The 111,972-nt window shown below is 71.1% G+C and carries 125 protein-coding genes, 2 tRNA genes and 1 riboswitch (1 of these 128 cut by a window edge); of the genes, 52 read left to right on the forward strand and 75 right to left on the reverse strand.

What is annotated here, in order from left to right:
* Position 1: 1 nt before the first annotated feature.
* The 10 genes from D458_RS0103960 to D458_RS0104010 all read left to right on the forward strand — a co-directional run bounded on the left by D458_RS0103960 (position 2) and on the right by D458_RS0104010 (position 13,604).
* The gene (locus D458_RS0103960; RefSeq protein WP_017585431.1) at positions 2-4,345 is read left to right on the forward strand and encodes a ThuA domain-containing protein; all 4,344 of its coding nucleotides are present in this window, start codon (positions 2-4) and stop codon (positions 4,343-4,345) included.
* 185 nt (positions 4,346-4,530) lie between these two features.
* Complete coding sequence (locus D458_RS0103965) at positions 4,531-5,307, forward strand: hypothetical protein (protein WP_017585432.1); 777 nt, start codon at positions 4,531-4,533, stop codon at positions 5,305-5,307.
* Between the two features lie 20 nt (positions 5,308-5,327).
* Complete coding sequence (locus D458_RS0103970; protein WP_017585433.1) at positions 5,328-6,497, forward strand: inositol-3-phosphate synthase; 1,170 nt, start codon at positions 5,328-5,330, stop codon at positions 6,495-6,497.
* Entirely contained in the window at positions 6,494-7,375 is an 882-nt protein-coding gene (locus tag D458_RS0103975) for an SCO3242 family prenyltransferase (RefSeq protein WP_017585434.1), read from the forward strand. Before D458_RS0103970 ends, D458_RS0103975 begins: the two co-directional genes overlap by 4 nt.
* Positions 7,372-8,274 carry a sugar phosphate isomerase/epimerase family protein gene (locus D458_RS0103980; protein WP_026118981.1) on the forward strand — a complete coding sequence of 301 codons (903 nt, stop codon included), beginning with the start codon at positions 7,372-7,374 and terminating at the stop codon, positions 8,272-8,274. The genes D458_RS0103975 and D458_RS0103980 overlap by 4 nt, the downstream gene beginning before the upstream one ends.
* A 5-nt stretch (positions 8,275-8,279) precedes the next feature.
* Positions 8,280-9,038: an EboA domain-containing protein gene (locus tag D458_RS32860; protein ID WP_239647885.1), complete on the forward strand. Its 759-nt coding sequence runs from the start codon at positions 8,280-8,282 to the stop codon at positions 9,036-9,038.
* The gene (locus tag D458_RS0103995; RefSeq protein WP_017585435.1) at positions 9,038-9,931 is read left to right on the forward strand and encodes a TatD family hydrolase; all 894 of its coding nucleotides are present in this window, start codon (positions 9,038-9,040) and stop codon (positions 9,929-9,931) included. The genes D458_RS32860 and D458_RS0103995 overlap by 1 nt, the downstream gene beginning before the upstream one ends.
* On the forward strand, positions 9,928-11,091 hold the full coding sequence (eboE, locus tag D458_RS0104000) for a metabolite traffic protein EboE (protein WP_017585436.1): 1,164 nt from the start codon (positions 9,928-9,930) through the stop codon (positions 11,089-11,091). The genes D458_RS0103995 and eboE overlap by 4 nt, the downstream gene beginning before the upstream one ends.
* Before the next feature lie 38 nt (positions 11,092-11,129).
* Positions 11,130-12,524, forward strand: coding sequence for a nucleotide pyrophosphatase/phosphodiesterase family protein (locus tag D458_RS0104005; protein ID WP_017585437.1), 1,395 nt, complete (start codon positions 11,130-11,132; stop codon positions 12,522-12,524).
* Positions 12,525-12,599: 75 nt separating this feature from the next.
* The gene (locus tag D458_RS0104010) at positions 12,600-13,604 is read left to right on the forward strand and encodes a sugar phosphate isomerase/epimerase family protein (RefSeq protein WP_017585438.1); all 1,005 of its coding nucleotides are present in this window, start codon (positions 12,600-12,602) and stop codon (positions 13,602-13,604) included.
* 61 nt (positions 13,605-13,665) lie between these two features.
* On the opposite strand, the gene D458_RS0104015 is transcribed toward D458_RS0104010, so the two are convergent.
* From D458_RS0104015 to paaN, 5 genes are all read right to left on the reverse strand, one after another.
* Entirely contained in the window at positions 13,666-13,911 is a 246-nt protein-coding gene (locus D458_RS0104015) for a hypothetical protein (protein ID WP_017585439.1), read from the reverse strand.
* A gap of 82 nt (positions 13,912-13,993) precedes the next feature.
* Entirely contained in the window at positions 13,994-14,365 is a 372-nt protein-coding gene (locus D458_RS0104020; protein ID WP_017585440.1) for a hypothetical protein, read from the reverse strand.
* Positions 14,366-14,460: 95 nt separating this feature from the next.
* On the reverse strand, positions 14,461-14,961 hold the full coding sequence (locus D458_RS0104025) for a hypothetical protein (RefSeq protein WP_017585441.1): 501 nt from the start codon (positions 14,959-14,961) through the stop codon (positions 14,461-14,463).
* Positions 14,962-15,490: 529 nt separating this feature from the next.
* A complete protein-coding gene (locus D458_RS0104030; RefSeq protein ID WP_017585442.1) occupies positions 15,491-16,195 on the reverse strand; it encodes a carbonic anhydrase in 705 nt (234 codons plus the stop codon).
* Positions 16,196-16,345: 150 nt separating this feature from the next.
* Entirely contained in the window at positions 16,346-18,019 is a 1,674-nt protein-coding gene (gene paaN, locus D458_RS0104035) for a phenylacetic acid degradation protein PaaN (RefSeq protein ID WP_017585443.1), read from the reverse strand.
* A gap of 248 nt (positions 18,020-18,267) precedes the next feature.
* Between paaN and D458_RS0104040 the strand changes: the two genes are divergently transcribed.
* The 4 genes from D458_RS0104040 (at position 18,268) to rsgA (ending at position 22,151) form a co-directional block, all read left to right on the forward strand.
* Positions 18,268-18,810 carry a TetR/AcrR family transcriptional regulator gene (locus D458_RS0104040; protein WP_026118982.1) on the forward strand — a complete coding sequence of 181 codons (543 nt, stop codon included), beginning with the start codon at positions 18,268-18,270 and terminating at the stop codon, positions 18,808-18,810.
* Positions 18,811-19,012: 202 nt separating this feature from the next.
* Positions 19,013-19,771, forward strand: coding sequence for an MHYT domain-containing protein (locus D458_RS0104045; protein ID WP_017585445.1), 759 nt, complete (start codon positions 19,013-19,015; stop codon positions 19,769-19,771).
* Positions 19,772-19,890: 119 nt separating this feature from the next.
* Positions 19,891-20,766: an MHYT domain-containing protein gene (locus D458_RS0104050; RefSeq protein ID WP_026118983.1), complete on the forward strand. Its 876-nt coding sequence runs from the start codon at positions 19,891-19,893 to the stop codon at positions 20,764-20,766.
* Between the two features lie 263 nt (positions 20,767-21,029).
* A complete protein-coding gene (gene rsgA, locus D458_RS0104055) occupies positions 21,030-22,151 on the forward strand; it encodes a ribosome small subunit-dependent GTPase A (protein ID WP_017585447.1) in 1,122 nt (373 codons plus the stop codon).
* On the opposite strand, the gene D458_RS32865 is transcribed toward rsgA, so the two are convergent.
* Both D458_RS32865 and D458_RS0104065 read right to left on the reverse strand, forming a co-directional pair.
* On the reverse strand, positions 22,148-23,224 hold the full coding sequence (locus D458_RS32865) for a M48 family metalloprotease (protein ID WP_017585448.1): 1,077 nt from the start codon (positions 23,222-23,224) through the stop codon (positions 22,148-22,150). The genes rsgA and D458_RS32865 overlap by 4 nt on opposite strands.
* A 230-nt stretch (positions 23,225-23,454) precedes the next feature.
* Positions 23,455-24,393 (reverse strand): TatD family hydrolase, encoded by a 939-nt coding sequence (locus D458_RS0104065; RefSeq protein ID WP_026118984.1) that lies wholly within the window; start codon positions 24,391-24,393, stop codon positions 23,455-23,457.
* 160 nt (positions 24,394-24,553) lie between these two features.
* Between D458_RS0104065 and D458_RS0104070 the strand changes: the two genes are divergently transcribed.
* Both D458_RS0104070 and D458_RS0104075 read left to right on the forward strand, forming a co-directional pair.
* Positions 24,554-25,786, forward strand: a complete 1,233-nt coding sequence (locus D458_RS0104070) for a hypothetical protein (protein WP_017585450.1) — start codon at positions 24,554-24,556, stop codon at positions 25,784-25,786.
* Positions 25,783-26,196 carry a GntR family transcriptional regulator gene (locus D458_RS0104075; protein WP_017585451.1) on the forward strand — a complete coding sequence of 138 codons (414 nt, stop codon included), beginning with the start codon at positions 25,783-25,785 and terminating at the stop codon, positions 26,194-26,196. The genes D458_RS0104070 and D458_RS0104075 overlap by 4 nt, the downstream gene beginning before the upstream one ends.
* A gap of 57 nt (positions 26,197-26,253) precedes the next feature.
* Here D458_RS0104075 and metG read toward each other — a convergent pair whose 3' ends face one another.
* Complete coding sequence (gene metG, locus D458_RS0104080) at positions 26,254-28,071, reverse strand: methionine--tRNA ligase (RefSeq protein WP_017585452.1); 1,818 nt, start codon at positions 28,069-28,071, stop codon at positions 26,254-26,256.
* A gap of 209 nt (positions 28,072-28,280) precedes the next feature.
* On the opposite strand from metG, the gene D458_RS0104085 reads away from it, so the two are divergent.
* Entirely contained in the window at positions 28,281-28,754 is a 474-nt protein-coding gene (locus D458_RS0104085) for a hypothetical protein (RefSeq protein ID WP_051049580.1), read from the forward strand.
* A gap of 122 nt (positions 28,755-28,876) precedes the next feature.
* Complete coding sequence (secD, locus tag D458_RS0104090) at positions 28,877-31,531, forward strand: protein translocase subunit SecD (RefSeq protein ID WP_017585454.1); 2,655 nt, start codon at positions 28,877-28,879, stop codon at positions 31,529-31,531.
* A gap of 97 nt (positions 31,532-31,628) precedes the next feature.
* On the opposite strand, the gene D458_RS0104095 is transcribed toward secD, so the two are convergent.
* Both D458_RS0104095 and rsmI read right to left on the reverse strand, forming a co-directional pair.
* On the reverse strand, positions 31,629-32,291 hold the full coding sequence (locus tag D458_RS0104095) for an AIM24 family protein (protein ID WP_017585455.1): 663 nt from the start codon (positions 32,289-32,291) through the stop codon (positions 31,629-31,631).
* A gap of 98 nt (positions 32,292-32,389) precedes the next feature.
* Entirely contained in the window at positions 32,390-33,271 is an 882-nt protein-coding gene (rsmI, locus tag D458_RS0104100; RefSeq protein WP_040702145.1) for a 16S rRNA (cytidine(1402)-2'-O)-methyltransferase, read from the reverse strand.
* A 110-nt stretch (positions 33,272-33,381) separates the two neighbouring features.
* Here rsmI and D458_RS0104105 point away from each other — a divergent pair, with 110 nt between their 5' ends.
* From D458_RS0104105 to D458_RS0104115, 3 genes are all read left to right on the forward strand, one after another.
* Positions 33,382-35,019, forward strand: a complete 1,638-nt coding sequence (locus D458_RS0104105) for a dolichyl-phosphate-mannose--protein mannosyltransferase (RefSeq protein ID WP_017585457.1) — start codon at positions 33,382-33,384, stop codon at positions 35,017-35,019.
* Positions 35,020-35,363: 344 nt separating this feature from the next.
* Entirely contained in the window at positions 35,364-35,567 is a 204-nt protein-coding gene (locus tag D458_RS0104110; protein WP_017543917.1) for a cold-shock protein, read from the forward strand.
* A 170-nt stretch (positions 35,568-35,737) separates the two neighbouring features.
* Entirely contained in the window at positions 35,738-36,037 is a 300-nt protein-coding gene (locus tag D458_RS0104115; RefSeq protein WP_026118985.1) for a sec-independent translocase, read from the forward strand.
* 42 nt (positions 36,038-36,079) lie between these two features.
* Here the strand turns inward: D458_RS0104115 and D458_RS0104120 are convergent, their stop codons facing one another.
* Positions 36,080-36,631 (reverse strand): hypothetical protein, encoded by a 552-nt coding sequence (locus D458_RS0104120; RefSeq protein ID WP_169556853.1) that lies wholly within the window; start codon positions 36,629-36,631, stop codon positions 36,080-36,082.
* Between the two features lie 997 nt (positions 36,632-37,628).
* Positions 37,629-38,246, reverse strand: coding sequence for a TetR-like C-terminal domain-containing protein (locus tag D458_RS0104125; protein ID WP_017585460.1), 618 nt, complete (start codon positions 38,244-38,246; stop codon positions 37,629-37,631).
* 666 nt (positions 38,247-38,912) lie between these two features.
* Here D458_RS0104125 and D458_RS0104130 point away from each other — a divergent pair.
* The 3 genes from D458_RS0104130 (at position 38,913) to D458_RS0104140 (ending at position 40,858) form a co-directional block, all read left to right on the forward strand.
* On the forward strand, positions 38,913-39,095 hold the full coding sequence (locus tag D458_RS0104130) for a type II toxin-antitoxin system prevent-host-death family antitoxin (protein WP_017585461.1): 183 nt from the start codon (positions 38,913-38,915) through the stop codon (positions 39,093-39,095).
* Between the two features lie 112 nt (positions 39,096-39,207).
* Positions 39,208-39,501, forward strand: coding sequence for a hypothetical protein (locus D458_RS0104135; RefSeq protein ID WP_017585462.1), 294 nt, complete (start codon positions 39,208-39,210; stop codon positions 39,499-39,501).
* Positions 39,494-40,858, forward strand: a complete 1,365-nt coding sequence (locus tag D458_RS0104140) for a DUF2637 domain-containing protein (RefSeq protein ID WP_026118986.1) — start codon at positions 39,494-39,496, stop codon at positions 40,856-40,858. Before D458_RS0104135 ends, D458_RS0104140 begins: the two co-directional genes overlap by 8 nt.
* 113 nt (positions 40,859-40,971) lie before the next feature.
* Here the strand turns inward: D458_RS0104140 and D458_RS0104145 are convergent, their stop codons facing one another.
* Together D458_RS0104145 and D458_RS0104150 are read right to left on the reverse strand one after the other, a co-directional pair.
* Positions 40,972-41,163 carry a DUF397 domain-containing protein gene (locus D458_RS0104145; RefSeq protein ID WP_017585463.1) on the reverse strand — a complete coding sequence of 64 codons (192 nt, stop codon included), beginning with the start codon at positions 41,161-41,163 and terminating at the stop codon, positions 40,972-40,974.
* A gap of 9 nt (positions 41,164-41,172) precedes the next feature.
* Positions 41,173-42,021, reverse strand: a complete 849-nt coding sequence (locus D458_RS0104150) for a helix-turn-helix domain-containing protein (protein ID WP_017585464.1) — start codon at positions 42,019-42,021, stop codon at positions 41,173-41,175.
* Between the two features lie 221 nt (positions 42,022-42,242).
* On the opposite strand from D458_RS0104150, the gene D458_RS36675 reads away from it, so the two are divergent.
* The 4 genes from D458_RS36675 to D458_RS0104170 all read left to right on the forward strand — a co-directional run bounded on the left by D458_RS36675 (position 42,243) and on the right by D458_RS0104170 (position 44,294).
* Positions 42,243-42,413, forward strand: coding sequence for a hypothetical protein (locus D458_RS36675; protein WP_017585465.1), 171 nt, complete (start codon positions 42,243-42,245; stop codon positions 42,411-42,413).
* Positions 42,414-42,671: a hypothetical protein gene (locus tag D458_RS0104160; RefSeq protein WP_017585466.1), complete on the forward strand. Its 258-nt coding sequence runs from the start codon at positions 42,414-42,416 to the stop codon at positions 42,669-42,671.
* Positions 42,668-42,889 carry a hypothetical protein gene (locus D458_RS0104165; RefSeq protein WP_017585467.1) on the forward strand — a complete coding sequence of 74 codons (222 nt, stop codon included), beginning with the start codon at positions 42,668-42,670 and terminating at the stop codon, positions 42,887-42,889. Before D458_RS0104160 ends, D458_RS0104165 begins: the two co-directional genes overlap by 4 nt.
* 223 nt (positions 42,890-43,112) lie before the next feature.
* On the forward strand, positions 43,113-44,294 hold the full coding sequence (locus D458_RS0104170) for a methyltransferase domain-containing protein (RefSeq protein WP_017585468.1): 1,182 nt from the start codon (positions 43,113-43,115) through the stop codon (positions 44,292-44,294).
* A gap of 168 nt (positions 44,295-44,462) precedes the next feature.
* Here D458_RS0104170 and D458_RS0104175 read toward each other — a convergent pair whose 3' ends face one another.
* From D458_RS0104175 to D458_RS38135, 25 genes are all read right to left on the reverse strand, one after another.
* Complete coding sequence (locus tag D458_RS0104175) at positions 44,463-44,690, reverse strand: hypothetical protein (protein WP_017585469.1); 228 nt, start codon at positions 44,688-44,690, stop codon at positions 44,463-44,465.
* A gap of 158 nt (positions 44,691-44,848) precedes the next feature.
* Positions 44,849-44,998: a hypothetical protein gene (locus D458_RS37345; protein WP_017585470.1), complete on the reverse strand. Its 150-nt coding sequence runs from the start codon at positions 44,996-44,998 to the stop codon at positions 44,849-44,851.
* Positions 44,999-45,101: 103 nt separating this feature from the next.
* Positions 45,102-45,968: a peptidoglycan recognition protein family protein gene (locus tag D458_RS0104185; RefSeq protein WP_017585471.1), complete on the reverse strand. Its 867-nt coding sequence runs from the start codon at positions 45,966-45,968 to the stop codon at positions 45,102-45,104.
* 64 nt (positions 45,969-46,032) lie between these two features.
* Entirely contained in the window at positions 46,033-46,311 is a 279-nt protein-coding gene (locus D458_RS0104190; RefSeq protein ID WP_017585472.1) for a hypothetical protein, read from the reverse strand.
* Between the two features lie 14 nt (positions 46,312-46,325).
* Positions 46,326-47,267, reverse strand: coding sequence for a peptidoglycan-binding domain-containing protein (locus D458_RS0104195; RefSeq protein WP_017585473.1), 942 nt, complete (start codon positions 47,265-47,267; stop codon positions 46,326-46,328).
* Positions 47,264-48,004 (reverse strand): hypothetical protein, encoded by a 741-nt coding sequence (locus tag D458_RS0104200; RefSeq protein WP_017585474.1) that lies wholly within the window; start codon positions 48,002-48,004, stop codon positions 47,264-47,266. The genes D458_RS0104195 and D458_RS0104200 overlap by 4 nt, the downstream gene beginning before the upstream one ends.
* A 14-nt stretch (positions 48,005-48,018) precedes the next feature.
* Positions 48,019-48,972: a hypothetical protein gene (locus D458_RS0104205; protein ID WP_017585475.1), complete on the reverse strand. Its 954-nt coding sequence runs from the start codon at positions 48,970-48,972 to the stop codon at positions 48,019-48,021.
* 1 nt (position 48,973) lies between these two features.
* Positions 48,974-50,122, reverse strand: coding sequence for a siphovirus ReqiPepy6 Gp37-like family protein (locus tag D458_RS0104210; protein ID WP_017585476.1), 1,149 nt, complete (start codon positions 50,120-50,122; stop codon positions 48,974-48,976).
* 12 nt (positions 50,123-50,134) lie between these two features.
* Positions 50,135-51,103, reverse strand: coding sequence for a phage tail family protein (locus D458_RS0104215; protein ID WP_017585477.1), 969 nt, complete (start codon positions 51,101-51,103; stop codon positions 50,135-50,137).
* A 4-nt stretch (positions 51,104-51,107) separates the two neighbouring features.
* Entirely contained in the window at positions 51,108-54,524 is a 3,417-nt protein-coding gene (locus tag D458_RS0104220; protein WP_040702148.1) for a phage tail tape measure protein, read from the reverse strand.
* Positions 54,525-54,537: 13 nt separating this feature from the next.
* Complete coding sequence (locus tag D458_RS0104225; protein WP_017585479.1) at positions 54,538-54,822, reverse strand: hypothetical protein; 285 nt, start codon at positions 54,820-54,822, stop codon at positions 54,538-54,540.
* Between the two features lie 14 nt (positions 54,823-54,836).
* A complete protein-coding gene (locus tag D458_RS0104230) occupies positions 54,837-55,352 on the reverse strand; it encodes a hypothetical protein (RefSeq protein ID WP_017585480.1) in 516 nt (171 codons plus the stop codon).
* Positions 55,352-55,846 carry a phage tail tube protein gene (locus D458_RS0104235; RefSeq protein WP_017585481.1) on the reverse strand — a complete coding sequence of 165 codons (495 nt, stop codon included), beginning with the start codon at positions 55,844-55,846 and terminating at the stop codon, positions 55,352-55,354. Before D458_RS0104235 ends, D458_RS0104230 begins: the two co-directional genes overlap by 1 nt.
* 2 nt (positions 55,847-55,848) lie before the next feature.
* On the reverse strand, positions 55,849-56,031 hold the full coding sequence (locus tag D458_RS0104240; RefSeq protein WP_017585482.1) for a hypothetical protein: 183 nt from the start codon (positions 56,029-56,031) through the stop codon (positions 55,849-55,851).
* An 8-nt stretch (positions 56,032-56,039) separates the two neighbouring features.
* Positions 56,040-56,489: an HK97 gp10 family phage protein gene (locus tag D458_RS0104245; protein WP_017585483.1), complete on the reverse strand. Its 450-nt coding sequence runs from the start codon at positions 56,487-56,489 to the stop codon at positions 56,040-56,042.
* A gap of 11 nt (positions 56,490-56,500) precedes the next feature.
* Positions 56,501-56,959: a hypothetical protein gene (locus tag D458_RS0104250; protein ID WP_086002496.1), complete on the reverse strand. Its 459-nt coding sequence runs from the start codon at positions 56,957-56,959 to the stop codon at positions 56,501-56,503.
* A 3-nt stretch (positions 56,960-56,962) separates the two neighbouring features.
* Positions 56,963-57,505 carry a hypothetical protein gene (locus D458_RS0104255; RefSeq protein WP_017585485.1) on the reverse strand — a complete coding sequence of 181 codons (543 nt, stop codon included), beginning with the start codon at positions 57,503-57,505 and terminating at the stop codon, positions 56,963-56,965.
* Positions 57,486-57,668, reverse strand: coding sequence for a hypothetical protein (locus D458_RS0104260; protein WP_017585486.1), 183 nt, complete (start codon positions 57,666-57,668; stop codon positions 57,486-57,488). Before D458_RS0104260 ends, D458_RS0104255 begins: the two co-directional genes overlap by 20 nt.
* A 64-nt stretch (positions 57,669-57,732) precedes the next feature.
* Complete coding sequence (locus tag D458_RS0104265; RefSeq protein WP_017585487.1) at positions 57,733-59,142, reverse strand: phage major capsid protein; 1,410 nt, start codon at positions 59,140-59,142, stop codon at positions 57,733-57,735.
* On the reverse strand, positions 59,139-59,900 hold the full coding sequence (locus tag D458_RS0104270; RefSeq protein ID WP_017585488.1) for an HK97 family phage prohead protease: 762 nt from the start codon (positions 59,898-59,900) through the stop codon (positions 59,139-59,141). The genes D458_RS0104265 and D458_RS0104270 overlap by 4 nt, the downstream gene beginning before the upstream one ends.
* The gene (locus D458_RS32870; protein WP_017585489.1) at positions 59,897-61,297 is read right to left on the reverse strand and encodes a phage portal protein; all 1,401 of its coding nucleotides are present in this window, start codon (positions 61,295-61,297) and stop codon (positions 59,897-59,899) included. The genes D458_RS0104270 and D458_RS32870 overlap by 4 nt, the downstream gene beginning before the upstream one ends.
* Positions 61,297-61,476: a hypothetical protein gene (locus D458_RS0104280; protein WP_017585490.1), complete on the reverse strand. Its 180-nt coding sequence runs from the start codon at positions 61,474-61,476 to the stop codon at positions 61,297-61,299. The genes D458_RS32870 and D458_RS0104280 overlap by 1 nt, the downstream gene beginning before the upstream one ends.
* On the reverse strand, positions 61,473-62,999 hold the full coding sequence (locus D458_RS0104285; protein WP_017585491.1) for a terminase large subunit domain-containing protein: 1,527 nt from the start codon (positions 62,997-62,999) through the stop codon (positions 61,473-61,475). Before D458_RS0104285 ends, D458_RS0104280 begins: the two co-directional genes overlap by 4 nt.
* The gene (locus tag D458_RS0104290; protein ID WP_152521038.1) at positions 62,989-63,471 is read right to left on the reverse strand and encodes a phage terminase small subunit P27 family; all 483 of its coding nucleotides are present in this window, start codon (positions 63,469-63,471) and stop codon (positions 62,989-62,991) included. Before D458_RS0104290 ends, D458_RS0104285 begins: the two co-directional genes overlap by 11 nt.
* Before the next feature lie 171 nt (positions 63,472-63,642).
* Entirely contained in the window at positions 63,643-63,975 is a 333-nt protein-coding gene (locus tag D458_RS38135; RefSeq protein ID WP_026118987.1) for an HNH endonuclease, read from the reverse strand.
* Positions 63,976-64,031: 56 nt separating this feature from the next.
* On the opposite strand from D458_RS38135, the gene D458_RS0104300 reads away from it, so the two are divergent.
* Positions 64,032-64,340, forward strand: coding sequence for a hypothetical protein (locus D458_RS0104300; RefSeq protein WP_017585493.1), 309 nt, complete (start codon positions 64,032-64,034; stop codon positions 64,338-64,340).
* 121 nt (positions 64,341-64,461) lie between these two features.
* Here the strand turns inward: D458_RS0104300 and D458_RS32875 are convergent, their stop codons facing one another.
* The 18 genes from D458_RS32875 to D458_RS32910 all read right to left on the reverse strand — a co-directional run bounded on the left by D458_RS32875 (position 64,462) and on the right by D458_RS32910 (position 73,506).
* The gene (locus D458_RS32875) at positions 64,462-64,686 is read right to left on the reverse strand and encodes a hypothetical protein (protein ID WP_017585494.1); all 225 of its coding nucleotides are present in this window, start codon (positions 64,684-64,686) and stop codon (positions 64,462-64,464) included.
* 143 nt (positions 64,687-64,829) lie between these two features.
* On the reverse strand, positions 64,830-65,111 hold the full coding sequence (locus D458_RS0104310; RefSeq protein WP_017585495.1) for a helix-turn-helix domain-containing protein: 282 nt from the start codon (positions 65,109-65,111) through the stop codon (positions 64,830-64,832).
* Positions 65,108-65,776: a hypothetical protein gene (locus tag D458_RS32880; RefSeq protein WP_017585496.1), complete on the reverse strand. Its 669-nt coding sequence runs from the start codon at positions 65,774-65,776 to the stop codon at positions 65,108-65,110. Before D458_RS32880 ends, D458_RS0104310 begins: the two co-directional genes overlap by 4 nt.
* Before the next feature lie 39 nt (positions 65,777-65,815).
* Positions 65,816-66,160, reverse strand: coding sequence for a hypothetical protein (locus D458_RS0104320; protein ID WP_017585497.1), 345 nt, complete (start codon positions 66,158-66,160; stop codon positions 65,816-65,818).
* A gap of 66 nt (positions 66,161-66,226) precedes the next feature.
* The gene (locus D458_RS0104325) at positions 66,227-66,502 is read right to left on the reverse strand and encodes a hypothetical protein (RefSeq protein ID WP_017585498.1); all 276 of its coding nucleotides are present in this window, start codon (positions 66,500-66,502) and stop codon (positions 66,227-66,229) included.
* A gap of 15 nt (positions 66,503-66,517) precedes the next feature.
* A complete protein-coding gene (locus D458_RS0104330) occupies positions 66,518-66,823 on the reverse strand; it encodes a DUF6248 family natural product biosynthesis protein (protein ID WP_017585499.1) in 306 nt (101 codons plus the stop codon).
* 13 nt (positions 66,824-66,836) lie between these two features.
* The gene (locus tag D458_RS0104335; RefSeq protein ID WP_017585500.1) at positions 66,837-67,361 is read right to left on the reverse strand and encodes a hypothetical protein; all 525 of its coding nucleotides are present in this window, start codon (positions 67,359-67,361) and stop codon (positions 66,837-66,839) included.
* Positions 67,354-67,881, reverse strand: coding sequence for a hypothetical protein (locus D458_RS0104340; protein WP_017585501.1), 528 nt, complete (start codon positions 67,879-67,881; stop codon positions 67,354-67,356). Before D458_RS0104340 ends, D458_RS0104335 begins: the two co-directional genes overlap by 8 nt.
* Positions 67,874-68,221 carry a hypothetical protein gene (locus D458_RS0104345; protein WP_017585502.1) on the reverse strand — a complete coding sequence of 116 codons (348 nt, stop codon included), beginning with the start codon at positions 68,219-68,221 and terminating at the stop codon, positions 67,874-67,876. The genes D458_RS0104340 and D458_RS0104345 overlap by 8 nt, the downstream gene beginning before the upstream one ends.
* Positions 68,214-68,465, reverse strand: coding sequence for a helix-turn-helix domain-containing protein (locus D458_RS32885; RefSeq protein ID WP_017585503.1), 252 nt, complete (start codon positions 68,463-68,465; stop codon positions 68,214-68,216). Before D458_RS32885 ends, D458_RS0104345 begins: the two co-directional genes overlap by 8 nt.
* Complete coding sequence (locus D458_RS32890) at positions 68,462-68,683, reverse strand: helix-turn-helix domain-containing protein (protein ID WP_017585504.1); 222 nt, start codon at positions 68,681-68,683, stop codon at positions 68,462-68,464. The genes D458_RS32885 and D458_RS32890 overlap by 4 nt, the downstream gene beginning before the upstream one ends.
* On the reverse strand, positions 68,676-69,179 hold the full coding sequence (locus tag D458_RS0104360; RefSeq protein WP_160168039.1) for a hypothetical protein: 504 nt from the start codon (positions 69,177-69,179) through the stop codon (positions 68,676-68,678). Before D458_RS0104360 ends, D458_RS32890 begins: the two co-directional genes overlap by 8 nt.
* Positions 69,176-69,688 (reverse strand): hypothetical protein, encoded by a 513-nt coding sequence (locus tag D458_RS0104365; RefSeq protein ID WP_017585506.1) that lies wholly within the window; start codon positions 69,686-69,688, stop codon positions 69,176-69,178. The genes D458_RS0104360 and D458_RS0104365 overlap by 4 nt, the downstream gene beginning before the upstream one ends.
* 420 nt (positions 69,689-70,108) lie before the next feature.
* Entirely contained in the window at positions 70,109-71,758 is a 1,650-nt protein-coding gene (locus D458_RS32895) for a hypothetical protein (protein WP_017585507.1), read from the reverse strand.
* Complete coding sequence (locus D458_RS34720) at positions 71,755-72,639, reverse strand: bifunctional DNA primase/polymerase (RefSeq protein ID WP_017585508.1); 885 nt, start codon at positions 72,637-72,639, stop codon at positions 71,755-71,757. Before D458_RS34720 ends, D458_RS32895 begins: the two co-directional genes overlap by 4 nt.
* Positions 72,636-72,956 (reverse strand): hypothetical protein, encoded by a 321-nt coding sequence (locus D458_RS0104380; RefSeq protein WP_017585509.1) that lies wholly within the window; start codon positions 72,954-72,956, stop codon positions 72,636-72,638. The genes D458_RS34720 and D458_RS0104380 overlap by 4 nt, the downstream gene beginning before the upstream one ends.
* A gap of 20 nt (positions 72,957-72,976) precedes the next feature.
* Positions 72,977-73,258 carry a hypothetical protein gene (locus tag D458_RS32905; protein WP_017585510.1) on the reverse strand — a complete coding sequence of 94 codons (282 nt, stop codon included), beginning with the start codon at positions 73,256-73,258 and terminating at the stop codon, positions 72,977-72,979.
* Positions 73,255-73,506 carry a helix-turn-helix transcriptional regulator gene (locus tag D458_RS32910; protein WP_017585511.1) on the reverse strand — a complete coding sequence of 84 codons (252 nt, stop codon included), beginning with the start codon at positions 73,504-73,506 and terminating at the stop codon, positions 73,255-73,257. Before D458_RS32910 ends, D458_RS32905 begins: the two co-directional genes overlap by 4 nt.
* 190 nt (positions 73,507-73,696) lie before the next feature.
* Here D458_RS32910 and D458_RS0104395 point away from each other — a divergent pair, with 190 nt between their 5' ends.
* The 3 genes from D458_RS0104395 to D458_RS32915 all read left to right on the forward strand — a co-directional run bounded on the left by D458_RS0104395 (position 73,697) and on the right by D458_RS32915 (position 76,308).
* The gene (locus D458_RS0104395) at positions 73,697-74,182 is read left to right on the forward strand and encodes a hypothetical protein (protein ID WP_017585512.1); all 486 of its coding nucleotides are present in this window, start codon (positions 73,697-73,699) and stop codon (positions 74,180-74,182) included.
* A gap of 281 nt (positions 74,183-74,463) precedes the next feature.
* A complete protein-coding gene (locus D458_RS0104400) occupies positions 74,464-74,751 on the forward strand; it encodes a hypothetical protein (protein WP_152521041.1) in 288 nt (95 codons plus the stop codon).
* A 9-nt stretch (positions 74,752-74,760) separates the two neighbouring features.
* Positions 74,761-76,308 (forward strand): tyrosine-type recombinase/integrase, encoded by a 1,548-nt coding sequence (locus tag D458_RS32915; protein WP_017585514.1) that lies wholly within the window; start codon positions 74,761-74,763, stop codon positions 76,306-76,308.
* 7 nt (positions 76,309-76,315) lie between these two features.
* Here D458_RS32915 and D458_RS0104410 read toward each other — a convergent pair.
* The 7 genes from D458_RS0104410 to galU all read right to left on the reverse strand — a co-directional run bounded on the left by D458_RS0104410 (position 76,316) and on the right by galU (position 81,995).
* Positions 76,316-76,389, reverse strand: a tRNA-Ala gene (locus D458_RS0104410).
* Between the two features lie 58 nt (positions 76,390-76,447).
* On the reverse strand, positions 76,448-77,128 hold the full coding sequence (gene sepX, locus D458_RS0104415) for a divisome protein SepX/GlpR (protein WP_017585515.1): 681 nt from the start codon (positions 77,126-77,128) through the stop codon (positions 76,448-76,450).
* Positions 77,129-77,532: 404 nt separating this feature from the next.
* Entirely contained in the window at positions 77,533-78,252 is a 720-nt protein-coding gene (locus D458_RS0104420) for a GNAT family N-acetyltransferase (protein ID WP_026118988.1), read from the reverse strand.
* Positions 78,253-78,505: 253 nt separating this feature from the next.
* Positions 78,506-79,027, reverse strand: a complete 522-nt coding sequence (locus D458_RS0104425) for a MogA/MoaB family molybdenum cofactor biosynthesis protein (RefSeq protein ID WP_017585517.1) — start codon at positions 79,025-79,027, stop codon at positions 78,506-78,508.
* Entirely contained in the window at positions 79,020-79,523 is a 504-nt protein-coding gene (gene moaC / locus D458_RS0104430; protein WP_017585518.1) for a cyclic pyranopterin monophosphate synthase MoaC, read from the reverse strand. The genes D458_RS0104425 and moaC overlap by 8 nt, the downstream gene beginning before the upstream one ends.
* Positions 79,524-79,716: 193 nt before the next feature.
* Entirely contained in the window at positions 79,717-80,943 is a 1,227-nt protein-coding gene (gene glp / locus D458_RS0104435) for a molybdotransferase-like divisome protein Glp (protein ID WP_017585519.1), read from the reverse strand.
* A gap of 110 nt (positions 80,944-81,053) precedes the next feature.
* A complete protein-coding gene (galU, locus tag D458_RS0104440) occupies positions 81,054-81,995 on the reverse strand; it encodes a UTP--glucose-1-phosphate uridylyltransferase GalU (protein ID WP_017585520.1) in 942 nt (313 codons plus the stop codon).
* A gap of 216 nt (positions 81,996-82,211) precedes the next feature.
* Here galU and D458_RS0104445 point away from each other — a divergent pair, with 216 nt between their 5' ends.
* From D458_RS0104445 to mscL, 4 genes are all read left to right on the forward strand, one after another.
* Entirely contained in the window at positions 82,212-82,853 is a 642-nt protein-coding gene (locus D458_RS0104445; protein WP_017585521.1) for a 5-formyltetrahydrofolate cyclo-ligase, read from the forward strand.
* Between the two features lie 204 nt (positions 82,854-83,057).
* The gene (locus tag D458_RS0104450; protein WP_017585522.1) at positions 83,058-83,447 is read left to right on the forward strand and encodes an FmdB family zinc ribbon protein; all 390 of its coding nucleotides are present in this window, start codon (positions 83,058-83,060) and stop codon (positions 83,445-83,447) included.
* A 221-nt stretch (positions 83,448-83,668) separates the two neighbouring features.
* On the forward strand, positions 83,669-84,370 hold the full coding sequence (locus D458_RS0104455) for a CpaB family protein (RefSeq protein ID WP_017585523.1): 702 nt from the start codon (positions 83,669-83,671) through the stop codon (positions 84,368-84,370).
* Positions 84,371-84,437: 67 nt separating this feature from the next.
* Positions 84,438-84,845, forward strand: coding sequence for a large conductance mechanosensitive channel protein MscL (gene mscL / locus D458_RS0104460; RefSeq protein ID WP_017585524.1), 408 nt, complete (start codon positions 84,438-84,440; stop codon positions 84,843-84,845).
* A gap of 194 nt (positions 84,846-85,039) precedes the next feature.
* Here the strand turns inward: mscL and D458_RS0104465 are convergent, their stop codons facing one another.
* A complete protein-coding gene (locus D458_RS0104465) occupies positions 85,040-86,149 on the reverse strand; it encodes a M15 family metallopeptidase (protein ID WP_026118989.1) in 1,110 nt (369 codons plus the stop codon).
* A gap of 423 nt (positions 86,150-86,572) precedes the next feature.
* Between D458_RS0104465 and D458_RS0104470 the strand changes: the two genes are divergently transcribed.
* Positions 86,573-86,645 (forward strand) — tRNA-Arg (locus D458_RS0104470).
* Between the two features lie 273 nt (positions 86,646-86,918).
* Positions 86,919-87,122 carry a hypothetical protein gene (locus tag D458_RS0104475; RefSeq protein WP_051049586.1) on the forward strand — a complete coding sequence of 68 codons (204 nt, stop codon included), beginning with the start codon at positions 86,919-86,921 and terminating at the stop codon, positions 87,120-87,122.
* A 10-nt stretch (positions 87,123-87,132) separates the two neighbouring features.
* Here the strand turns inward: D458_RS0104475 and D458_RS32920 are convergent, their stop codons facing one another.
* Positions 87,133-87,834 carry an intradiol ring-cleavage dioxygenase gene (locus D458_RS32920; RefSeq protein WP_083936233.1) on the reverse strand — a complete coding sequence of 234 codons (702 nt, stop codon included), beginning with the start codon at positions 87,832-87,834 and terminating at the stop codon, positions 87,133-87,135.
* 14 nt (positions 87,835-87,848) lie between these two features.
* Entirely contained in the window at positions 87,849-88,322 is a 474-nt protein-coding gene (locus D458_RS32925) for a DoxX family protein (protein WP_017585528.1), read from the reverse strand.
* Positions 88,323-88,466: 144 nt separating this feature from the next.
* On the opposite strand from D458_RS32925, the gene D458_RS37840 reads away from it, so the two are divergent.
* Positions 88,467-89,795 (forward strand): helix-turn-helix transcriptional regulator, encoded by a 1,329-nt coding sequence (locus D458_RS37840; RefSeq protein WP_017585529.1) that lies wholly within the window; start codon positions 88,467-88,469, stop codon positions 89,793-89,795.
* A 32-nt stretch (positions 89,796-89,827) separates the two neighbouring features.
* Here the strand turns inward: D458_RS37840 and D458_RS0104495 are convergent, their stop codons facing one another.
* From D458_RS0104495 to D458_RS0104505, 3 genes are all read right to left on the reverse strand, one after another.
* Positions 89,828-91,066 (reverse strand): phospholipase D-like domain-containing protein, encoded by a 1,239-nt coding sequence (locus D458_RS0104495; protein ID WP_017585530.1) that lies wholly within the window; start codon positions 91,064-91,066, stop codon positions 89,828-89,830.
* Positions 91,067-91,257: 191 nt separating this feature from the next.
* The gene (locus tag D458_RS0104500; protein WP_017585531.1) at positions 91,258-92,055 is read right to left on the reverse strand and encodes a class I SAM-dependent methyltransferase; all 798 of its coding nucleotides are present in this window, start codon (positions 92,053-92,055) and stop codon (positions 91,258-91,260) included.
* Between the two features lie 80 nt (positions 92,056-92,135).
* Positions 92,136-92,726, reverse strand: a complete 591-nt coding sequence (locus D458_RS0104505) for a class I SAM-dependent methyltransferase (protein WP_017585532.1) — start codon at positions 92,724-92,726, stop codon at positions 92,136-92,138.
* A 57-nt stretch (positions 92,727-92,783) separates the two neighbouring features.
* On the opposite strand from D458_RS0104505, the gene D458_RS32935 reads away from it, so the two are divergent.
* The 8 genes from D458_RS32935 (at position 92,784) to D458_RS0104545 (ending at position 100,299) form a co-directional block, all read left to right on the forward strand.
* Positions 92,784-93,299: a helix-turn-helix domain-containing protein gene (locus D458_RS32935; RefSeq protein ID WP_083936236.1), complete on the forward strand. Its 516-nt coding sequence runs from the start codon at positions 92,784-92,786 to the stop codon at positions 93,297-93,299.
* Between the two features lie 74 nt (positions 93,300-93,373).
* Entirely contained in the window at positions 93,374-94,456 is a 1,083-nt protein-coding gene (locus D458_RS0104515; protein ID WP_017585534.1) for an STM4015 family protein, read from the forward strand.
* On the forward strand, positions 94,453-95,649 hold the full coding sequence (locus D458_RS0104520) for an STM4014 family protein (protein ID WP_017585535.1): 1,197 nt from the start codon (positions 94,453-94,455) through the stop codon (positions 95,647-95,649). The genes D458_RS0104515 and D458_RS0104520 overlap by 4 nt, the downstream gene beginning before the upstream one ends.
* Positions 95,646-96,500, forward strand: a complete 855-nt coding sequence (locus tag D458_RS0104525; RefSeq protein ID WP_017585536.1) for an STM4013/SEN3800 family hydrolase — start codon at positions 95,646-95,648, stop codon at positions 96,498-96,500. The genes D458_RS0104520 and D458_RS0104525 overlap by 4 nt, the downstream gene beginning before the upstream one ends.
* Positions 96,497-97,891 (forward strand): STM4012 family radical SAM protein, encoded by a 1,395-nt coding sequence (locus tag D458_RS0104530; RefSeq protein ID WP_017585537.1) that lies wholly within the window; start codon positions 96,497-96,499, stop codon positions 97,889-97,891. The genes D458_RS0104525 and D458_RS0104530 overlap by 4 nt, the downstream gene beginning before the upstream one ends.
* Positions 97,888-98,811 carry an STM4011 family radical SAM protein gene (locus tag D458_RS0104535; protein ID WP_017585538.1) on the forward strand — a complete coding sequence of 308 codons (924 nt, stop codon included), beginning with the start codon at positions 97,888-97,890 and terminating at the stop codon, positions 98,809-98,811. Before D458_RS0104530 ends, D458_RS0104535 begins: the two co-directional genes overlap by 4 nt.
* Before the next feature lie 66 nt (positions 98,812-98,877).
* A complete protein-coding gene (locus D458_RS0104540) occupies positions 98,878-99,690 on the forward strand; it encodes an HAD family hydrolase (protein WP_017585539.1) in 813 nt (270 codons plus the stop codon).
* 111 nt (positions 99,691-99,801) lie between these two features.
* Positions 99,802-100,299, forward strand: coding sequence for a DUF2087 domain-containing protein (locus D458_RS0104545; RefSeq protein ID WP_017585540.1), 498 nt, complete (start codon positions 99,802-99,804; stop codon positions 100,297-100,299).
* Positions 100,300-100,556: 257 nt separating this feature from the next.
* On the opposite strand, the gene D458_RS0104555 is transcribed toward D458_RS0104545, so the two are convergent.
* From D458_RS0104555 to D458_RS0104570, 4 genes are all read right to left on the reverse strand, one after another.
* Positions 100,557-100,913 (reverse strand): VOC family protein, encoded by a 357-nt coding sequence (locus tag D458_RS0104555; protein WP_017585542.1) that lies wholly within the window; start codon positions 100,911-100,913, stop codon positions 100,557-100,559.
* A 187-nt stretch (positions 100,914-101,100) separates the two neighbouring features.
* Complete coding sequence (locus D458_RS0104560) at positions 101,101-101,415, reverse strand: DMT family transporter (protein WP_017585543.1); 315 nt, start codon at positions 101,413-101,415, stop codon at positions 101,101-101,103.
* 30 nt (positions 101,416-101,445) lie between these two features.
* Positions 101,446-101,512, reverse strand: a riboswitch (guanidine-III (ykkC-III) riboswitch).
* 56 nt (positions 101,513-101,568) lie between these two features.
* Entirely contained in the window at positions 101,569-102,252 is a 684-nt protein-coding gene (locus D458_RS0104565; protein ID WP_017585544.1) for a GntR family transcriptional regulator, read from the reverse strand.
* Between the two features lie 73 nt (positions 102,253-102,325).
* The gene (locus tag D458_RS0104570; RefSeq protein ID WP_017585545.1) at positions 102,326-103,660 is read right to left on the reverse strand and encodes a molybdopterin molybdotransferase MoeA; all 1,335 of its coding nucleotides are present in this window, start codon (positions 103,658-103,660) and stop codon (positions 102,326-102,328) included.
* A gap of 79 nt (positions 103,661-103,739) precedes the next feature.
* Here D458_RS0104570 and D458_RS0104575 point away from each other — a divergent pair, with 79 nt between their 5' ends.
* The 5 genes from D458_RS0104575 (at position 103,740) to fdhD (ending at position 111,267) form a co-directional block, all read left to right on the forward strand.
* Positions 103,740-104,723, forward strand: coding sequence for a 2-dehydropantoate 2-reductase (locus tag D458_RS0104575; protein WP_017585546.1), 984 nt, complete (start codon positions 103,740-103,742; stop codon positions 104,721-104,723).
* A gap of 406 nt (positions 104,724-105,129) precedes the next feature.
* Positions 105,130-107,106 carry a formate dehydrogenase subunit alpha gene (gene fdhF, locus D458_RS0104580; RefSeq protein WP_017585547.1) on the forward strand — a complete coding sequence of 659 codons (1,977 nt, stop codon included), beginning with the start codon at positions 105,130-105,132 and terminating at the stop codon, positions 107,104-107,106.
* Positions 107,107-107,331: 225 nt separating this feature from the next.
* Positions 107,332-109,362: an NAD(P)H-dependent oxidoreductase subunit E gene (locus tag D458_RS0104585; protein WP_017585548.1), complete on the forward strand. Its 2,031-nt coding sequence runs from the start codon at positions 107,332-107,334 to the stop codon at positions 109,360-109,362.
* Entirely contained in the window at positions 109,359-110,300 is a 942-nt protein-coding gene (locus D458_RS0104590; protein ID WP_017585549.1) for a 2Fe-2S iron-sulfur cluster-binding protein, read from the forward strand. Before D458_RS0104585 ends, D458_RS0104590 begins: the two co-directional genes overlap by 4 nt.
* Positions 110,301-110,385: 85 nt before the next feature.
* Complete coding sequence (gene fdhD, locus D458_RS0104595) at positions 110,386-111,267, forward strand: formate dehydrogenase accessory sulfurtransferase FdhD (protein ID WP_017585550.1); 882 nt, start codon at positions 110,386-110,388, stop codon at positions 111,265-111,267.
* A 159-nt stretch (positions 111,268-111,426) separates the two neighbouring features.
* On the opposite strand, the gene sucD is transcribed toward fdhD, so the two are convergent.
* Positions 111,427-111,972, reverse strand: the 3' portion of a protein-coding gene (sucD, locus tag D458_RS0104600; protein WP_017585551.1) for a succinate--CoA ligase subunit alpha. Its footprint extends 342 nt past the window's final position; 546 of the gene's 888 nt are visible here — the last part of the coding sequence; the start codon falls outside the window, past its right edge; the stop codon is at positions 111,427-111,429.

A 111,972-nucleotide genomic window follows, 5' to 3' on the forward strand; every position in this document is an offset into this window, starting at 1 on the left:
CGTGATCAAGAGACCCCTACGAGCGCTGGGCGCCATCACGGCGAGCATCGCGTTGGCCATCGGGCTGACGTCGGTCCCGGCACTGGCGGACGAGGCCGAACAGGACCCGTTCACCGCACTCATCTTCTCCAAGACCACCGGCTTCCGACACGACTCCATCCCCTACGGCGTCGCCCTGTACGAGGCGCTCGCCGAGGAGCACGGTTTCGAGACCGAGCACACCGAGGACGCCGACGTCTTCAATCCGGAGGACCTGGCCCGCTTCGACGCGGTGATCTGGCTCTCCACCACCGGCGACGTGCTGAACGAGGGCCAGCAGGCCGCGTTCGAGGAGTACGTCCGGGACGGCGGCGGCTACGTCGGCGTCCACTCCGCCTCCGACACCCACTACGACTGGGAGTGGTACGGCGACCTGGTCGGGGCGTACTTCGCCAGCCACCCGCCCGGCACCCAGACCGCCGAGGTCATGGTCAACGACCGCGCCCACCCCTCCACGGACATGCTCCCGGCCAGCTGGGAGCGGGAGGACGAGTGGTACGACTTCGACACCAGCCCGCGCGGTGACGTGCACGTCCTGGCGGGGCTGAACGAGGCCTCCTACGAGGACGAGGTCGACCCGGCCGGGCAGATGGGGTACGACCACCCGATCGCCTGGTGCCAGGTCTACGACGGCGGCCGGTCCTGGTACACCGGCGGCGGCCACACCGCGGAGTCCTACTCCGAACCGGAGTTCGCCGACCACCTGCTCGGAGGCCTCCAGTGGGCCGCCGGGGACGTCGAGGGCGACTGCGGCGCGACCCAGTGGGACAACTTCGAGAAGGTCACGCTCGCCCAGGGCGAGGAGAACGTCGGCGAGCCCATGGGCATGGCGGTCCTCCCGGACGGCCGGGTCATGCACACGTCCCGCAACGGGCAGCTGTCCATGTGGTCCCCGGAGACCTACAGCACCGCCTCGCTGGCGGACCTGCCCGTCTACGACCACGACGAGGACGGGCTCCAGGGCATCGCGCTCGACCCGGACTTCGAGGAGAACGGGTGGGTGTACCTGTACTACGCACCCGTGCTGGACGGAGTCCCGTCAGGCGCCGCCCCCGAGGACGGCTCCCCGGAGGACTTCGAGCCCTTCGAGGCGCACAACAACCTGTCGCGCTTCCAGTTCGTGGACGGTGACGAGCCGTACCTGGACCTGGACAGCGAAGAGGTGATCCTGGAGGTCGAGGCCACCCGCGGCATCTGCTGCCACGTCGGAGGCGACATCGACTTCGACCCGGACGGCAACCTGCTGCTGTCCACCGGCGACGACACCAGCGCGTTCGGTTCGGACGGGTTCAGCCCGCACGACGAGCAGGAGGGCCGCAACCCGGCCTTCGACGCGCAGCGCAGCTCGGGCAACACCAACGACCTGCGCGGCAAGCTGATCCGGATCTCGGTCAACGAGGACGGCGGCTACGACATCCCCGAGGGCAACCTGTTCCCGCCGGAGTCCTCCGACGGCGACCTGACCCGCCCCGAGATCCTCGCGATGGGTCTGCGCAACCCGTTCCGGTTCTCCGTCGACCAGGAGGACGGCAGCGTCTACCTGGCCGACTACGGCCCGGACTCGCCGGCGGCCGACCCCGACCGGGGCCCGGAGAACACGGTGACGTGGCACCACATCACCGAGCCGGCCAACATCGGCTGGCCGTACTGCATCGGGAACAAGTCCGCCTACGTCGACCACGACTTCGAGTCCGGCACGCCGGGCGAGCCGTTCGACTGCGACGCACCGGTCAACGACTCCCCGCGCAACACCGGCCTGGAGGAGCTGCCCCCGGTCACCCCCGCGGCGATCTGGTACAGCTACGACGAGTCGGAGGAGTTCCCGCACCTGGGCACGGGCGGCGGCGCGCCGATGGGCGGCCCCGCCTACAGCTTCGACCCGGAGCTGGAGTCGGCCAACAAGTGGCCCGAGTACTACGACGGGATCCCGCTGCTGTACGAGTGGAGCCGCCAGTGGATCAAGCAGGTGCACCTGGACGACGACGGCGGTGTCCTCGACATCACCGAGACCGTCCCGGACATCGACCTGGCCAACCCCATGGACGTGGAGTTCGGCCCGGACGGCGCCCTGTACGTGCTGGAGTACGGTTCGGGCTACTTCGGCGGGGCCGAGGACTCGGCGATCTCCCGTATCGACTACTCGGGCGCCGGGGACAGCCCCGTCGCCCGGATCGGCACCAGCACCACCTCCGGTGCCGCACCGCTGACCGTGGAGTTCTCCGGTGAGGACTCCTACCACCCCGGTGGCATGGCGTTCGATTACGAGTGGAACTTCGGTGACGGCACGACCTCGACCGACTCCGAGCCCGTCCACACCTTCGAGGAGGCCGGCCGGTACAACGTCACCCTGACCGTGACGGACGGAGAGGGCAGCTCGGGAACGGCCACGGTGTCGATCACCGCGGGCAACACCGCACCCGAGGTCTCCTTCGACACCCCCCGGGACGGGCAGTTCTTCGACTGGGGTGACGAGATCCCGTTCGAGGTGTCCGTGGAGGACGCCGAGGACGGAACGATCGGGGACGGGGTGGACTGCGGCGACGTCGAGGTCACCTCGTCGCTGGGGCACGACAGCCACGCGCACCCCTGGACCCAGTACGAGGGCTGCGAGGGTGTGAGCGCCACCGGGACCGACGGCGGCCACGGCCACGACATGAACATCTTCTGGGTCCTCCAGGCCGAGTACACCGACGGCGGCGGCGACGGCGTCCCGCCCCTGAACGGCAGTGACGGGATCAAGCTCAACCCGTCGCGGATGCAGGCGCAGTACTTCTCCGACAGCCAGGGCGTCCAGACCGAAGCCGCCGAGGACTCCGAGGGCGGTCTGCGCAACGTCTCCTGGATCGGTCACGGGGACTGGGTCTCCTACGACCCAGTCAACCTGCACGGGGTCGAGACGATCGACTTCCGGGTGGCCTCGGACGGCTACGGCGGCGCCATCGAGGCCCGGGCCGACTCCCCCGAGGGAGAACTGGTCGGGACGGTCGACGTCCCGGTCACCGGCGGCTGGCAGGAGTGGACCGACGTCACCATGGAGGTCACCGACCCGGGCGGGTCGATGGAGTTGTACCTGGTGTTCACCGGGGACGACCCGAGCGTCACCGACAGCCTGTTCAACCTCAACTACTTCCATGTGGACGCCGACCACGACGGCGGCCACGGGGACGGGCCCGAGACCGAGCTGACCAGCCCGGAGGACGGCGCGGCCTACGAGGTGGGCGAGGACGTCCCGCTCTCGGCGGAGGTCACCGACCACGGCGGGTCCGGGATCGAGGAGGTGGAGTTCCTCGTGGACGGGGAGCCGGTCGCCACGGTGACCGAGAGCCCTTACGAGGCCACGTGGTCCGACGCGGCCGAGGGCGAGTACTCGGTCAGCGCCGTCGCCACCGACGGGGACGGTGAGACCGGCGCGTCCGCCACCCACACCGTCACCGTCGGCGAGGAGCCCGACCCCGCGGAGTGCGCCCCGCCGAACGTCGATGACGGGTACCGCGCCCTGTGGGACGGGGAGTCCCTGGACGGCTGGAACATGGCCGGCCCGGGCAGCTTCGAGATCGTCGACGACGGCGACGGGTGCGTCCTGCAGACAGAGGGCGGCATGGGCCTGCTCTGGCACGAGGACGAGCTCGGTTCGCACCGCCTGAAGCTGGACTACCTCACTCACGGGGAGACCGACAACTCCGGTGCCTTCATCGGGTTCCCCGACCCGGGCGACGACCCCTGGGTCGCGGTCGAGGAGGGCTACGAGATCCAGATCGACCCGTACGGAGCACCGGACGGCGACCCGCTCACCCAGACCGGGGCCGTCTACAGCTTCCAGGCCGCGGACTCCCACCCGGAGGTCGTGGGCGAGTGGAACACGATGGAGATCGAGGTCGACGACCCGATGATCCGGATCTGGATCAACGGGGAGCTGGTCAACGAGTTCGAGAGCACCGACCCCGCCCGGGACCTGTCGTCCGGGCACATCGGGCTCCAGAACCACGGCGGCGACGACCTCGTGTGGTTCCGCGACGTCCAGGTCACCGACCTGGAGGACGAGACGGAGACGTACACCGTCGCCGAGGTCGTCGAGCGGATCGAGGAGATGGTCGAGGAGGGCGTTCTGACCGTCTCCGAGGCGAGCCGCCTCACCCGGCAGCTGGAACTGGCCGACCACCACATCGGAGTGAACCGTCCGGCGCAGGCCGGCCGCTCCCTCGAACGTTTCCGCACGGCCGCGCAGAGCGTGGCCGACGAGAGCGCACGGGAGGAGTTGGCGGAACTGGCCGACGGGCTCGAACATCTGACCGAGTCGCCCGAGTGACCCCGGACCACCGGCGCGGCGACACGACAACACAGCGATCCACAAACGCAGTAGCGCAGTAACGCAGTAACGCGACGAACCGTGGCGGGGCCGGGCCCCTCCGGCCCCGCCACACCCCCGCGGCGTCGTTCGCACGGCACACGCTGCCCGCAGACCGGCAAGTGTCAACCTGACAGGAGGTGCCCGTGAGCACCGATCCCTTGAGCACCGAGCAGGAGAAGACCCCCTCCGCGGAGAGCGGGAAGCCCGTCCCGGACCCGTCCGGAAAGGTCCACTCCGCGAACTCCAACTCCACCACCTGGTGGCTGACCGGCGGTTCGGTACTGCTGGTCGGCGCCGTCGTCGCCTCGGTGGTGCTCTTCTTCGGGGGCGGGGACGGCCAGGTCACCCCGGACCCCGCCCGCGTGGCCGAGCTGGAGGCCTCCGCCGACGCCCGCCACGTCGACCAGGTCGAGAGCCTGATCGGCCACACCAGGGCCGCCCACGACGAGCTGGTCCCGGTCCTGGACTCCCTGAACGAGGTGCTGCCCGCCGACGGCTCCGCGCCCGCCGACGACTTCCCGGACGGCGAGGAGATCGACGACTGGCTCGGCACCGTACTCGCCGCCGGGGGCCACTTCGAACACGCCGAATCCGGCCAGACCGACTTCAACGTCACCCACGCCGGGCTGAGCGGCTCCGTCGACCTGCTCGGTTCCGCGCTGAGCGCCTACCACGCCGCCTCCCAGGCCGAGGGCGACCAGCAGGTGGCCCTGCTCGACCTCTCCGCGGACCTGCGCGACCAGGCGGTCAAGGCCTGGTCGGTGGCGGCCACCCAGCTGGACGTGGTCAGCATCGACGCCGGACACGGCCACATCCACCTGTACCTGCCCTCCGAGCCCGGCAGCGGCGCCCTCCAGCCCGACGAGGCCGAGGAAGGCGAAGGGGCCTCCGGCGGAGCCCTCGGACACGACGACCACTGAGACCACGGACAGGGGTACACATGACACGCATCGGAGTGTGGTTGGTCGGGGCCCGCGGATCGGTCGCCACGACGGCCGTCCTGGGCGCGCTGGCGGTCCGGGCGGGCGCCGCCGAGCGGACGGGGTGCGTCACCGAACGTCCCGAGTTCGCCGACGCGGACCTGCCCGGGCTCGCCGACCTGGTCTTCGGGGGACACGACGTCTCCGACACCCACCTGGCCAAGAGCGCGGAGCCGTTGGCCAGGTCCGGGGTGATCCCGCCGCACCTGCCCGAGGCCTTCGCCGAGGAGTTGGACGCGGTGGACCGGCGGATCCGCCGGGGCGTCCATCCGAACCCCGAGGGGTTCGCCCGGTGCCATGTGGACCGCCTGGAACAGGACCTGCGCGCATTCGCCGAACGCGAGTCGGTGGAGCGCGTCGTGGTCGTCGACGTCTCCAGTACCGAACCACCCCCGGCCCGGGCCGCCGAGCTCGTCGAACCCGACCTCCTGGAGGCGGCTCTGGACGCCGGGACCGCCCGGGTTCCGGCGAGCTCGGCCTATGCGTACGCGGCCCTGCGTGCGGGGTGCTCCTTCGTGGAGTTCACTCCCAACGCGGGGCCGCGCCCGCCCGCGCTGGCCGCCCTGGCCGAGGAGCTGGGGCTGCCGTGGGCGGGATCGGACGGCAAGACCGGGGAGACCCTGGTCAAGAGCGTGCTCGCGCCGATGTTCGCGGCCCGGGCGCTGCGGGTGCGCTCGTGGTCCTCGACCAACCTCCTGGGCGGCGGCGACGGCGCGACCCTCGCCGACCCCGACAGCAACAGCAGCAAGACCTCCTCCAAGGCCCGAGGGCTGGAGCACCTGCTGGGACACCCGGTGGACGGGCCCCTGCACATCGACTACGTGCCCGACCTGGGCGACGCCAAGACCGCCTGGGACCACGTGTCCTTCGAGGGTTTCCTGGGTGCCCGGATGAGCCTGCAGTTCACGTGGTCGGGCTACGACTCGGCGCTGGCCGCGCCGCTGGTCCTGGACCTGGCCCGGCTGACCGCCCACGCCCACCGGACCGGTCGGGTCGGTGCGGTGCCGGAGCTGGGCTTCTTCTTCAAGGACCCGGCCGGGAGCGACGTGCACGGCCTGGCCGAGCAGTGGCGGGCCCTGACCGCCTGGTGTTCGGCGCCGGGGAACCGGGAGGAGGGTGAGGCCCGATGACGGCCGGACTCCGCTCCCTGGCCCGGCTGGTGCGCCTGCCCGCGGCCCTGACCGTCCTCGGCGACAGCCTCACGGGGGCCGCCGCGGCCGGACGGCTGCACGAGCCCCGGACCTGGGCGCTCCCGGCGGCCTCGGTGTGCCTGTACTGGGCCGGGATGGCCCTCAACGACTACGCCGACCGCGATCTGGACGCGGTCGAGCGGCCCGAACGCCCCATCCCCTCCGGGGCGGTGAGCCCCGGCGAGGCCCTCGCGGCCGCGGCCGGGCTCACGGCGGCCGGGGTGGGTGTGGCCGCGCTGGCCGGCGGGCGCCGAACCGCGCTGGTCGCCTCCGCCCTGGCCGCCACGGTGTGGGCCTACGACCTCGTCCTCAAACCCACACCGCTGGCCCCGGTGGGCATGGCGGTCAACCGGGGGCTGGACGTGCTGATGGGTGCGGGCGACCGGCCCCGTGCGGCGGCACTGCCCGCCGCGGCCATGGCCGTGCACACCCTCGGGGTGACGGCGCTGAGCAGGGGCGAGGTCCACGGCACCCGTCCGGAGGTCGCCGCCGGTGCACTGGCCTGCACCCTGGCGGGAGCCGCGGTGGCGGCCTTCCCGGCTCGCACCGCGCCCGCCACCGTGCGGGGTTCGGTGGGAGAGGTGGCGGCCGGCGCCTTCGCGGGCTCCTTCGCCGCCACCGTCGGCCTGGCCCAGGGGCGGGCCCTGAACGAACCCTCCGCCGACCACGCCCGCTCCGCGACCGGGGTGGGCATCCGCGGGATGATCCCGCTCCAGGCCGCGCTGCTGTCCCGGTACGGGGCGGTGGGCACCGCCTGCGCCCTGGCGGCGGGCGCCCCGGTGGCGGCGAGGGCGTCCAAGGCGGTGTCGGTGACATGAGCGGCGGCACGAGCAGTGACACGGGCAGCGGTATGAAGTTCGGTTACGGCACCAACGGGTTCTGGGACCACCGGCTCGACGACGCCCTCGCGATCATCGCCGACCTCGGCTACGAGGGGGTCGGCCTGACCCTGGACCACCCCCACCTGGACCCGTTCTCCCTGGACGTGAACGCCCGGGTGGCGGCGATCGGCCGCAGGTTGGACTCCCTGGGGCTGGCGGTGGTCGTGGAGACCGGTGCCCGGTACCTGTTGGACGCGCGCCGCAAGCACGAACCCACCCTGGTCTCCTCCGAGGACCGCGACGTACGGGTGGACCTGTTGCGCCGGGCGGTCCGGATCGCCGACTCCCTGGGGGCGCGGGCGGTGTCCTTCTGGTCGGGCATCCTCCCCTCGGGCACCACCCCCGATCAGGGCTGGGACCGGCTCACCGCCGGGGTGGAGAAGGTCCTGGTGACCGCGGACGAGTTCGGTGTGGACCTGGCCTTCGAGCCCGAGCCGGGCATGTTCGCCGAGCGGTTGGAGGACGTCCTGGAGCTGCGGCGCAGGCTGGGCGGCCCCGAGCGGTTCCGGGTGACGCTCGACGTCGGGCACGGGGTGTGCAACGAACCTGACGGCCCCGGGGGCGCGGTCGCCCGGGCCGGTTCCCTGATCGCCAACGTGCAGCTGGACGACATGCGCCCGCACGTGCACGAACACCTGGAGTTCGGGGAGGGCGACATCGACCTGGCCGGGGTGCTGGGCGCCCTGGACCGGGTCGGGTACACCGGGCTGGCCGCGGTGGAGCTGCCCCGGCACGGGCACGCTGCGCCCCTGGTCGCCGAGCGGTCCAAGCGGGCGCTCGACGCCGCCTGGGAACGGGTTCTCGAGGACCGCCGGAACCGGGAGGCGGAAGCGTGATCGGTGTGAACAGCGACAGTGGCGACAGCCGTGGCGGCGACGACCGCGCGGACGGCGCCGCCGTGGACCCGGCGGAACTGTTGGAGCCCGGGCCCCGCGCCGCCCTGACCGAACTGCGCGCCGAGGTGGGCGAGCGCCCCGGACGCGTCGCGGTGCTCTTCCCCGCCGCGGCCCGGCGCGTCGCGCGCGGCCCCGGTCCCTCCGGCGACCCCTCGGGGACGGAGGGGCCGACCCTGGAGGACCTGGTCCGCATGGACCTGCTCGGCGTGCTGTCGAAGGTCCTGCCACCGGGTGACCTGGCCAGGGAGGTCGACGACCTCTACGAGTACGGCGACGCCGACGAGCGCCGCGCGGTCCTGCACGGGCTCGGCTGCCTGGACACCGGGGCTCCCGAGGTCGCCGCCACCGCCCGCCGCCTGCTCTCGGACGCCGTGCGGACCAACGACACCCGACTGGTCGCCGCGGCGGCCGCCAGCAGGGCCCAGTCCCTGCTCGACGACCACTCCTGGCGTCAGACCGTGCTCAAGTGCCTGTTCACCGGGGTGCCGCTGCGCCTGGTGGCGGGGCTGGAGGAGCGGGCCGACACCGAGCTGGCCCGCATGTGCGCGGACTTCGCCCGTGAACGCGAGCGCGCGGGCCGGGCGGTGCCCGCCGACGTCCACCGGGTGCTGGAGCGCTTCCCCGGGGTCCCCGGCCCCGCGGGCCCGACCGAGGGCTCACCCGTGAGCCCGCCGCGACTGCCCCCTCGACCTCCGGAGGCGTAATGCGCATCTTCGACCCGCACATCCACATGACCTCCCGGACCACCGCGGACTACCGGGCGATGTACGACGCCGGGGTGCGCGCCCTGGTGGAACCGGCCTTCTGGCTGGGCCAGCCGCGCACCAGCGTGGGCTCCTTCCGCGACTACTTCGACGGCCTGGTCGGCTGGGAGCGTTTCCGGGCCGCGCAGTTCGGCATCCGCCACCACTGCACCATCGCGCTCAACCCCAAGGAGGCCAACGACCCCCGGCTGACCGGGGTGCTCGACCTCCTCCCCCGCTACCTGGCCAAGGACGGGGTGGTGGCCGTCGGCGAGGTGGGGTTCGACTCGCGCACCGCGGAGGAGGAGAAGGCCTTCCGCCACCAGCTGGAGCTGGCGAAGGAGTTCGGGCTGCCGGTCCTGGTGCACACACCGCACCGGGACAAGGTCGAGGGCACCCGGCACACCCTGCGGCTGGTGGAGGAGTCCGGGATCGCCCCCGAGACGGTCCTCGTGGACCACCTCAACGAGACCACCGTGGAGCTGGTGCGCGACTCCGGGTGCGTGCTGGGCTTCTCCATCTACCCGGACACCAAGATGTCCCCGGAGCGGATGGTGCGGATCCTGTCCGAGTGGGGCCTGGACCGGACCGTGGTCAACTCGGCAGCGGACTGGGGGCACAGCGACCCGCTGACCACCCTGTACACCGGACAGCGGATGCTCGAGGCGGGATTCACCGACGACGACGTGGACCGTGTGCTGTGGCGCAACCCGGTGGAGTTCTACGCCCGGAGCGGCCGCCTGATGCTGGACGACGGCACGGACACCGGCGGCACCTTCTCCGGCAACTCGATCCTGCGCGGCGAACGCCCGGACCCGGGTTCCCAGGCGGGCCCGGAAGGGGGCGCCGCGTGAGGTTCCGGCACCCCGACGGCACCGTCGTCCACCTGGCCTACTGCACCAACGTCCACCCCGCGGAGGACCTCGACGGCGTCCTGCGCCAGATCCGGGTGTTCGGCGGCGGGGTCCGCGCCGCCCTCGGCACGGACCTGCTGGGGCTGGGCCTGTGGCTGCCCGCTCCGCTGGCCCGCGAACTCGCCGACGACCCCGCGCGGACCGACCGGCTGCGCAAGGGGTTGGAGGCCTCCGGGCTGGAGACCGTCACCCTCAACGCCTTCCCCTACACCGGCTTCCACGCCCCCGTCGTCAAGCACGCCGTGTACAGCCCGGACTGGACCGAGCGCGCCCGCCTCGACTACACCGTGGACTGCGCACGGATCCTGGCCCGGCTCATGCCCGACGACGCCGCCCGCGGCAGCGTCTCCACCCTGCCCCTGGCCTGGCGGGAGCCCTGGGGCCCCGAGCGCCTCACCGCCGCCCGCGACCACCTCGCCGAGCTCTCCGCCGTCCTGGACGGGCTCGCCGACGCCGGACGCCCGGTCCGGGTGGGCCTGGAACCCGAACCCGGATGCGTCGTGGAGACCACCGGGGACGCCGCCCGCCTGCTCGTGGACCTGCCCCCGCACCTGGGCGTGTGCCTGGACACCTGCCACCTGGCGGTCGGTTTCGAGGAACCGCGCACGGCGCTGGGCCGCCTGGCCGACGCCGGACTGCCGGTGGTCAAGACCCAGGCCTCGGCCGCCGTGGAGGCCCCCGACCCGAGCGACCCCGCGACCCGCGCCGCGCTGTCCGCCTTCACCGAGGACCGGTTCCTGCACCAGACCCGGGAACTGCTCGGCGGCCGCACCCGGAACCGCGACGACCTCCCCGAGGCCCTCGACGGCCCCCGCCCCCTGCAGGGGCGCGGTCCGTGGCGCACCCACTTCCACGCCCCGCTGCACTCCCCCGCCGCGGCCCCGCTGCGCGGCACCACCGACCACCTCACCGAGACCCTCTCCCACCTCCTGGGACCCGGCGGCGCCCGCACCGACCACGTGGAGGTGGAGACCTACACCTGGTCGGTGCTGCCGCAGGAGCGGCGACCGGTCGGCGAGGACGGCCTGATCGCCGGGATCGCCGCGGAACTGGCCTGGGCACGCGACCGCCTCACCGGCCTCGGCCTCGTCCAGCTCTGACCCCTCAGCCGCCCCCGCACAGGAAAGGGACCGCCCCCATGACCAGCCGACGCCTCCTCGTCGTCAACGCGGTCGGGCTCACCCCCCGCCTCCTCGAACACGCACCCCGCCTGCGCGCCCTGGCCGAGCGCGGCTGGCAGGCGAACCTGGACACCGTGCTGCCCGCCGTCACCTGCACCGTGCAGTCCACGTTCCTGACCGGGTCGGCCCCCGCCGACCACGGCGCCGTCGCCAACGGCTGGTACTTCCGGGACCTGGGCGAGGTGTACCTGTGGCGCCAGCACAACCGCCTGGTGCAGGGCGAGAAGGTGTGGGAGACCGCCCGCCGCCACCGCCCGGGCTTTCGTACCGCCAACATCTGCTGGTGGTACGCCATGGGCGCCACCACCGACTGGACCGTCACACCCCGGCCGGTCTACCACGCGGACGGGCGCAAGTCCCCGGACTGCTACACCCGGCCCGTGGAACTGCACGACGAACTCACCTCGGAGCTGGGCCCCTTCCCCCTGTTCAACTACTGGGGCCCGACCGCCTCGATCCGCTCCACCGAGTGGATCGTCGCCGCCACCCGCAAGCTCCTGCCCAGGGCCGATCTGACACTCTGCTACGTCCCGCACCTGGACTACGACCTCCAGCGCTTCGGCCCCGGATCAGAACAGGCCCGGGAGGCGGTCCGCGACCTCGACGCCGCCCTCGCGCCCCTGCTCGACGACGCCGAGGCCGCCGGGACCGCCGTCATGGTGCTCAGCGAGTACGGGATCACCCCCGCCGAGAAGCCGGTGGACGTCAACCGGCTGCTGCGCGAGAAGGGGTTCCTGGAGGTCTACACGCAGGAGGGCATGGAGTACCTGGACCCGTGGGCCTCCCGGGCCTTCGCCGTCTCCGACCACCAGTGCGCGCACGTGTACGTCCAGGACCCCGCCGACCTGCCCGGGGTCACCGAGCTCCTCCGTGGACTGGACGGGGTCGAACTGGTCCTGGACCGCGGGGCCCAGGCCGGCTACGGGCTCGACCACGAACGCTCCGGCGAGCTGGTCCTGTTCGCCGACCCCGGCGCCTGGTTCACCTACTACTACTGGCTGCGCGACGAGTCGGCCCCCGACTTCGCACGCGGCGTCGACATCCACCGCAAGCCCGGGTACGACCCGGCCGAACTCTTCCTGGACCCCGCCGACCCGATGGTCAAGGCACGGGCGGCCGCCAACCTGGTCCGTAAGAAGGTCGGCCTGCGCTACACGATGAACGTCGTCCCCCTGGACCCGGGCTGTGTCCGGGGCACGCACGGGCGCCCGCACGACACCCCTGAGGACGGGCCCCTCCTGCTGTGCACCGAACCCGCGCTCGCCCGGGACCGTATCGCGGCCACCGAGGTCCGCGACCTCATGCTCGGCCTCGTCGGTGTGCCGGCACCGACGGGGTCGACCCCCCTCTGAACCGACCGGCCACCCAGGGGCCGTCCCCGCACCGGAACTCGCGGCCCCGACCCCGACCAACACGAAGGAAGCCAGATGACCAGACCGGTCACCCTCTTCACCGGCCAGTGGGCCGACCTGCCCTTCGAGGAAGTGTGCGCGCTCGCCGCGTCCTGGGGCTACGACGGCCTGGAGATCGCCTGCTGGGGCGACCACCTCGACGTCACGCGCGCCGCCGTGGACGACGAGTACGCCCAGGAGCGCCTGGACATCCTCAAGCGCCACGGCCTCGGTGTGTGGGCCATCTCGAACCACCTCCTCGGCCAGGCGGTGTGCGACGACCCCATCGACCAGCGCCACAAGGACATCCTGCCCTCCCGGGTCTGGGGCGACGGCGACCCCGAGGGCGTGCGCCGGCGCGCCGCCGAGGAGATGAAGCTGACCGCACGGGCCGCCGCGAAACTCGGCGTGTCCACGGTGGTGGGCTTCACGGGTTCGGCCATCTGGAAGTACGTGGCGATGTTCCCGCCGGTGGGCGACGACGTCATCCAGGCGGGCTACCGGGACTTCGCCGACCGCTGGAACCCGATCCTGGACGTGTTCGACGAGGTGGGCGTGCGCTTCGCGCACGAGGTGCACCCGTCGGAGATCGCCTACGACTACTGGTCGACCCAGGCGGCGCTGGAGGCCGTGGGCCACCGGGAGGCCTTCGGCCTGAACTGGGACCCCAGCCACATGGTGTGGCAGGACATCGACCCGGTCGGCTTCCTGTGGGACTTCCGGGACCGGATCTACCACGTGGACTGCAAGGACGCTCGCAAGCGCGTGGGCAACGGCCGCAACGGCCGCCTCGGTTCGCACCTGCCCTGGGGCGACCCGCGCCGCGGCTGGGACTTCGTGTCGACCGGCCGCGGCGACGTGCCGTGGGAGGCCTGCTTCCGCGTGCTGAACTCGATCGGCTACGAGGGGCCGATCTCCATCGAGTGGGAGGACGCGGGCATGGACCGCCTCACCGGTGCCGCCGAGGCGGTGAAGTTCGTGCGGGCCAACGCCTTCGACCCGCCCGAGAGCTCGTTCGACTCCGCCTTCGGCTCGGACTGACCGGGTTCCGTTCCGGCGGAGCGAGCGCCCGGTGCCACGGGAGGGGCCCGTGGCACCGGGTTCACATCATGGGGGCGATGACCACGCGGTAGTGGCCGCCGTCGGCGGTGTCCACGTCGTGTCGGAAGTCGTTGACCCGGTTGACCGAGCGCTGCACCGCGTCGCTCCGGAAGGCGCTGGTGTCCACCGTGGGCAGGTGCTCCCGGAGGGCGAGGACCGCCTCGTCCACGGACATGGCGGTGCCCCGGTGCTGCGGGGTGATGCGCTGGCCGTCGTCGGTGATCCGACTGATCGCGATCCGGAACATACCGGTCTCCCTGCGCCGTTGGGGGGTTGTCACCGGCATTCTCCCCCATCGGCGGCGGGGCTGTGAAGGCCGTGGGACCCGCTCAGACCTCCAGGGTCTCCTCGATGCCCTTGAGGCTGTACCGGGCCAGGGCCAGGTTGCCCCGGGACCGGTCCAGGGCCAGGTAGAGGAAGAGCCCCTGGCCCTTGCGGCTGGTGAGCGGGCGGATGACGTGGTACTGCCCGGACAGGGTGATGAGGATGTCCTCGATCGCGTCGTTGAGGCCCAGCTGGTCCATGGTCCGCATCTTGGCGCGGACCACCTCGGTGTTCCCCGCCGCGGCGACGGTGAGGTCGAGCGCGTTGGTCGAGGAGAGCGTTCCGAGCGCCATACCGCTGCTGTAGTCGACCACGGCGGCGCCGACCGCCCCGTCGATCTCCATCATTTCCTTGAGCCCGGCTTCGATGTTCGGCATGTCCTTCTCTTTTCTTTGGTTGAGCCGACGCAGCACTCTCCGGTCGGCGATCCAACGACGCAGTCCCTGAGCGCGGCGCGGGGCGGGGCCAGCGGTCACGCGACCACCGTTCCGCTCCGGACCCGTCCCAGGGACAGGGAGCGGAGCGCGGTCAGGACGCGTTCCAGCACCGGGCGGTCCACGGCGACCAGGGCCCGGGGCCGAACCTGGCCGCCCCGGCCCCGGCGCGGCGGCCGGCCCTGGTCCCGGCTCGGCAGCTCGACGCTGTCCGCGAGGTCGCGCAGACGGCGCAGGGCGAACCCGAGGTTGCCCCGGTCCCGGTCCATGCGCACCTGGACGCAGAACTCGGAGCCGCGCAGGACGGCGAACAGCAGGTGGTGGTCTCCCTCGGTGACGACCACGTCCTCGACCACCTGCGTGGTGCAGAGCGGACCGCCCTGAATGGCCTGGAGGATCGCCGCCGTGCCCGGCACCGCGTCGCTCTCGTCACGGCCGACACCGTTCAGGGCAGAGCCGGCGCGCCAGTCGACGAGACAGACACTGCACACCCCCGGCGTCCGGAGCATCTCCCGCATCTGCTGATCGATGGCGAGCACGGTGTTCCTTTGCGGATCAGGGCCGACGGGAGCGGCCCGCGGGTGAATCAGAAAACGTCCTTCGGGGACAGCACGAGAATAGGACTCCGGGCTCCCCCTCGCAGGGTTTTCCGTCATTTATCGCATCTTGGCTGGTGAAACGGGCATTGCCCAGGAAAGCGTGGGAGGGGAATTTTCTACAGAATGTACGGCTAGCAGGCTCGAAAACCAGCGATAAGAAAGAAAGCGAAGGTCGTTCTTCCCTGAGCGATTTAATGCTTTTCGGGACTTCCGTTCCCCCGACTGCCACGACGGCCGCCTTCACGGCAGCGCCCGGGCGCTCCGCGGAGACCGGGGCGCGGGTCGCGGCGGCCCCTGAACGGTTCAGGACGCTGACCGGGGAACGGACGCGCCGACCAGATCGCGGACGCCGCCCTCGCCGGGGTCCGCCCGGCCACGGGCGCCCTCTACTGAGGGCACCGGCCCACAAGAACGGGGAGCCCCGCCGACAGGACGGACCGGCGGGGCTCCCCTTCGGATCGACTGGAGCTCAGAGCCAGGAGACCCTGGAGCTCTCCAGGTCGTAGCGGGCGGCGACGACCTCCAGACTCCCGTCCGAGACGAACCCGCCCAGTTCGTCGTCCTCGCGGAGCCGTTCCGCGATGTGCCGGGCGTTGGCCCGGACGCAGTCGTCGAGGAAGTCCTCACCGTCGTCGGGGGTGGACTCCACGACCTCCAGGATCTCCCCGACCAGGCCGCCGACGTGGCCGTGCGGCAGTTCGCCGGTGCGGTGGGCCTCCACCGCGGCGTCAACGGCTCCGCAGCTCTGGTGGCCCATGACCACGAGCAGGGGCGTGTGCAGGTGTTCGACCGCGTAGGTGAGGCTGCCGAGCACGGAGCCGTCCAGGACCTGGCCCGCCGAGCGGATGGTGAAGAGGTCGCCCAGCCCCTGGTCGAAGACCAGTTCCGGGGGCACCCGGGAGTCCGCGCACCCCAGGATCACCGCGAAGGGGTTCTGACCCTCGACCAGCTGGGCACGGCGCGCCCTGCTCTCGTGGGGGTGTCTGGAGGCGTGGCGGTACCAGCGCTTGTTGCCCGCCTTGAGCAGGCGCAGGGCCTCCTTCGCGTCACGGGCGGCGGGCGCGGCGGAGGCCGTGTCCGCCCAGGCGGAGGAGGGCAGGGTGGTAGCGGCGGCGGCGGCGCCGACGCCGCCGAGGAGCGACGCCTTGAAGGCGCCGCGACGGGTGATGGCCATGGGGGCCTCTTTTTCCGTTTCACGAACAAAAGGACTTTTGTCAGCAAAGCGGAATGAAGCTACTCCTGGGGCGAGGGGGTTCTCAAGAGGATTGACACGTTCCTAACGCGCCGGTTCCGGCCACACCCGTGCGGTCCCAGCCGTGCCGGCTCAGACGTGGCGGCGGGACTGCACGAAGTCGAACCTTCCCGCCACGAACCGGGGATCGGTCAGAGACGAGGTCGCCGCGGGGTTGGCACCCGACCCGTGGTAGTCGCTGAAGGCCGCGGACTGGTTGACGAACACCTCCTGGGTGAGGTTCGCGGACAGGTTCACCCCGGCGTCCAGGGCGACGTCCTCCGCGCGTTCCAGCACGTCCTCGTCGGTCGAGTACACCGCCGCGGTGATGGCGCCCCTCTCCGTGACGGTCTCGCCGAGCAGGCGCAGGGACTCGTCGGTGTCGGCCGTGGTGATCACGAAGGAGATCGGGCCGAAGTGCTCGCGCCCGTACACCTCCCGGTCCTCGGCGCCGAGCCGGACCAGGGCCGGGGTCCGCACGACGGCGTCGGGGAACTCCGGGTGCGCGGGCGCGGTCGGGGCGAGCAGGACCTCCCCCAGCTCCGCGACGGAGTCCACGCGGTCCCGCACCCCGTCGCTGACCACGGCGCCGAGCACGCCCACGAGGCGTGCGGGGTCGGCGGCCAGTTCGGCGAGGGCCGCGGCGAGGTCCGCCGCGAACTCGTCTGCACCGCAGTGGCCCTCGTCGGTGGCCAGGCCCGCGGCCGGGACGTAGATGTTCTGCGGGGTCGTGCACATCTGGCCGCTGTACAGCGCCAGGGAGTGGGCCAGGTTGCCGAGCATCGGACGGTAGGCGTCGGTGGAGTCGACCACGACCGTGTTGGTCCCGGCCTTCTCCGTGCTGACGAAGGCCTGGCGGGCGTTGTCCTCCAGCCAGTCTCCGAACTCCGTGGAACCGGTGAAGTCGACGATCCGCACCTCGGGGCGCAGGGCGAGGTCGGCGGCGAGGCGGTCCTCGGGCGCCTCGGCCGCCAGCAGCACGGTGTCGGGGTCCAGCCCTTGCTCCGTCAGCACGTCGCGGGCCACGGCCACGGTGATCGCCAGCGGCAGGACCGCGCCCGGGTGGGGCTTGACGATCGTGGTGTTGCCGGTGACCAGGTTGGCGAAGAGCGCGGAATAGGAGTTCCAGGTGGGGAAGGTGTTGCAGCCGATGACCAGGCCGACCCCGCGGCCGCGCGCGGTGTAGCGCTTGGCCATGGTGATCGGGCCGCCGCGGCGCCGGGGCTTCTCCCACCGCGACTCCCCCGCGTAGTGCTCGATCATGTCGTAGCCGTAGGCCACCGCCTCCAGACCACGGTCCTGGGCGTGCGGACCGCCCGCCTGGAAGGCCATGACGAAGGACTGGCCGCTGGTGTGCTGTACGGCGTGCGCCATCTCGAAGCTGCGCCGGTTGAGCCGGTCGAGGACCTCCAGGCACACGCCCGCCCGCACGTCGAGGGGCACGCGGCGCCAGGAGGTGAGGGCCCGCCGGGAGGCGGCGAGGAGGGCGTCGGCGTCGGCGCGCGGGTAGGTGACGTCGAGCGGCAGGCCGTAGGGGGAGCGCTCCGTGGCCACGCGGCCGCGGTCGCCGGGACCGTCCAGCGGGAAGTCCCGGCCCAGCAGCGCCCTGAAGGCCGCCTCCCCCTCGGAGGCGGCGCCGTCCCCGTAGACCGAACGGCTCGGCGACTCCGGGTAGGCGGTGTGGTGGTGTCGTCCGCGGATCGCCGCCACGGCGCCGTCAAGGGTCGCCCGGTGTCGTTCGAGCAGGTCCGGGGGGTGCGTCGCCACGGCTTTCGCCCTTCCTCAGGTGGTGGTCCGGGGTCTATGGTGTATTACCAACCGACCGTTCGTTAAGTTAGCAAATCCTCGTGAGGGAACGACACCGCCGGCCCGCCCGCCTCCCGCGCGTCCGCCCCCGCCACAAGGTAGATTCGACAACCGTGTCCCGATCTTCCGCAACCGAACCAGCAGCCCCTCGACAGACCGGCAGGCGCCGCTCCGGCCGACCGGGGCACGACGCCGACTCCGTGCTCCGCGTGGCCGCGCGCGTGTTCAACGAGCGCGGGTACGACGGCACGAGCATGGAGGACCTGGCCCGCGCCCTCGGCGTGACCAAGTCCGCGATCTACCACCACGTCACCGGCAAGGCCGAGCTGCTGCGCCAGTCCCTCGACCTGGCCATGGACGCGCTGTTCGAGGTCACCCGCGAGGAGGGCGCGACCTCCGGCCCGGCCATCGCGCGGCTCGAACACGTCATGCGCGGCAGCGTCCGGGTGCTGGTGGAGGAGCTGCCCCACGTCACCCTGCTGCTGCGGGTGCGCGGCAACACCGAGGTGGAGAAGCACGCCCTGGAGCGCCGACGCCGGTTCGACCACCTCATCGCCGACCTGGTCCGCGAGGGCGTCGTCGACGGTGACATCCGCAGCGACGTCGACCCCGCGGTCGCCTCCCGCCTGCTCTTCGGCATGGTCAACTCGATCGTCGAGTGGTACAAGCCGGACCGCGGCATGGCGTGCGAAGAGATCGCCGACTCGCTGTGCCGCATCGCTTTCGAAGGGCTCCGCACCCACCGGGACTGAGCGTCCGCGTGTGCCCAGCATCACCCGGGCGCCCCGTCGGCCGAGAACACCCATGGGCCGCAGGGTTCTCTCCGCGCCGCCCCCGTGCGCGGCAAGGGGGTGTCTCGCCGGCGCGCCCGAAGAAGGGAAGAAGGTCCTAAAGTGGAATCATCCCCTCTTTTCCCTTTTCTTCTTTCTCCCCTTCTCCCCGGAGCCCTGCGCCATGATCGACCATTTCTCGTACGGTTGGTGGACCCCCGCCGCCGCCTACGTCCTCTCCGTCGTCGGTTCGTTCATCGGGCTCAGGTTCGCCCTGCTCGCCAGGGACGCCTCCGGCCCCGGGCGCGGGCTCTGGCTGGCCCTGAGCGCCGCCTGCCTCGGCGGCACGGCCATCTGGTCCATGCACTTCGTGGCCATGCTCGGCTTCCGCATCCAGGGCGCGCCGATCCGCTACGACACCGCGCTCACCGTGCTCAGCGGCCTGCTGGCGATCGGGGTGATGGCGGTGGCCCTCACCCTGGCCACCGCGCGGCCGACGCCTCCGTGGCTCATCGGCGGCGGCCTGATCGCGGGCGCCGGAGTGGTGGGCATGCACTACATGGGCATGGCCTCGATGAACGTCCACGGCCACCTGCACCACAACCCCCTGTTCGTGGGGGCCGCGTGTGTGATCGCGGTGAGCGCCGCCACGGCGGCGCTGTGGTTCGCCCTGAACGTGCGCCGGGCCTCGTACTCCCTGGTCGCCGCCCTCCTCATGGGAGTCGCCGTGTCGGCCATGCACTACACCGGGATGTTCGGCATGAGCTTCACCGCCGCCGACCACGTCCCGCTCACCCCGCCGCCCGGCGCGAACACCCCGGACCTGCTCCTTCCACTGATCACCGGCCTGTTCGTCTTCCTGATGATCTGCAGTCTCTTCCTGCTGCTGAACGTGGGCGAGGACACCCGCCCCCGCCGTTCGGACCGCGCAGAATCCGCATGAAAATCAATTGGCCACATCAGGCCACTAAAGCCCCTGGTAATAAATAACGGACATCTCTACGCTCCATAAACAGCAGCCACAAATGTGACCTGCGTCATGGAAAGCAGAGAACAGGGACCGTGTCCGATCTCCTCCCCCAAGGCTGGATGACGCCCGCGATCGCCTACACCATCTCGGCGATCGGTTCCTTCCTGGCCCTGGCCTTCGCCTCCAGGGCCCGCCGGGCGACGGGTTTCATCCGGTGGCAGTGGCTGGGCCTGGCGGCGCTCTCGCTAGGCGGCATAGCCGTGTGGGCGATGCACTTCGTCGCCATGCTCGGCTACACCGCCCCCGGATCGCCCCTTCGCTACGACGTCCTCCTCACCGCGATCAGCGGGGTCATCCCGATCCTGGTCACCGGTACCGCCCTCCACCTGGTGCTGCGACGCCCCACCGCGGCCCGCCTCCTGACCAGCGGCACCCTCGTCGGCATCGGCGTCGTCGCGATGCACTACACGGGTGTGGCCGCCATGAACACGCACGGGGAGATGCACCACGACCCCGTCTACATAGCCCTGTCGTGTGTGATCGCCGTGGCCGCCGCCACCGTCGCGCTGTGGTGCGCCCGGGACCTGCGCGGCCTGCCCAGCATGCTCCTCGCCGCCCTGGTCATGGCGGCCGCGGTCACCGCCATGCACTACACCGGTATGGCCGGGCTCCACGTCGTCCCGCCCGACTTCACCCCCATCGGCGCCCCCGACGGGGCCAAGGCGCGGGACCTGATCCTGCCCCTGATCACCGGCCTGTTCGTCTTCCTGCTGATCTGCAGCCTCTTCCTCCTGCTCGGCGGCGACGAGGAGAGGGAGCGCCGGGACTACGCCCGCCCCTCCCACCGGGCGGCGGAGCACACCGTCCAGAGCTCCGACGCGTCCTACCGTCCTCGGCACGGGTCGCCGGAGGGACCGCCACCGAACCGTTCCCGCCCCGCCGACGACGTGTGGACACGGCGCCGCTGAGGCGGTGGAGGCGGCCCGACGACCGGCTCCCGGAAAACCACTGGCACCGGCCCGGGACCCTGTCCTAGGGTCGGTGCCGTGCCGTGCGGCCCGCGCCGGCCGCTGACGAGAGGAGTCCGCCATGGTTCTCACCATGTCCGTCCCCAGTTCCGAACTTCCTTTCGTCAGCGAGCCGTAGGTCGCGTCCACCCCTTCCCGGAACACCCGGGGAACAGCCCGGCCCCGCCCCTTGGCACCGGCTCGCGCTCCGCAGAGAGAGCGCAGTGAGTCACCACAGCGAGAACACCACGTCCGAGACCGACTTCGCCCACCCTCTCAGCGGGTTGGGCTGGAACCCCCGTGTCGAGGCCGCCTTCGACACCGCCGCCCGAAGCTCCCCGCACGTCCTGCTGCCCGCCCGGGTCGCCGAGGCCCGCCGCGGAGCGGTCGGCGTCCGCCTGCCCCAGCACGAGACCGCGGCGCTCGCCCCCGGGGTCCGCAGGGCCGCGGAGGCCGATCACGCGTCCGCACCCACCAGCGGCGACTGGGTCGCCGTCCGCCGCTCCGGCGACACCTGGCTCGTGGAGGCCGTCCTGGAACGCACCGGGACCCTCGTCCGCCAGGGCGTGGCCAAGGACTCCCACGACCAGGTCCTGGCCGCCAACGTCGACGCGGTGCTGATCTGTGAGGCCGCCGACCAGGGCCCCAACGTGGGGCGTCTGGAACGCTTCCTCAGCCTCGCCTGGACCAGCGGGGCCACCCCGGTCGTCGCCGTCACCAAGGCCGAACTGGCCGGTGAGCGCCTGCCCGAGGTGGTCGAACTGGTCGAGTCCGTCACCACCGGCGCCGACGTGCACACCGTCAGCGCGCACACCGGTCTGGGCCTGGCCGAACTGGCCGCGCGGCTCCGCCCCGGCGCCACCTGGGTTCTGCTCGGCACCTCGGGTGCCGGGAAGTCCAGCCTGCTCAACGCACTCGCCGGGCAGCCGGTCATGGAGACCGGGGAGATCCGCGACGACCGGCGCGGCCGCCACACCACCACCCACCGGCAGCTGATCCCCATGCCCGGGGGCGCGCTGTTCCTGGACATCCCCGGGGTGCGCCGCATCGACGTGCCCGGCGACGAGAGCGGTGTCGACCGCACCTTCGCCGACGTCAAAGCCCTGGCCGAGCGTTGCCGGTTCGGGGACTGCGCCCACGGCAGCGAGCCCGGGTGCGCGGTCAACGCCGCCGTGGACGACGGGGAGCTGGACGCCCGGCGCCTCGAACGCTGGTACAAGCTGCGCCGCGAGGCCGAGTGGAACCGGTCCAGGGGCGACGCCCGCATGCGCGCCGAGCGCCGCAAGGAGTGGAAGCGCAACGACCGCGTCGGCAGGGAGGCCGCCCGCCTCAAGCGCGGGTACTAGGTCGTGTTCCGCGGGTCGGTCCCGGAGCGGTACAGGTTCCGGGACTGCTCGCGGAGGATCTCCATGCGGCGCTCGACCGGTGGATGCGTTCCGAGGACGCGGCCTGTCTTGGCCGGCAGGGCGACGATCGCCATCGCATCGACCCCGCGGCGCAGGTCCTGGGTCGGCAGTGCGTCCCGGTGCTCCTCCAGCCGGCTCAGGGTCGCGGCCAGGACGGAGGGCGCCCCGGTCAGCTCCGCGGCAGCCCGGTCCGCGGCCAACTCCCGCTGACGGCTGAGCACAGCTGTGGCCGCGAGCCCGGGCAGCGACAGCACGGCCCCACAGAAGATCAGCGGCACCACCCCGAACAGGTAGACGAGCCCCGTCGCGATCCGGAGAACGACGACGAGGGCGCCGACCGGCCCGGCCGCCGCCCCCGGGGCCGGGTCGACCTCCGGAAGCCCCGCCATGACCTCCGCCTTGTCCTCCTTCGCCGTGAGCACCGTCTCCCAGTCCCTGCCCTGCCTGCGGGCGACAGCGGTGAGCCGGACGTCCCACCACTCGAATGCGGTGTGCAGGGCCGCCGTCAGGTAGACCGGCCACTGGGTGATCGCGGTCGCGAACATCAGCAGCCGCTGGTCCCGGTGGGCCACGTGGGACAGTTCGTGGGCGAGCACGGCCTCCAGCTCCGCCGCTTCCAGCTCCGTCAGGAGATCGGCGCTGACGTAGACCGTCGGCACACCGTCCCGGCAGATGTGGGTCAGCGCGTTGGCCCCCTCCAGGTCCAGGAGCCGCAGCCGCGGCCGGGGCCACCCGCTCAGCGCGCACAGCCGGTCCAGCACGGCGTGTGCCCGGGGGGCGGTGTCCGGGGTGAGCTCCACCGACTCCCGCCGGTCCACGGGGTCGTCCGGGGTCATCAGCACCACGGCCTCGCCGAAGACCAGCATGACCGCCACGGGTACGAGCCCCCACCACCAGCCCAGTTCCAGGTAGGAGGCGAGCACGCCGCCCAGAGCCGCGCACAGCAGGGCGGCGGCGACGATGACCGCCCAGGCGCGGAGCATGGCCGCGTGGGCGGAGAGGAAGGCACGCATAGGCGGAATCCTAGGAGCCGCACGGCCCGGAGCGGGCCTCGGTGTCCGGATCGGGCCATGCTCCGGGACTGCTCGCGGAGGATCTCCGTGCGGCGGGGCAGCGAAGGGTGGGTGGAGAACCATCCGCCGCCGTCCTTGCCGTTCAGCGGGATGACGGCCAGCGCCGAGACGTTGGCCGCCCGCAGGTCCTGCCGAGGAGTCCGTTCCCGGTGCTCCCGGAGCCGTTGTCCCTAGACCCCGGGTTCCTGGAACCCGAAGGCCCTGCGGGCGTTGCCCGCGACGGTCTCGGCCAGCTCGTCCTCGCCCATGCCCTTGGTCTCGGCCAGCACGCGCAGCGTGAGCGGGATCAGGTAGGGGGCGTTGGGGCGGCCCCGGTAGGGCTTGGGGGTGAGGAAGGGAGCGTCGGTCTCCACCAGCACCAGCTCCGGCGGGGCCACCTTGGCGGCCTCGCGGAGGGGTTCGGCGCTGGCGAAGGTGACGTTGCCCGCGAAGCTCATGAAGTAGCCGTGCTCGGCGCACACCCTGGCCATGTCGGCGTCGCCGGAGAAGCAGTGGAAGACCACGCGCTCCGGTGCGCCCTCCTCCTCGAGGATCCGCAGGACGTCCTCGTGCGCCTCGCGGTCGTGGATCATGAGCGCCTTGCCGTGGCGCTTGGCGATGGCGATGTGGCGGCGGAAGGACTCCTCCTGCGCGCGGGCGCCCTCGGGCCCGGTCCGGAAGGTGTCCATGCCGGTCTCGCCCACCGCCACCACCTGGGGCAGCGCGGCCAGCGCGTCGATCTCGGCGAGCTCGGCCTCCAGGGCCTCGATCCCGCCCGCCGGACGGGCCTTCTCCGTCCAGTCGGTGTCGTCGGCCTCCACACCCTCGGCGCCGTCGCCGTGCACCACGCGCGGGGCCTCGTTAGGGTGCAGGGCCACCGCGGCCCACACCTTGCCGGGGTGGGCGGCCGCGACCTCCGCCGCCCAGCGCGAGGAGGGCAGGTCGACCCCCACCTGCACGAGCGGGGTCACGCCCACGGCCTCCGCGGCCGCGATGATCTCCTCGACCCCGGGCGTCTGCATGTCCATGTGGGTGTGGCTGTCGGCCACCGGAATCCGCAGGGGCTCGGGGGCCGCCGGCGGTGTCTGCGCGTTGCGCTCCTTGACCGCTCTCCCGCTGCGTTTACCCACGTCCGCGCCCACCCTTCTCGATCGATCGTCGGCTCGATACTAGGTGCCCGCACCGCATGACCGGCACGTGCGGACCCGGACGCTTGACAGGGCAATGACTCAATGACTTAATACATTAACTGATTGGCCGTCGACCGACTCCGAACAGAACGGACGCCACGTGCGGACACTGACGTCGTACCTCCTCGATCCCCTGGGTCACAGCTTGTCCCTGCCGGCCGAGCTCCTGTACGCCCAGAACATCGGCGCGGGACTCCCGCTCGGCGTCGCCGTGTGCGCGATGCTGGCCATGGCGCTCCCCGCCCTGCGCATCCGCACCGGAGCCTCCGGACCCGCCCTGCTCCGTGTGGGCCCCCTGCTCGGCCTGACCGCGGCCGTGGTGGCCACGATCGCCGCGGAGATGTACGTGCGCGACTTCAGGATCTGGCACTTCGCCTTCCTGATGACGGCCATCGTCGCCGTGGGGGTCTGGCTCCTGGCGCGTTCACGGCGCGCGGTCTCCGCCCGGGGCGAGAGGGCCTCCCGCACGACACCGCTCGACGAGGGCGTCACCGCCCGAAGCTGGTTCGCCGCCTCCCTCCTCGGCTTCGTCGCCGTGATCGGCGGCGGCATCCTCGTCCTGTTCGCCCTGGGCGCCCCCAACGTCCTCCTCCTGCCCTCGTTCCTGGTCGCCGCGGTGCTCGCGGCGGTCGTGGCGGGTGACCTGACGGCCAACCTGCTGCTCCGGTTCCGGGCCCGTACCTACCGGGCCGAACTGCGCCCGCGCGGGGTGTCCACGGTGCTGCCCGCACGCCGTGCCGTCGGCGTCCTCGTGCTCTGCGCAGCGGTGACCTACGCCGGCTTCGCGATCGCCGTGGGCGAGTACCGCATGACCGTGATCGCCGCGTGCGCCCCCTACCGCGACCTCGCGCTCTCCGACTGGGCCGACACCGTAGGACTGGGCATGATCGGCGTCGCCGCGCTCGCGACCACGGCTCTGGGCGCGGTCGGCGTGCTGGTCGCCGCCACCCGGCCCGCCATCGCCTCCCTGGAGCCCGCACGGGACCTGGCTCTGCGCCACCTCTCCACCGCACGGACGGTGTGCGCGGTCGTGGGCGCCCAGCTCGTGCTCGCGGGCGACCTGGTTCCGGCGACCGTCTACGCGATCCGGCCCACCGATCCCAGGGAGTGCTCGACGATGCACAGCAGCCCCTACGCCCAGCCGGGCTGGTTCCCCGACGGTGGCCACCCGGGTGCGCTGCTGCTCCTCGGCGGCCTGGCCGTGTCCCTCGGCGGATGCCTGGTGTGGGCGTTCGCGACCTGGCGGTCCACGGTCCGCGCGCTCACCCCCTTCGCCGAGGCACCCGCCCAGAGCTCCGACACGGTGGACCGCGCCGACCAGGACGTCCGATGATCATCGAAGTCGACTCGCGGGACCCGCTCCCGCCCTACGAGCAGATCCGCAGGCAGATCCTCGCCCTGGTCGTGTCCGGCGAGCTGGCCCCAGGAGCCCGGCTGCCGACCATCCGACAACTCTCCGGGGACCTCAACGTGGCCCCCAACACCGTGGCGCGGGCGTTCCGGGAGCTGGAGTCCGTCGGCGTGCTCTCCAGCCGCAGGCGCCACGGAACCTCGGTCACCGACGACGCCCGTGAGCACGCGCGCGCGACGCTCTCCGGCACCGCTCCCCCGCCCGCCGCGGACCCGGCGCCCCCGACGCGGCCGCCGGACCTGGAGGAGCCCGCGCGCGCGTTCGCCGCGCACGCGCGCGGCCTGGGACACGGCCTGGACGAGGCCCTCGAAGCCGTCCGCCGGAACTGGTGACAGCGCTGTGGGCCCCGGCGACGGCCGGGGCCCACAGCGGCGTCGAAGGGACGATCCCTACTCGGTGGGGCCCTCCAGGCGCGCCAGCTCCTCGTCCACCACGGACGGGTCGAGCTTGGTGAACAGCGGGGTCGGACGGCTCAGCGGGGTGCCCGGGACGATCGGGACCGATCCCCAGCGGGCGTCGTTGTCGGCGTAGTCACCGGTGATGACCGGGTAGTCCACCTTCTCCTCGGAGCCGCCGATGGTGTCGTGGCCGGACTCGATGCGGGGCATCCCGGTCCAGGTCCCGGTGCCGCCGAGCATCGCGTACACCTTGTTGGCCGACTCCGGCAGGAACGGCGTCAGCAGGGTGTTGGCGTCGCTGACCAGCTGGAGGGACACGTGCAGGACGGTCGCCATCCGCTCCGGGTCGGTCTTCTTGAGCGCCCACGGAGCCTGGTCGGAGATGTACTTGTTGGCCTCGGCGACGGTGCGCATGGCCTCCTGGAGCGCGGCCTTGAACTGCGACCTCTCCAGTCGGGCGCCGACCGTGGCGAAGGCCTCCCTGGAGGCCTCCAGGACCTTGTGGTCCTCGTCGGTCAGGTCGCCGGCGGCGGGGATCTCGCCGAGGTTCTTGGCCGCCATGGAGATGGAGCGGTTGACCAGGTTGCCCCAGGCCGCCACCAGCTCGTCGTTGTTGCGCCGCACGAACTCGGCCCAGGTGAAGTCGGTGTCCTGGTTCTCCGGACCCGCGGCCATGATGTAGTACCGCAGCGCGTCCGCGGAGTAGCGCTCCAGGAAGTCCCGCACGTAGATCACCACGCGGCGCGAGGAGGAGAACTTCTGGCCCTCCATGGTGAGGAACTCGCTGGAGACGACCTCGGTGGGCACGTTCAGCTCGCCCAGCGGACCGGTCTCGCCGCCCCGGTCGCCCCTGCCGTTGGCCCCGAGCAGGATCGAGGGCCAGATGACCGAGTGGAAGACGATGTTGTCCTTGCCCATGAAGTAGAAGGACTCGGTCTCGTCACCCTGCCACCAGCGGCGCCAGGCCTCGGGCTCGCCGACGCGCTGGGCCCACTCGATGGACGCGGACAGGTAGCCGATCACCGCGTCGAACCACACGTAGACGCGCTTGGCGTCGTTGTCGCTCCACCCCTCCAGCGGGATGGGCACGCCCCAGTTGAGGTCGCGGGTGACCGCGCGCGGCTGGAGGTCCTCCACCAGGTTGAGGGAGAACTTGAGGACGTTCGGCCTCCACTCCCCCTCCTTGCCCTTGAGCCACTCGGTGAGGACCTCGGCGAAGGCGGGCAGGTCGAGCATGAAGTGCTCGGTGTCCACGAACTCCGGGGTCTCGCCGTTGATCCGGGAGCGGGGCGAGATGAGGTCGATCGGGTCGAGCTGGTTGCCGCAGTTGTCGCACTGGTCGCCGCGCGCGCCGTCGAAACCGCAGATCGGGCAGATGCCCTCGATGTAGCGGTCGGGCAGCGTACGGCCGGTGGACGGGGACCGCGCGCCCTGGGTGGTGCGCGTGAAGACGTAGCCGTTGTCGTAGAGCGTGGTGAACAGCTGCTGGACGACGGAGTAGTGGTTGCCGGTGGTGGTGCGGGTGAACAGGTCGTAGGACAGGCCGAGCGCGACCAGGTCCTCGGCGATGATCCGGTTGTAGCGGTCGGCCAGCTCCCGGGCGGTCACGCCCTCCTGGTCGGCCAGCACCTGGATCGGGGTGCCGTGTTCGTCGGTGCCGCTGACCATCAGCACGTTGTTCCCCGACATTCGCTGGAAGCGCGAGAAGACGTCCGAGGGGACTCCGAACCCGGAGACGTGGCCGATGTGGCGCGGGCCGTTGGTGTAGGGCCAAGCGACCGCGGTCAGGATGTGGCGATTCGACGACATGACTCAAGACTAAAGGTGGCCAGGGGTGTCCGAGCACCGGAGCGCCCCGCGCGGCGGGCCGGGCCGGGGTCCGTCCGCCGGGTCGTCCACAGGGCCGACCACACGATTCCCCCCGATGGGTGGGTACCCGTATGCTCTGCTGAACGAGGCCGTGTGTCACCGGGGCACCGGCCGGAGTCAGTACGACCCTCCTACCCGGCCCTGAGGCGGTGGTTACCACGGTTATCCGTGCCCTACCCCGTCCTGCCCTGCGGACCGGCTCGCTGATCGCCAGCGTGGTCCTGCTGGTCGTCCTGTCCTTCCCCGTGGCCTCGAGCCTGTCCGGGGAGAGGGACACCGTGGCGCTGCCCTCGAACGGCGGCGTCAGCCTCCCCGAGGACGCCGCCTCGAACAGTTCCGACGACGGCCGCGGCCCCGCCTCCCACGAGGCGGCGGAGGAAGCGCACCCGTACCTCGGCTCCCAGACGGTGGCCCTCGGGCCACCCGGCTCCACCTGCGACCAGCGATCGGTGCTGCGGGACCTGCCCGACGCCGTACCCACGTGCGCACTGCGCCTGGCGGTGTGGGACCAACCCTGGTGGCCGCTGCCCCTCCCGCACCACGACCCCGTTCCCGAACAGGTCGACGCGGAAGGGCTGCCGCCCACCCGGGCACCACCTCTCACCGCGCCCACCATCGTCTGACCATCCCGGTCGGCCGCCTCACCGTGCCCTCGACGGCAGCGGGATCGGCCCCACGCACCCCCCTGCCCGGACCGGCCGGGCATGCGACCGGTACCCACCATCCGCAGTGAGAGGTTCACCCCTTGTCCAGTCAAACGGGAGCAGGAGCGCGCTGGACACGCGCGCTCATCTCCCTTCTCGTCATTCTCGTCGCGTTCGGCGCGGCGTGGTTCATTCCACCGCGGCTGGGGCTCGACCTCAGCGGCGGCACCCAGATCGTCCTGGAGACCCAGGACGGCACCGACGGCACCGAGGCCAACTCGGAGAACACCGACAAGGTCGTCGAGGTGCTGCGCCAGCGCATCGACCGCCTCGGCGTGGCCGAGGCCACCATGTCGCGTTCCGGTGAGAACCGGATCATCGTCGAGCTCCCGGGCGTGCAGGACCCGGCGGAGGCCGCGGAGATCGTCGGCCAGACCGCCCAGCTGTCCTTCCACCCCGTGCTCGGTGTGGGCGAACAGGGCGGTCAGGGCGTCCAGGCCCCCGGCGGCGGCGACTTCGCCAACCCGCCCGCGGACGAGGCCCGTGCCCCCGCCGACAGCGACGGCGAGGAAGGCGCCCCCGCGGAGGGCGGCGAACAGCCGGAGATGACGCAGGAGGAGATGGAAGAGCTCCTCGGCGGCATGCAGGGCGGCGGCCAGGGCATGCCCCAGGCGCCCGCCGGCCCCTCGGCGGAGAACCCCGAGGACGTCGCGATGACGTTGCCCGACGAAGAGGGCAACATGCTTCAGCTGGGTGAGACCTACATCCAGGGCGACCGCGTCTCCAGCGCCGACGCCGCGCTCGACAGCGTCAACCGCGCCCAGTGGGTCGTCAACGTCAGCTTCCGCGGCGAGGGCCGTGAGCAGTGGCGTGAACTGACCGGTCAGGCCGCCTGTTACCAGGAGGGCGACCCGCGCCGCCGCGTGGCGATCGTGCTGGACGACCAGATCATCTCCGCGCCGCAGGTGACCGCGGAGACCGGCTGTGAGGCCGGCATGTCCGGTGGCCAGACCACCATCAGCGGCCAGGACTTCACCAGCGAGAGCGCCAACGAGCTGGCCGTGCTGATCGAGGGCGGCTCGCTGCCGCTGCCGGTCACCGAGGTCCAGCGCCAGACGGTCGGCCCGACCCTCGGTGCCGCCGCCATCGAGGCCAGCGCCATCGCCGCGCTCCTGGGTATCGCCTTCACCGCCCTGTACATCACGGTGGTCTACCGGCTCGTCGGTTTCCTGGCCTCGATCGCACTGGCCTTCTACACGCTGATCGCCTACGGAGCGCTGGTCGCCCTGGGGGCCACACTCACCCTGCCGGGTCTGGCGGGTTTCGTGTTGGCGATCGGTATGGCCATCGACGCCAACGTGCTGATCTTCGAACGTGCGCGTGAGGAGTACCAGCGTCAGCAGAAGACGTACGAGGCGAACAAGTCCGCCGGGATGAAGGACGCCACCGACGCCGAGGTCGCCAAGGCCGAGACCGGTGCGCTGGCGCGCCGTCGCCGCCGCGCGATCGCCCCGAGCCTGGAGAAGGCGTTCGTCCAGGGCACGCAGAAGGCCTGGAGCGCGGTCCTCGACACCAACGTCACCACGTTCCTCGCCGCCGGTCTGCTGTTCTTCTTCGCCTCCGGCACCGTGCAGGGCTTCGGCGTCACGCTGAGCATCGGCACCATCGCCTCGATGATCTCCGCGCTGATCATCGCGCGGGTGTTCGTCGAGTGGGCCGTGCGCCGCGCGGTCATCAAGAAGCACCCCGCGATCACGGGCCTCAGCAAGATCGGCCCGGTCCGTACCTGGCTGGTCGAGAAGAACCCGCAGGTCATGGACTACCGCAGGGTCGGCCTCGTCGTCGCCGCGCTGGTGGTGCTGACCGCCGTCGCCGCCCCGTTCGTCCGGGACACCAACCTGGGTGTGGAGTTCACCGGCGGCCGGGTCCTGGAGTACGAGATCACCGGGGACGAGAACATCTCGGTGGACGAGGCGCGCACCGTCATCTCCGGCCTGGACTTCCCGGGTTCGGACACCGCGGTGGTGCAGGAGTCCGGTGACGGCGACATCTCCGTGCGCACCGGCGACATCTCCGACCCCGAGGCCGCCGACATCGCGGAGGCCCTGTCCGAGGAGACGGGCGGCGTGGAACTGGTCAGCGACGAGCTGATCGGTCCGAGCATGGGCGACGAGCTGCGCAACCGGGCGCTGATCGCCCTCGGCGCGGCCCTGGCCCTGCAGATGGTCTACCTGGCCTGGCGGTTCCGCTGGTCCTTCGGTGTCTCCACCATGCTGTCGCTGGCCTTCAACATGGTCCTGGTCATCGGCCTGTTCATCTGGTTGGGCAAGCCCATCGACGGTGTCTTCCTCGCCGCGATCCTGAGCGTCATCGGCTTCACCGTCAACGACACGGTGGTGGTCTTCGACAGGGTCCGGGACGAGTGGGCGAGGGACGACAAGTCCTCGTTCAAGGAGATCGCCAACCGTGCGGTGCTCAACACCCTGCCGCGTACGGTCAACACGACCGTCGGCGCGTGGATCATCCTGGGCTTCCTCACCTTCCTCGGTGGATCCTCGCTCCAGGACTTCTCCATCGCGATGCTGGTCGGTCTGACCACGGGTGTGTTCTCCACCGTCTTCGTCGCCGTGCCGCTCGCCATCTGGCTGCAGAAGTGGGACAGGACGCCCGCTCCGCACGTGCTCAAGGAGCGCAAGGCCAAGCAGAAGGTGGCCGCCAAGGCCGCCCGCGACGCCGACGACGGAGCCGTCGTGTGACGACCGGTCCCCGTCAGGGCTGAGCAGAAGGGGAGGGCCCCGGTCCGCGCACCACGCGCGGGCCGGGGCCCTCCCCTTGTTCCGGAGCCCCTGCGGCTCAGCCGCTCGGTGTGGGGGCGGGGACGCCCTCCGAGGCCTGTACGAGCACGAAGCCCCGCCCCTCCAAGGAGAGCTGGAAGGCCTCGCCGCTGCCGCGCCCGATGAGGGCGCCCGCCTTGGCCGTCCTGCGGACGCCGGTCCGGAGCGCGCTCGACCAGGCGACGGCGGCGTCGGTGTCGACGAAGGTGGGCTGGTCGATGTCGAGCAGCACGGGGGTCCCGTGGCAGGCGACAGCGATACGGCCCTGTCCCGTGAAGACCGTGTTGAAGAGCCCGCCGGTGGTCATGCCCGCGCCCTTGACCCGGCGGATGTCCCACTCCAGGCCCGGTTCGAAGGCCAGCACGTTCTCCCCGTTGATCGTGATGGAGTCCCCCTCCAGGTCGATCAGGTGGACGTCCCAGGCGTCCCGGGCCAGGAACACGTCCCCCTGGCCGGAGACCCGCATCAGGGGCAGGCCCTCACCCGTGAAGGCCTTCTTGAAGAGCTTCCCGACACTGCCCGCGCCCTGGTAGGCGAAGTCGATGTTTCCCTGGTAGGCGACCATCGACCCCTGTCGGGCGAAGAACTCGCCGTTCAGCCCGACCCTGAGCATCTTGTGGTTCTGCAGGTGCATACCGGGCCGCTGGGTCTCCTGGGCCTGTTGGAAGAGTTCACTGCGCACGGGGTCCTCGTCGTTCTCTCGGGGGTACTACCGGGTTCTCTCGGGGTACTACCGGGTTCGACGCTCCACGCCCGAAAAGGTTCCGGCCGGGAGCGGCCTCACTCGGCCTCGACCTCGACCACGCCGTGCACGAGGTCGTACACGCGGCGCTTGGGCACGCCCGTCTCCTTCGCGACCCGGGTGATCGCCTCCTTGCGGCGCGTCCCCTCGTCCTCCAGCTCCGCGACGGCGGCCACCAGGTCGGCGTCACTGGTGCGCTCCGCCTTGGGCCGGGCGCCCTCCACCACCACCGAGATCTCTCCGCGCACCCCCTCCGCGGCCCACTCGGCCAACTCGGCCAGGCCGCCCCGGCGCACCTCCTCGTAGGTCTTGGTGAGCTCGCGGCACACCGCCGCGCGGCGGTCGGCGCCGAAGGCCCCGGCCATCGCCTCCAGGGTGGCGGCGATCCGGTGCGGGCTCTCGAAGAAGACCATCGTGCGGCGCTCGCCGGAGAGTTCGGCCAGATACCCCTTCAGGCCCTTGCGCGGCGGGAAGCCCTCGAAGCAGAATCGGTCGGTGGGCAACCCGGACACCACCAGGGCGGTGGTCACCGCGGACGGGCCGGGGATCGCGGTGACCGGGATCCCCTCGTCCGCACAGGCCGCGGCCAGCCGGTATCCGGGGTCGGACACCCCGGGCATCCCGGCGTCGGTGACGACCAGGACCTCCTCCCCGCGGCGCAGGTCCTCGAGGAGCTCCTCGCCCCGGCGAGTCTCGTTCTGGTCGTAGTAGGAGACGATCCGGGCACCGGACTCCCCGCCCAACCGGATCCCCGTCCGGGAGGCGAACTGCCTCAGCCTCCGGGTGTCCTCCGCGGCGATGACACGCGCGCCCTCCAGCGCGTGCAGCAACCGGGGCGGCGCGTCCTCCTGGTTCCCGATGGGCAACCCGGCCAGAACGAGCCTCCCGACCCGCCTCGTCCCGTCCACAACCTCAACCACTGTGATCCCCGTCCTGTCGCGCTACGGTTGGCACTATCGCGCCACCCGAAACCCGGTTTCGCGGCCCGTCCGCAACGGACCCCATCTCTGACCCCAACCTACGAGCCGAGATGACCACCACCGCACTTCACAGCGAGGCAGCGCCCTCGAGCCCCCCGGCCTCGGCCCAGCCGCCGACACTCCGTTCCCGCTTCGCGCCCGGCCTTCCCAGCCCCTGGTGGCTGGGCTGGTTGGGGGCCGTCGTCGTCGCGCTGTTCGCCGGTGCCCTGAGGTTCTTCAACCTCGACCAGCCCGAACGCATCTACTTCGACGAGACCTACTACGCCACGGACGCCTACGCGCTGTGGGAGTTCGGGTACGAGCACGACTCGCTGGACGAGTCCGACCAGCTGCTGTCCCAGGGCGATCCGAACATCTGGACCGGCACGGGCGATTTCATCGTGCACCCGCCGGTCGGCAAGTGGATGATCGCGCTCGGCGACTGGCTGTACTCGATCATGCCCTTCGGCTCGGCCGTGACCCCCGAGGGCTGGCGCGTGGCCTCCGCCCTGGCCGGGATGATCTCCGTTCTCATCCTGGTACGGCTCGCCACCCGCATGACCCGGTCGGTGCTGCTCGGCTGCACGGCCGGCCTCGTCCTGGCGCTGGACGGCCTGCACTTCACGCTCAGCCGTATCGCCATGGTGGACATCTTCCTCACCCTGTGGATCCTGGCCGGGTTCACCTGTCTGGTGATCGACCGGGACAAGACCAGGGAACGGCTGGCCCGGCTCGGGGAGGCCGGGACCGAGCTCGCCGGCGTGGGCTGGCTCGGGATGCGCTGGTGGCGGCTGGCAGCGGGACTGTGCTTCGGCCTGGCGATCGGCACCAAGTGGTCGGCCCTGTTCTTCGTGGCCGCCTTCGGTCTGCTCACCGTGGCCTGGGACTACGGGGCCCGGCGCAGTGTCGGCCAGCAGCGTCCCCTCGGCCGCTGGCTCGGCTTCGACGCCGTCCCGGCGTTCTTCCAGACTGTGGTGGTGGCGGCGATCGTCTACCTGGTCTCCTGGTCGGGCTGGCTCTTCACGCGCGGCGGCTACAACCGGGACTACGCGGACGGCCTGGCACCCGACTGGCTGCCGAGCTTCGTGAGCGCGCCCTTCGAGGCCCTGGTGAGCCTGTACAACTACCACTCCCGGATGATGAACTTCCACTCCGGCCTGACCAGCGACCACTCCTACATCTCGGCTCCGTGGGAATGGCTGGTCATGCGCACCCCGGTGATGTTCCACTACGACGGCCAGGCCGCCGGGTGCGACACCGGGAACTGCGTGACCTCGGTGGTGTCCATCGGAACACCGGTCATCTGGTGGATCAGCATCCTGGCCACGGTCGTGATGTTCGGCTGGTGGATCACCTTCCGGGACTGGCGCGCCGGCGCGGTCCTGCTCGCGGTGGCGGCGGGCTGGCTGCCCTGGTTCGCCTACCCGGAACGCCCCATGTTCCTGTTCTACGCGCTGCCGTTCCTGCCCTTCCTGGTGCTGGCCATCGTGCTGATGCTGGGCCTGGTGATGGGCGCGGGCGAGGACAGTCCCCGTTTCGCCCCCTATCTGCGGGCGCTGGGCGGGGTGGTCTTCGGTGTCGTGGTCCTGCTGATCATCGCCCACTTCGCCTACCTCTACCCGGTGCTGGCGGCCTATCCGGTCCCGGAGGAGACCTGGCGGGACCGGCTCTGGTTCGACGTGTGGGTCTACGGTCGGGACGCTTCCTGAGCAAGGGCTTGTTCGGTGGACGCGCCCTTGCCCGGGAACGGGGGAATACCGTTCCCCGGAACACATCTCCATTAGTGGCAGAAGGGCTGGAAAGCAACAGTTTCGAGTAGCCGAAACAGGACACTCGGAGAGTGTGGATTCCTGCCGGAAAAGCCTCGGCAGGGCACCACTCCCCCTGGTAACGTCTGCAACTGGTTGCTGTTGTTGTTTCCATGGATGCCCGAGGCGCCTCGCGGAACTTCACGTGGGCGCTTGTCGATTCGGGATTACCCTTCGTCGGTCCGGCGCCCGGCGACCCGGGACCAGCAGGGTGCGGTCCCGCCGTAGTCCCCAAGGGAGAGCACATGGCTCAGGGCACCGTGAAGTGGTTCAACTCTGAGAAGGGTTTCGGGTTCATCGCCGTCGAGGGTGGTCAGCCCGACGTGTTCGTGCACTACTCGGCGATCGCGGGTACCGGCTTCCGGAACCTGGAAGAGGACCAGAAGGTCGAGTTCGACATCATCCAGGGCCCGAAGGGCCCGCAGGCGGCGGACGTTCGCGCGGTCTGACCGTCATACGTGCGTTTCCCCAGCCCTCCACTCACCGAGTGGGGGGCTGGTTCGCTTTCCGCACCGGTTCGACGGCGGTCCGGCCACGGAGCCGGACACGGTTACCCAACCCCGGCGATACCGGTTAACCTGCTTGAAGCCGTTCGGTACACCAAGAGCGAGGATGAAACATGAGCTGGGGAGAAGTTGGCATCCTGCTGCTGGCGGCGCTACTGATCTTCGGTCCTGATCAGCTCCCCCATGCCGCTCGGCAGGTCGGCCGAGTGCTGCGGCAGCTCCGCACCATGGCCAACTCCGCCTCCAACGACATCAAGGAGGGGCTCGGCCCGGAGTACAAGGACTTCGACGTCCAGGACCTCCACCCCAAGCGCTTCATCCAGAAGCACTTCTGGGAGGAGGAGGAAGAGGAGAAGAAGCCCGTCTCCCGCCTGAACGGCAAGCGCCCGCCCTTCGATGACGAGGCCACCTGACCCCTGTTCCGCCGGCCCGCTCCCCCGTCCGCGCTCCGGCGGTCAGCCGACGAGCATCAGGAAGAACGCGGCCAGGGTGAGCAGGACGACCGCCCCGATGATGATCGCGGGCGACCCCACCGCCAGGATCAGCGCCTCCACCGCCACCGCACCGCCCAGTGCCGCCGTGATCCAGGGCCACCGGGGCCGCGGGGCCCAGTCGTGGCGGCGTTCGCGCGCCGCCGCGATCAGGAACGCCAGCCCGATCGCCACCCAGAACACCAGGTGGGCGGCGATCCGGGCACCCGGATCGACGTAGTCGGCCATGCCTCCGACAACCATGACGTAGAAGACCGTCCCCGTGGCCAGGTGCCAGAACCCCCTGCTCCGCTCCACCGGGATGGCCTTGCTCCTGGCCCTGGTCGTGCGCCGGAAGCGTTCGGCGGCCACAGGGTGTGCGTCATCGGGCGCCGGAGCGGTCCGGGACGGCTGCTCCACCGGTTCGGGAGCGGGCCCGGGCGCCGGCGGCGGGACCGGCGGGCGGGTGTACCCGCCCTCCGGCTCGGGTTCCTCCGGATACTGGTATCCGCCTGGGTACTGGGGGGAGTCGGACACGGATGCTGCCGCCCCTTCACGGTCGGTCCGGACCTGACTGTCCTCTTGTCGTACCGGGCTCCTACCCGGCGGACTCATCGGTCAAATCCCCGACGCCCGGGAGCGTGGTCCGAAACCCCTTGGAAAAGGCTCCTCCACGTCTCCGCGGCCGTGCCGTGTCCGGACTCGTGAAGGGGGCCCGCCGACGAAGTCGAACGGGCCCCCTCGGTCGCCTGCGTTCTCGTAAGAACGGTCAGCGCGCGCTGGCTACCACCAGCTCCAGCCGTTGCCGTTGCGAGTGGCCTTCGCGTGCGTGGTCATGGCATCCACCTTTCTTTTGATGTCTCCGGCCCATCCCGAACCCAAGATGTCCTATCTCGACAGGCACCACAAGACCCATGCTCGAATATTCGTCATTCCATGGCCGACCTTCGACCAAAGGTTGCAGCTGTGGCATACGGAAGTCCGCAGAAGTCACTGTTGTCGCAGTTCAGGCAAGTTCCCGTGGCCCACGCCGAACACACCCTCCCCGGTGACCTGCAAAAACAAGACCGAAGACAAGCAAAATCCAAGAAGCCCGGCATAACAGAGGGTGATGGTACCGCTATTGCGGTTCGAGCACAGGGGAATCCCTCAGGGACTCGCCGGGAGGGTCGGCCCGGAAGCGTGTCTCGACGTGACAGCGAGCGTTCGTATAGGGACATGACGGGAGAAACCATCACAGAACTACGCTTCTCCGGTGTATCACCAGAAGAAGGACAGTCACTCTGTGTACCTCGAAGGAAACCCGGACCCTCGGGGAAGTACGTCCCATCCGCCTCAGGAATCCCAGTTTCGGACAAGCACTAAAGGAAGTATTCTCTGCCGCTTTTCGGGTGAGCGCTTCGCCCGCCCTGCGGGGCAGAGGAGCCGAGAGGGCTCCGGGGAGACCCGGGACACGGCGGAATCAGCCGAGCGCCGGGCCGCCAGCGGCGAGCAGGGCGACAGCGGACGAGACCAGGGCCGCGCCCGGCACGGCTCACTCCCGTGCTGTTTCGGGAAACGCCCCCGTGGCGCCGAACAGGAGACCGGCGCTGCGTCGGGTGATGGTCAGCAGGTCGGCGTCTCCGAGCAGGGCCCTGACCCCGGAACTGTCCAGGTTCCCGGTGAGCGCCAGGGTGGCGATGCCGTGCACGATCGCCCATCCGGCCACCACACCGCCGGCGGCGTCCTGCACCGGGCGGCCCTCCTCGGCCATGGACTCCACCCCGGAGGTCAGCTCGCCGAAGGCGGCGGCCCGGGCCGCGGAGAGTTCGGAGTCGTCCTCGTCGAGCAGGGAGGGCGCGAACATCACCTGGAAGTGCGCCGGATGCTCGGCGGCGAATCGCACGTACTCGACCCCGGACTCCAGGAATCCCCCGCCCGCCTCCCGGTTGGCCCGCAGCCGGTTCGCCAGCTCGGTGTAGCCCTCGGTCGCCAACGCGTTGAGCACGCCCTCCCGGCTTCCGAAGTGGTGCCTCGGGGCGGTGTGGCTCACCCCGAGGTCGGCCGCGAGCGAGCGCAGGCTGAAGGCGTAGGGGCCTTCCCGTTCGATGACCTCCGCGGCCCGCGCCAGAACGGCGGCCCGCAGGTTCCCGTGGTGGTATCCGTCTGCCATGCCTCGAACTATACGGCGGAAAGTTTTCGCCGTGCCGAACTGGCCGGAGGCAGCCGAAAGCTCGGTTCCACGGGCGCTTCGAAGCGTTCGCCGGTACTCTTGGCCCTACACCGGTCCACCCCGCTCCAGGGGATAGACGCTTCGCCGGTGACACTCGAGGCTCCGGTCCGGACGACCGCCCGAAGCAGGGAACAGCAGCACCCCGTCCGACAGGACCAGAGCAGGCAGAAGGGCCCGATCCGCTGGATCGGGCCCTTCTGCTTCACCGCTTCCGAAGGCCGCCCCGGACTCGGGGCCGCCGACCGAGGACGGCCTCCCGGCACCGCTCCGGGAGCGGGCAACAAAAAGGGGACGACCGGGGATCCCTCACAAGGAATCCCCCGGTCGTCCCCCAGGGAAGTGTTTCCCCTCTTGGCCGGCGGCCACGAAAGACTGCCTGACCTGCGGTGGAGCTATGGGGATTTGAACCCCAGACCCCCTCGATGCGAACACAGTACGCAGAAAAAGAAGAATCCTGCGGTTGGCCATATGGCCTGGTGAAAGGGGGTGGAACGCGTCTACTAACGGAGGCTAGGGGGTAGAAAACGGCGGATGTCGCCCCCCAAAATCCCCCCAAGAATGCCGGGAGTCTTGTAAGTTTCGTACGAAACGTGCAAGACTCTCGGCATGTCCACCGACTCACGTGTCATGAGCAGCGGAGACGCCCGGACCAAGTTCCGGGAACTGCTGTCCGACGTAGATCACGGCGCCCACATCGAGATCCGCCGGTACGGAGCACCTACCGCTGTAGTAGTGCCGCCCGACTGGTACGAGCGCGCCCTCGCGGCGCTGAAACAGACCGAGACGTAGACGGGGGCGGCGACCCTACCGCCGCCCCCCGGAACATGAAGCGGCCCCGCCGCGGCGACCCTACCGCCGGACGGGGCCTGGTAGCAGAACCATCTGTCGAACGGAACCTGCTGTGACAACCGTACCGCGCCCCACCGGCGCACCCACTCCGAACCCCGAAACCGACCAGCTTCGCGCCGAGGTCAACGAGATGCGCGAGATCCTCACCGCGATCGCCGACGCCCTCGACATCCCCGCGGGCGACGACTACCGGGCCGCCCTCCAGCTGACCCGCGACCGCGCCATCCTGGTCAAGCACGCCGCCCGTGACGCCGCCACCCTGCCCCTGGTGCCCGGTGAGTCGCAGTGGCTGCGTGACGCGGTCGCCGAGCACGCCCCGAACCCCACGGTGGTGCCCGGTGAGTAACCCCAGCACCCCCACGAAGAAGCTCTCCGACGGGCAGATCACCGGCCTCGGCCTGGCCGTGATCGGCATGCTCGCCGTCGGCGTCTACGGTCTGGTCATCTCCTACTGGACCGTCCGCGAGCTCGCCGAGCGCCTCCACATGCCGCTGCCCGCGCTCTACCCCATCGGCATCGAGGGCGGCATGGTCGCCGTCCTCGCGATCGATATCGTGCTGACGTGGATCGGCCGGCCGATCGGGTGGCTCCGCCAGGTCGCCCGCATCCTCGCTGGAACCGCGATCGGCATCAACGCCTACGCGGGGATGGAGCACGGCCCGGCGGCGATCATCATGCACGCCCTGGCCCCCGCCATCCTGATCGTCGGGGTGGAGGCGCTCCGTCACCACCTGCTCGTGCTCCTGGAGGTGCCGGAGGAACGCGAGCCGATCCCGCGGGGCCGGTGGCTGCTCGCCCCGCTGTCCACGGTGGCGATGTGGCGGCGGATGATCCTGTGGCAGCAGCCCAAGTACGGCGAGGCCCTGGACACGCACCTGGACCGCCACGAGGCGCTCGCCGAGTTGAAGCGCGCGTTCGGGTGGCGGTGGAAGAAGCGGATCCCCGCGGGCCTCGCCTACCGGCTGTCCGTCGGGGTTCGGCTGGAGCAGTCCACGAGGGAGGTGCGGGAGCTGCTGGCCGAGCACTACGCGCGCATGGAGCGGATGGACGCGCGCACAGTGCAGCTCATGGATGAGCACACCCCGACCGTGTACGCGCACGACGTCACCGAGTGGCACGAGCCCGTGCGCGTACCGCTCGCCCCCGGCGTCCACGCCATCGTCGGCGGGGACCGGGTGGACGGCTACCTGTCCCCCGGTGGCCGCCCTCTCCTGCCCATCGAGTGCGCGGCGCGCGCACAGGAGCACGCCCGTGCGCTCGCCGAGGGGCAGGCAGCCGTAGCGAAGCTGAAGGACTGGCAGGCGCGTGAGCGTGTGGCCGGTGTGCGCACCCGTATGCACACCGAAGCGGTTGCCGTGGCTGCCGGGGGTGCCCCGCGCGCACTGCCGTACTCCTCGCGCACACAACCCAACCAGCGCACCCACCCCTCGGCGCGCACACAGGAGATCGCCGCGCACACGGCACCTGAGCCCGCACGCACACAGCCCGCCGTCGAGCGCCCGGCCGTGGTCACCGAGCGGCTGCCCGGGGCGGCCGTGGCGAAGAAGAAGCAGGGCGCGCGCACGCGGGAACGCATCGTCGCGCACATGGAGCAGCACCCCACGCACACCGCCGAGGAGATCGCCGCGCACGTGGGGGTGACTGCTTCGACCGTGCGCAGGCACCAGACCGCCATGCGCGCACAGGAGCGCTCCGGCGCGTAGCCCGTGCCCTCTACCGGCTGTCGCCTGGCCGGGGTAGAGTGGCCCCGGGATGCTTTCAGGTAAAGCACGGCAAGGCCCCCTGGTCAGTGACCGGGGGGCCTTCGTCGTCTGCGCTACCGGCGGGTCGCAGTGGACAGCAGCGCCGCCCACTCCGCAGAGCCGAACGTGAGGTGTCCCAGCTCGCGGTTCTGGGTGTCGCGCACGGCGGCGCCGGCGGGCAGGTCGGCGACCTCCACACAGTCTTGTGTGCGGGCACCGCTGTAGCTGGACTTGCGGAACTGGAGTTCGTGGGATGTTTCAGGCATGGTCGGTTCCTAGGTCATCAGGCTGCGAATGTGGTCGCGGGTCTCCTCGACGGACAGGGCAGCAGCCTGCAAATGATCGTATACGTGCTGGTAATGCGTGATCTCAGAAGGCTTCTCCAGGTAGAGCTCCTGGGCCATGACCTCCAGGTACACCACCGATGGGTCCGGCGGCTCGAAATCAAGGATGACCATCTGCCCAGTCTCCCCATGCAGTCCTCTGCTCAACGGGAGAACCTGCACTCCGATGTTCGGGGTGTGGCTCATGTCGATCAGGTACTCCAGCTGGCCGTGTAGCTCCCGAGGGATGCGCAGCAAGGCGGACTCGTCGATGATCGCCCACAGGGTGGCGGCCGGAGAGGAGTGGAAGACCGCGCCCTTCCGGAACATGCGGGCCTGGACACGGAGGTCGAGGTCCTCCTCGTCGGAGATGCCTGACGCCTGGAGCATCGCGCGGGCGTACTCCTCGGTCTGGAGCAGGCCGGGGATGACCATGGACTGGTAGGAGCGGATACGGCTGGCTTCGGACTCCAGGCCGACGAACTGGCCGGACCCGAGCGCATCACCGAACGAAGCCCACCACCCGCGCCGGTTCCCTTCCTTCGCCAGGGTGAGGTAGGACCCCCACTCGTCTTCGGGTACCTCGTAGATCGCCAGGAGGATCTTGAGGTCGTCGAAGGCCAGCCTCTTCCAGTCTGCTTTCTCCAACCGGATGAGCTTGCTGAGGGACCACCCGCGCGCTTTCCCGGAGCGCTGCCTTGCCTCGGTGGCGACGTCATCCGCGGTCAGGCCCGCGTCCTCTCTGAGCGCCCGGAGCTGACGCGACAACCGCTTGCGTCGCAAGGTCGGGCTACCGCTCACTTCGTCACTCCGTGTGGTCGTCGGGGGTGGTTGAGCTGATCCTACGGTCCCTCCACCAGACTCAGACATTTCACGCATCCTCCGTATCGAGATGGCATGGCAGGTGAGATTCTGGCATCCATTCAAAGATGGCATTGCATTTTTTGGTGACACGGGGGCACTATGGACTCACCTGAAAGCCCGCCGGACCTCCCATCCGGCACCCTGATCAAGGAGTCGCCATGGTGCGATACCTGAATCTGTCTGAGCTGGCCTACGTGCGCCACCGCGCGTCCGAGCTGATGCGCCGCCGGCGCCGTGCCCCCCGGGTGAGGCGGTTCGCCCTGGACATTCCCCCGGCCCATGTGCTCGGCCGGGCCCTCGACGGGCTCTGTGGTCTGGGGGTGGCGTAGATGTCCCTGGACCTGGCCACCACCGACCTGATCACCAGCCTGCGAGACGCCCTCACCCTGCCCCCCGCGGCGACGACCGAGGGCATGATGCTCCGCGCGGGGATGCACACCCGCCGCACGGTTCTGGCCGCCGAGGTCCTGGACCGGCTCCTGGACGCCGACGCCGAGACCGCCCAGGCCTACCTCGACGCCCAGCTCGACGCCCAGCCGATCCAGTACACGGTGCTCGACGACGTGTGGCGGGAGGCGCTGCTGTGACCCGCGTATGCGACATCCGCGAACTGGGATCCCTGGCCGCCCTCCAGTCCTGGGCGCGCGCCCACCAGACCACGGTGGACTACGTCGGCCCCGACGCGGAGGGGCGCCCGGTGTACGTCGCCCAGCACGGCACCGCTGAGCGGGTTGCCCGCGCTGCTGGCCGTGACCCGCACTCCCACCCGTTGGTGTGGCGGTCCCCGCTGGAGAGGACCGTATGACCCCCGTGATGAAGGAGACGACGATGATGACGATGACGAGCACGCTGACCCGCCCGAACACCAGCTCGGCCCCCCGGCCGGTGCCGCCGCCCTGCCAGTTCCCGTCCCCGGTACCGGACCGGCCCGTTCCCCACCCGACCGCCGCCACGTGCGGGGCCTGCAAGGGAGACGGAGGAGCCTGGGTCACCAATGACGGGGCCACCCCCGGGAAGAACATCGGCCGGTGGGTGCCCTGCGGTTCGTGCAAGGGATCGGGGTCCGTCTGATGGGGCACTACCAGACCATGGACCACACCCCTCTCGCGCGGGCCCTCGCCGCCCAGCTGGCCGCACCCGAGCACATCCGCCGCCTGTTCGCCCAGGTGCCCCGCCACCGGTTCCTCCCGGACGTCATGTGGGGGCCGGGCCGCGAGCAGTACGACCGCACCGCCGACCCCGAGGGGTGGCTGGCCGTCGCCTACACGGACCAGGCGCTCACCACCCAGCGCGACGACGGCGCCGAGGGTGGGATGGGTGTGCCGTCCTCATCCTCGTCGGCCCCGTCGGTGATGGCGAGGATGCTGACCGCGGCCCGCATCGAACCCGCCCACCGGGTGTTGGAGGTGGGCACGGGCACCGGGTTCAACGCGGCGCTCCTGTGCCAGCTGCTCGGCTCCGGCCAGGTGGTCACGGTCGAGGTCGACGAGGGCATCGCGGCCGGTGCCCGGTCCTCGCTGTACGCCCACGGGGTCCACCCCACCGTGCTCACCGGCGACGCCGAAACCTACGCGTCCGGCGGGCAGGCCAGCTACGACAGGATCATCTCCACCTGCACGGTGTCCCGCCTGCCGTCCGTGTGGGTCCGGCAGATGCGCCCCCGGGGCCGGATCGTCACCCCGTGGGCGCCGGCCCCGGGCGCTCCGGGCGGGGTCCTCGCGGTCCTGGACACCACCGACTCCACGGCGGAGGGCCGGTTCGAGGGCGGGCTCAGCTTCATGTGGGCGCGCGGCCAACGGGAGCGCGGCGGGACCCCACCCCCACACCAGGGGGTTCCCGCTGAGAGGACTGAGCAGGTCCTGGCCGACCCGCGCGGCCCCTGGCTGGACGGCGACCAGGCGCTCCTGCTCAGCCTGCTGATGCCCGGCTGGTCCTACGGGATGGGCCAGGAACCCGACGCCACCGAACCCTACGTGTGGCTGACCTCGACCACCGACACCCCCGGGTGGGCGCGGCTGCACGCCAACGGGCGCATCGAGCAGGGCGGCACCCGGCGTCTGGTCGACGACGCGAACCGGGCCTGGGCGCTCTGGGAGAGCTGGGACCGGCCGGAGATCTCCGACTTCGGGTTGACCGTAGACCTGACCCGCGGGGTCCAGACCGTGTGGGTCCACGGGCCCCAGCACACGATCTGGTCCACCCGCAGATAGAGCCCCCGTGCGGCTGCTGGGCCCCTCCGGCGGTCGCACGGGCCAGACGGCCGCCCTTCCCGTGGGGGGAATATCCGGGGCGGCCAGCCGGGGCCACCAGATGAGGGTCTGCGTGGCCCCGGCCTCAACACGAAGCCCCGCCTCACAGTGAGGCGGGGCTTCGTCGTGTCACGGCACCCAGCCCTGCCAGTGCCACACATCCGGTGGGCCACCCGGGGCGGCGGTGTACAGCACCCGCGCCCACGGGATCTCCTCCGGGGCTTTCGCCGAGGAGTCGGGGACCATGTCCAGACCCGGTTCCTCGTCGTCGAACACCGCCGTCCACGGCACCGGCTGCCGGGTGCCATCCATCGGGCCGCCCACCAGCAGCACGTCCACCATCTCGTCCTCGTCCATGCGGGGAGGATCCCACCACCACCCCAACAGCGGGGCCCGTGGCCAGATGCGGACACACGACGAAAGCGCCCCGCACACCACGAAGGTGTGCGGGGCGCGGCGCGTCCAGGGCTTTCCCTCCCCGAACGCGTGAACGAATCATACCGTCTGAGGTGCGACTACGTTCGGTCGCCCTCCAGAGTGCGCTGCACCCACGCGGCCAGCGCGGTACCGGCAGCGGTCGCGGCGCCGAGCCCGTAGGCGGGCCACTCGATGAGCTCGCCCGGGGTGACGGTGTCCACGGTGAACGCGGCCACGGCGACAACCACGACGGCGAGTGCACCCTGGAGCAGAGTCCGAGCACCTCGAGAGCGGGCATCCCGGGCGGTGGTCGGTGCGGGCTTCGGGGCTTCGTGCATGGTGGTGGGTCTCCTAGCGCTTGACGGTGAGCTGGCCGGACACGGCGACGGTCTCCGTGGCGGGCAGGTCGCCGGAGCTTCCGCCGGTCGAGAGGTCCGCGCGGCCGATCATGATCTCCGCCTGGCGGCGGGCGAACGCCCTGTCGACCTGCTCGCAGGCGTCGGGGGTCATCCGGTCGCCCCAACCGGCTCCGGCCGCGGACCCCACGGACGCACGGGCCTGGCGGACAGCCTCGGCGGTGGCGGGCCCATAGTCGGCGTCGATCGTGCCGACAACGTCGCTGAATCCGGCGTTCTTGAGCTTGAGCTGGAGGAGCTTCACGCGTTCCCCGCTGTCGCCCTTTTTGAGCCCGAGCATGTCTGATACCTCCGTGGTGATGGCCCCGGGGGGCTTGGTGAATGTGCCGTCGGTGACCAGCGCGTACAGCGGAGATCCGGGGCACGAGGTGGAGATGAAGTCGCGGTGGCCGCGCACGGTCCCGGACACGCCGTGCTCGGCCATGAGCCAGGCACGGAGGCGGCGCACACCTTCGATCTGGGCGGCGGTGGGCCGTTCGCTGCCGCCGATCATCAGCGACACCGAGTACCAGTCGCGGTTCCCCGCGGTGGTGCCCTGCGCGGCCTGGTAGCGGGTCAGGCCCCGGCCCTCGAAGATGTGGCCGTCCACTGAGATGCCGAAGCTGTATCCGAGGTCGGCCCAGCCGTTTCCGTTGACGTGGCTGTTGCGCACGCCCTTCCAGTACGAGACGCACCCGGCGTGTGAGGTGAGGTTGGTGGCGTCGCCGTTGTAGTGGATGACCAGGCCGGAGCGCGGGGTGGCGTAGTCGGCGGGTGAGGTGGAGGACCATCCGAAGTAGGTCCGTGGGTAGTCGATGGTCACGGCAGTGCCTCCAGGGCATGCGGAAGGCCCCGCCGAAGTGACGGGGCCGAGGGTGTGGGGTAGTTCAGGTGACGGACAGGAGCGCGATGATGACCGCCGCCACCGCCGACACCACCGCTGAGATCGACGCGATGGGGATGGCATACCGCCACCGGTCGATCGCGTCCAGCCGGGCCCGGTGCTCGTCCTGCACACGGGACACGTCCGCGATCTTCTTGTCGACGGTGTCCAACCGGTCCAGTGCCCGTCTCACTTCCTGCTGGGTTTCGCGGGTGGCGTCGTAGATGTCCTTCGCGGAGACCACGCTGGCGAAGGGGTCCGTGGGCGGTATCGTGCTGCTCATCCGGGTCCCCCTTTCTAGATGGGGAGGCCGACCCGCAGGCGGGCCATCGGGGCGGGTTCGGGGGGTGCCTCGGCCGGGCCGATCCATTCCCCCTCGGCGACCGCCACGTGGGACACCCACAGCGGGTCAGGGATACGGTTCAGGGCCAGGTCCATCGCGGCGCGGGTTTCCGGCCCGGCCTCCCCGTCGACCAGGGCGAGCCCGAGGGCGGACTGTTGGTTCATCACAGCGGACTGGGTGCCGGACCCGAAGTCGCCGTCCGCGCCCCACGGCGACAGGTCTTCGCCGAGGTCGATCAGTTCGTTTTGGAGGTCGGTGACATCAGATCCCTGGTCGCCGATGCGGAGGGTGGTGCGCCGCCGGAACCGGTACCCGGTCAGGTCCAGGGTGCGGCCCACGTCCCGACCCGACCAGGTGTGGACGCGTTCTCCCACGGTGGTGTGGCCTGCGAAGGTGCGGCAGGTCAGGTCAGAACCGTCGTATCGCAGTTCGATGCGCAGCCACTGGCCGAGGGGCACGGACGTCCCGGTCTCGGAATCCCACAGGATCGCGTTGGCCGCCAAATCGTCCGGCTGGAGTCTGGTGTTGATGTTGGTGCCGGACCCGGACGGCTGCACGGTCAGCGCCACCTCCGTGTCCGGAAACGCCCCATGCCAGCGAACCTCATTCGCTCCGTGCCCGGCCTCCCCCAGCGGGGGCATCCACACGTACCACCGGACCGACCACGCCCCCGAGGAGGGCAGGTTGACGCGCAGCCGGGGAGTGTCCTGCCTGTGGTGGCCGGACTCGATACGCACGGACGGCAACCCGTGCACGGTGTGCACGTCGTCGTAGACCGCTCGGCTCCCAGGGGCGGCGATGATGACGGTGCCCGACTCAGCGCTGGTGGCCAGAGTCGAGTTCGACACCTGCACACCATCGTCCCCGGACAGCCGGTTGTCGATGAGGATGCTCACTTCACCATCACCTGCACCGTCAGATCCGACGCGGACCCAGAATCCACCACCACACCGACGGTCAGACCAGCCCCGTCAGCCACCATCCACGTGGGGGTCACCAGCACGGCCGGGGCTGCGGTGGTCAGCACCAGGGTTTCCTCGGCGGTGTGGGTGCCGGTGTCCAGGTCGACCGTGTACACCGTCGCGGTGATCTGCGACGACGTGTCCAGTGTGGCGGTGGCGCGGATGTGAGCAACGGTCTGGGCGCGGCCGTCCAGGTTCGCGACGACATGAGGGCTGGTGTGGTCCGAGATGGTCCCGGTGGCCACCCACGGCATCGGGTGCGCGCTGGACACGTACTCGCCGCCGGCGTCAGCCTCCAGGTCCGCGATCCGGGTGCGGAGCCCGTCCACGATGTCGGGGTAGGACGTGGTGAGGATCGTCCACTGGTGGTCGGTGGGGTCCGCTTCGGGGGGCAGGGTTGCGGGGTCCTGGCCGATGAGCATCCGCTCCACACCGGACGGGCCCCGGAATCGGGGGATCCGCCCGTCGCCGAGGGTGGAGATGCTGGTGGCTGCCTCGCCGGTGGCGTCGAGCAGGTCCAGGATCCGGTCGCCGGTCGTGTAGTCGTACAGGTGCAGGGTGGTGTTGGGGGTGAGGATCGCGTGGTAGCCCAGCATGGACCCCACCTCAACCTGGTCCCCAGTGGCCACCACCACGTCCGCGGGCTGGTCGCCAAACCAGTACCGAGCCATGGGGCCACCTCCTCTCAGGAAATGTCGTAGGTCCACCCGTCGAGGGCGAACCAGGTGGGGTTGTAGCCGTGCCAAAGTGTGATCTGCCCGGACTCGGTGACGTTCCGGGAACGGATTTCCAGCCGGACCGACCACCCGGCGGAGGTTTGGGACGCACCTCCCATATGCCGCACATACGCGCCTGGGCGGATCGCGGACGGCAGGATCGCGAAGTAGTCCCCGCTGGCGATCGACCCGCCGTCGACGCGAGCCACGGTCCCCCGCAGTTCCACACGGCCCGGCCGCACCCACCGCCATGACGGGGACCAACCGTGAGCGGGGGTGGTGTACCGGCCGGTGCGCAGCGGGATGGGCTGCCACGATGTGGGGTAGGTGCCGTCAGCGGCTGTGACCCACTGGCCGTCGTGGTAGTAGACGAGACGGCCGGTGTCGGACTCGTAGATGGTGGTGCCGGGGAGCGGGTTCGGGGGGCGTGTGCTGGAAGTGCAGGCCAGCGCCCCGGCCGGGTTGAGGTAGGTGCGCTCGTCCACCAGCTCAGTGATGGACCCGCCACCACCCCCGCGTCGGCACCGCCACACCGGCAGGTCATAGATGGCGTCGGTGCGGGTCAGGGACGGGATCTGTGGGTTGGAGGCCGCGGTTCCTTCGATGACGTGCGGAAGGATCTGGTGTGCTGCGACGTCGAGGCGGGCCACCACCCGGTACAGGCGCGGCAACGATGAGCTGTTGGTGGGGATGCTCACCGACTCGGTGGTGTCCGACGCGAAGGCGTACCCGTCGAGGACACCGCGGCCGGTGCCCAGGTCGAGGTTGTTGCCGGACACCGACGCGTCCAACGCGGTTCCGAAGGACGGGTCGAGACCGTCCTGTGTGGCGGCCGTCAGGGAGAACCGGAAGTCGGACTCGTAGGTTTCCTGTTCGGTGGTGCCGTCGGGTTCGTAGTCGTGCGGCCAGGACCGGAACGCCATGTCACAGACTCCTTTCAAGCGCGCCCACGGCGCGGCGTAGCTGTGCGATTTCCCGGTCCTGCCGGGTCTGGTAGAGGCCACCGGACCGCCACCCGACAGTGGGGGTGATGGTGAGGGTGCCGTCCCGCCGGTTGGCGTCGATGGTCACCGAGGTGATCTGGTCGGTGTACGCGGTGCCGGGTTCGGGGTGGATGGTGACCCGGTCTCCGAGCCCGTACCCGTGGCCGTACCGGAGGCGGGGCGTGTCGGCGAGGGTGGCCTCGATGATCCCGGCCCGGCGTGCGTCGGCCAGGGCCTGGTCTCCGGCCCGGTTGAGGGGGCCGTCCTGCTCCTCGGAGCGCTCGTCCACGAAGGTCTCTGCGGCCATGCGCCACGCCTGGACGGCGGCAGAGTCGGAGCGGCGCCGCAGGTCCCGGGCGTTGCCTTCGCCGGGCCCGCCGACGATCGCGTGGGTGGCCTCCGGCATGGCGTCACGCCACCGCACGCTCTGGAGGTTGCCCAGCTCGTGGCTGAAAACGGCGTTGGGCCGGTCCTCGGTCTCCCACACGTCGAACACGATCGCGTCGCCCTGCTGCTGGCAGGAGATGCCCAGCCCGGACTCGCCGACGCACGCCCGGACCACGTCCAGGAGCGGGTCGAACCGGGCCCTGTGGCTGATCTCCGGGCCCCGGCCCAGATCCGCGGCCACCGTGACCTCGCGGGCCAGCGGGGCGGCCGGATCCCGGCGGGCAGCCACCCGGCCCGTGCCCACGTTCGCGTCCACGTACCCCTTGATGACGGTCTCTGCCGGTCCGGTGCGCCGGTCAGCGACCAGCTGCACACCGATGTCCCGGTCAGGGGCGGGCCACGCCAGCATCGCTGCGAGCAGGCCCATGTCGTCGGCGCCGGACACGGTGATGGTGCCCGGCGATGTGGCGGAGGTGCGTTCCCGTTCGGGGTCCTCTACCGACCCGGTGAGGATCTGCTCCTGGTCCAGGGCGGCGATGATGCCCCACCCGGGGGCGACCCGGTCAGCGGCGGTGGCGTCCATGGTCAGGGACCAGGTGGACACCGACAGGTGCGACAGGGTGATGGAGGCGCTCTCCCACGGGAGTGGGCCCCGGCGCCTCAGGTCGGGGTCACGGGAGTAGATCTCCAGGTTGCGGATCACCAGAACACCTCCTCACCATCCGGCTTGGTAGCGGGGCCGGAACGACAACCGAAGGCGGGTTTCGCTGGTGGCGCCGATCATGGTGGCGACCAGCCGGGTCCGGCCGGGCGGGATCGCCCACAGGTCCGGGAACCCCTCGAAGGCGTGCCACCAGTCCGTGCCGCTGCTGTCCACCGCGGTGAGGCCGGTTTCCGGGGCGATGTCCGGCGGCCGGCAGTCCACCGTCACGGTCTCCCCCACCGGCACGTCCTCGGAGAACCCCCACGTCTGGCCGGTGTCGGCGTTGGTGATGATGGGGGTGCCGGGCCCGGTGATCTCCCACACGGGGTAGGAGTCGGCGTCCCCGGGGCTGGTGATCGTGGCGTCCCCGCCCACCTGCGAGGAGGCCACCCGGAGGGGGTAGATGGGGAAGAACGCGCGCGGGTCGGAGGCGAGACGCCACACCAGCGACTGCTCCGGGCCGAGGAAGTACGGGTCGGGCGCGTAGAACTCGAGGTTCTGGTGTTCCTGCCTGCTCCACATGAGGTCGTCGAGGATGTCCTCGTTCGGGTCCAACCCCCCGTGGTAGACGGCCGGGATGTCCCGCCACTGCCCGGAGGGCAACTCCACCCGGATCCGGCCCATGGCCACGTGGCCGGGGCGGCGGTGCCGGGTGGACGCCACCAACGCCCGGTGCGCCTCGAGGTAGGCGCCGGGGTCTTCCCCTGCGACCACCAGCGGCACCCTCATCAGCCGCGGGCTGTCCCTGTAGTCGGCCAACCGGACGGCCCCGGAGGCGGTGCCCTCGGTGACCAGCTCAGGGACCACCCGCCCGAACCCGTTCCGGCCGGTCACGGACGTGTAGGCGGCGCCGTCGGTGAGAGGGAACTCCTCCCCGTCCGGGCTGACCCACACGATCCGTTTCCCGGGCGGTGTCGGCACCTTCGGCCACACCCGGGGCGGGTCCGGCGGAATGGGTGGGGGCACGATGATCAGCGGCATCTACTCACCCCCTCCGGCCGGTGCGCACGCGGGTCTGTCGGGATTCCTCGGCACGCTGGAGGTCCCGCCCGGTGGTGAAACCCGGGACGTGGTGCACGTGGTAGTGGACCTCGGTGGGGCCAGCACCAGCAGCGGGCACGGTGGTACCGGACAGGACCTCGACCAGCCGCTCAAAGTTGGCCGTGTCGCGGGGCGCTAGGACCCTCTCCGGGCGGCGGGACAGGTTCACCCCCACCTCGCCGTGCTCCAGGCGGCCGCCCTGGTCGTACTTGCCCGGCCGGCGGATCGCGATCGGGTTGGGGTACATGCCCCGGTAGGAGACGGTGGCTCCGGTGTAGGGGGCGTGGATCAGGCGGCCCGGACCGGCAACACCGGCGACGTGCCCGCGGTGCGGGAACACCAGGTCTCCGGGCCGCTCCTGGCCTTTGGGGACGGCCTTCCCGTAGTTGATCTGCGCATACGTCACGCGGGGCAAGCTGACCCCGGCCTTGTTCCACCCGTACTGCATGAGGCTGGAGCAGTCGAAGCCGCGGATGCCCGCCCCGCGACCGAACCCGTACCCGGGGCCGCCGGGGCCGCCCCCGCCCCAGGAGTACGGGACACCGAGCTGGCTCTTCCAGGCGGACACCACGGACCCGCCGGACTCCATGTGCTTCTTCCACTGCTGGGCGGCGTCCTCAGCGATGCTCGCGGTGAGCCCTTCGATCATCTGCTGGAGCTTGATACGGGTGTCCTCGTCGTGGTCGTTGACGACCGTGGCGGAGTCGGGCAGCACCGCACCACCGCGGGCGAACCGGCGGGGTTCCCCAACGGCACCACCGCGGGCGAACTTGAGGTCGCCGCGGCGGATCAGGTCCCGCATGGCGTACACGGAGTCCTGCCCGCCGAGCATCTGCACCTCGCGGGCGGTCAGCACGTGCTCCCCGTTGGAGAGCAGCGCACGGATGCTGTCCGAGGTGCCTGTCCCCGGGCCGATGACCGATCCACCATCGGCGTAGGCCAGGTACTCGCCCCCCGAGGCTGGGGCGGACGACTGTGTCCACGTGCCCTTGGCGGTCACCTCCACCGCGGTGTCGACGTTGCTCTCGACGTTGCGCAGCATCTCGTCGTACTCGGCGAACTGCTCGTCGGTCAGCCCGACCGTGTCCCGCAGCAGTTCCAGGTCCTCACGAAGATCTTTCTTCTTCTTCTCCAGGTCCTCGGTAGAGGCCTCGTTGGCGATCATGGTCTGGACCTCGGCGTCACCCGCGTCGATCAGGTCCAGGATGGCGCGGTGGTTGGCGATACCGGCCTCGGTGTGCTTGTCGGTCGCCCCAGCATTCTGGGTGACCGTCTCCACGGACCGCAGCAGCGTCGAGTTGTAGTCCAGCTCCGCGCTGATGGATTCCGCGATCGAGCTGTTCAGCCGGTCCACAGACTCCCGGTACTGGTCAGCGGCCTCCGACGCGGTCACATACGCGCTGACCGTCTCCTCGGTTTCGCCTGCCACAGCCGCAGCGGCCTCCGCGCCGGCGTCCATCTCGTCAGTCAGCCCGGAGGTCTGCGACGCCAGCAGCGCGATCGCTTCCAGTTGGGTTTCGTCCATCTCCGAGAGGTCAGCCTTCTCACCGAGGAGCGTCTGCACCGCCTCGGTCAGCTCCTCCGTGGTGGCCTTCTCGCCCGTGTTGAGCGTGACCAGCCCGTCCTGCGTCGCTGCCATGTGGTCGGAGATGGTGGTGAGTGCCTGGCGGGCCTCCCCGTTCTCGAGCACAGCCTCGGTCAGGCGCCCCTGCTCGATTCCGAGCTCGGACGCCACACCGAGGAGCCCTTCCTCCTCCAGCCGTTGAGCGGCGTGAGCGGCCGTGGACGCGGTGATCGCACCCTCAGACGCGGCGAGCACACCCGCCCACTCCTGCTCCTTCGCGATCTGCTTGGCTTTCTGGTCCAGCCACATCGCGCCGAGCCCCAGCACCGCACCGATCGCGATCCCGTAGGGGCCCGTCATCATGGTGGCCAGACCGCCGATACCGCGCTGGAGCCGGTTCGCCCCGCCGGTTCGGAGTTCCTGCATCTGGCCTCGGAACTCGATCATGCGGGGGCCGACGGTGATCAGCGCGCCGGTCAGGAGCGCCAGGGCCCCCACACCACCGCCGATGCTGGTCACCCACTGCTTCTGGCCGTCGTCGAGGCTCTTGAACGCGCCCCCGTAGTCGGTGACCTTCTCCGCGGCTTCGCCGAGGATCGGCAGCAGCGACTCCCCGATCGAGATGCCCGTCTCCGTGATGGCGTTCTTCGCCATCTGGATCTGCGACTCCGTGGTTTCGTACCTGGCCGCGGCCTCCTCGACCAGGGCCAGGTTCTCCTCCCAGCCCTCGTTGCCGACCTTTAGAGACTCACCGACCAGATCGCTCGCCCCGGCCATGCGCAGGAGTGCGTCACGGACGATGATCTCGCCGAACCCGAGCCGGTCCAGGGTGCCGACGACGTTCTCGCCTTCGGCGTTCATCTCGGCCAGACCGTCCACGAAAGCGTGGGTGGCCTTCGCTGGGTCGGCCTCCCACGCGGCCGAGAACTCCTGGGCGGACATGCCGGACACCTGGGCGAAGTCCTGGAGCTTCTCTCCGCTTTCGCCGACGGCGCTGTTGATGTCGAGCAAGACCCGGGACACAGCGGACCCGCCGCTCTCAGCCTCCATACCGACGCTCTTGAGCGCGGCGGCGAACCCGAGAACCTCCCCCTCGGTGAGCCCAACGGTTTGGCCGGCGCCCGCGATCCGCATCGCCATTTCCATGATCTCGGATTCCGTGGCCGCTGAGCTGTTGCCCAGGGCGACCAGGGAGGATCCGAGCTGGTCGACGTTCTCCTGCGGGGTGCCCATGATCGAGCTGAAGCGCGCCATCGACATGGCGGCCTCTTCGACGGTCATGTTGGTGGCCACGCCCATCGCGGCGATCGTCTTCGTGAAGTGCAGGATGTTCTGCGACTCGACGCCGAGCTGCCCGGCGGCCGCGGCGATCGCGGCCAACTCGGAGTGGGTGAGCGGGATCTGGAGCGCCAGGTCCCGGAGGGACGACTCCAGCTTCTCCAGCTCTTCGGGGGTGGCGTCCAACACCTTCGTCACGCCCGCCCAGTCCGACTCCCACGAGATGGCGGCCTGGGCAGACATACCCAAACCAGCGGTGATCGCAGCTCCGGCCACGAGCATCCCGCGGCCCGCCGACTGGAAAGCCTCAGCGCGGCGGGCGGCGTTCTCCTCGACCTCGGCGAGGGTGCGGTCCATGTCCTCCTGGAGCTCACGTTCCAGCCGGGCCACAGCGTTGTTGGCGTCCTCGACGCTGCGCTGGTACTTCTCCATGGCCCGGCCTGCCCGGTCCAACCCTTTTTCCAGCCCGGCCGCGTTCGCACTGAGGTTGATGCGCAGATCACGCTGCTGAGAGGACACAGAGCCACCCCCTCTACTCGTGTTTGCTCAGGCGCACCTTCGTGCCGGGCGGGATGTGCTGGTGGACCTTCGCCAGGTGGGCCTGCCGCTCCCCGATGCGCTGACACCCGGGGCAGGCCGACACCGTCGGCAGGTACGCGGTACGGGATCCGCCGCGATCCGGGTCCCACTCCTCAGCCCGCGTCCCACACCCGCTGCACGTCTCCATCTCGCGGATGTGCGCCCACAGGGCCAGGTCGCGGTCACGCTTGGGCCAGCCCAGGAACGCGCTGTGCGAGATCCTGTAGAACCGGGCCACCTCGAGCTCGAGGCTCAGCGCCGGGTCGCGGTCGATCCTTTTGGGGTGGCAGGGTCCAACGCCCGGACGCGCCCGTTGATCGCGATGGCGAGGTTGAACAGGTCGTTGCGTTCGCCGGTGGACAGGTTCTGCTGCACGAACTCGGTCCACTCGGCGGTGGTGAGGTCGCCCTCCACCGACGCGAGGAACACAGCGTGCAGGTACTCCTCGTCGCGCTGGCGGCGGACCTCGTCAGAGTCGTCGGCCTCAGCTTCGGGGTAGGCGTCGCCGAGGTCCTCGAAGGCGCCCGGGGGCAGGGCCCGCAGTGTGATCTGCTCGTAGCAGGCGTCCCGCTTCTTCTCGGCCGCGTCGAGCAGCTTCTTCGCCTTCGCCGCACCCTGCTTGTCGTCGTCCTTGACCGCCATGGCGGCCTTCCGGGCAGCCGCGAGGCCCTGCTCCGCCGCCCGGGTGTCCTCCACCGACGCGACCCGACACGGGTAGGTGGCGACCGGCCGCTCCCGGGAGAGCAGCCGGTCCTTCAACCCCGCCATCAGACCGTGTCCGGGATCGCGACGGACTCCGCGGGCTCCGCCGGGATCGCGAAGGACACCACGATGTTCGCGACCTCGGTACCCTCCGTGCTGATCGACTTGCCGAGGGAGGAGACACGGACCGGCCACACGTCCATGGGCGAGCCGACCTCGTCACCGCCGTGCATGATCACGATGTAGCCCTCGGTACCCCGGGGCAGAACCTCGCGGACGTCGGCGCCCCCGATGTCCTGGGGCAGGGTGAGGGAGGAGTCCTCGACCGTGGTCCGGCCGGGAATGCTCGGCGTGAAAGTCGTGTGCAAGGGGTTGTAGGTGACGTTCGCGCTGGAGACGGTCCATCCGGAGGAGCCGATGACCTCGCGGGTCAGGTCGGTGCCCGCGTCCAGTTCCGCGCGCAGCGGCTCCTGGACGTCCTCGATGGTCGGGGCGAACAGGATCGTGGTGACACCGGCGTTGATGAACTTGTCGGTGACGTCGATCGGGGAAGCGGGCATCGTCAGCTCTCCTTCTTCTCAGCGGCCTTCGCCGTGTTGGGGGTCCTGGCCGGAGAGGTACCGGTGTCGGTGTCGACTCGCTTCCAGCCCTTGCTCTCCCAGAACGGCACCGCCGACGGGGGCGCCTGGTAGGTGCGGTTCGCCTTCGGGTGGTGCAACTCCACCGTGATCTTCCTGCGGGCCATGAGACCCCTCACTTTCCGTATCCAGCCGCGCGCGCGGCCTCGTCGACTGCTTGGTTGACTGCTTCCACGACCCGGCGTCCGTGCATGTCCGCGGCCGGGACCAGGAACGGTCTGGTGGACTGCTCCACCCACACGTTCCGGTTTCCGTGCACGGGATGCCGGAATGTGCGGTTGCCGGTGATGCCCTCGTGGGGGCGTGCGTGCGGGGCCTTCGCCTTCGACACGACGATGGACACCCCGGCCTGTTTCTTCGTGAAGGACGTGGCCAGCCGGAGCGCGCGCGGGATGCGGGTTGACCAGCCGGCCCGGCGCCGGGCGTCCGCGAGGACGGGCTGCCCGGCGGCCTTCATGCGCGGCCGCAGGCTCTTGCGCAGATCGGCGGGGAACCGGCCGTGCTGGCGGATCATCCGCCGGATGGCGTTGCCCGTCCGCTCCAGCGGCACCACTTCGTCGGACACGTCTCCCCCCTTTACCGGCTGGTCATAGCGGTGATGGACACCAGCACCTCAGCGGTGACGGCCGGGCCCGACTCGGTCTGGGCCTGCTCCCACACCGCCACCGACATCTGGGCGTGCAGACACGCACCACCGAGACGGCGGTCAGCCAGGAGCGCGGTGTTCATCGCGTCCACCAGCTCAGCGACCCGGTTCCGGACCGCCTGCATGTCGGGGTCACCGCGCTCGGAGGAGGCCAGACACACCAGGTCGTAGGTCTCCTGGTCGCGGGTGGCCGCCAAGTTCTGCCGGGACTGGCTGATCTCGGTGGTGGGCCGGACCGGGCTGTAGCCCACGACGATGAGGTCAGGGTCCATCTCCACGGCCGGTTGGCCGTCGATGACCTGGACGCCGTCCGCACCGAGGCCGGGAGCGGTCCGGAACAGCTGGAGTAGCGCGTCGATCACGTGCGGGATGCTCGTCGTTGAGGACATCGGTCACCCCACCAGCGGTTGGTCGGTCGGCTCTTTGCCGAGGCCGAGAAGCTCCCGGACCCGGTACGGCATGGAGTAGGCGGTGCCCGGCAGGTACGACCCGTCCGAAGCGCCGGCCTGCGGGCGGGTGTTGCCGCCCGACCCTCGGTTCTGGGAGTTGGTCCACAGGTGGCGGACCAGCTCCAGCCCGGCGAGACGGATGTGGCCCGGCACCGCGGCGGCGGTGCCCGCACGCCCGGCCGTGTAGGACACCTCGGCGCGGCCGTCGCCGGTCGGGGCGGCCACGACTCCCTCCGGGGAGAGCAGCTCCCACCCGGGGGTTTCGACGGACAGGACCGGCCGGTGGTGGAGGACCGCGCGGCCGCCGGTGACGGTCACGGTTTCGGTGGCGGCCACGGCCAGGACCTCGCCGATACGGGCCCGGATCATCTCGCACGCAGCGCCGATGAACCCGGGCAGCTCGGATTCGGACGTCGAGGTCACCATGTTGAGGTGCTTCTTCACGTCCGCGACGTCCACGAACGGGTCAGGTGTCGCCGTCAGCATCCGCGGCCTTCTTCCGTCGGGCGGGGCGCTTCGGCTTCTCCGGGGCCTCCACCGCCTCGAACAGGCTGGGGTGCTTGACCACCAGCGGGTCCGTGTCCGGCAGCACCGCCCCCTGGGCAACCACACGCTGCCCGGTCGCGAACGTTTTCCGTGCGCGCTGCACTGGCTCTCTCCTCCCCACAGCGAAGGGCGGGACCATGACGGCCCCGCCCTTCTACCTGGTCGTGTTAGGCGGACTGGACCTGGAGCAGCCGGAACGCGTTGGCGTCCAGGACGTCACCGCCGACCCGCCAGTGAGCGAACCAACCGACCTCGCCGGTGGGGCGCTGGTTGGCGCCCTTGACCAGCGGCTCGAACTGGACCGTCATGCCGATGCGGTCCACGATCAGGTACCGGGAGAAATCCCCCAGCAGCAGGATGTTCGCCCCGTCCGCCACGGCGGTCGCCATCTGCGACGCCTCGTGGACCGACCGGCCCAGCAGCTGGCTGGGGGTGTCCATGCCCAGGTCCGCCCAGAACGCGTGCGTGGGGCCGGACCCGGTGGCGAACTGGCGGGTCAGGAGCTGGATCGACTCCGAGGACAGCCACTGGGCGTTGCGGCGGTGGCGGGCCGGAATGGCGCCCTTGAGCGCGTACACGTCCTCCACCGCGTAGGTGGACGCGGCCGCGGTCTCCACCACCGACCCGGACACGGCGGCCACGGCGGTGACGACACCGCGGGGCTGACCGGTGCCGGACCCGGTGGCGAACGCGTTGGCCTCCAGGTTGTCCTTCGCGTCGGCGAGCAGCATGCCCACCTGAGACGCGATGCCGGTGTCCTGGGTGACCTCGAAGGACCCCTGGAGGTAGGCGGCGGCCTTGTGCGGGGTGGCGTCGGGCTGGGTGAAGCTGGGGGAGGCGTCAGCGGCCTCGTCGCCCTCGGCCAGCCACTCGGCGGTGACCCCGGCGGTGGTGATGCCGTGCCAGTTGTCGCCGGTGATGCGGTCCACCCGGGCGAGCTGCCGGATCGGGTTCGTGGACCCGGCGTTGGTGAGGATCAGGGTCGGGTCCAGGTGGAACGGAACCAGGTAGCCGCCGTTGCCGTCGGTGAGCGACATGGCTGCGCGCATCGCCTCGGCCTCGTCCTGCGGCAGGTGGTACGGCTGGGCGCCGGACAGCACCTGCTCGAACGCACGGGTGTAGGCGTCCGACCCGGTCATGAGCATGTGGCGGGCGATGCGGCCGTGGCGGTCGTTGCGCTCCACCATGCGGGTCGCGTGCTCGCGGTGGGCGTCCTCGACGTAGTCGGGTGCCTGCTCGATGGCGTCCAGGGCCCGGGACCGAAGGTCGGCGGCGGGCACCATGCCGGAGCGGACCGCGTCGAGGTTGTCGAACGGGCCCTGGTTGGTGCGCACGTGGACGTCCGTCCCGCCCGGTTCGGTGGAGCGAGAGCCGCCGGCGGTCTGGGCGCCACGGATGCGCTCGATGAACGCGGCACGCTCGGCGAGCGGGACCCGTTCGGTCTCCAGCTCGCCGTGCTCGGTCTCCAGCGCCTCGAACCGCGTCGCCTGCTCCTCGTCGAGGTTGCCCTCGGCGAGCTGGAGCAGCTCGGACCGGATCTCGGGGAGGCGTTCGTCAATCTCCTGAAGTCGGTTCACAGCAGGATTCCCTTCTGCATGAGTCGGGCCCGCGCTTGTACGCGGGTCAGGGACGGTCCCGAGTGACCAGCGGTCGGCTCGTCCGTGACGGCCCCCTCCACGGGGGTGTCGGTGTTGGCTCCGGCCCCAGGCTCTGGGGTGGTGACCGTGGTGGTGAGCGCGGCGATGAGTTCGGCCCGCTCCTCCTCGCTGAGCCCGCCGAGGCGGTCCACGAGAGAGCGGACACCGAGGATCTCGGCGCCCTCATAGGCAGGGATGGGGGTCGGCCCGTACTCGGTGAGACGGATCTCAGTGCGGGTGACCGTGGGTAGCTCCCCGCCACGGCGCGCGCGGGGCACCCGGGCGGGGGTGGACTGGAGGAACCGGCCGGAGAACGACTGCCCGCGGATCGACCCTTCGCGGATCGCTTCGAGGATCTCGTCGGCGAGCGGGGTCCGGTGGTAGCGGGTGCGGGTGTAGAGGCCTCGGCCGTCCACGCGTACCTCCAGCGGGGACCCGATCGGCACGGACCCGCGCTCGGACGACTGCCCGTGCAGGGTCCTGCCGTGGTTGTAGAACACCGGCAGGCGGGTTCCCCGTTCGGACACGGTCTTGTCGAACGCGGACCGGCCGATGACCTCCATGTAGTGGCCGTCGGCGTCAGAGATCTCGGTCGGGGTGTCGAAAACCGCTGCGTAGGCCTCGACGGTGCGGCCGTCGCCGTCAGAGACCACCGAGATGTCCTCCAGCGGGAACGACCTGGTGAACAGGTGCGTCACTTCGGGTCCTTCGGGTCGACGGTCTCCACGACCGTGGGGACAGAGTCAGGGCTGATGGGTGCGGACTTCGCCGGGGCACCGGAGCCGTCCGGTTCGGAGTTCGCGGGCCGGAGCTGCACGCTGTAGAGGCCGGAGTGCTCCAGCAACCGGAAGTTCTCGGCGGTGACCGCAGGGACGACCGTGTCGGAGTCGTATCCGGCGTCGATCAGGGCCCGAATGGTCTGCGCCTGCTTGCCCTGGATCTCGGCGCTGTCCTTCCGGTCCTCCCGCAGGAAAGCCACATCCCGGTCGTCGTACCAGAGTTCGGCGCCGTCGGGTACATCCACGATCGATGACAGGGCCTGGGCGGCGGACCGCCACAGGGGGCGGATGGTCTGGTCAGCGAACGCCCGCCTCGCGGACGAGTAGTTCGAGTAGGTGGCGGCCTGGAGGCCCTCGGAGAACCCGGCGATGATCGGCGGCACTCCGGCCGCCGCCGCGATCCGGGTCTCTCCGGCGCCCTGCGTGGAAGTGAAGGTGAGCTGCTGGAGGTTGTTGCCAGCGTTCGTGATGGTGGCGCCGCCGCCGATGAACATGGTCTTGTACGCGTTGTTCGCGCCCTGGTGTTCGGCGTTGAACTTCGCCATGAACCGCTCGAACACGTCCGGGGTGACGTTGCTCGGCAGTGTCGCCACCAGCCCGGACACCGCGCCGTTATCGAAGTAGCGGAGCTTGTGCGTGGTCGCGGCGTTGTCCGCGGTCATCTCGCGGGAGATCGGCGTCATCCACGACATGCCGCGCTGCATGAACATCGGGTCAGGGATGGGCGCCCAGTGCGCGACCTCTCGCGGCATGAGCAGGTTCTCGTCAGGGACCCCGGCCGACGCCCCGTGCGGGTGGTAGATGTAGCCGAGCAGCTCGCCGTCGATGGCGTCCCCGGCCAGTTCCGGGTCGGTCTCGGAACCCACGACGATGGTGACCCAGTCCGGCCGGAGCCGCCGGAGCTTGCCGCCGCGACGGACGACGAAGCTGTTGCCGACCAGGTCGACGTCCTGAATCATCCGGGCCAACAGGTCGGTAGTGTGCCCGCCTGACCACGGGTTGCGCAGGAGCGCCAGGTCGTCATGGCCCTCGTCAAACAGGTCGCCGGGGCGGCCGTCCTTCATCTGCCGGAACAGCATCCGGGCCTCGGTGAACACCTTCATCCGCGCGAGGTTGCACGCGAACACCGGGCCGTTGGCCTTGTACACGTGAGCGGCCTGGAGGAAGTCCGCGCATGGCTGCTCCTCGCCGCGCATGTTCGGGCCCATCGCGGCGGACGACCAGCCCATGGGGACGTCGATCTGCCCGCCGGACCAGTCCCCCATCAGGGACCGTTCGCGGGCTCGTGCGCGGGCGCGGCCGAACAGAGACGGCATCAGGCGTCACCTCCGTCCGGGCTGTCGTCGTCGAGGTCGACCAGAAACAGGAGCGCGGCGCCGGACAGGACACCGCCGGCGGCGAGACCCCACCCGACACCGAGCTCCAGGCCGACACCGGCCGCGATCGCGGCGACCGCCAGGACCAGGCCGAGGCCGACCAGGGCGGGGCGGCTCATCCGTACATGACCCACGGCTCGGACACCTCCTCTTCGTCGATGGGAGGCTCACACGCCCACTGGTGCGCCATCACCGCGGCGATGGCCAGGTCGATTTTCCGGGGTGAGTTCCGGGAGTCCTTGCGGAGCCGGGCCCCGCGGCTGTCGGTGTAGACGGTGCAGTTGTCGACGTGGCGGGCGAGCCGCTCATCACCGGAGTGGGTGAGCTGCCCGTTGAGGACCGCCTCGTAGAACCGGGCGGTGGCCGGGACCATCCGGGCCGGGGACTGCGGGAATTCGACGATGGGCAGGCCCTCATCCTCGAGAACCTGGTACGTCCTGCTCCACCGGTACGGGTCGCACGCGATGAACTGCACGTCGAACTTCCGGCAGGCCTGCCGGATGGCGTCCTCCACCTGCATGATGGGGACCCGCCACTCCTGCCCGGCCTCCGCGGGCTTCTCCCAGCACTCGACCACGTCGAGGTGGGGGTGCTGGTTGTCGTCGCCGAGTTCGACAGCGACCAGGGCGGTCGAGTCGTTGGAGAAGCTGCCGTCGAAGCCGAGGACAACGCGGGCGCCTTCGGGGATCGGCCGGCGCTCTTCGCACGCTGGCCAGGTTCCGGCGGGCAGCCACGCGGTCGCGGCACTGACCCACTGGTTGCAGCGCTTGGTGCGCCACTCCGCTTCGAGGGTTTTCAGGACACCGGACTCGAAGTCCTCCTGGGCGACCAGGTCGGCGAACCCGGGGTTGGCTTCCCGCCAGGTGTCCGGGGACCGGTGGTCGGCGTCGGGGTCCACCGGTTCCCACCAGCCCATGAAGAACGACGGGTCGCTGATCTCGCCGGAGGCGACGCGCTTCCCGTACTGGTACATGCCGTAGCACAGGGAGTCCTTACCGGTGGAGTCCGCGCGCACCCCGGCCGTGGTGATGCCGATCATCAGCGGTTCGATGCGGGCACCCATGGCCAGCGCCATGACGTCCCAGAGTTCGCGAGTCGGCTGGGCATGCACTTCGTCGAACAGGACGGTGGTGGGGTTCAACCCCTCCTTGGTGAAGGCCTCGGCCGACAGCACCCGGTACACGGTGCCGGTCGACTTGACCTCCATCGTGTCCTTGTACAACTTGATGGCGTCCGCGAGGTCGGGCTCCATCTCCACCATGCGGCGCGCGGTCCCGAAGACGATCCGAGCCTGTTCCTTGTCGGCCGCACACGAGTACACCTCACCGCCGGGCGGACCGGCCACCAGCCCGTGCAGGGCCAGGCCCGCGCCCAACGCGCTCTTGCCGTTCTTGCGGGCCACGCCCACCAACGCCTGCCTGTGCCGGTACCGGCCGTCCGGCCGGCGGGCGTACACGTGCTCCAGGAGGTGGCGCTGCCACGGGCGGAGCTCCATCGGCGAGCCGGACGGCCCGGCCACGGACTCCTTGGTGATCTTGCACAGGGCCTCGATGAAGTCCGCGGCGAACTCGCCGTCGCCGCGGGCGAGGTCGGCGGCGGGTACTGGGGTGAGCCATCGGGGCGGCCAGGCGTCACGCGCCACGGTTCCCCCTCTTCGCGAGTAGCTCTTCGAGCTTGGATTGGCGTTTGACCTCGGCGTATCCGAGACGGCCGCGATCGCTGGGGTTGAAGCCGCACAGGCCTTCGAGATTGGTCATGTGCGACTCGATGACGCGGATGGCGCCGACTAGCGGGTTGATGCGGCTCTGTCCCATGGACCCGGGCACCATGTAGCCGGTGGCGTCCAGTTCCGCGCGGAGGGTGGCGCGTTCGTCGTGGTACTCGCACAGGCGGGTGAGCACGTCGAGGTCGGTCTGCGGGGACAGCCACGCCTGACCGGCGGTCCACAGCCGTTCCCACACCGCGCGCCCTGCCGGGCGGAGGGTGGCCGGGGCGGGCGGGATACCGTCGGCGGGGGCCAACGACGCGGTGTCCGACTTCGCGGGCAGCGACTCCTTGCCGGGGTTGCCGCGCTTGCGCTTGAGCTCGGTGGGCTGTCTCGGAGGACCAGGCACAGTCACCCCCTGTCACCGTGGGGCCGGTTGGTGGGGCCCTGAAAAAACGGTTCTAACTCCCGGCGATGTGCGCGGTGGGGGGGCACGGGTCACCCACCCTGGCCCTGACCTGCGACGGTGGGGGCACCCCCCTCCCCTCCGCCGGGCCTGTGACCTGCACAAACACTGTGTTCAGCGTTGGTTGGGTGGGATCCAGTCGAGGTTGGCCTGCCGGGAGAGGTTGCACGGACGGCATGACGGAACGTAGTTATCTAGGGTCGTCAACCCGCCTAGGGACCTAGGCACCAGGTGGTCAGCCGTGGTGGCAGGGGCCGGGCACCAGTGGCAGGGAGGGGAGTCGGCCAGCACGATGTCCCGCAGCTTGCGGTGTTGGTAGCCGAGACCGCGAGCTGCTGAACTTCCGCGTTGCTGATCACGAAGCTGTTGTCGAGCTGCTTCGCACCGACCACACCTAGACCCACGCCGGGTCAAGACCCCGCACTCCAGGCAAGGGCAGCGTGCCACGGCAACCTCCCATGCTGTCGGCGCGTCCTACTCGGAACCCCAACGGAGGAGTCTCCATGTCCTTGTCGCGTGTACTGCTGGCCGCTGGTGCGGTCGTCCTGCTGGCCGGATGTACCCCTGACCACGAGTACGACCAGGCGGCACACGAGGCTGCCCTCGAAGAGGCCGGGGTGGAGGTGACCGGGGACATGGACACGATCACCGACGCGTTCACCTCGGCGTGCGAGTCCGATGACCCGGGCACGTGGACGGCGGGGTTCTTGCGGGACGGCGGGGATGCGGACACGCTGCTGGTATCGGTGGACCACCTGTGCCCGGACCGTGCCGAGGAGTTCGCCGACGCGGTGGAGGGGCTGGTGGAGTAGGTGCCCGTCCTGTCTCGACGTGCTTACCCCCCAGCAGCACGGAGACAGGACGGACGTGGGGCGCCCGGCAGGGTGAGAGTGGTAGCCGTCAGGGGTGCGGCCTGGGGCTGCCGGGCCGGTCTTAGAGCGCCGCGCGGACGGCGCAGTCCTTAGCTTCGAGGAGCTTGCGCATCGCGGTCGTGGTCTCGGCCCCGGCGGGAAGACTGTGGTGGACCCAGTGGGCGAGGTCAGCGAACGGGCGGCTGACGTGCTTTAGGTGCGCGGGCAGGTGCTCGTACTTGAAGTACTTGAGCATGTCGTTCGTCGGGGACGGGGTGTGCTCGGGGTGGTCGCCGGGCGTGGCCATGGTGTCCTCCGGGAGGGTCGGGGCATGAGGAAGGCCCCGGGAGCAGGTGCTCGACCGGGGCCTGAAGGTGTTGTGGATACAGCTCCGCTACTGCTGCGAATCCGTCAGCAACAAGATAGCACCTCGTAAGGGGCTTTCGCGACTCACTCCTTACGGTCTCTCCAGTGGACTCGACGGCGGGCTTCGGCGGTGTAGACGTCGCTCATCCAGAACCGCCGGGGTCGGCCCGAGCCAGGGATGGGCCGGAGCTGCTTGCGACGGACCCAGGTGTCTACGGTGTCCCGGCTGACGCCCACCTCGACGGCGGCTTCGGCAGCGGTCACCGTGTAGTCACCCACGCGACCGGCAGGCGAGAACGCCACTGGGATGTCGTCGCCGTGGTCGCGCGGGATGACCCGGCCACCGTGCGGGGTGCGGTCGGTCACGCGGGAATCCCTTCGAGGGCGGCCCACTGGTGTCGCCGGTGGTCGGTTTCGTCGTGGCAGGAGCAGGTGGTGTCGTCGCACCGGCAGGCGGCCGAGGCGCACACCACCAACCCCCGGTCGGGGAGTTCCCGCAGCGACCGGGCCCCGCAGATCGGGCAGCGCACCCGAAGCTGCCGGACCTCTTCGGACTCGCCGCGGGCGTGCTTGATGCGGGCGCGCATCCGGCGGACCTCGGCGGTGACGTGGTCCAGGAGGATGTCGTCGGCGCCGATCCGGCTGAGCAGGTTGATGATGCGGCCGATCCGGGTGGGGACGGTGCGCGCCGGCCGGATGTCGGGGGCGACCCGTTCGAGGACGGCGTCCTGGAGGTCGCCGATCTCGTCGCCGATGTCCTTGAGGACGGAGGGGATGGTCAGGTCGATCGGGGACGGGGACGCGCCGATGGGTTTGAGGCCCTGGCGGAGCTGGGCGAAGGTCTCGTCGCGCTCGGCTCGCCAGCGGGCTCCGGCGGCGATGAGCTGTTCGGGTGAGGGGCCCCAGCCGGGGGTGCGGCGGATGGACGCGTCCCACGGCATGGTGGCGAGGTTGGCGTATTCGTCGCGGAGGGCGGACAGGGCCTCGTAGGCGGCGGTGGTGCGTTCGTGGGCGTAGGCCTGGATGCTCAACTGGTCCCCCTGGAGCGGTGGTGGTCGGGTGGTGGTGGGCTACTTGATGCCGAGTTCGCGTTCCAGCTCCCGGATGCGGTCGGCCTGGGCGCGGAGGCGCTTCTCCTGCTCGCGCGGGTCGTGGCCGGTGGCGGTCCGGGTGATCGCCCCGTTGAACGCGCGGGCGGGCAGGGCGACGGGCCAGAAGAAGAGGGTGATCGTGGTGGCCGCCTTCACGTCTCCCAGGGCGAACTTCTGGTTGAGTTCGCCGGCCACGCGCTCGTTCGGGTCGCCGTGTTCTTTCCGGGCGGCCGCCCACGCGCGGGGCAGGTCGCGTTTGGCCAACCACCAGCCGAGGGCGAAGTAGGCGGTGAGGTAGGCGAGGGCGCCGAGGACGATGGTCATCCGGTGGTGCTCCTGTCGGTGGTGGGCCCGGGGCGCGGACGGGACGCCCCGGGGCGACGAGGTGGGTCAGGTGGTGTGGGGGTGGCCCGGCCAGGACCCGTCCGGGCTGCCGGGTGCGAGGACCCGGTACTCCAGGTGCCAGGGGCCGCCGGGGTCGCCGTCGCGGTCAGACGGGATGTTCGCGAGGACCAGGCGCTCGCCGATACAACCCCGGCAATAGCGGGTGTAGGACCGGCTGCCGGGCCCGTTGAGGATCTCGATGTCAGCGTCGAACTCGTGGCAGCGCTGGCAGTCCTGCCGGGCGTGCGGGTAGGGCAGCGGGGTCTTGGGGGTCTCGCTCATCGGGGGTGCTCCTGGTCAGAAGAGGGCGGTCTGGACGGGCTGAGCGGGCTGGGTGTGGCAGGTGCACGAGCACACCCACCGGCAGGTTCGGTTGGCGAGCCACACCTCGACCGGTGCGGGGTCCAGGACCACGGTGCCGTCCGCGTGGGTCAGGTACGTCTCGGAGACGGTCACCTGCTGTGCCTGGCACCGGTCGTGGTCCCCGTGGTGACAGTGGCCGGTCGGCCCCCACTGGCAGGCGCACGCCGGGGGCTGGTCGGGGTGGCTGGTGCCGGTGCGGCGGGACGCTCGCCGGGCGCGGGGCGGGGCCAGAGTGCTCACGTGGTGCTCCTGTTCAGAAGAGGGTGTGCTGGGCGGCCCAGTCGGGGGCGGTTACGCGCGCCCACGCGGTGTCGGTGCGCGGGTCGTAGTGCGGCCCGTACTCCACCGGGAAACCCAGGTCCGCGGCGACCGTCACGATGTTGCGCATGTCCGGGAGAACAGCCAGCTCCTCCCACACCACCGGGTCCGCGTCGTCGGTGTGGCGGATGGACACCACATCAACCCGGCGGCCGGCCACCTCCCGGAATTGGGCGAACTCCAGCAGCCAGAACCCGTCCGGCCAGTCCGGTTCGGGGGCGGCCACACAGCCGGGGCAGTGAGGAACCTTCGACCAGGCGGGGGTTCCGATCAGCCCCACGTATGGGAGCCCGCACATGGTGTGCCCGGGGTGGTTCGGGTTGGCGCGGTGGAGGGTGTTGGGGCCGGTGGCGGCGTACTCCCATGGGTCCCACAGCCACGCGGACGGCGGGAGTAGGTCGGGCCGGTCGGCGGGGTCCGGGATGAAGGTGCGGTGGAGGGCGGCCATGCGGTCAGCCATCGACGCCTCCAACGGGTTCGGGCCGGGTGTCGGCGGCCAGCTGCTCCTCGGCGCGGACGGGGTTCGTGGTCGCGGCGAGCTGGGCGCGCAGGTCGGCGTTCTCGCGGCGGGCGGTGTCGCGTTCGTCCCGGTACCGGTCACGGACGCGGCGGACCTGGTCGCGGTCGGCGGCCAGGGCCTCGCGCAGGGCGTCGCGCTGCTGGCGGGCCCGGGCGCGTGCGGACTTCAAGGCCAGCCGAAGGCGTCCGATCTCGGAGTCGCGGCGGTCGATCTCCTCGTCCCGTTCGGCGTCCCGGGCTTCGAGCTCCTCGCGCAGTCGGCGCTCCCCGGCGGCCACCTGGTCCTCCAGGGCCTCGGCCCGGCGGCGGAGACGGACGATCTCGGCGTGGTGCTCGACGATGAGCTGACACGCGTCGTCGTACTTCGCGCCCATGATCCCGGCGTCGGCGCGCTCGGAGTTGACGCGGGCCACGGTGGCGTCGATCCTGGCGCGCTGCTCGGGGGTGAGGTGGTCAGACACGGTCGATCTCCTCGGCGGTCAGGCGGCGGGCGGTAGCGAGCGCCTCGTCGCGGGTGCGGGCCGGGATCGGGTCGTAGTCGCGACCGGCCGCGAGACCGATCCGGCTGAGCTCGGGACACACCTCCCAGTGGTCGCCCCGGCGGCCGATCCGGTAGCGGCCGACGAGGAAGTGCGTGGCGACGGCGAGGTCGGCTTCGAGCTCTTCGAGGCGGGCCTCCAGGGTGGCGATCTCGGCGCGGCCGTCCCGGCGGCCCTCCTCGCGGGCCTTGGCGATCCGGCGGTCGGTGGAGGCGTGGCGGCGGGCGTTCCTGCCGTTCGGGGTCGGGGTGGGGTCAGCCACGGCGGGGCTCCTTCGGCAGGGTGGGGCGGGTCCGGTGCTGCTTCGGCGCGAGCACCAACTCGTACCCGAGCGCCTCCGCGTAGGCGATGACGCTGCCCAACCTGGGGTCGTGCTTCCCGGACTCCCAGCCGTGCACCGTCGGGGCGGCGGTCAGGAGCCGGTGGCCGAGCGCGGCGACGCTGATCCCGCGTTGGGCGCGGGCGCGGGCGAGCTGGTCGACGATCGGGTTCGGGCGGCGGTTCACCGGCTGGCTCCCTTCAGGGCGAGGGTGAGGTGCACCCCGAGAGCGGTCGCCCATTCGGCGACGGCCTCCACCGGCGGGGCGTAGACGCCGGTCTCCCAGTGGCTGATGGAGGTGGGGCCTCGGCCCATCCGGTGGGCGACGGTCGCCTGGGTGAGCCCGAGGTCCTCGCGGCGCTGGCGGAGCTGGGCGACGATCGGGTGGGGTCGGGCCTTAGCCACGGTCGCCTCCGGTCTCGTCGGCGATGACGTGCTCGTAGATCGCGCAGGTGACCTCGGCCTCGACGACGGCGGTCAGCCCGTGGTCGGTGCGGGGCGCCTGGGTGCGGATGGCGTCGGTGAGGTACTCGACCGCCTCGAACAGCGAGCTGAGCGGGGACAGGGCCTGGTCGTGGCCGATCTCCTCGGCGCCCTGGACCACCCACCACAGGATCTCGGCGGGGATGGTCACCGCCATGGTGTCGTCGTGTCGGACGGCGAGGGACACCCCGGACGCGATGGCGCGGGTGGCCTGGAGGACCTCGGCCCGGTAGGGGGTGTGGGGTGCGGCGGCGATGATGGTGCTGGTGGCGGTGTAGAGGGGCCCGAGTTCGACGGTGGCGGTTTCGGGTGGGTGGATGAGGGCCATGGCCGTGTCCTCCTGGGTGGTGTGGGATCCTGGGGTGGTGGGGACCAGCGCGGCAGCAACGCGCTGGTCCCCGTTCGTGTGTCGGGTCACGAGGCGGCGGGCCACGAGCAGGACTCGTGCCCCTTCTGCTTCACGTCCCGGTGGGGGCCGCAGTGCTTCGGGGAGCGGGCGCACGTGTGTTCGTGACCGTTCGGGCACCGGGCGGCGCAGAGGGCGGAACGCACGGGCTGGATTCCGTGTGCACGGACGGCGGCGGCCGCAGCGAGTTCCCGGAGCCAGGTGGCGACCTGCCCGGCCCCAACCCCAGCCCGGCCGTCGACCTGGCCGCGGCCGTCGTAGCTGACCCGGGCCACGAGCGCGTAGTCGGCATCGCGGGTGTCGAGCAGGCGGCGGAGGCGGTCGACCTCTGTGCGCAGGGACCGGCGGTCGGCGGCGGCCTGTTCGGCGAGGGTGAGCGCGTCGGCGGTGGCCTGCTCCAGGGCGGCGATCTCGTCGAGCAGCGCGGGGACGTCCTGGCGGGCCGCGGCGATGAACTTGGCGTTCTTCCGACCCTGCGCGTCGCCGGACAGCTCCACGGGGGGCAGGTGCGGGGAGACCATGACCTGTTCCGAGGGCAGTGACCTCCAGCCAGCGGCCCACGGCCCGGGGGTGGCAGCGGCGGCGCGGCGGCGGATGGCTTCGAGGTTCGGGCGGGGTTTGGCGGGGTTTGGGGTTTGGGTTGTGGTCCCCGTGTGTGTGTTTCGTTCTGACGTCATTTTGTCTACCTATGTCCTCTAGTGTCTGTTTTTGTTTCTTCACGCATTGGGTTTCTGGTCTCTAAACCCCGCTAAACCCCGCTACTTCTAAGGAAGTAGGTTCTGACCTGGGAAAACACCTGGCGGGGTTTAGGCGGGGTGTGGATTCCTAAACCCCGCCACCCACACCCCGCCGGAGGGGCCCTTCCGGGGTGTTCTCCGAGGTCACCGCCCCGGGCGGGGTTAGCGGGGTTTGGAATCCGCCAAACCCCGCCACACACCCCGCTACGCATGCGCCATCTCCCGCTCCGCGGGCGCCTCGGAGATGACCCGGTCGACGTAGTAGCGGAAGATCTTGGTCTTCTTGTCGAACACCGACCGGACGGTGTACTCGCCGTAGAACCGCCCGGCCTTGCCCGTGAGCATCTTGCCGAGCCCGCGGGCGGACGGCTTGGACCCGTCGGCCTTGGTGAGGAAGGCGCCCTCCCACGGGTCATCGGCGCTCGGCCCGAACCCAGACCACGCGGTCTCGGCGCTCTTCAGCAGCTCCACGCACGTCTTCGGGTTCGTGGTGTACTTCGAGTACCAGGTGGCCAGGAACGCGTGCCACTGGGCGCCCTCCTCATCGTGAGCGGCGAGCTGGTCGGCGTTGGCCATGAACCCGGGCACACCCATCCACTCGGTGAACCCCGCCATGGACCGGGCCCACCGGCGGAAGTTCCTCATGCTGCGGTCTGAGCTCGGGGCGCCGGCCACCACCCAGGCGCGGGCCAGCACGAGCAGGTGGTGGAGTAGCTCGGCGAGGTTGGTGGAGTCCTCCAGCCACTCGCCGAGGTCGGGGATGGTGAACCCGGTACGCAGGTCGGGGTTGGGGACGCGCGGGTCCAGGACCACGAGCACCGTCCGGCTGGGCATGTCTCCGCCGAACGACAGGTTGTTGCCGGTCACCCACCAGGACCTGTCGTTGGGGACGCCGATCTGGTTGCTGCTCCCCAGCTCTCGGTCGGACCAGGCCGCGGACGTGAGGAGCTTCGCCAGGGTGGGCTGGTCGACCGAATCGAACTCGCCCACGTTGTCGAACACCACCACGGGGTCGGAGGACGTCTTCAGGGTGGCGGTGATCGACTTGCGCAGCTCGGCGTCGTCCTGCACCCACGGCCTGCTGGTCGCCCCGAACAGCTTCGAGGGGATGTCCGTGAGCAGGGTCTTGCCGGACCCGGGCGCGGACGCTGACACCGCGCCGAGCGGGGCCAGCCCCCCGACGAACGGGCGGAGCAGCGGCGTCATCATCAACGCGACGAAGTTCGCCCGGCTGCCCCCGTCGGCCCATGGGAAGTCCGCGAGGACGTGGTCCAGGACGAACGTGCGGGCCCGGTCGACGTCGGCCCCGCTGGGTAGGTGCGGGACCCGGGCCAGGTCTCGGACCGGCGCGTAGTAGAGACGGGTCGCGTCGTCGTACCCGGGGTCCTGGAGAACCGTGCCGTCCGGTCGCATCACCGGGGCGCCGACGACCCCGGCGAGCGGGCGCACCTTCGGCCAGTGCGTCTCGGACAGGGCCGCTTTCGCGATGCTGACGGAGGGGGAAACGGGTGTGCGTTTGATGGTGCCGTCCTTCTTCTCGCTGGTCTTGTACAGGTAGGCGTGGCGGGCCAGGAGCCGCCGGAGTGCGTCCGCGGTGACGTCGACTACGGCGAGCGGGAGCGTGTTCTCCTGGGCGGCGAGGACGTCGCCGGACACCTGCACGATCTGGGACAGGGCGCCGTTGCGGACGTAGGTCTCCGGGATGGTGCCGTCGCCGATGAGGTCGGTCAGGCCGAGGATCGCGTAGGGCTCGTGGGTGATGTCGAGCTCGGGACGCTCGGTCGGGGTGACGCCGTGGGAGTCGAGGACCTGGCCGACGATGTCCGCGCCGGACGGGGCGGGGGTGTCGGTCATCGGGTCCCCCGCCTCAGGCCGGAGCCGATGGTGCCGTGCTGCGGGGACCGTCCGGCGTCGCGTTCGGGGATGCCGAGCTGGGCGGCGGCGGCGGAGAGCGCAGCGAAGGCGACCTGTTCGGAGATCTCGCCCTTCGCGACCATCTCGCCGGCCTTGCACGAAGCCCAGTAGAGCGAGTTGTTGCCGTTGCCGTCCTCGGCCTTGAGGACGGTGTCGACCAGGCCCTGCAACCGCTTCGACGTCAGGGTGGTGAACCCGGTGCCGGTGGCCAGACGGGGCGCGGGTGGTTCCGGCCGGAGCCGGGCCACCAACGTGGGGTGCATCGGGGCGAGCGGCGCGGTCGGGTAGTCCCACCGCCACGTGTACGGTTCGCCGGTGCGCGGGTGGATGCTCGGTGAGGCGACGATGTACCCGCCGTCGGCCTTGCTGTCGATCTTGCGGCCGATCTTCCCGGCGCCGGACATCACGTACCCGCCCGGGTGCTCGTACAGCAGGTGCCAGCCGCCGGACCCGGTGCGCTGCGCACAGGTCTCCGGGAGCAGCCCTTCGGCCATCAGGTCGCGCATCGTGTCGAGCCCTTCCGGGGGGTCGACGTCGACGACCGCGATCCCGCTGACCTTGCCGGTGCGGATGGCGAGCAGCCGGTCAGGGTGCCCCGCGAACATCGCGGCGACCCGGTCGAGGTCGGTCGTCGCCGAATAGAACCCGTGGCAGGTGAGGCACCCGCACGCCTCCATCTCGGCGGGGGCGCGGTGCGCTCCGGTCCGGCACGTCGGGCAGTTCGCCAACGGGCTCTTGCCCGCGGACAACGCGAACACGTGCCAGCCCCGCTCCACGTAGGTCATCGCGGCGTCGCGGCGACTCATGAGGGTGGCGGTCAACGGACACCCCCGGCCCTGCCGGTGGGGCGGATCTCGTGCTCGGCGCCGATCGCGGACTCCACCGCGCGGGTGAGGTCAGCGGCGGCCGTCGGAGTGTCGGTGTGGATGGTGACCTCGCTGGCGTCGGCGAGCAGGTCGCCGAGCGGGTGGAGGGCCCACGGGCCGATGCCCGTGATCTGCCCGGTGATGATCAGGTCGACGGGGGTACCCGGGGTGAGACCTCGGATGGTGCGGCGGGCGGCGCGCGCGTCGGCGTCGGCCAGGAACCCGCGGTTGGTGCGGACGGTGATCCGCGCGCGGACGGTGATGGTGGTCAAGATGTCCCCCGGGGTGTGGTTCAGCGGCGGCGCTTGCGCGCGGTGAGTACGGGGGCGGCGGGCGGGCCGGACACGGCCGTGGCGCGCGGTTTGCGCGGTCGGGGCGCGGTCGGGGCGGCGGGCTCCTGGAGGCTGGCGGCGACGATCTGGGCGAGGTCGTCCTCGGTCCACGCGTATCGCCCGCCGATGATCCGGACCGGGATCGCGCGGGCCTTGGCCTTGCGCTCCATCCACGCCACGGTCACGTCGAGAGCCTTCGCAGCGTCCTGTACGCGGTAGATCGCGGGGAGTCCGGTGCTCATCGGGGCCCCTCCTCGCCGAACCAGAGACCGTCCTCGGTGTCGAGCAGGGTCCGGAGGCGGGAGTAGGTGGCGGGCTCCGGGCGGGCGTGGCCCTGCTCCCAGGCGTAGACGGTGCGTTCGGCGACGTCGAGCTCGGCAGCGACCTGGGCAACAGTCAGGCCCCGGTCGTAGCGGATCCGGCGAAGACGCGCGGCGGCGGGCGCGTTGCGTTCCCGTCGGGCGTCAGCCGTGGTGACTGTGGTGCTCATGGCACGAGAGTATGCAACTTTGCATCACTATGCAACTGATGTTTCCTAGAAGCTGCATAGCTACATGGCTACTTCCGGCCAGGGTTCATGGCAGTCCCAAACCCGTGACCTGGGCTTCTTAGGTGACCTTGACCAAAGATTCATCCGGGTGGCTATCGGGATTGCACAAGACTGCATACGATCGGAAGCTATGAGCGATCGCACCCCCACGGAGCGCGCGATGAACGCCCAGCGACAGGCCCTAGGTCTGGACTGGCGAGGCATACACACCCGCGCAGGCAAGAGTCACAACACCCTGAGAAACGTACGCCTAGAGGAGCGCGTAGACCCCGAAACCCTCCACGCCTTCGATGACGCACTCGGGTTCGAACGGGGTTCCCTCGCCCGCGTTCGAGCCACCCAGGACCCGTCCGCCGTCCGCCTGCTCGACGACCCCGCCCCCACGGGGTACGACAGCACGGCTGCCACGGTCGAGGGCGCCGAGTGGCTCGACGAGCGGCCCCTGGAAGGCGGCGGCGTCGCCTGGACCCTCACGCGGATCATCGACGGGCGGCCAGCCTCCATGTCCATCGCCGATTTCGACTCGACCCCCATCGACGTCGTCCGCCAGGAGCTGCGGGAGGTGATGAACGAGGCAGAAGTCCGCCAGCGCAGGCGGCTCGCCCGAAAGCGGTAATCACTCTCGGTACACAGCCCCGGTGCGCGTCGGCGACGGCGGCGACGCGCCACCCAACGCTGGGTTTACCCAGGTGCGGTAAGATTTTTCGAACAACGGTTCGCATAATTTAGTACACGCTTGATCTTCCTTTGTGACCTGTCCCACCAGTAACCTCATGTCACTGACCGGGTAAAACTCGGACAAGTGGAGGAGGGGCAGCACCACCCATGACTGAGTCGAGCCAACCCCCAGGACCCCAGTCCGCCCAGGCTTTCTCGTCACGTACCGTGAGATTCTTTATGTGTGTCGCCGACCGCCAGGACCGCGCCGTGGCCATAGAGCGGTTCGACGAGCCCGACGAGCAGATCGTCATCATGCACCTGCGCCGCGCCATCACGGCCACCGTGGCAGCCCGCCACGGCGTGCTCCTGCTGGACCGCGCCGAGCAGATCCCCTGGCGCAGCATCTTCCACGTCCCTCTGCACATCCCGGACGAGGACCTCCACCGGTGCCTCCCCCCAGAGGTGCAGAGGATGACCGCCACCCCGGACCAGATCCCGATGGAGGTCCGGCTACACCCCGAATAGGAGACCCCTGTGGCATATGCAGAACCCCGTGGGAACCGCCAGTGGCGGGCCCGCTACACGAAGGCGGACGGGACCCGCGCGTCCAGAGACCGCCACCCCGACACCGGGGAGTACTTCACCAGCCGCCGGGCAGCCGAAGCGTGGGGAGACGCCGAGGAAGCCCGCATCGCCGCAGGGCTCCGGCCGGCCACCCTGGAGAGCGGGAAGTCCCAGACGTTCGGGCAGTGGGTGAACACCTGGTACGTCCAGCAGGACCTCGCACCCTCGACCATGTCGGCGTACCGGACGAACATCGAAGCGCGGTTGCTGCCCTACTTCGAGGACGTGCCGCTGGCCGAGATCACCTCCGCGCGGGTCACGGACTGGGAGCGGCGCCTGAAAGCCGAGGGCCTGTCCTCGGAGACCATCCGGACGTACCGGGGGGTGCTGTCCGTGATCCTCGCGGACGCAGCCCAGGAAGGGCTCATCACCGCGAACCCGGTCTACAGGCCGAAGGGGCGAGGGAAGCGCGCCGGGAAGTCGAAGCACCGCGGCCCGGAGAAGGCGATCGCCAGCCCTTTCGAGGCACTGATGGTCGCCGAACGGGCGGCCGCCCTGTCCGGCCGCGCCGACGAGTTCGTGCAGACCATCCTCATCGCCTACGCGGGGCTCCGGTGGGGTGAGACTGTCGGCCTCCAGCGCCAGTACGTGCGCATGGCCCGTCTGCGGGTCGAGCACCAGGTGTACGAGCTGCCCGACGCGACGTTCGTGCTGTGCCCGCCGAAGGAAGACTCGTACCGGGATGTGGACCTGCCTGCGTTCCTGACCGACCTGCTGTCCGAGCACATGGTGCGCCGCCGGTCCTCCCCCACCATCCTCCTGGAGGACGGCACGGAGGTGTGCGCGTGCGCCCGGCCGGGCTCGGACACCCAGCCCCACCCGGGTGGCGCGTTTGTGTTCACCGGCCGGCCGACGAAGAGAGCGGCGCCGGGCAAGGCCAGGAAGAAGGGTGAGGACCCCGGCGAGCGGATGACCCCGCACTGGCGCCGGAGCGGGTTCGCCAGCTTCGTGTTCACCCCCGCCACCGAGGGGTTCTACCCGCCGAAGGCGCCGTTGCCCCGCCGCCCGGTCCCGGTCAGTGGCGAGGCTGTCCCGGGTGAGCCGGTGCGCGGTCGTGGATATCAGGGTCGCGCTGATCGGAAGTGGGACCCGGTGGTCCCGGACCTCACCCCGCACGGGCTGCGGCACAGCCACAAGACGTGGTTGGTCGAGGACGGGGTGCCGGAGGTCCTGTCGCATGAGCGCCTGGGCCACGAGATGGGCGGGATCGCCGCCCGGTACACGCACATCACCCAGGAGATGCGGGACCGGATGTTGGCGGGGTTGACGGCGCGGTGGGAGGGCGCGCTCCAGGCCCGGTTCGAGATGGACCCGAACAGTTCGGTGCCGATCGTCGACGGCCTGCTGGCTCCGCTGCGGGAGGAGGCTGCGCGGACAGAAGTCGCGCAGAAATCCCCCCAGAATCCCCCCAACACGAAGGGCCGCCCCCTTCGGAGACGGCCCCTGCGTGTGTCTTGACCTGCGGTGGAGCTATGGGGATTTGAACCCCAGACCCCCTCGATGCGAACGAGGTGCGCTACCGGACTGCGCCATAGCCCCTGAAGACGAGACAAAGACTAGCAGGAAAATTCGGATGGTCCGAACTCCGCTGTCCCGGTCAGTCTCCGGCGGCCCTCAGGCGGGCGTCCGCGTACTGGTCGTAGACCTGGCTGCGACGCTCGATGAAGGCGATGACCTCGGCTTCGCGCTCGGCCTCCCGTTCGGCTTCGCGGGCCTCCTCGGCCTCGGCCCGGCGAGCTCTGAGGAGCGCCCGGCGGCGCGCCCTGGCCTCGGCCTCGCGGCGCTCGGCGTCGGCCTTGGCCGCCTCACGGAGCAGGACCACGTGCCCGGCGAGCAGCAGGACCGGCGGAGCCATCACCCACCAGGGCCCCAGCCCGAAGGAGACCGCCACCACGGTGGCGATGTTCAGCAGGGTGAGGACACTGGTGCGGCGGCGCCGACGGGCGATGACCCGGGACCGGGGTTCTCGCCCGGGGCGGGGACTCCGTTCCACGGAAGGCCGGCTCCGCTCCGGAGCCTCCTCGGCGGCCGTGTGTTCGCCGTTGACGGCGGGCCGGGTCATCACCTGGGTCTCGGTGAGGTCCGGGTCGCCCTCGTCGCCTGAGAGGCCCTCCGCGCCGTGCTCGGTCTCCTCGTCGGCCTCGGTCGCCTCGGCTTCCTCGTCCTCGCGTCGGGTGTCCTCGTGGACGGTGTCCACCGAGTCCTTCCGCAGCAGCATCGGGACGAGGACGATGAGCCAGACCACCACGATGGCCAGGTACAGAGGAGAGCTGCTCATCACCCCTCCTCACGATGACGGCCACTGAACGTTGGTCGACACTTCGTCGACACCGCTCCGCGTGTGGCTGGACGTACTCCCGGAAGTAGAGACGTCCTCCGGCCGGACATCGTTCCTGGCCCCGGTCGGGCCGGGATCGATTCCCGTGTGCCATATCCACGCGTTGCCCGCATCGTCAATGCGTCTATGTTCCGCACGGTACGACCCCGTGTCCATAAATGCGCCACATTCCGACCGGAGTGTCGCAAGATTGTGGACGCTCAGTTTCGGTCGTCACACCCTCCCGAGCGAAAGAGCAGGTCAGGCACTGACTGCGGAGCGCAGTGCCAATTCAACGCAAAGTAATGAATCATTGTGCTTAAAGAGGGGTTTAAGCTCCGGGCGCATCCGTGATGCTGCCATGTTCAGTTCGATCCCGGGTGCGGACTCGCCGGATCGCGCGGATCACCGCCACCGTTCGGGCCCTGTGGCCCCAAAGCGGAACCCGGGCCGGAACCACCCTCCTCGGACGGCCCGGAAGGCGTTCCCTCGTACCAGCGGCGCAGCACGCCCCGGGGGACCTCCTCCGTGGTGAGCGCGTAACAGATGTGGTCCCGCCAGGCCCCGTCGATGTGGAGCTGGCGTCTGCGCACACCCTCGTCACGGAAGCCCAGCTTGGTGACCACGCGTCGGCTGGCACGGTTCTCGGGACGGATGTTGGCCTCGATCCGGTGGAGTCCGACGGTGAAGAAGGAGTGGTCGACCGCCAGCGCGACCGCGGTCGGGGCGATCCCGCGCCCCGCGTAGGCGCTGTCGACCCAGTATCCGACCTGCGCCGACCTGGCCGAACCCCACACGATGGCGCCGACCGTGAGCTGACCGACGAAGCGGCCCTCGTAGGTGACCGACCACGGCATCGACAGGCCCTGCCTGGCCTCGCGACGGATCGCCTGGAGCATCGCGACGTAGGGCGTGAGCCCGGTCGTGCGCAGCGGCATCTCCGGGTACGTGGGCTCCCAGGGCCGCAGCCACTCGGCGTTGCGCGCCCGGGTGTCCCTCAGCACGGGAGCGTCGCGAAGGCGCAGAGGGCGAAGCGCGATCGGCCCCTCCTGAAGGGTGACGGGCCACCCCTGTCTGCGATTCACGTCCGTCCCTCCGAGGCCTTCGACGCCGCCCTGCGCGGTCGCGACACCGGCCCTTGGCGCCCGTGGCGCACCCGTTGTCGGTGATGCCTTCCAGTATTCCACTCCGTCGGCGTGGGGTGGCGGGCGTCACCCTCACCACACGAGAATCGGATGATTCCAAACTCCATTCACTCCTGCACCGAAAACAGACACAGGGTCAAGGAATTCTCTGCCCCCGGAATGCCCGGGATGTGATTCCGGTCATTGTTCGGTGTCATTCGGCCCGAGGGTGGTCTCCGCCCCGGAGCTGGTCGATCGCGTGGCCCAGAACCGGCTCCAGCACGTCCATCCCGTCGCGTACACCGCCTCGGGAACCGGGCAGGTTCACCACGAGCGCGCGGTGTCCGGAACGTTCGGTGATCCCGGCCAGCCCCCGGGAGAGGATCGCCGTGGGCACGCCCTTCTCCCGGCCCGCCGCACGCAGCGCCTCCGCGATCCCCGGGATCTCCCGGGTGAGCAGCGGGCGCGTCGCCTCGGGGGTGAGGTCCTGCGGGGTGAGCCCGGTGCCCCCGGTGGTCAGCACCGCGTCCACCCGCTCCTGGAGCGCCCGCTCGATGGCCTCGGCCACCGGAGCGCCGTCCGGCACCACCCAGGGGCCGACGACCGCGTAGCCCAGGGCCTGGAGCCGCTCGACGATCACCGGGCCGGAACGGTCCGGGTAGACCCCGGCGGCCGCCCTGTTGGAGGCGGTCACCACCGCGACCCGGCGCACCGGAGCGCCCACCGGCTCACTCACCGCGCCTCCAGTGGCCCTTCTTGCCGCCGGTCTTCTCCTCCACCCGCACCCGGGTGACCTCCGCCTCGGGGTCGAGCGCCTTGACCATGTCGACCAGCCCGAGCGCCGCCGTCATGACGCAGGTGAGCGCCTCCATCTCCACCCCGGTGCGGTCCGCGGTGCGCACCGTGGCACTGATGTCCACCCCGTCGTCCACGACGGTCAGGTCCACGTCGACGCCGTGCACGGCGATCGGGTGGCACAGGGGCACGAGGTCGGGGGTGCGCTTGGCCCCCTGGATCCCGGCGATCCGGGCGACCGCGAGGGCGTCGCCCTTGGGGACCTCACCACCGCGCAGGGCCGCGACGGTCGCGGGGGTGAGCAGGACCCGGCCCGTGGCCGTGGCGGTGCGGGCGCTGACGTCCTTGCCGGAGACGTCCACCATGCGCGCGGCGCCGGACTCGTCGAGGTGTGTGAGGCCGGAGGGGTGGGCTTCCGGCTGTGGGGTGTCGGTCATCGCTGTGGGGCCACTCATCGTCTTCGTCGCGAACACGCGGCCCGCCGGTACGGCTGACCACGGGGACACGGGGTGACGCGTCCCACGAAGACGGTACTCCCACCCTGAGACACCGGGGGCTTCGGCAGCGACGCGCCGTCCCGGTCCGCCGGTGCGGGCCGCGGGCACGGACCCGACGACCCGCGGTCAGCGGTCAGCGGTCGGGCAGGACGAGCACCTCCGCCGACGCGCCGGCGGGGAGCTCGGTGGTGTCCTCGGGGACGACCAGGAGCCCGTTCGCGTCCGCCAGGGCGGACAGCTGGTGCGAGCCCTGCCGGACCGCCGGGGCGACCGTGGGGAGCTCGTCCGGGGCGCTGGGGCCCGCCAGAACGGCACGCAGGTAGGAGCGGCGGCCTGGGGGCGAGCCGACCGGGGCGGTCAGCCGGGCGCGCACGCTCGGGAGCGGGTTCGGGGGCAGTCCGCGCAGCCTGCGCAGGACCGGCCGGACGAACAGGTGGAACGACACGAACGCGCTCACCGGGTTCCCCGGGAGCGTGAGGATCGGGGTCTTGTCCGGGCCGATCGTCCCGAACCCCTGGGGTTTGCCGGGCTGCACGGCCACCTGGGTGAACTCCACGGTGCCCTGCCGGGTCAGCACCTCCTTGACCACGTCGTAGACGCCCATGCTCACGCCGCCGGTGGTGATCACGACGTCCGCGCGGACCAGGAGCCCTTCCAGGGTGTCCCAGACGGTGGCCGGGTCGTCGCCCACGAAGCCGTGGCGGTGGACCTCGCAGCCCTCGTCCTTGGCCGCGGCGGCGATCATGTAGCTGTTGGACTCGTAGATCTGGCCCGGCCCGAGGGGACGGCCCGGTTCGACCAGCTCCTCGCCGGTGGAGAGCACGACCACGCGCGGCCGGGGGTGCACCGGGACCGAACGGCGTCCCACCGCGGCGAGGACCCCCATCTCACCGGCTCCGATGCGGGCCCCGGCACGGAGCACCGTCGCCCCCTCCTCGACGTCCTCCCCGCGGCGCCGGACGAAGCTCCCCGGACCGGTGGGCCGGTCGATCAGTACCTCGGCGGCACCGCCGTCGGTCCACTCCACGGGGACGACGGCGTCAGCCCCCATGGGCAGGGGCGCACCGGTCATGATGCGGGCGCACAGGCCGGGGCGGATCGCGGTCGGGTCGGGATCGCCGGCCGGGATGTCCGCCACCACCGGCAGCCTGGCCGGGGCCTCGGACGATGCCCCGGCCAGGTCGGCCGCGTGGACGGCGTACCCGTCCATCGAGGAGTTGTCGAAGCCGGGCAGGGACACCGGGGAGACCACCGGCTCGGCGAGCACGGTCCCGTGTGCCTTGAGCAGGTCCAGCTCGGTCGCTTCGGGAGTGGCGACCAACCCCAGAAGATCGGAGATGTGCTGTTCGACGCTCTTCATGAGGTCCTTCCGAATGGTGTGGGCGCTGGGAGCGCCCCCGTCACGGAGCGCGGCTCCGGTCCCATTGTGACCACCTCCGGAGCGGACGTCCCGGACCCGGCCCTCAGGTGTCAGCCCCGCAGACGCTCCTGACGGTCCACGAACTCACGCAGCCAGGGCAGGAGCTCGTCGGCGAGGTCGGGGCGGCGACAGGCGAACTCGACCACGGTGCGGATGTAGTCGGCCTTGTTGCCGGTGTCGTAGCGGTTCCCGCGCAGCAGCACTCCGCGCACCCCGCCGCCGTTCCCGGGGCTGGTCCGGGCCAGTTCCTTCAGCGCGTCGGTCAGCTGGATCTCCCCGCCGCGGCCCGGCGGGGTGTCGCGCAGCACCGGGAAGACCGCCGGGTCGCACACGTAGCGGCCGATGATCGCCCACCGGCTCGGGGCCTGCTCGGGTGAGGGCTTCTCCACCAGGTCCGTGACGTTGACGACGTCGTCCTCGTCGGTGGGCTCCACCGCGGCGCAGCCGTAGAGGGAGACCTGCTCGGGTTCCACCTCCATGAGGGCGACGACGCTGCCGCCGTGGGTCTCGCGGACCTCGATCATGCGGCGGAGCAGGTCCGCGGACTCGATGAGGTCGTCACCGAGGAGCACCGCGAAGGGGTTGTCCCCCACGTGCGCCTCGGCGCACAGCACGGCGTGTCCCAGGCCCCGGGGCTCGCCCTGGCGGACGTAGTGGACCTGGGCGAGGTCGCTGGACTCGCGGACCGACTTGAGCTTCTCCTCCTCGCCCTTGGCCGCGAGGGCCTCCTCGAGCTCGTACGCCCGGTCGAAGTGGTCCTCGATGGAGCGTTTGCTGCGCCCGGTGATCATCAGGAGGTCGTCGAGCCCGGCCTCGACGGCCTCCTCCACGACGTACTGGATCGCGGGCTTGTCCACGATCGGCAGCATCTCCTTGGGAGTGGCCTTGGTGGCGGGCAGGAACCGGGTGCCCAGTCCCGCCGCCGGCACGACCGCTTTGGTCACGGGGGCGGCGTCGGTACGGGGTCGTGTCTGGTCGGTGTCGGCGCTCATGAACGGCACTTTAGGACAGCCGACCCCTGTTACGTGGCCTGATGCGTTCCCGTGGCCGAGAAGTACCCGTCGTTTCGGACGCAGGCGCAGAAATCGCCACCGCCCGTTCACTCCCAGGGGAACTCGTGCTCACCGCCCGGCCGACACGGGGCCGCCTCCTCCGTGCTCGGGCCCCGCCCCTCCGGAAGGCGCCGGGGCGGGTGCCACACTGGGTCCATGGGTGTCCCGAACGACCAGAGCAGGTCCGCCAAGCATGAGCTGCGCACGCGCCTCCTCGCCGGGCGGAGGGAGCGGAGCGCACCGGAGCGCGACCGCGTGGGCTCGGCGGTCCGCGACACGCTCATGGAGCTGCCGTGGCTGGCCATGGGCGGGACCGTGGCCTGCTACTACTCCGTCGGCGGCGAACCCGACACCCGCAGGCTGGTGAGCGCGCTGTGGAAACGGGGCACGTACGTCCTCCTCCCGGTCTTCCTCCCCGACGGCACACTCGACTGGGCGGCCTTCGACGGCCCCGACAGCCTCGCGCCGGCCGGGCACGGGCTGCTCGAACCCACCGGTCACCGCTACGGGGCCGAGGTGCTGGGCCGCGCGGACGCGGTGATCTGCCCGGCCCTGGCCGTGGACCGGCGGGGAACCCGGATGGGGCGCGGCGCGGGCTGCTACGACCGGGCGCTCGCCCACAAGGGACCGCACACCCCCGCGATCGCCGTGGTCCACGACGGCGAGTTCGTCGAGGAGCTCCCCGCGGAGCCGCACGACCGCCCCGTGGACGCCGTGGTCACCCCCGGCGGCGGACTCCACGTGTTCGATCCCGCCGCGGTGCTCTGGCCCGGTGGCGCGCCCCCACTCGGGGATTAAGGCGACCGGCCGGAGCGTTATGGCAGGCGGTCGTGTCCCGAACAGGTCCCGTCCGCACCCCCGCCCGCCGCGTCCCGCCCCCGGGACGCCGTGCCCGCGAACACCCGGGACCCGAGCGGTGAGGGGCTGTCGCGGCTGTGGTCGGCGAACGCGTACTATTTAGCAGTCAACGGGTGTGAGTGCCAGCAAGGAGGACCCGGAACAGTGCCTACGTACCAGTACGCGTGCACCGAGTGCGACGCCCAGATGGAGGTCGTGCAGAGCTTCAGCGACGACTCGCTGACGGTCTGCCCCGAGTGCGAGGGACGCCTGCGCAAGGTGTACTCAGCGGTCGGCATCGTCTTCAAGGGTTCGGGCTTCTACCGCACCGACAGCGGGAAGACCACCACGAACAGCTCCGCTCTGACCGGCTCCAACGCCGCCGAGAGCAGCGCCGAGGGCAAGGCCGGCGGGTCCGCCGACTCCGCCAAGTCCACCTCGGACTCCGGCAGCACCGCTTCCGCCGGCACCGGCACCGCTTCCAGCAGCACGGGTGGCAGCGACAGTTCGAGCAGCAAGAGCACCAGCGGCAGCACCGCCGCGACCAGCAGCTGAGCCGCCGCACCGTTGACCGCGGCCGCGCCGCCGAGACCCCTCGGCGGCGCTTCTGTCTTTCCCGGGTCCGGCTGCCCGAGGCCCCGCTGAGCGGGATCCGGCTGCCCGAGGCCCCGGTTTCCCGCGGGTGAGCCCCGACACGGGATCCGAGGCGGTCGTCGGAGGAAAAGACCCTGTGGACAACGCTCCGGGGCACCTCCGGCCGACCTAGCGTTGAGGGCATGAGCAACGCCCCGCCCCAGTTCGCTCCCTCGCCCCAGCCCGCTCCCCCTTACCGCCACCGGCGCGGCCCGCTCCGCCTGCTGGACCGGCACCGGCGCGCCGTCGCCGCGGTGCTGGCCGCCCTGGCCGCCATCAGCGCCGTGCTCGTCCTGCGGCCGCCCCCCGAACCCAGTACCGAGGTCCTCGTCGCCGCGCGGGACCTCGACGCCGCCGACCCCCTGTCCGAGGGCGACCTCACCGCCCTGGTTCTGGCGGACCGCGCCGTCCCGGACGGAGCCCTGGAGCCGCAGGCGGTGTCACCGGGGAAGGACGCCGCCGGGCTCTCCTTGAACGCCCCGGTGCGCCGGGGCGAGGTCCTCACCGACGCCCGCCTGAGCGATCCCCCGGCCCTGCCCTACGGCCCCGACCTGGTCGCGGTCCCGGTGCGGGTGGCCGACCCGGGCGCGGTCGGCCTGCTCTCCCCCGGCAGCCGGGTGGACGTGCTGGCCGCGACGGGCCACGAAGAGCTCGGCGGGCCGCCGTCCCGGGCCGGACCCGCGGTCGAGGTGGTCGGGGGCCGTCCCGTGCTCGCCGTACCGGCGGAGAGCGACCGGGGAGGGGAGGGCGGGGCGCTGATCCTCATCGCGGCCACCCCGGAGGAGGCCAGAGCCCTGGCCGGGCACGCGACCACTTCACGACTGTCCGTCACTATCCGCGGTTGACCGATGACCTGAGGTGGGGAAAGCTGTCCGAGCACATCAGTCACTCACGAACACGTAGGGCAGTTCCATGGAAGGCTTCAAGAAGTTCCTGCTCCAGGGAAACCTGGTGCAGTTGGCGGTCGCGGTCGTCATCGGCTCCGTCTTCGCCGGCCTCATCTCGGCGTTCACCGAAGGGTTCATCACCCCGCTCCTCGGCATCTTCGGCGGTGTCCCGAGCTTCGGTGACCTCTACTTCGAGATCAACGGCAGCCGGTTCCTGTACGGCGCCTTCGTGGACGCCCTGATCTCCTTCCTGATCACCGCCGCGATCCTCTACTTCTTCGTGGTCATGCCCCTCGGCAAACTGATGGAGAGGTTCGTCAAGGCCGAGGAGGCCATCACCCGGGAGTGCCCCCACTGCTACACGGAGATCAACAAGAAGGCCAGCAAGTGCGCGCACTGCACGAGCGAGGTCACCCCGGAGACCGTCGCCTGAGGCGTCTCCCACGGACCGTTCCGCCCTCCCCGGCCCCGGACCGGAGACGGCCCACGGTCCCGGTCCTCCCGAGGCCGGATCACGCGACCGGGCGTCCGCCGCGAGCCGCGCCGAGAACACGAACGGGCGGTCCCGCGGGACCGCCCGTTCGTGTTCTCGAGGACCTGGTTCCCGGACGCCCGTCCGGCCTCCCCTCAGCCCTCGTACTCCCAGTGCCAGGGTTCGAAGGGGCTGGACTTCGCCCAGGCAGGGTGGATCCAGTTGTACTTGGCCCCGTTGGTCTCCATCCAGTTCCACCGTTCCGAGCGGAAGTTCTGGATGCCGCAGCCGAGGTCGATCGCCTGACCCAGGCCGTGGTTACTGGTGCCGGGGACCGCGGCGAACCCGGGCGGCTGCTCGGCGTAGACGCGGTGCTGGTTGGGCAGGTCGCGGTAGGCGCTGGTGATGCATATGTTCTCGCCGAACTTCTCGACGTACTCCACGTTCAGCTGGAGGAAGTCCACGGCCGCGTCGGCCCTGAGCATCTTGTCGTCGTAGAGCGAGCAGAGGGCTTCCTGCGGAAGCAGGCCGTTGGGGTAGCCGTTCGCATTCGAGGCGGCGCTCGGATCGCAGTCGGCCGCCGCCATGTAGGCCTCGGGGTCCAACCCCCGGGACTCCAGCTCGTCGGTGAGCTCGTTCATGCTCGACTCGGACTGCTCGCGCAGCGAGGTCACCTCGGCGGCCAGTTCCGCCTGTTCCAGCTGGGTGAAGGTCTGGAGCTCCTGCGCCTCACCGGCCAGCCCCACCTGCTCCTGGCGCAGGTCGGTGGCGTCCTGGATGAGCGCCTGGTTGTCCTCGGACAGCTTGGCCGCGTAGGCCTGCGTCTGGAGGTCCTCGTCGAGGTCGCCCGCCGCGAGGATGCCGAGGACACCGGCGTCGGGCTGCTGGTACATGGTGCTGGCCAGCTGGGCCAGCGGTTCGCGCATGTCGCTCAGGTCACCCTCGATCTGTTGGAGCTCGTGGAGGGTCGCGATCAGTTCCTCCTGCGCCTCCTCCAGGGCGTCCTGGCGCGCGACGTACTCGTCGGTCGCCTCCTCCAGGGCGTCAGCGGACTCCTCCGCGCGCTCGCGGAGATCCTCCAAGCTCGCGTCGGCTGACGCTGGGGCGACCGCCGCGTCGGGCAAGGGAACGACCAGCAGGGACGTGACCAACATGAGCGTCAGCGCCTGCGCGATCCGGACCCTGTGCTGCGCGCCCAGGGCGCTCAGCACCCCGATACCCGGTACGCGGGACCTCCGCCGCGCCGACTCAGAAGTGAACGGCACGAATGATCCTCCGGCTGCATTTTCCTCGAACACCTACTCGTGGCCGCAAGGCAACGTACTACATGTCCACATGCGGACACACTGGACCGTACGGCCCGACGGCCGAACCTCGGGGCAGTTGGCTCCCGTCCCCTTGACCGTCTCGTCCGGCCTTCGACAGAAAGCCTGGTCATCGGGGTGCCGATGTCACTCGCACCCGTCCGCCAAGAGTGACCGAAGCGCGCAAGCAGCCATAATCGCGACACGCGGCATGAACAACATCACACCGCAACCAGGACAACCAATCGTAGGTCAGCGTACTCTGCCGCGCACGCAGAGTGCCGCGACGGCACCGGGGCAGGACCAAACCGAACCCCATGCACCCCCATCCTGGGTTAGGCTTGGCCCCGTGGCCGGGTAACAACCGGCCCTGGCAACACCCATGGCTCCATAGCTCAGGGGATAGAGCACCGCTCTCCTAAAGCGGGTGTCGCAGGTTCGAATCCTGCTGGGGCCGCATCTGAGGACGGGCGTCCCTCTCGGTCGAGAGGGACGCCCGTTCGCTTTTCCCGGTTCATGAATCCCCCCGCTTCCGGTCAAGTCGCCACAAGTCCCCCCGCGCCCCTCCCCCGCGCCTCACGTCACCGGGACTCTCCTCCGGCGAACCGCCGTGTCGGGCCGGGCTTCCGGCACCCTCTGCGTCGATCATGGAAGCCATGCCGACCAGGGGGGAGACCACGTGACCGAGGGGAAAGCGAACCGGAGACAGGTCCCGGACGAGGAGCTCGCGCTGGAGCTGGCGCGAGGGGCGGCACAGGAACCGGCAGGGACCCGGGGGCGGCAGCGGGGCGGGTCGCCGTCGGCGATCTCCGAGGCGCTGAAGAAGGACCCCCAGCCCGGACCGCAGCACTGGGGCGGACCGCGCCCGCGCCGGGCCGAACCCGACGTGTTCTTCCCTCGGAAGTTCCCCAGGTTCTCGCCCGAGGACCTCTGATCCGGGGACCCTAGGCGCGCACCCCCAGCACGATGTCGGCCTGGTAGCCCTCTTCCGGAGAACCGGTGACCTGAAGGGTGTTCTCCGGGCCGATGGTGCCGGAGAACATGTCGTCGGCGTTGACCACCACGGGGTCCTCCCTGCCCGCGTACGGGTCCGCGGCGGCCACCAGGGCGTTGGTCTCGTCGTCGAAGTAGAGCTGCCCGGTGTGAACCGCGTTCCCGGCCACGTGCACCTTCACGTGGATGTGCACGGTCCGGCGGTCGTACCAGCCCGGGTAGAGGGTGGCGAACTCCGCCGTCCCCTCCTCGTCGGTGACCTGGACGCCCCGGAGAAAGCGTTCTCCCTCGGTGCCCGCCGATCGGATACCCGAGTACACGCCGGTGGCGTCGGCGTGCCAGACGTCGACGGACGCGTCCGGGAGGGGCTCGCAGGTGGCGGCGTCCACCACGGTCGTGTGCAGGGCCAGGGGCACCCCCGGCCGCCCTTCCGCCAGGTCCTGGCACACGAGGTCGAGGTCCAGGTAGTAGGGGCCCTCGGTTCCCTCCGGGGTGAGCACACAGGGCGGAGCGCCCACGGGCGCGGGACCGCTCTTCGGTGCGGCTCCCCCGTTCCCGGGTCCGGTGCAGGCGGCCAGACCCGCCGCGGTCAACCCCGCGCCCAGCGCCGCGCGGCGAGAGGTGCCCGGTCGTGCGGACGTTCTCTCCGGCATGTTCCCCCGTCCCCTCACGAGTCCGCGCCCCCGGCCCCGGTCACGGCGGGGCGAGTGCCCTTCCGCAAGCCGCCGGAGTGTTCGGCGAGCCAACGGTCCACGCCGAACCTCCCGGAACCGAGGGCGGCGATCAGGAGGCAGCACACCGCGACGGCCAGTACGTAGCCGTAGCCGTCGTCCTGCACGAAGATGGTGGTGCTGTCCTGGGCGAAGGTGAAGGCCCCGGCCATGACCACGACCATGCCCAGGGCGGCGACGCGGGTCAGTGCGCCGAGGACGAGCAGCGCACCGCCGCCGAGTTCCACGGTGGCGGCGAAGGAGGCACTGATCAGCGGCAACGGCACACCGCCGGCGCCCATGTAGGCGGCGGTCCCCTCGATCCCCCACTCGAAGAACTTCTGCGCCCCGTGGGCGATCATCGTCCACCCCATACCGAGGCGGGCGACGAGGACGGTCACGTCCAGGGTGAGTAGTCGGTTCGGCTTCATGGTCAGATCCCTCGGGGTTCGGTTGCGTGACGGCACCCCCAGGATCACGAGCGGGCCACCCGCAACGAAGCCGCTCGTTCGGCTGGTCGGACCTAGCCGAAAGAGCGGCGGACGCCTCCCGGACCGGCGACGTACGGTGGGGGCATGGCGCTGGAATGGTCGAGCCCCGAAGACGCTCTCGAGGCCGCCCTCACCCTCGTTCGAGCACCACTGGCACGAAGCCTGCCGACCCTGTCCGGGGTCCTGGCCCGGGTACTGCCGCACCGGGCGCTGCTCGTGCTGACCGGGGACTGTTCCGAGGCCGCGCTACGCACCCATGGCGATCCGGCCCTCACCGACCGGGCCCGCACCGCCGACCTGGCGGCCCTGGCCGCGAAGGTGACGGCCGGCACCCCCTGGGCCGGTCGGACCGAGATCGCCGGAGGCGAGCACCCCGTGCTCGTGGCCGCCTCCTCCCCCGACGGTTCGGCCGGAACCCTGTTGGCAGCGGTTCTCGATGAGACTCCGCAGGAACCGGTTCCGGGCGCGGCAGCCGACCCAGCCGTGCTCGGTGTGGTGCAGCACCTGTGGGACCTGACCACCCTGCACGTGAAGACCCTCAACGCCGCCACGGAACCGGACAAACTCTCGCGGGCCCGCCTGGTCTCCAGTGAGCGCGACCGCGCGGTCGCCGAGCTCACCGACGCGCAGGAAGCCGCTCTGACCGGGATTCTGGGCGTCCTGCGTTCCCGGAGCGTCGAGGACGCGACCGCGAGGCGCACCGCCACAGGCCTCGCGGCCTCGGCCCTCGTGGACCTGCGTGCCCACGACGGTCGCAGCGGCGGCCGGGGCCAGGGCACGGAAAGCCTCGACGAGGCCTTCGCCACGATGGCGGACAAGCTCCTGGTGCTCATGCGCCACCACGAGACCGCACTGGAACTGGTCCGGCCGAGCCGCCTGGGCGACCACCCGCTGCCCGCCGAGATGGCCGACGCGGCCCGGGCCGCGGTGCGGCGTTCGGTACTCGCCATGCTGGAGCAGCCCGGGGTGCGCCGTATCCGGGTCTCCTGGGAGGTCGAGGAGAGCGCGTTGGCAGTGTCGGTACGCGACGACGGTCCCGGGCGGCTCGGAGAGGGCGACCTCGGTCTGCGGCGACTGCGTGCCGGGCTGGAGGGCCTCGGCGCACGGCCCCGGGTGGAGGCGGTGCCGGGGTGGGGCACCACGATCAGCACCCGGCTGCCGCTGGACCTGCCCGAACTCGAGCGGGGGCGTCCGCTCCGGGAGCTCAACCCCCGGGAGACCGAGGTGCTCCAGCAGCTGGACCTGGGCAGGCGCAACCGCCAGATCGCCGAACGGCTGAACATCAGCGAGCACACGGTCAAGTACCACGTCGCCAACATCCTGGAGAAGCTGGGGGCGGGCTCCCGCGGAGAGGCCGCGGCGACCGCGCGGGACCTCGGACTGGTCCCCGGGCGTCGGGGCACCACCTCCTGAGCTCCCGTTGCCCGAGGGCTACTGGTGCGGGCTCACAGGAAGCCGCGCCAGGGGGCGAGGACGATCTCGCTGAACTTGGCCGCGAACGGGCGCCCGCGCCACTCCTCCTCGGTGAGTTCGCGGGCGTTGGTGAGATCGGTCTCGAAGACCTTCTCCAGGTGCTTGGCCACACCCTCGTCGAAGATCTCCACGTTGATCTCGTAGTTGCCGGTGAGGCTGAGCCGGTCCACGTTGGCGGTGCCGATCGTGCTCCACCGGCCGTCCACCGTGGCGGTCTTGGCGTGCACCATGGCGTCCTGGTAGAGCCACAGCCGCACCCCGCCCCGGAGCAGCTCCGAGTACCGCCCCCGGGCCAGCCAGTCGGCGACGACGTGGTTGGAGTTCTCCGGCACGAGGATGTTGACGTCCACGCCCCGGCCCGCGGCCTCGATGAGGACGTTGGCGAGCTCGCGGTCCGGGATGAAGTAGGCCTGGGTGAAGATCACCCGTTCCTTGGCCCGGTCCACGGCCTCCAGGAACATCGCCCGGATCGGGTAGATGAGCAGTTCGGGCACGTTGCGGTGGACCCGGATGCGCGAGTCCCACTCGGCGTCGCCCAACCCCTCCAGCGCGGGCTCGCCCGCGCGCCGGTTGGTGTTCCAGAAGTCCGCGAAGGCGTTCTCCAGCTCCCACACCGCGGAGCCGACCACCCGCAGGTGGGTGTCGCGCCACTCGATGGCGTAGGTGGAGCCGATGTTGAACCCGCCGACGAAGCCCACCTCACCGTCCACGGTGAGGATCTTGCGGTGGTCGCGGCCGGACTTGCGCACGTTCAGCAGCAGCACGCCGGGGCGGAACACCGGGTAGCGCAGGACCCGCACGGAGGGCGGGAACCTGAAGAAGGAGCGCGGGACCACGAGGTTGGCGAAGCCGTCGTAGATGACGTACACCTCGACACCGCGTTCGGCGGCCTCGATCAGCGCCGACTTGAACTCCTGGCCCACCGCGTCGGACTTGAAGATGAACGACTCGAACAGGACCCGGTGGCGGGCGCCCCGGATCGCCTCGAGCATGTCCTCGAAGAGGTTCTCACCGTAGGTGTAGACCGTGGCGGTGGTCTCCCCGACCGGGATCGAGGCCGGCTCGGTGCGGGGGAAGTTGACCCGGTGCGGCCGTACCTGTTTGCGCCAGTGGTCGATCCCGATGAGGGTCGCCACCACCGCGACCTGGGTGATCAGCAGCCCCAGGAGTCCTCGCTTGGCCCAGGTCGTGATGGTCGAGCGTCTCAGCATGCGGTCGCCTCCCGAACAGGCCCTCCGCCGCGCCCCGGGGAACGGCGGCCACCCCGGCACAAGGTGGAAGTCCACCGTAACCCGGCCCGCAGTCCGGCACTCGACACGAACCGCGCCCCGGGCGGGCCGCCCCGGACCGGGGGACCGGCACGGCCCCGGCCCGCCTCCCGGAACGGCCTCGGGCACCGCCCTCAGGCGCTGTCCTCCTCGCGTCGCCGGAGCACCAGCAGTTCGGTGGTGGGGCTCTCCCGACGGCCGCGGACGAGCCTGCGGTCCACCCGGTAGAGGAGCGCCCCGGCGAGCCACCCCGTCGGCGCGGTGACCGTCGCGGCGCGCAGGAAGGCGCCCCACGCCTTGCGCCACGGCAGGGAGGCGTCGACCTGGGCGTTCATCAGCATCAGCATGGGGACCCGGCGGACGGTGTCGAACCCGGCCTTGTCCGCCAGCGCCGAGATCGTCTCCAGGGTCCGGTTGACCTGGTGTTCGCCGCGCTGTTCGGGGCGCTGGAGGCAGTTCTCGGAGATCACGAGGGTGCCTCCGGGGCGCACCACCCGGCCGAGGTTGCGGAAGGCGGCGGCGTACCTGTCGTCGTCGGTGATGTGGAAGAGCACGTCCATGCAGGAGGCGGCGTCGAAGCTGGCGTCCTCGAAGGCGTCCAGTTCGGACACGTCCTGCCGGACGAAGCGGTGGTTCGGGAACCGCCCGCGCAGGCGTTCGACGGCGGCGTCGGTCATGTCGCAGCCGGTGACGTCCCCGACGCCGAGGCGCTCCCACTGGTGCACGTAGAAACCGGTGCCGCTGCCCGCGTCGAGCACGCTGGCGCCCTCGAGACCCAGCCGGCCGACCTCGCGGAGGAAGACCTCCTCCCGGACCCGGTACATCCAGCTGTTGAAGGGTCGTCCGAGGGCCCGGTAGCCGACGCCGCTCTCGGTCCAGTCGCCCTCGAGCCGGTGCTCCCAGAAGTCACGAAGTTCACTGTGCGTAGCCATGGAACTACTTTCACATCGGACGTCTCCGTTGTCCTCGCGCACCGCCGACCCCGCCGGTTTCCCCGGCGGTCCGGCGCCCGTCAGCCCGTCCGCCGGGCGACCACGTGCTCCACGAACCCGAGGGCGGTCCGGCCGTGCTCCTCGACCCCGAACCCGACCTCCTCCGCCACGGTCCTCGGCAGCCGGCGCGGCCGCTCCTTCCCGGCCTCCCTGACGCGGAGGGGCCAGCGGGTGTACTCGATGTGGTCGACGAGCAGCAGGAGCCCGCCGGGGCGGAGCACACGACGCATCTCCCCGAGCGCCCGCCGCTGGTCGGGGATGGTGCACAGCGCCAGGGCACAGAGCACGGTGTCGAAGGCCCCGTCGGCGAAGGCGAGTTCCTGGGCGTCGCCCTCGACCAGTTCCGCCCGCAGCCCGAGCCCGGCCGCGCGCGCCCTGGCCCGGGCGAGCATGCCGGGGCTCAGGTCGACGCCGGTGAGTTCGACACCGGGCGGGTAGTGCCCCAGGTTCTGGCCGGTCCCGACGGCCACCTCCAGGACCCTCCCCTCGGCCCGGCCGCACAGGCGGGGGCGGGCGTCGCCGATCACGAACCGCTGGAGCCGCTCCCCCCGGTCGTAGCCGCCGGACGCCCGGTCGTACATCCTGCGCACCCGCTCTGTTCTCTCGTCCATGACGGCCTCCCCGGCTGGTCCCTTGACAGGAGGCCCAGTCTGGAAGTTCATGTGGACATGAAGTCAAGCGAGGCGAACGACGGAGTCCGGCCCGCGGACGGGCGCTCCGGCGGGGAACTGACCATCGGCGAGCTGGCCCGGTCCTTCGGACTGGCCACCCACGTCCTGCGGCACTGGGAGTCCGTGGGTGTGCTCGTACCGGCCCGGCGCTCGGGCGGGCAGCGGCGCTACACGGACGACCAGCGGTGCCGGGTCGCGCTGGTCCTGCGGGCACAGCGGGCGGGGATGAGTCTGGCGCGCATCCGCGAGGCCCTCGACGCCCCGGACCAGCAGGCCCTGCGGGACCTGCTCAGCGCGCACCTGGACGAGTTGGCCCGGCGCATGGAGCAGCTGCGCGAGGCCATGGAGATGCTGGAGCACAGCATGGCCTGCCGGCACCCGAACACCGTGGAGTGTCCGCGGGCGCGGGAGCTCCTGGAGAACACCACCGCCGTGTGCACGGGAGAAGCGCACACGGGAGGGACCGGGCGCGAGAAAGGCCCCGGTCCGCTGAGGGGTGCCGTGTCCGGTTGAGGGGACCGGCCTGTCCCCCGGCGCTGCTAGACATGTCACACACCTCTCAGCCGGGACGGAAAACGAGAAGCGCCATGATCCGACAGCACCTCACCGAGTACGCCGAACTCCCCGTGGTCGAGTTCCTGGACACGGGCGCGGAGGAGAGCCTCCTGCGCAGCGCCGCCAACAGGGCGCGCAGGGCGGGCGAGGAGCCCCCCGCCTCGACCCCGCACCGCGGCCTCATGGAGGCGGCCAAGGAGGAGCCGGGATCGGTGGCGTGGCGACTGCGGCTCTCCAGCTACTCCGAGGAGTTCGTCCCCTACCTGGCCAGGTTCGTCGAGGAGGTGGACACCACCCGGGTGAGGGCCCTGGTGATCGGGGACTGGGGGTTCGAGGACGGCAGCGACCTCTCCTCCCGTGACCTCCGGGACGCCCTGATCGGGCACGCCGAGGCCTTCCCCGAGCTGCGCTCGCTGTTCGTCGGCGACGTCACGTTCGAGGAGAACGAGATCTCCTGGATCCAGCAGTGCGACCTCGCCCCGCTCCTGGCCGCCTACCCCCGTCTGGAGGAGCTGGCCGTGCGCGGGGTCGGCGACACCCACAGCGGCGGCGGCACGCTCTCCCTGAACGTCCCCGAGCACCGCGCCCTGCGTTCGCTCACCGTCCAGAGCGGAGGCCTGCCCGGCCGGCTGGTCCGCGAGGTCCTGTCGTCCGGACTGCCCGCGCTGGAACGCCTGGAGCTGTGGCTGGGCGTGGACCACTACGGCGGCGACACCACACCCGAGGACCTCGCGCCACTGCTGTCCGGGAAGGCCCTCCCCGCCCTCCGCCACCTGGGGCTGCGCAACTCCCAGCGCACCGGTGCGTGGGTCCGGGCCCTGGCCGAGGCCCCGGTCACCTCCCGTCTGTCCTCCCTGGACCTCTCCCTGGGCTCCCTGCGCAACCGTGACACCGAGCACCTGCTCGCCGCCGTGCCGGCGTTCGCGCACCTGGAGAGCCTGGACCTGCACCACCACTACCTGGGCGAGGAGAACACCGAACGCGTGCGGGCGGCCCTCACCGGCGCCGGGGTCCGGGTCGACCTCTCCGACCGCAAGGGGGACGGCGGGGACGACGAGGACACCGGGGACGAGGCCGAGGATGACTACGACTACTACCCGGCCGTCGGCGAGTGAGCCCGGACCCGAGCCCGCTCGACCGGCCGCTGGTGGTGGTGTGCGTGCCCGGCAACCGCCGCCTGGCGCTGTTCACCGAGGCCGCGCGGACAGCCGGGCTCCCGGACCCGGTCCCGCTCCCCTGGCGCGACCTCGCGGACCCGGCCGCCGGCCCGGCCACCCTGCCCGGGGGCGCCCTGGTCCGGGTGGACTCGGCCGGTGAGGACGTCACCACCGCGCGTCTGCTGCGCGGCTGGGAGCGCGACCCCGACCTCCACCGCGCCGAGGGCACCGCAGACCAGCACCGGGGGTTCGTCCGAGCCCTGGGACGGCTGTCCGAGGCGGTGGCGGCCACCCCCGGCGCGCACCTGCTGCAGGACACCGGCGACCTGGTCGACCTGTGCGACAAGCGCCGGTGCCACGCCCGGCTGTACGCGGCCGGGGTCCCGGTCGCCCCGGCCCTGCCCGGCCCGATCACGGGTTACGCGTCCCTGCGCGCGGCGATGGCCGGGCACGGGTGGTCGAGGGTGTTCGTCAAACCCGCACACGGCTCGTCGGCCTCCGGGGTGGTCGCGCTGGCCACCGGTTCGGGCGGCCGGATCAAGGCGGTGACGTCAGCCGCCCTCGTACGCGGAGGCGGCGAAGGCGCCGCGCCCCCGGGTCCGGGTGCGGGTGCGGGCCCGGTGGCGCTGTACAACTCGCTGCGGCTGCGCACCTACACCACCGAGACCGAGGTGGCGGCGGTCGTGGACGCGCTCGCCCCCGACGGCCTGCACGTGGAGCGCTGGATCCCCAAGGCGGGCTTCGACGGGCGGGTGATCGACCTGCGCGTCCTGGTGGTGGCCGGGCGGGCCACCCACGTGGTGGTGCGCTCCTCCCGGTCCCCGATGACCAACCTGCACCTCGGCAACGCCCGCGGCGACCTGGCCGCCCTGCGCGAGAGCGTGGGCCCACACGCCTGGGAGGAGGCGATGGCCACGGCCGAGGCGGCCGCGGCGGTCTTCCCGCACACCCTGCACGCCGGAGTGGACCTGATGGCCTCACCCGGCTGGCGGGAGTTCACGATCTGCGAGGTCAACGCCTTCGGCGATCTCCTGCCCGGGGTCCTCCACGAGGGCAGGAGCACCCACGCCGAACAACTGCACGCCCTCGCGACGGGCCGCTTCGCCGTCCCCCCTGCACCCCTGCTGTCCTCACCTACGGAACGATCATGAACACCGGTCCCACCCAGCCCGACATGAACACCGTGGTCGGCACACACGACATCCTGCTGCTCACCCTGGACACCCTCCGGTACGACGTCGCGGTCGAGCTCGCCGAGGCCGGGCGCACCCCGCACCTGGCCCGGCTCCTGCCCGAGGGCGGCTGGGAGGAACGGCACTCCCCCGCGAGCTTCACCTACGCCTCGCACCTGGCCATGCTCGCCGGGTTCCTGCCCACCCCGGCCGCGCCCGGCCCGCACCCGCGCCTGTTCGCCGCCGCCTTCCCCGGCAGCGTCTCCACCGCGCCCGGAACCTGGACCTTCGAGGCCCCCGACCTCGCCTCCGGCCTGGCCCGGGCGGGTTACCGCACCGCCTGTGTGGGCGGTACGGGCTTCTTCAACCGCAGGTCGGAACTGGGTTCGGTACTGCCGGACCTGTTCGCCGAGAGCCACTGGGAGGAGTCCTTCGGCGTCGCCGACCCGCACTCCTTCGAGAACCAGGTGGCCCGTGCCGTCGAGATCACCACCGCGGTCCCCGCCGAACAGCCCCTGTTCCTGCTGCTCAACGCCGCCGCCCTGCACCAGCCCAACTGGTTCCACCTGGACGGCGCCACCGAGGAGGACGGGGACACCCGGGCCAGTCACGCCGCCGCCCTGGAGTACGTCGACCGGCACCTGCCGCCCCTGCTGGCCGCCATGGCCGCGCGCCGCCCCTGCTTCGCGATCGTGTGCTCGGACCACGGCACCGCCTACGGCGAGGACGGCTACACCGGTCACCGGATCGGCCACGAGACCGTCTGGACCGTCCCCTACACCCACGCCGTCCTGCCCCGCGGGTACGGCGCCGAGGAGAAGACCGCGTGAGCATCATCCCGACGGCCGAACCCGTGCGCGCGAACTCCCCGTACCGCTCGTACGTGTACGCCTACCCGCACAAGAGCGCCTACCGGCCCTTCGCCGAGCGGCCCGCGCTGACCGACCTGTGGCGGCACGAGGACGTCAGCGCGCTCTCGCTGTACGCGCACATCCCGTTCTGCGAGATGCGGTGCGGGTTCTGCAACCTCTTCACCCGCTCCACGCCACCGGCCGAGCAGGTCACCGCCTACCTGAACGCCTTCGAACGCCAGGCCGCGACGGTCGCCGCCTGCCTGCCCGAGGGCGCGGCGTTCGCCCGCGCCGCCCTGGGCGGGGGCACCCCCACCTACCTGACCCCCGAGGAGCTGGCCCGGGTCTACGACACCCTCGAAGCCGCCTTCCGGGTGGACCTGACCCGGATCCCGGTGTCCGTGGAGACCTCCCCGGCCACCGCCACCCCGGACCGCCTCCAGGTGCTGGACGCACGCGGGACGACCCGGATCAGCATGGGGGTGCAGAGTTTCGTCGACTCCGAGGCGCACGCCGCCGGGCGGCCGCAGAAACGCGCGGAGGTGGACCGGGCGCTCGCCGACATCCGCGAACACGCCCGCGCCGACCTCAACGTGGACCTCATCTACGGCATCGACCGGCAAACGCCCCGGACCTGGGAGTACTCCCTGGACACCGCGCTGTCCTGGGAGCCGGAGGAGATCTACCTCTACCCGCTGTACGTCCGGCCGCTCACCGGGCTGGGCCGCCGCGCCCGCGCCTGGGACGACCACCGGCTCTCCCTGTACCGGCAGGGACGCGACCACCTGCGTGAACGCGGCTACGAGCAGGTGTCCATGCGGATGTTCCGGCGGGCCGACGCCCCCGAGCGCGCGGGTTCCGGCGCGGGTGGGGGCGCGGTCCCGGACCACTGCTGCCAGACCGACGGCATGGTGGGGCTGGGCTGCGGCGCCCGCTCCTACACCGGCTCGACCCACTACTCGTTCGACTACGCGGTGGGCGTGGGCAGGGTGCGGTCGATCATCGCCGACTACGTGGGGCGCGACGCGGCCGAGTTCGCGCACGCCGAGGTCGGGTTCGTCCTGGACTCCGGTGAGCGCCGGCGCAGGCACGTGCTGCAGTCGCTGCTGCGCGCGGAAGGGCTGGTGGTAGCCGACTACGCGACCCGGTTCGGCACGCACCCGGTGGCGGACTTCCCCGCCGAGTTCGCCGCTCTGGCCGAGCGCGGCTGGTTGGAGCCGGGGAGCGGGCCCGGGGCGGGGAGCGGGCCGGCGGAGGGCCCCGGGCTGCTCCGGCTCACCGAGGAGGGGCTGGCGCACTCCGACTCCGTCGGCCCGGACTTCTTCTCCGACCGGGTGAACCGGCTGACGGCCGAGTACGAGGCCTCGTGAGTACACCCGTCGACCTGCCCGATCCGGTGCGCGGCCGCCCGGGCGCGCCGCTGCCCCCGCACCTCACCCTGCTGTACCGGGGTCCGCTCGCCAGCTGCGACTACGACTGCCCGTACTGCCCCTTCGCCAAGCGCCGCGACAGCCCCGGGACCCTGCGCGCGGACCGGGCCGCCCTGGAACGGTTCACCGAGTGGGTAGCCGCCCGCGCGGAGGAGGCGCCGGGAACCCGGTTCTCGGTGCTGTTCACACCGTGGGGCGAGGGGCTGGTCCGCTCCTGGTACCGGCGGGCGATGGTTCGGCTCAGCCACCTGCCGCACGTGGAGCGGGTGGCGATCCAGACCAACCTGAGCGGGCGCACGGCCTGGCTCGCCGACTGCGACCGCGGCTCGGTCGCGCTGTGGACCACCTACCATCCGGGCGAGGTGAGCCACGAGCGGTTCCTCGGGAAGGCGCGCGAGCTCGCCGCGATGGGGGTTCGGTTCAGTGTGGGGGTCGTGGGACAGCCCGAACACCTGGAGGCCGCCCGGCGGATGCGCGCCGACCTGCCCGGGGAGGTGTACCTGTGGGTGAACGCCGCAGAGGGGCTGACCTACACCGACGCCGAGGCCGCGCCCTGGCAGGAACTCGACCCGTACTTCCACTACAGCCGGACACCGCACGCCAGCCGAGGACTGCCCTGTCGTACAGGTGAGAGTGTGCTGTCCGTCAACGGTGACGGCGACGTACGCCGCTGCCACTTCGTGGACGTCCCGCTCGGCAACCTCTACGACGGCTCCTTCGAGGCCGGCCTCGGCCCGGCTCCGTGCCCTCTGACCAGTTGCGACTGCCATATCGGGTACGTGCACCTGGAGACCCTGGACCTGTACGACGTGTTCCGGGGCGGTGTGCTCGAGCGGATCCCGGCCGTCACGCACCGGTGACCCTCGCGTGACAGCGGCCGGAAAACCTCTTCAGAACCGTCGCACCGAGCCACCATAATTCGCCCTATGGTCCTTCCTCGCGTCATCGCCACCGACCTTGACGGCACCCTCCTCAACCAGAGCGGCCAGGTCTCCGTACGCAACCGACGAGCCCTCACGGCCGCTGTGGAGGCGGGGATCAAGGTGGTCATCGTGACCGCCCGTCCGCCGCGCGCCACCGCGGCCATCGCCGCGATGTTCGACTGCGCCGCCGTCGTGTGCGGCAACGGGGCGCACACCCAGCTGCCCGGAGAAACCTCGCCGCTGATCCGGGCGATCGACCGGTACACCTCCGGAACGATCGTGGAGAAGCTCCGGGGCGCTCTGCCCGAGCTGGGTTTCGGGGTGGAGACCGGCACGGAGTTCTACCACGACGTCGACTACCACCTGGAGCCGTGGGTGCCGAGCGACTGGGTGAGCGGGGTACTGGACGACACCGACGCCCTGTTGACGGCCGCGACACCGGTCACCAAGCTCATCGCCCGGTCCAGTACGTACCCGGTGCACCTGATGTACGAGGCCGCGGTGTCGTCCGTGGGTTCTCTCGCGGAGGCGACCTACTCGGGTGGCGCCGGGCTGGTGGAGATCAGCGCGGCCGGGGTGAACAAGGGCAGCACGCTCGCGATGCTGTGCGAGAGATGGGGGGTCGCCCGCGAGGAGGTGGTGGCCTTCGGGGACATGCCCAACGACCGTTCGGCGCTGACCTGGGCCGGTTCCGGGTACGCGATGGTCAGCGGGCACCCGGAACTCCTTGATCCCGCGCTCGGCCTCGAGGTCGCGCCCTCCAGCTTCGAGGACGGCGTGGGACAGGTGGTGGAGAGCCTGCTCGACCGGGCCTGACCGTGCCCGCTGCACCACAGTGCCCGCTGCACCGATAATCGCTGGCCGAGTCGGCGGGGCGGCTTCTACGGTGGCGGAGAGCAGACGTTCCCGACCCCTGAAGGATCCGCCGTGCCGCACCCCACCCAGCTCGTGTCGTCCCTCGCCGCGCCCGAGCGGTTGTCCCTGTACGCCCGGGTCGTCTCCGCCGGCCCCGAGGGTCTGGACCCGGCGGAGCTCCAGGGGGCCAGGCCCGCCAAGCGCCTGGCCCGCCTGGTCCGCGACGGGCTGGTCAGGGAAGAGGGTTCGCGAGTGGTGGCGGTGACCGGGGTCTTCGCCGAGGCCATGCGTGCCCAGAAGGAGGAGACCGGGGTGACCGACCCCGTGGACGCGCTCTTCCACGAGGGGCGGCTCACCTCGATGCCCGCCAAGCGCGAACTGCGCCTGGCCGTTCTGGAGCGGATCGCCGGCCGCCTGTTCGCCCCGGAGATGGAGTACACCGAGAAGCAGGTCAACGCGGCCCTGCGGAGCTGTTGCGAGGACTTCTCCGCCATGCGCCGGTACCTGGTGGAGGAGGGGTTCCTCGACCGCGAGGACGACGGCAGCCGCTACCGGCTTCCCCGGAAGTAAGGCGGCCCAGCGCCCCGGAGGAACAGCGGGGGTGGGCGTGTGGAGGCAGTGACCGGCCGAGGGGCGCACCTGCTCGGCCGGGCGCAAACCTTCGCCCTCAGCCACCGGTTCCGAAGACGGCGCGGACCTCGGCCGCTTCCTCGTCGGGTGCGGCCATGTTCTGGCAGGCGGTCAGGCGCCAACGCCCGGCCTCCTTCGCCATGATCCACAGCGGGTTCCGGGAAACAGCCCTCCTGGGACCTGGACGGCGCTGGTGTTCAACGGGTCGGCTTGACCAGGCAGAACTCGTTGCCTTCCGGGTCCCGGAGGACCTGGAACGAACCCTGCTCGTCGGTGACCGGCTCTCCCACCGGGCTCGCGCCGTACTCCACCGCCGCGTGTACGGCCTCGCCGATGTCCCCGACGAGCACGTCCAGGTGGATGCGGTTGGGTGAGTGCTTGGCCTCCGGGGTCGGCTGGAACGACAGCCGCGGCAGCCCGGACGCTCCGCGCAGGACGGCCCAGCCATCCTCGCGGTCCTGGACGTCCCCGCCGAGCACGAGGGCCCAGAACCGGGCGAGGGCGGAGGGTTCGACGGCGTTGACGACCCACTGGTCGACGGTTCCCAGACTCATCCCGCGACTTTAGGGGACATCAGAGGATCAGAACAGCGGGAACGGCGGCGGAGGCGAGGGAGACCACCCGCTGAGGGTGAATTCTCCCGGCACCGCATCGCCTCCGTCCTCGTTCGAGGACAGGAAGAGTTGTCCTCGAACGAGGTCGAGGAAGTGACGCCCCGGAACAGCGCCGGCACCCAGGTGGCTAGCTGAGGACCTTGAGACCGACGACGCCCGCGACGATGGCGATCAGGCAGAGCGCCTTGGGGACGCTGAAGCCCTCTCCGAGGAAGAACATGCCGATGAGGGCCGTTCCCACGACGCCGATGGAGACCCAGACGGCGTAGCCGGTGCCCAGAGGAATGGTGCGCAGGGCGTAGGCGAGACCGGCCATGCTCAGGGCGAGGGTGACGCCGAAGGTCACCGAGGGCCAGAGGCGGGTGAAACCCTGCGAGGAGTGGAGCGCGGCGGCCCACACGGTTTCGAGAAGACCGGAGATCACCAGAACGATCCAGGCCATGACCTGTACCTCCAAGACGTACGAACAGTGTCCGCGCCGTCTTGTCATGACCGGGTACGGCGCACCTCGTCCGGAGTTCTCAGGTACCCGAACCGTACAACGGGCTGGAGCGGGCGGAACTTCCGGGGGTGCTGGAGAGGCCGGTCACCCGGGTCAGGACTCGGTGCCGTCGACTTCCTCGTGGTAGGTGCGACGGGTGCGCTCGGTGTGCTCGCTCATGAGCTCGCGGGCGCGGGCCGTGTCGCCCCGTTGGATGACCTCGACCAGCTGCTCGTGCTCGTCCCAGGAGGCGGAACCCCGGATACGGGCGACGGGGGCGTAGTACCAGCGGACCCGGCGGTCGACCTGGGCGGCCAGTTCGGCAAGCACGCGGTTGCCCGAGGCCTCGGTGACGGTGCGGTGGAAGTCGGCGTTGGCCTTGACCACGGCGTCGGTGTCGGCGCGTTCGGCCGCGGCCCGGCCGGCGGAGACGAGCTCGCGCAGCTGGTGGATCTGCTCGGCGGAGGCGTGCTCGGCGGCGAGTCTGGCGGACTCCGCCTCGAGCATCGCGCGGACGGCGAGGAGCTGGTCGGCCTCGCTCTCGGTGGGTGTGTGCACGAACGCCCCGTAGCCGGGCCGCAGGTCCACCCACCCCTCGTTGCTCAGCCGCTGCATGGCCTCGCGGACCGGCTGGCGGGAGACGCCGAGGGTCTGGGCCAGATCGGTCTCGACCAGGTGCTGCCCGGGGGACAGGGCCCGGGTGGTGATCAGGTCGAGGATGGCCTCGTAGACGGCCTCGCGCAGCGGTACCGGGCGCTGGATTCGTCCTGCGACGGCGTTCAATCCCTGCGAGGACATGAGGAGTCTCCAGAATCCGGCTGCACGGTCAAGGTCACTGTAGACAGTGTACGAAGTGCGGGGAGTGAGTACGTCACCAAGGCATCCCGAGGAGTTCGACCCGGCCCGGGACGCGGGCGGGCGGGACCACGGCGAGGGCGTCGGCCACGGCGGCGGCCCGCAGGTCGGCGGAGCCGCTGGAGGGCAGCTCCACCGCGAGGTCGCGGCTGACCCGCACCGGGACCAGGCGGGTGTCGGTGGCGTGCGGCCGGGTCTCCCCCACCAGCCGGACACGCCTTCCGGTGTGCGCCGGGTCGCGCCGGCCGGCCCGGCCGCTGAGCACGGGAACGAGCAGGGTGAGGGCGGCGGCGAGGGCGGCGCCGGGGTTGCCGGGCAGCCCCACCACGACGGTGCCCGAGGGCAGGACCGCGAGGATCTGCGGGTGACCGGGGCGGCAGGCCGCCCCGTCGACCACGAACCGCGCGCCGAGGCCGGTCAGCGCCGTGCGCAGGTGGTCGGCCGGTCCGGCCGAGGAGGAACCGCACACGGCGACGATGTCGGTGTCCGCGGCCGTGGCCAGCGCCTCCTCCAGGTCGGAGGCGCGGTCCGGCACCTGGACTCCGGCCGGGGCGCCCGGGGCCCGGGGGACGCAGTGCCCGCCGGCCCAGGCGACCAGCCCCGGGAGCATCGGGCCGATGGCGTCGCGGACCGCGCCGGGGCGGGGGACGCCCTCGTGCACGACCTCGTCCCCGGTGACCAGGACGCGGACCCGGGGCCGGAGCACCGGCACGGTGTCCCGGCCCAGGCCGGCGGCCAGTCCCAGGAGTACGGGGGTCACGGGGCTCCCGGCGTGCGCGGCCACCGTCCCGGCGGCGGTGGTCTCGCCCCGGCGCCGGATGTGCCTGCCCGGCTCGGCCTCTCCGCTCAGGAGCCCCGTGCCCCCCGGTTCGCGCGCCTCACCCGGACCCTCGATGGCCCTCGGGTCTCCGGCGGCTCCCACACCTCCGGGGCACAGGGCGGCGCGCTCGTAGGGGAGGACGGCGGTGGTGCCCTCTGGCGCGACGGCACCCGTGGCTATCTCCACCGCCTCTCCCCCGTTCAGGCGGACGACGGGTCCGCGGTGTCCGGCGAGTGATCGTCCGAGGACGGTCCAGGGCCCCTCACCGCAGACGGCGTATCCGTCCATGGCGGCGCTGTCCAGGACAGGGACGTCGATGGCGGAGACGAGGTCGGCGCCGAGGGTGGCGCCCCGGGCGTCGGCGAGGGGGACCTCCTCGACCGGCGCACCGCCTTCGGCGCCGACCTCCCGTGCCAGTTCCCGCGCGCGGGGCCAGGGTGTGTGTGCGTGGGCGCGGCCCCTCGGGCGGGGGCTCGGTCGGTCGTGGACACGAAGAAGCGGAGAAGTTTCCGAAGCACCCGAGTCGGGCATTCCTTCTCTCCCTACCGAGGTGAGGGGACGGTTGTCATGGAGCATACTGTATACAGTATGGAAAATGGAAGGAGTTCCCATGCGCATCGCCGTTCTCGGCGCCGGAGCGATCGGCGCCTACGCGGGCGCCGCACTGCACCGCGGCGGAGCCGACGTCCATCTCATAGCCCGCAACGAACACCTTCGAGCCCTGCGTGAACAGGGCGTCCGGGTGCTCAGCCCCCGCGGCGACTTCACCGCGCACCCCCACGCCACGGACGACCCCGCCGAGGTCGGCCCCGTGGACGCCGTCCTGCTCGGCCTCAAGGCCCAGCACTACGCCGAGTGCGGGCCGCTGCTGCGCCCGCTCCTCGGACCCCACACCGCCGTGGTCGCCGCACAGAACGGCATCCCGTGGTGGTACTTCCACGGAGTCGAGGGCCCGCTCGCGAACAGGAGGATCGAGAGCGTGGACCCGGGCGGCGCGGTCAGCCGGACCATCCCGGTCGAGCGCGCGGTGGGCTGCGTGGTCTACGCGGCGACCGAGATCGTCGAGCCGGGGGTGGTCCGGCACATCGAGGGCACCCGGTTCTCCATCGGCGAGCCGGACCGCTCCGACTCCCAGCGCTGCCGCGACCTGTCCGCCGCGATGACGGCGGGCGGGCTCAAGTGCCCGGTCGAACCCGACCTCCGCGTGGACATCTGGGTGAAGCTGATGGGCAACATCGTCTTCAACCCGCTCAGCGCGCTCACCCGGTCGACCATGGCGCAGATCTGCCGCCACCGCTCGACCCGGGACATGGCCCGCACCATGATGAACGAGACCCTGGACGTGGCCGCCCGGCTGGGCGTCCACCCGGACATCTCCGTCGAACGCAGGCTCGCGGGCGCGGAGCGGACCGGTGACCACCGGACCTCCACCCTGCACGACCTGGAACGGGGCCGACCCATGGAGCTGGACGTGATCCTGTCCGCCGTGGTCGAGCTGGCCGACCTCACCGGGGCTCCCGCGCCCACCCTCCGCGCGGTCGACGCCGTGGCCGGACTCCTGAACCAGCGGGTCTCCGAACCCGTATTGGCCTAGGGCCTGTTTTTCTGGATGCTTTCGCTCGTGTCGGCGGAGCCGGCATCGAGCGAGCGGCCGTCCAGGCAATCTCTCGCAAGACGATGAGCGAGAGTCAGCCCGGGTTTGGCTGTCCGAGCGATATCGGCGCAGCGAGAGGCAGCCTGGTGGTCGCGAGCGCGGAATGATCCAAAAAACAGGACCTAGCTCCCACCCCGAGCTCCTCGCCCCTCCGGCCCCGGGCCCCCTGCCCGACCGGCCACCCGCTGATCCGTGCATCCGCAGACCAGCGGGCGCACGGATCAGCGCACCCCTTGATCGGTGCACCCGTCGAACTGTGCGCCCGTTGAACTATGGGCCCATTGATCTGGCCCCTAACATTGCATACAGTATTCCCTTCAAGGCCACGAACTCCAAGCGAGGCCACATGCGTCGTTCCGAAGACTTCTCCACCTCCTACGACCGACTCACCCGACCCCTGGTCCGCGAACACGGCGAGCTGCGCCCGGCCACCTGGGAGGAGGCCCTGGACCGCGCCGCCGCCGGGTTCCGGCAGGGCGTCGACCGCCACGGGCCCAACTCCTTCGGCATGCTCTCCTGCGCCAGGGCCACCAACGAGATGAACTTCGTCGCACAGAAGTTCGCCCGTGTCGTGGTCGGCACCAACAACGTCGACTCCTGCAACCGCACCTGCCACGCGCCCAGCGTCGCCGGCCTGGCCGCCGCCTTCGGTTCCGGCGGCGGCACCTCCTCCTACTCGGAGGTCGAGGACACCGACCTCATCGTGATCTGGGGCGGCAACCCGCGCTTCGCCCACCCGATCTTCTTCCAGCACGTACTCAAGGGGGTGCGCAACGGGGCGAAGCTCTTCGTCGTGGACCCCCGGCGCACACCCACCGCCGAGTGGGCCGACCGCTGGTTCGGCCTCAACGTGGGCACGGACATCCCGCTGGCGCACGCCGTCGGCCGGGAGATCCTGCACGCCGGCCTGGCCAACGAGTCCTTCGTCGAGCGCGCCACCAGCGGCTTCGACGAGTACCGGGCCCTGGTCGAACCGTGGACGCTCGCCGCCGCCGAGGCCGAGACCGGCGTGCCGGCCGAGGCCATCCGCGAACTCGCCCACACCTACGCCCGAGCCGAACGGGCCCAGCTGTGCTGGACCCTCGGCATCACCGAACACCACAACGCCACCGACAACGTGCGCTCGCTGATCAACCTGTCCCTGCTGACCGGGCACGTCGGGCGGCACGGCTCCGGACTCAACCCGCTGCGCGGCCAGAACAACGTGCAGGGCGGCGGCGACATGGGCGCCATCCCCGACCGGCTGGCCGGGTTCCAGGACATCCTGGACGCCGAGGTCCGGGCCTCGTTCGAGCGGGTCTGGGGACGCGAGATCCAGGACCGCAAGGGCCTGAACCTGACCCAGATGTTCGAGGCCATGGAGGAGGGCGAGCTCAAGACCCTCTACGTCATCGGCGAGAACCCCGTGCAGTCCGAGCCCGAGACGCACAAGACCACCGCCCGCCTGCGGGCTCTGGACCACCTGGTGGTCCAGGACATCTTCCTCACCCGGACCGCCGAGCTCGCCGACGTCGTGCTCCCGGCGAGCGCCGCCTGGTGCGAGTCGGACGGCACCTTCACCAACAGCGAGCGGCGGGTCCAACTGGTCCGCAAGGCCCTGGAACCCCCGGAGGGCGCCAGGGACGACATCGAGATCATGTGCGCGATCGCGACCCGGCTCGGACACGAGTGGGAGCGCCCGGCCGCGGAGGAGATCTGGGACGAGGTGCGCTCCCTGTCCCCCATGCACCGGGGCATGAGCTACGCGCGCCTGGCCGAGCTGGACGGCATCCAGTGGCCCTGCTACTCGGAGGACAGCCTGGAGCCGAGCTACCTGCACTCCCGGCTGTGGTCGAAGGATCCGGAGGAGCGGGGCGCGCCCGCGCCGTTCGGGATCGTCGGCCACTCGCCGCCGGTGGACCTGCTGGACGAGGACTTCCCGTTCCGGCTCACCACCGGACGCCGCCTGGACGACTACAACACCGGTGTGCAGACCGGCGGTTTCTCCTCGCCGCTGCGGCGGGGCGAACTGCTGGACCTGTCCCCCGAGGACGCCGCCAAGCTCGGGATCGAGGACGGGGAGACGGTCCGGGTGACCTCGCGCCGCGGCTCGGTCCTGGTCCCGGCCTCGATCACCGAGTCCATGCGGCCTGGACTGGTGTTCATGACCTTCCACTTCCCGCACCAGGTCGACACCCAGCTGCTGACCATCGACGCCACCGACCCCATCGCCGGAACCGCCGAGTACAAGGCGGCCGCGGTACAGATCGAACGCATCGGGCCCCGACCCGGACAGCAGGCCCCGAGCGAACGCAGGGACGCCCCCGACGAGGCGCTCCGCTAGTCGGTCTCGGCCGCGCCGGCCGGCGCGGCCGAGGCCGGAAGGCAGAAGGGTGGACCGTCTCTCCAGCCCCCTGGTTACGACGGTCCACCCCGGCCTGCCCGGAAGGACACCTTCCCCGCCGAATCCCATCGGCAACGAGGGTTGTCAATCCGCACCACTCATCCTACTGTCTCCTGTATACAGAATCCTGTGATCTGTCTTACACACGATTGAGGTGATCCGGGCGTGGACCTGCGACTTCTGGACGAGGTAGCCACCGCCGCCGAACGCGATGCCGTCGACTCACTTCTGGGAGCGCCCGAATCCGGCTGGGACGGCGGGACCCGCCAGGACTCCGACCTGCGCTACGCCAGGGGCGGCCACGCCGCACGCGACCAGCGCGACCTGCTCCTGCCCGCGCTGCACGCGGTCAACGACCGGGTGGGCTGGATCAGCCGCGGGGCGCTCAACCACATCTGTCGCAGGCTCACCGTTCCACCGGCCGAGGCCTACGCCGTCGCCTCCTTCTACGCGATGTTCGCCCTGCACGAGCGCCCCGAGCGGGTCGTGCACCTGTGCACCGACATCGCCTGCGCGGCGGCCGGTTCGGGCCGCCTGCGCGACCGCCTGGCCGAGCGGCTGGGCCCGCCCGGCACCCACCCCGACGACGCCGCCGCCACCTGGCACGAGAGCCCGTGCCTGGGCATGTGCGAACGCGCCCCCGCCGCGCTCGCCCTCCAGGCCGGGGCTCCGGCCCGGTACGCGGTGTCGGCCCCCGCCACCCCCGAGGACCTCGACGCCCTCGCCGACGGCCCGCCCCGGCAGAACGGTTCAGCGAACGGGTCGGCCCCCGTCGGCGCCACCGCGGACAGCTCCACGAACGGCCACGGCGCCGCGGGCGCCGCCTTCCCCACCACCTTCCACCCGGCCCCCCTCTCCGGGCTCTCCCCCGAACCCGAACCCGTGGCCGCCGTCCCCGACGCGGGCTCCCCCGACCACGTCCTCCTGCGCCGGATCGGCCGCGTGGACCCGCTCAGCCTGGACGACTACCGCTCCGCGGGCGGCTACGCGGCGCTGCGCGAGGCCCTGCGACTCGGCCCCGCCGGAGTGATCCGGGAGGTCACCGACTCCGGCCTGGTCGGCCGGGGCGGGGCGGCCTTCCCCACCGGCCGCAAGTGGAACGCCACCGCTCAGCAGCCGGACACCCCGCACTACCTGGTGTGCAACGCCGACGAGAGCGAACCCGGCACCTTCAAGGACCGCGTCCTCATGGAGGGCGACCCGTTCTCCGTGGTCGAGGCCATGACCGTCGCCGGATACGCGATCGGCGCCCGCACCGGCTACCTCTACATCCGGGGCGAGTACCCGCGCGCCCTGAGGCACCTGGAGAACGCGCTCTCCCTCGCCCGGGAGCGGGGGCTGCTCGGCACCGACATCATGGGATCCGGTTTCTCCTTCGACATCGAGATCCGGCGCGGCGCGGGCGCCTACATCTGCGGCGAGGAGACCGCGATCTTCGGCTCCATCGAGGGCCAGCGCGGTGAGCCCCGCACCAAACCGCCCTTCCCCGTGGAGAAGGGGCTGTTCGGCAAGCCGACCGCGGTGAACAACGTGGAGACCCTGGTCAACGTGCTCCCCGTGCTGCTGATGGGCGGCCCGGCGTACGCCGCCGTGGGCACGGAGACCTCCACCGGCCCCAAACTGTTCTGCCTGTCCGGCGGGGTGCGCCGTCCCGGCCTGTACGAACTGCCCTTCGGGGCCACCCTGGGCGACCTGATCGAGGCCGCGGGCGGGCTGCCCGAGGGCCGTTCGATCAGGGGCGTGCTCCTGGGCGGGGCGGCCGGCGCCTTCGTCCGGGGCGACGAGCTGGACATCCCGCTGACCTTCGAGGGCGCGCGGGCCGCCGGGACCTCGCTGGGCTCGGGTGTGGTGCTGGTCCTGGACGACACGGCCGACCTGGGCGCGACCCTGGCACGCGTGGCCGCCTTCTTCCGCGACGAGTCCTGCGGCCAGTGCGTGCCCTGCCGGGTCGGCACGGTCCGCCAGGAGGAGTCCCTGCTGCGGCTGCGCGCCGGAGCCTCGCCCGCCGAGGAGGTCCCCCTGCTGCGGGAGGTCGGACAGGCCATGCGGGACGCCTCGATCTGCGGCCTGGGCCAGACCGCCTGGAACGCCGTGGAGTCGGCGATCGACCGGCTCGGCCTCTACTCCGAAGAGGACCCCGACACCCCCGCAACCCCAGCCCCGGGCGACCGGGCTGCGACCGAGGAGGCCCGATGACCACCCCCGTACTCCTGCCCACCCCCCGACGGCTGATCGACGCGACCATCGACGGCGAGACCGTCCGCGTGCCGGAGGGCACCACCGTCCTGGAGGCCTGCGAATCGGTCGGGACGGAAGTGCCCACCCTCTGCTACGGCGACACGCTCACCCCCCGCAACGCCTGCCGCGTGTGCGTGGTGGAGGTGGAGGGCGCTCGCACGCTCGCCCCGGCCTGCTCCCGCAAGCTGGAGGCGGGTATGAGCGTGGCCACCGACTCCGAGCGGGTGCGGCACAGCCGCAAGATGGTCCTGGAGCTGCTGGGCTCCTCGGTGGACCTGTCCACCACCCCGAAGGTGCCCGAGTGGATGGAGCGCTACGAGGCCGAGCCGGAGCGCTTCGGGCCGCGGGCCGAGCCCGCCGCGCTGGGGGTGCGCGACGCCCGGCGGGCGGGTGAGCACGAGCCCGGCGACGGTGCGGTGGCGGAGACGGTCGAGCAGCCCGCCAAGGTGGACAACGACCTCTACGTGCGCGACTACTCGAAGTGCATCATGTGTTACAAGTGCGTGGACGCCTGCGGCGACCAGTGGCAGAACTCGTTCGCGATCGGGGTGGCCGGGCGCGGGTTCGACGCCCGCATCTCCACCGAGCACGACGTGGAGCTCCCCGACTCCGCCTGTGTGTACTGCGGGAACTGCATCGAGGTCTGCCCGACCGGGGCGCTGTCGTTCGCCACCGAGTTCGACATGCGCAAGGCGGGCACCTGGGACGAGGAGAAGCAGACCGAGACGACCACGGTGTGCACCTACTGCGGGGTCGGGTGCAACGTCACCCTGCACGTGCAGGAGAACGAGATCGTCAAGGTATCGTCACCGCACGACAACCCGGTGACGCACGGGAACCTGTGCATCAAGGGCAGGTTCGGCTTCCAGCACGTGCAGCGGCGCGGCGGCGGCTGATCGGCCGCCCCACCCCCTCGACACCGGGTGTCGGGGGGAGTAGACCATGAGAAGCAGTAGGACACCGGAAAGGTGGTGGTGCGGGATGGGACGGGTCACCGTTCGGGAGAAGGTCCTCCGGATCAGGGAGGGTGTCGAGAGCGAACGCGTGGACACCCTCGTGGTGGAGGAGCCGCTGGAGATCCGGTTGGACGGCGCCCCGCTGAGCATCACCATGCGCACCCCGGGGAGCGACTTCGACCTCGCCGCCGGCTTCCTCGTCAGCGAGGGCGTGGTGTCCGAGGGGCGGGAGGTCTCCGCCATCCGCTACTGCGCCGGGGCCACCGAGGACGGCTCCAACACCTACAACGTGCTCGACGTGTCCCTGGCGCCGGGTGTGCCGCTGCCGGACACCTCGCTGGAGCGCAACTTCTACACCTCGTCCTCGTGCGGCCTGTGCGGCAAGGCGAGTCTGGACGCCGTCCGGACCAAGGCCCGGTGGCCGGTGTCCGAGGACGGCCTGCGGGTCGGTCCGGACACCCTGACCGTCCTGCCGGACCGGCTCCGCGAGGCCCAGCGGGTGTTCGACCGCACGGGCGGCCTGCACGCCGCCGGGCTGTTCACCCCCGACGGCGAACTGCTGGCCCTGCGTGAGGACGTGGGGCGGCACAACGCCGTGGACAAACTGGTCGGCTGGGCGCTGCTCTCCGACCGCCTGCCGCTGCGCGAGACCGTGCTGATGGTGTCGGGGCGCGCCTCCTTCGAACTGGTCCAGAAGGCGTGGATGGCGGGCATCCCCATGATGGCCGCCGTCTCGGCGCCCTCGTCGCTCGCCGTCGACCTGGCCACGGAGGCGGGCATCACGCTCGTCGGCTTCCTGCGCGGCAGCTCCATGAACGTCTACGCCGGAAGGCATCGCATTCTCCTGGAGAAGGCGCTCACCGCGCCTTCGGCGGCCCCAGGGGATCTGCGCCCTCCGCACCGGTAGGCGCGGACCTGGTTGGCGCGTTCCAGCCCCCCGCACCAACCAGGTCCGATACCGGACCACGGGGCGGCGGCACCGAAACACCGTGCCGCCGCCCTCGGCCGTGTTCCCGTGCCGGTCCGGCCGGGGACACGGGTTCCCGGCCGGACCGGCACGACCGGCTCAGCCGCCGTCGAGCACCTCCCGGGTGAGCCGGGCGGTCTCACTCGGTGTCTTCCCGACCCGGACCCCGGCCGCTTCCAGGGCCTCCTGCTTGGCGGCGGCCGTACCGGAGGAGCCGGAGACGATGGCGCCGGCGTGGCCCATGGTCTTGCCCTCCGGGGCGGTGAAGCCGGCGACGTAGCCCACCACGGGCTTGGTGACGTTCTCCTTGACGAACGCGGCCGCCCGTTCCTCGGCGTCGCCGCCGATCTCACCGATCATCACGATCACGTCGGTGTCCGGGTCGGCCTCGAAGGCCGCCAGGGCGTCGATGTGCGTGGTGCCGATGACCGGGTCGCCGCCGATCCCCACCGCCGTGGAGAAGCCGATGTCGCGCAGCTCGTACATGAGCTGGTAGGTGAGCGTGCCCGACTTCGAGACCAGGCCGATGCGGCCCGGCTTGGTGATGTCGGCCGGAATGATGCCGGCGTTGGACTGGCCGGGGCTGATCAGGCCGGGGCAGTTCGGCCCGATGATCCGGGTCTTGTTGCCGCGTGCGCCGGCCAG

The sequence above is a fragment of the Nocardiopsis ganjiahuensis DSM 45031 genome, from assembly GCF_000341085.1.
Classification (GTDB): domain Bacteria; phylum Actinomycetota; class Actinomycetes; order Streptosporangiales; family Streptosporangiaceae; genus Nocardiopsis; species Nocardiopsis ganjiahuensis.

Excerpts from the sequence above, each read along its gene's own strand:
- D458_RS32870 (WP_017585489.1), bottom strand. The coding sequence starts at position 61,297 with ATGCCGTCTCTGTTCGGCCGCGCCCGCGCACGAGCCCGCGAACGGTCC.
- D458_RS0104105 (WP_017585457.1), top strand. The coding sequence starts at position 33,382 with ATGACCACCACCGCACTTCACAGCGAGGCAGCGCCCTCGAGCCCCCCG.
- D458_RS0104575 (WP_017585546.1), top strand. The coding sequence starts at position 103,740 with ATGCGCATCGCCGTTCTCGGCGCCGGAGCGATCGGCGCCTACGCGGGC.
- D458_RS0104320 (WP_017585497.1), bottom strand. The coding sequence starts at position 66,160 with ATGACCATCGTCCTCGGCGCCCTCGCCTACCTCACCGCCTACTTCGCC.
- D458_RS0104240 (WP_017585482.1), bottom strand. The coding sequence starts at position 56,031 with ATGGCCCGCAGGAAGATCACGGTGGAGTTGCACCACCCGAAGGCGAAC.
- D458_RS0104020 (WP_017585440.1), bottom strand. The coding sequence starts at position 14,365 with ATGCCGAACATCGAAGCCGGGCTCAAGGAAATGATGGAGATCGACGGG.
- D458_RS0104010 (WP_017585438.1), top strand. The coding sequence starts at position 12,600 with ATGACCAGACCGGTCACCCTCTTCACCGGCCAGTGGGCCGACCTGCCC.
- fdhD (WP_017585550.1), top strand. The coding sequence starts at position 110,386 with ATGGGACGGGTCACCGTTCGGGAGAAGGTCCTCCGGATCAGGGAGGGT.
- D458_RS0104235 (WP_017585481.1), bottom strand. The coding sequence starts at position 55,846 with ATGCCCGCTTCCCCGATCGACGTCACCGACAAGTTCATCAACGCCGGT.
- D458_RS0103995 (WP_017585435.1), top strand. The coding sequence starts at position 9,038 with ATGCGCATCTTCGACCCGCACATCCACATGACCTCCCGGACCACCGCG.
- mscL (WP_017585524.1), top strand. The coding sequence starts at position 84,438 with ATGGAAGGCTTCAAGAAGTTCCTGCTCCAGGGAAACCTGGTGCAGTTG.
- D458_RS0104215 (WP_017585477.1), bottom strand. The coding sequence starts at position 51,103 with ATGCCGCTGATCATCGTGCCCCCACCCATTCCGCCGGACCCGCCCCGG.
- D458_RS0104280 (WP_017585490.1), bottom strand. The coding sequence starts at position 61,476 with ATGAGCCGCCCCGCCCTGGTCGGCCTCGGCCTGGTCCTGGCGGTCGCC.
- D458_RS0103970 (WP_017585433.1), top strand. The coding sequence starts at position 5,328 with ATGACACGCATCGGAGTGTGGTTGGTCGGGGCCCGCGGATCGGTCGCC.
- D458_RS37840 (WP_017585529.1), top strand. The coding sequence starts at position 88,467 with ATGGCGCTGGAATGGTCGAGCCCCGAAGACGCTCTCGAGGCCGCCCTC.
- D458_RS32875 (WP_017585494.1), bottom strand. The coding sequence starts at position 64,686 with ATGGCCACGCCCGGCGACCACCCCGAGCACACCCCGTCCCCGACGAAC.
- D458_RS0104365 (WP_017585506.1), bottom strand. The coding sequence starts at position 69,688 with ATGGTCTCCCCGCACCTGCCCCCCGTGGAGCTGTCCGGCGACGCGCAG.
- galU (WP_017585520.1), bottom strand. The coding sequence starts at position 81,995 with ATGAGCGCCGACACCGACCAGACACGACCCCGTACCGACGCCGCCCCC.
- D458_RS0104505 (WP_017585532.1), bottom strand. The coding sequence starts at position 92,726 with ATGGACGAGAGAACAGAGCGGGTGCGCAGGATGTACGACCGGGCGTCC.
- sepX (WP_017585515.1), bottom strand. The coding sequence starts at position 77,128 with ATGAGCAGCTCTCCTCTGTACCTGGCCATCGTGGTGGTCTGGCTCATC.
- D458_RS0104455 (WP_017585523.1), top strand. The coding sequence starts at position 83,669 with ATGAGCAACGCCCCGCCCCAGTTCGCTCCCTCGCCCCAGCCCGCTCCC.
- D458_RS32910 (WP_017585511.1), bottom strand. The coding sequence starts at position 73,506 with ATGAGCACCACAGTCACCACGGCTGACGCCCGACGGGAACGCAACGCG.
- D458_RS0104325 (WP_017585498.1), bottom strand. The coding sequence starts at position 66,502 with ATGAGCGAGACCCCCAAGACCCCGCTGCCCTACCCGCACGCCCGGCAG.
- D458_RS32905 (WP_017585510.1), bottom strand. The coding sequence starts at position 73,258 with ATGAGCACCGGACTCCCCGCGATCTACCGCGTACAGGACGCTGCGAAG.
- D458_RS0104590 (WP_017585549.1), top strand. The coding sequence starts at position 109,359 with ATGACCACCCCCGTACTCCTGCCCACCCCCCGACGGCTGATCGACGCG.
- D458_RS0104130 (WP_017585461.1), top strand. The coding sequence starts at position 38,913 with ATGTCCACCGACTCACGTGTCATGAGCAGCGGAGACGCCCGGACCAAG.
- D458_RS0103975 (WP_017585434.1), top strand. The coding sequence starts at position 6,494 with ATGACGGCCGGACTCCGCTCCCTGGCCCGGCTGGTGCGCCTGCCCGCG.
- D458_RS0104540 (WP_017585539.1), top strand. The coding sequence starts at position 98,878 with ATGGTCCTTCCTCGCGTCATCGCCACCGACCTTGACGGCACCCTCCTC.
- D458_RS0104030 (WP_017585442.1), bottom strand. The coding sequence starts at position 16,195 with ATGGCCATCACCCGTCGCGGCGCCTTCAAGGCGTCGCTCCTCGGCGGC.
- D458_RS0104115 (WP_026118985.1), top strand. The coding sequence starts at position 35,738 with ATGAGCTGGGGAGAAGTTGGCATCCTGCTGCTGGCGGCGCTACTGATC.
- D458_RS0104015 (WP_017585439.1), bottom strand. The coding sequence starts at position 13,911 with ATGTTCCGGATCGCGATCAGTCGGATCACCGACGACGGCCAGCGCATC.
- D458_RS0104400 (WP_152521041.1), top strand. The coding sequence starts at position 74,464 with ATGTGTGTCGCCGACCGCCAGGACCGCGCCGTGGCCATAGAGCGGTTC.
- D458_RS0104005 (WP_017585437.1), top strand. The coding sequence starts at position 11,130 with ATGACCAGCCGACGCCTCCTCGTCGTCAACGCGGTCGGGCTCACCCCC.
- D458_RS0104200 (WP_017585474.1), bottom strand. The coding sequence starts at position 48,004 with ATGGCTCGGTACTGGTTTGGCGACCAGCCCGCGGACGTGGTGGTGGCC.
- D458_RS0104045 (WP_017585445.1), top strand. The coding sequence starts at position 19,013 with ATGATCGACCATTTCTCGTACGGTTGGTGGACCCCCGCCGCCGCCTAC.
- D458_RS0104160 (WP_017585466.1), top strand. The coding sequence starts at position 42,414 with ATGTCCCTGGACCTGGCCACCACCGACCTGATCACCAGCCTGCGAGAC.
- D458_RS0104145 (WP_017585463.1), bottom strand. The coding sequence starts at position 41,163 with ATGCCTGAAACATCCCACGAACTCCAGTTCCGCAAGTCCAGCTACAGC.
- D458_RS0104395 (WP_017585512.1), top strand. The coding sequence starts at position 73,697 with ATGAGCGATCGCACCCCCACGGAGCGCGCGATGAACGCCCAGCGACAG.
- D458_RS0104570 (WP_017585545.1), bottom strand. The coding sequence starts at position 103,660 with ATGCCCGACTCGGGTGCTTCGGAAACTTCTCCGCTTCTTCGTGTCCAC.
- D458_RS0104110 (WP_017543917.1), top strand. The coding sequence starts at position 35,364 with ATGGCTCAGGGCACCGTGAAGTGGTTCAACTCTGAGAAGGGTTTCGGG.
- D458_RS0104300 (WP_017585493.1), top strand. The coding sequence starts at position 64,032 with ATGTCCTTGTCGCGTGTACTGCTGGCCGCTGGTGCGGTCGTCCTGCTG.
- glp (WP_017585519.1), bottom strand. The coding sequence starts at position 80,943 with ATGAAGAGCGTCGAACAGCACATCTCCGATCTTCTGGGGTTGGTCGCC.
- D458_RS32920 (WP_083936233.1), bottom strand. The coding sequence starts at position 87,834 with ATGCCGGAGAGAACGTCCGCACGACCGGGCACCTCTCGCCGCGCGGCG.
- metG (WP_017585452.1), bottom strand. The coding sequence starts at position 28,071 with ATGTCGTCGAATCGCCACATCCTGACCGCGGTCGCTTGGCCCTACACC.
- D458_RS0104500 (WP_017585531.1), bottom strand. The coding sequence starts at position 92,055 with ATGGCTACGCACAGTGAACTTCGTGACTTCTGGGAGCACCGGCTCGAG.
- D458_RS0104335 (WP_017585500.1), bottom strand. The coding sequence starts at position 67,361 with ATGGCTGACCGCATGGCCGCCCTCCACCGCACCTTCATCCCGGACCCC.
- D458_RS0104565 (WP_017585544.1), bottom strand. The coding sequence starts at position 102,252 with ATGTCCTCGCAGGGATTGAACGCCGTCGCAGGACGAATCCAGCGCCCG.
- D458_RS0104555 (WP_017585542.1), bottom strand. The coding sequence starts at position 100,913 with ATGAGTCTGGGAACCGTCGACCAGTGGGTCGTCAACGCCGTCGAACCC.
- D458_RS0104495 (WP_017585530.1), bottom strand. The coding sequence starts at position 91,066 with ATGCTGAGACGCTCGACCATCACGACCTGGGCCAAGCGAGGACTCCTG.
- D458_RS0104075 (WP_017585451.1), top strand. The coding sequence starts at position 25,783 with ATGATCATCGAAGTCGACTCGCGGGACCCGCTCCCGCCCTACGAGCAG.
- fdhF (WP_017585547.1), top strand. The coding sequence starts at position 105,130 with ATGCGTCGTTCCGAAGACTTCTCCACCTCCTACGACCGACTCACCCGA.
- D458_RS0104205 (WP_017585475.1), bottom strand. The coding sequence starts at position 48,972 with ATGGCGTTCCGGTCCTGGCCGCACGACTACGAACCCGACGGCACCACC.
- D458_RS0104250 (WP_086002496.1), bottom strand. The coding sequence starts at position 56,959 with ATGTCCTCAACGACGAGCATCCCGCACGTGATCGACGCGCTACTCCAG.
- D458_RS0104125 (WP_017585460.1), bottom strand. The coding sequence starts at position 38,246 with ATGGCAGACGGATACCACCACGGGAACCTGCGGGCCGCCGTTCTGGCG.
- moaC (WP_017585518.1), bottom strand. The coding sequence starts at position 79,523 with ATGACCGACACCCCACAGCCGGAAGCCCACCCCTCCGGCCTCACACAC.
- D458_RS0104560 (WP_017585543.1), bottom strand. The coding sequence starts at position 101,415 with ATGGCCTGGATCGTTCTGGTGATCTCCGGTCTTCTCGAAACCGTGTGG.
- D458_RS32935 (WP_083936236.1), top strand. The coding sequence starts at position 92,784 with ATGAAGTCAAGCGAGGCGAACGACGGAGTCCGGCCCGCGGACGGGCGC.
- D458_RS0104445 (WP_017585521.1), top strand. The coding sequence starts at position 82,212 with ATGGGTGTCCCGAACGACCAGAGCAGGTCCGCCAAGCATGAGCTGCGC.
- D458_RS0104190 (WP_017585472.1), bottom strand. The coding sequence starts at position 46,311 with ATGAGCAGCACGATACCGCCCACGGACCCCTTCGCCAGCGTGGTCTCC.
- D458_RS36675 (WP_017585465.1), top strand. The coding sequence starts at position 42,243 with ATGGTGCGATACCTGAATCTGTCTGAGCTGGCCTACGTGCGCCACCGC.
- D458_RS32865 (WP_017585448.1), bottom strand. The coding sequence starts at position 23,224 with ATGCGTGCCTTCCTCTCCGCCCACGCGGCCATGCTCCGCGCCTGGGCG.
- D458_RS0104515 (WP_017585534.1), top strand. The coding sequence starts at position 93,374 with ATGATCCGACAGCACCTCACCGAGTACGCCGAACTCCCCGTGGTCGAG.
- D458_RS0104230 (WP_017585480.1), bottom strand. The coding sequence starts at position 55,352 with ATGGCGGGGTTGAAGGACCGGCTGCTCTCCCGGGAGCGGCCGGTCGCC.
- D458_RS0104255 (WP_017585485.1), bottom strand. The coding sequence starts at position 57,505 with ATGCTGACGGCGACACCTGACCCGTTCGTGGACGTCGCGGACGTGAAG.
- D458_RS0104525 (WP_017585536.1), top strand. The coding sequence starts at position 95,646 with ATGAACACCGGTCCCACCCAGCCCGACATGAACACCGTGGTCGGCACA.
- D458_RS0104175 (WP_017585469.1), bottom strand. The coding sequence starts at position 44,690 with ATGGACGAGGACGAGATGGTGGACGTGCTGCTGGTGGGCGGCCCGATG.
- D458_RS32895 (WP_017585507.1), bottom strand. The coding sequence starts at position 71,758 with ATGACCGACACCCCCGCCCCGTCCGGCGCGGACATCGTCGGCCAGGTC.
- D458_RS0103980 (WP_026118981.1), top strand. The coding sequence starts at position 7,372 with ATGAGCGGCGGCACGAGCAGTGACACGGGCAGCGGTATGAAGTTCGGT.
- D458_RS32925 (WP_017585528.1), bottom strand. The coding sequence starts at position 88,322 with ATGAAGCCGAACCGACTACTCACCCTGGACGTGACCGTCCTCGTCGCC.